Source organism: Streptomyces californicus (assembly GCF_000717645.1).
Taxonomy (GTDB): Bacteria; Actinomycetota; Actinomycetes; order Streptomycetales; family Streptomycetaceae; genus Streptomyces; species Streptomyces californicus.
The window spans coordinates 1-114,833 of sequence record NZ_JNZZ01000008.1 but is presented as its reverse complement, the minus strand read 5'-3'; the positions used below and the strand labels follow the sequence as shown (position 1 = coordinate 114,833).

The following is a 114,833-nucleotide window of genomic DNA, read 5'->3' as shown; positions in this document are numbered from 1 at the left end:
CGGTCGAGCAGGCGTTCCGGTCCGGGGCGTGGCGCGTCCTGGCCATCGACACCACCCCGCCCGCCGACCGCAACCCCGACCTCGCCGCCCTCCCGCCGTACGCCCCGGAGGGCGGCGGCGACACGGTGCCGCCGCCCTCCGGCCTGGTCTGGGACCTGCACCCCGGGTACGTCCTGCGCGCCCAGGACCGCGTGGTGATCGCCGCCACCCGCCGGGGCCTCGCGGAGCTGCTGCGCCGCCAGCGGTCGGCGGCTTCGCGGCGGTAGCGGGGGCGGTAGGGGGCGGGCGGCGGCCGGGGTAGGCGGGGTGCCGTTCCCGACCGGGGCGGGTGCGCGGCTGCCGGCCGGGCGGGTGTGCGGCTCCCGGGTGGGCGGGCGTGCGTTCCCGGGTGGGCGGGGCTCGGCTGCCGACCCGCCGGTCGTGCCGCTACCGGAAGGCGCCCATGGCCTCCCGCACCTCGTCCAGCGTGGCCTCCGCCAGGGCATTGGCCCGCTCGTTGCCCGCGCGGAGCACTGACCGTACGTACGCCAGGTCCTTCGCGTACTCCGCCCGGCGGGCGCGGAACGGGGCCAGGTGGCCGTTGACCGCGTCGGTCACCGTCCGCTTGAGCGCGGCCGCCCCGCCGCCGCCGATCTCCGCCGCGACCTCGTACGGGTCCCGGTCCAGGCAGAGGGAGGCCAGCAGCACCAGGGAGGAGACGTTGGGGCGGGCGTCCGGGTCGTAGGTGATGTGCCGGTCGGCGTCCGTGGTCGCGCCCTTGACGAGGCGGGCGGTCTCGTCGGCGGTGGCGGAGAGCGGGATGGAGTTGGCGCGGCTCTTGCTCATCTTCGTACCGTCCGTGCCGAGGAGCAGGGGCGCGGCGGAGAGCATGATGTCCGGTTCCGGGAAGACCCGGCCGTACCGCTCGTTGAAGCGGCGGGCGATCGTCCGGGTGACCTCCAGGTGGGGCGCCTGGTCCCGGCCGACCGGCACCACGTTGCCCTTGCAGGCCAGGATGTCGGCGGCCTGGTGGACCGGGTAGGTGAGCATCAGCCCGCTGACCGTCGACTGCCTGGAGTGCGCGATCTCGTCCTTGACGGTGGGGTTGCGGTTCAGCTCCGCGACGGAGACGAGGCTGAGGAAGGGCAGCATGAGCTGGTTGAGCGCGGGGACGGCGCTGTGGCAGAAGACGGTGGAGCGGGCGGGGTCGAGGCCGAGGGCCAGGTAGTCCAGGAGGAGTCCGTCGGTGTACTCCCCGAGCCGATCGGCCGTGTCCCGGTCGGTGATGACCTGGTAGTCGGGGATGAGGACGATGACGTCCACGCCGAGGTCCTGGAGGCGGACCCGGTTGAGCAGGGAGCCGAAGTAGTGGCCGAGGTGGAGGGGGCCGGTGGGGCGGTCGCCGGTGAGGACCCGGAAGGCGGCGGGGTCCTCGGCGATGCGGCGCTCCAGGTCGGCGGTGCTGCCGGGGCCGGTGGCCCCCGCGGTGGCGGGGTCGGTGGCCGCTGCGGCCTCGGCGTGGACGGGTTCGGTGGTCACGGCGGTGGTGGTCACTGCGGTGGTGGTCATGTGGTCGGTGCCTCTCCTCGCGTGAGTGATACGTGAGGGACGGCCCCGCCGGTGAGCGCCGGTCGCGCTCCGTCTCCGTGTCCGCCGCGCCGTACGAGGGCAGCGAAAAGGGCCGTCCGTGTCGAACGGCCCTGGTTCCGTGCAGATGCTGTGGCCGCTCCTATGAGGAGCGCCACCAGTTTCGGCACGGGATGGAGGTCATGGGCCCAGTGTACGGGCCACGGGCCCGGCGCGGGAGTGACTTCCGGCCGGCTTGGGGGTCGGGCTCGGCTTCGGGCTCGACTCGACCTCGGCCCCGGGCTTCGGGCTCGACTCGGCCTTGCCCTCGGGCTTCGGGCTCGACTCGGCGCGGCTTCGGGCTTCGGGCTCGGCCGACAGCTCGCCGACTGCGTGCTCGGCGCGAAACCCGCTCCTCCTCCAGGCCCCGAGATCGCCGCGGAACGTGCCCGGGAAGCGGTCCTGGCCGCGCGAACAGGACAACGCGAACAGGACAACAGGACAAGGGCCGCCCCGTGGAATAGGACGGAAGGGGGTCCCGTTGTAGGGTGTAGTTCAATGTTCAACCAAAGCGGCCGAGGCTTCCGGAGACGGAACCCTGACCTCCGGCCGGGACTCAGGAAGGCGGACGCCATGCAGTTCGGGATCTTCACCGTCGGGGACGTCACGACCGACCCGACCACCGGCCGGACCCCCACCGAGAACGAGCGGATCAAGGCGACCCTGGCCATCGCGCAGAAGGCCGAGGAGGTCGGCCTGGACGTCTTCGCGACCGGCGAGCACCACAACCCGCCGTTCGTCCCGTCCTCCCCGACGACGACGCTCGGCTACATCGCCGCCCGCACCGAGAACCTCATCCTCTCCACCTCCACCACCCTGATCACCACCAACGACCCGGTGAAGATCGCCGAGGACTACGCCACGCTCCAGCACCTCGCGGACGGCCGCGTCGACCTGATGATGGGCCGGGGCAACACCGGACCGGTCTACCCCTGGTTCGGCAAGGACATCCGCCAGGGCATCCCGATGGCCATCGAGAACTACGCCCTCCTTCACAGGCTGTGGCGCGAGGACGTCGTCGACTGGGAGGGCAAGTTCCGCACGCCGCTCCAGTCCTTCACCGCCACCCCGCGCCCGCTCGACGGCGTGCCGCCGTTCGTCTGGCACGGCTCCATCCGCTCCCCGGAGATCGCCGAGCAGGCCGCGTACTACGGCGACGGCTTCTTCCACAACAACATCTTCTGGCCCATGGAGCACACGAAGAAGATGGTCGACCTCTACCGGCGCCGCTACGCCCACTACGGCCACGGCACCGCCGACCAGGCCATCGTCGGACTCGGCGGCCAGGTGTTCATGCGGAAGAACTCGCAGGACGCGGTACGGGAGTTCCGCCCGTACTTCGACAACGCGCCGGTCTACGGCCACGGCCCGTCCCTGGAGGACTTCACCCGCGAGACCCCGCTGACCGTGGGCTCCCCGCAGGAGGTCATCGAGCGGACGCTGACGTTCCGGGACGCGGTGGGCGACTACCAGCGCCAGTTGTTCCTGATGGACCACGCGGGGCTCCCGCTGAAGACGGTCCTGGAACAGCTCGACATCCTCGGCGAGGAGGTCGTCCCGGTGCTGCGCAAGGAGTTCGCCAACCTGCGGCCGGCCGGTGTGCCGGAGTCCGCGCCCGTCCACCCGGCGGTCGCCGCCGCCCGAGCCTCCGGAAAGGAGAGCTGACCCCATGTTCGCCACCACACCGCTGCGCGTCGTCGCCGTATCGGCCGGGCTGAGCCAGCCGTCCTCCACCCGGCTGCTGGCCGACCGGCTGGCCGCCGCCACCCGTGAACGCCTCACGGCCGACCAGGACCGGAGCGTCGACGTCAGGGTCATCGAGCTGCGCGACCTCGCCGTGGACATCGCGAACCACCTGGTCAGCGGGTTCCCGCCGGCCGGACTGCGCGAGGCGATCGACGCGGTGACGGAGGCGGACGGGCTGATCGCCGTGACGCCCGTGTTCACCGCCTCGTACAGCGGACTGTTCAAGTCGTTCTTCGACCTGATCGACAACACGGCGCTGACCGGCAAGCCCGTCGTGATCGCCGCGACGGGCGGCACGGCCCGGCACTCCCTGGTGCTGGAACACGCGATGCGCCCGCTCTTCGCCTATCTGCGGGCCGTCACCCTGCCCACCTCCGTCTACGCGGCGTCGGAGGACTGGGGGTCGTCGGGCGACGAGTACACCGAGGGCCTGCCGTCCCGCATCCGGCGCGCGGGCGGCGAGCTGGCCTCCGCGATCCTGGGCCGCGCGGTCTCCGGGGCCTCGCGCGCCCCCGGCCTGGACGACGGAGAGGACGCGGTCGTCCCGTTCGAGCAGCAGCTCGCCGCCCTGCGGCAGGGCTGAGGCTGCCGGGGGGGCGGGCCTCGGCCGCACGGGGGCGGAACTGCCGGGCCCTCGGCCGCACGGGGCGGGACTGCCGGGCCCTCGTCCGCACGGGGCGGGGTGCGAGGCGTGCGTACCGGGCGGGAGCGAGGCCCGCACGGCCGGGCACAGGTGGGGCCCGCATTGTTGGGCGTGAGTGGGGGCGGACGGGGTGACCCGCCCCCACTTGTCCGATTTGACTACAGTGAGATCGAACGCTGTACCGAGCGGGACCGCACAGGACCGAGCTGGAGGCAGATATGGGCAGGATCGTTGTGGGCGTCGACGGGTCCGACGCGTCGATCAAGGCGCTGCACTGGGCCGTACGCCAGGCCGAGCTGACCGGCGCCACGGTGGAGGCCGTGAACAGCTGGGAGTACCCCGCCACCAGCTGGGCCTCGATGATGCCGGGCATGCCGGAGGACTTCGACCCGCAGGCCCTGGCCACCGTCTCGCTCAACGAGGCGCTGGAGGAGGCCCTCGGCGCCGAGGGGGCCGCCGCGGTCCACAAGATCGTGGTGATCGGCAACCCGGCCCAGGCCCTGCTGGACCGCGCCCAGGGAGCCGACCTGCTCGTCGTGGGAGCCCGCGGCCACACCGGCCTGAAGGCCACCCTCCTCGGCTCGGTCAGCCTCCACGTCACCCAGCACGCACCGTGCCCGGTGACGGTCGTACGCGACTGACGCGGGGGCCGGCGCGCGGCTGACGGGGACGCTCGTGCGCGGTTGGCGCGGGGGCTCTTGAGCGGGGGTCGGTTCGCGGCTGACGCAGGGGCTCTTGAGCGGGGGCGTGCACGGGGGCTCTTGCGCGGCTGGCGTCGGGGCGTTGGGGGCTCGGGTCGGCACGCGGCCGGCGCGGAGGCTCTTGCGCGGCTGGCGTCGGGTCGGCACGCGGCCGGCGTCGGGTCGGCACGCGGCCGGCGTCGGGTCGGCACGCGGCTGGGGCTGGGCTGGGCTGGGCCGGTGCTGAGGCCGAGCGGTGCGCCGAGCGCCCGCGCGGCCGGGACGCGGACCGGGTCGGCCGGGCCGGGCGCCCGCTCCCGCCGGGCCGGCCGCCCTCGCGGCGGGAGAAACGGGAGGCCCGTTGTCAGTGGGGACTCCTATCGTGGGGCCATGACCCCTGCTCTCTTCGGGCGCGACCACCCCGCAGGCGTCCTCCGCTCGGAGATCGGCCGGGCGACGGACAGCCACGGCGGTCTCGTGCTGGTCACCGGAGAGGCCGGGATCGGCAAGAGCACGCTCGTGACGGACGCCGCGCACGAGGCCCGGCGGCGCGGCGCGCTGGTGGTCGGCGGTTCCTGCTGGGACTCCGACAACACCCCCGGGTACTGGCCCTGGGTCCAGATCCTGCGCGGCCTGCGCCGCTCGGCCACGGCGGCGGAGTGGGCGGCGGCCCAAGAGGCGTCGGACGGCCGGCTCGCGGCGCTGCTCGGCGACCCGGTCCGGGCCGCGTCGGGCGGTGTGGAAGTCCCGGGCCTCGGCGCGCTGCCGCCACCGGGCTCCGGCGAGGCCCCGGGGACGACGGCCAGGATGCAGGGAGCACCGCCGTCGTCAGGGCCTCCTGAGCCATCGGGACCGCCGGGCTCGTCCGACTCCCCCGGCCCCTCCGTTTCTTCCGGCTCCCCCGGCACCCCGGGCACGTCCGGCCCGCCCGCCCCCTCCGGTTCGTCCGGCTCCCCCGGGTCCCCCGGAACTTCGAGCTCTCCGGGGCCTCCCGGCTCCCCCGGCGGCGGTCCCGTCGACGGCGCCGACGCCTTCGGCCTGTTCGACGCGGTGACCACGGCCCTCGTCACCCTCTCCCAGAGCCGCCCCCTGGTGGTCGTCCTCGACGATCTGCACAGCGCCGACCCGTCCTCCCTCCGCCTGCTCGAATTCGTCGCCCAGCACGCCTGGTTCGAGCGGCTGCTGCTGATCGGCACCTACCGGGACGTCGAGGTGGAGGGCACCGGACACCCGCTCCAGCCGTTGATCCTGCCGCTGGTCTCGCGCGCCACCGCGACGCTCACCCTGACCGGGCTCGGCCGGGACGAGGTGGGCGCGCTGATGGCGGTGACGACGGGCCGCGAGCCCGCCCCGGAGCTGGTCGACGAAGTCCACCGGCGCACCGGCGGCAACCCCTTCTTCGTCGAGCAGACCGCCCGGCTCTGGCACAGCGGCTCCCCGGTCTCCACCATCCCGCCGGGCGTGCGCGAAGCGGTCCGGCAGCGGCTCGCCCTGCTGCCCGATCCGGTCGTCGCCCTGCTGACCAGCGCCGCCCTGCTCGGCCGCGAGTTCCGTCGCCAGGTCCTGGCCGTGGTCCACGGCGCGCCGGTCCCGCACGTGGACCGGCTGCTGGAGTCGGCCGTCGTGGCCCGCGTCCTCGTCCCCCGGCCCACCGGACAGTTCGCCTTCGCCCACGACCTGCTGCGCGAGACGCTGTACGCCTCGCTGGACGTCGCCGAGGTCCGTGACCGCCACGCCGCCGCCGTACGGGCCCTGGACGCGCACGGCGGCCTCGGCGACGCGCTGCGGCCCGGCGCCCTCGCCCGGCACGCCCACCTCGCCGGCGGGGCGCTGGAGCCCGGCCGGCGGATCGACCTGCTGCTGGAGGCCGCCCGCGACGCCTCGGGACGCCTGGCCGATGAAGAGGCCATCGGCCACTACCGCCGCGCCCTCGCCATCGCCTCCGGCACCCCCGACGCCCCCGAGGGCTCGGGGCGGGAACCGGACCTGCGGCGGTCCGCGCTCATCGGCCTCGACCTCGCCGGGCAGCTCCGGCACGTGGGGGAGCGGGCCGAGGCGCGACGGCTGCTGGACCAGGTGGTCGCCCGTGCGCGGGAGCTGGACGAACCGGAGCTGCTGGCCCGGGTGGCGATCACCCTCTACCGCGACGGGTTCCTGAGCGACCACGACGCGTCCACGAAGGACCTCCTCGGCGAGGCGCACCGCGGGATCACCGGCAAGGAGGGACAGGACGGGCTCTCCGACGACCGACTCGCCCAGGAGCTGACCATCCACATCATGGCGGTGGCCCGGCGCGGCTCGGACGACGAGGCGCTCGCGTTCTCGCTCTGGGCCCGCCACGACTCCGTCTGGGGCATCGGATCGGCCGTCGAGCGGCTCGCCCTGACCGACGAACTGACCGTCGTCGGGCGGCGCACCGGCCACCAGGACATGGAGCTGCACGCGGCGGCCATGCGCTGGGTTGCGCTCCTGGAGCTGGGTGATCCGGCCTTTCTCGACCAGTACCGGACGTTCGCCCGGCTGGCCGAGCTGACCGAACTGCCCTGGTTCGCACTGGGGGCAGCCGTCGACGCCGGCCTGATCGCCTCCCTCCAGGGCCGGTTCGCGGAGGCGACCGCCGCGCTGGAGGACGACGCGCTCTCCCTGGAGGGCTGCGACCGTGCGACGTTCGGCTTCATGGGGCACCACCTGCACTGGGCGCTGCACCTGCTCCGGGGGCACTTCGCCGAGGCCGAGGAGGTGCTGCGCGGACTGCGCGGCTCCGGATACCCCTGCCCCGGGCTGCTGGAGGCGGTCACCGCGGTGGAGCAGGGTGACGCGGCGCCCGCGCTCCGGCTGATCGCCGAACACGCGGACCGCCCCGCCCCGTACCCCCGGGCGTACCTGCCGCTGTGGCTCCGGCTCTTGGCCCAGACGGCCGCGCTCACGGGAGACCCGCGGCTCATCGCCCGCGCGGAGGACGAGCTGACGCCCTACACGGGCCAGTGGATCGTCTCGCTCTCCGGGTGCGACATCAGCGGGCCCGTCGACCTGTGGCTCGGGATGCTCGCCGCCGCGCGCGACGACCGGGACGCGGCGGCGGCGGCGCTCATCGAGGCCGCCGCCTCGTCGGACCGCCTCGGCGCCCGCCCCTGGGCCGTACGCTCCCGCCTGCACCTGGCTCAGGTCCTGCTGGCCCGTGGCGGCGCGGACGACGAGGCGCGTCGGCTGCTCCACGACGTGGCGCGGGAGGCGGGCGAACTGGCCCTGGACCACTGGGCGTCCGGGGCCGCCGCCGCTCTCCGCACCGCCTCCGCCCCCGCGTCTGCCGGGCCCCCGCAGGACAGAGCCGAGAACCGGGCCGCGGACCGGACCGACGACCGGCCCACCGAACCCACCGACTCCACCGAGCCCGCTAAGTCCACCAGGCCCACCGAGCCCACCGAGTCCGTCACGCCCGCCGCGCACGCCGAGTTCCGGCGGAACGGGCCGGTCTGGCAGCTCGGTTGGGGCGGTGTGACCGTACACGTCCCGGACGCCAAGGGCCTGCGCGACCTGCACAGCCTGCTGGGACTGCCCGACACCGACGTCCCGGCCGTCCGGCTCCTCGCACCGGAGGGCGGCGAGCTCGTCCTCGCCGCCGGACAGCTCGGCGGCGACCCGGTGCTCGACGACGAGGCCAAGCGCCGCTACAAGCAGCACCTGGACCGCCTGGACGCGGCGATGGACCGCGCCGCGGCCCGGGACGACGCCCGGCAGGTGGAGGCGTACGGCCGCGAGCGCCAAGCGCTCCTGGACGAACTACGCACCGCGGCCGGGCTCGGCGGCCGGGCCCGCCGCCTGGGCGACCAGACCGAGCGCGCCCGCAAGACGGTCACCGCCCGGATCCGCGACACCCTGCGCAAGCTGGACCCCCTGCACCCCGCGCTGGCGGCCCACCTGAGGGCATCCGTGACCACGGGCACCACCTGCGCCTACCGCCCCGACCCCACCCCCGACTGGCAGCTCTGACCCCTGCCGCCCGGGGCCGCCCACCACCCCGGGGGCCACCACTCCGCAGCCCTGCCGCCCCCGGGGTCCCACTGCCCGGCCACCCGCCGCAAGGCGCCCGCCGGGCCCCGCCGCCACGCTCTACGCCTCGGCGGCCACGCCCTCGGCGCTCACGTGCCCCGGGGCCGCATCGGCGACGACCACATCCGCGACGACACAGGCCACGTTGTCGGGTCCGCCGGCCTCGTGGGCCAGGCCGACCAAGCGGCGCACGGCATCCTCCGGCGTCTCCGCCGCGATGACCGCCTCCCGCAGCCCCGCCTCGTCCACCACCGCCGACAGTCCGTCCGAGCAGAGCAGATAGCGGTCCCCGGCCCGCACCTCCCGCAAGCGGATGTCGGGCCGCGCCGCCACCGCCGTCGGGGCCGACCGGCCCGCGCCGACCAACGCCTTCAGCAACAGCGCCCGCTCCGGGTGGGAAGCGGCCTCCTCCGGGCTCAGCGAACCGTCGTCGATCATCGCCTGCACCAGGCTGTGGTCGTGCGTGATCCGGTACAGCCCACCACCACGCAGCAGATAGGCCCGCGAGTCCCCGATGTGCACGAGCCCGAGCCGAGAACCGGTCCACAGCATCGCGGTGAGCGTCGTCCCCGAACCGTCCGGAGCCGCACCGGGCGCGACCGCCTCCCGGACCGCTCGGGACACCGAATCCGCCGTGTCCTCCAGAGTGTTCAGCAGATCCGCCGCGGACAGCCCGCTCTCGCCCACACCCCGCGCGGACGGCTTGAACGCCTCGATCGCCGCCACGCTCGCCTCGGCTCCGCGCTCCCCGAAACCGTCGGCCACCGCCAACAGCCGGGGCCCCGCGAACGCCGCGTCCTGGTTCTCCGTACGCACCGCCCCCGTGTCCGTCAGCGCGGCGCACCGGATCACCAGCGGCACCGCCCCCGGACCTCCCGACGCCGCCCCGGGGCGGACCGCCCCACTCCGCCCACCGGGCGACCCGGGCCGACCCGCCGTACCGCCCGTGCCCCTCACCCCTCCCGGCACCCCCCGCCCGCCGGTGCTCCCCGTACCGTCCGATATCGCCGCCATGGCCCTTCCCTCCGCTGCCAGATGGCCGACGAGGTACATCGCCAGATCGCGCCGGGCCGCCGTCTCGGCCTCCACCCGCGCCCAGTAGGCCCGGATCTCCACGGCCGCCGCGCCAGCGTCGAGCGCCACGACCCGGGCGATCCGGCTCAGCGGCATCCCGATCCTGCGCAGCCACGCCACCAGCCGGGCCCGCTCCGCCTGCGCCGGGTCGTAGTACCGGTAGCCGTTCACCGGGTCGACCAGGGCGGGCCGGAGCAACCCCAGCTCGTCGTAGCGCCGGAGCGCCTTCGCGGAGAGCCGCGACAGCCGGGAGAACTCCCCGATCGTCACCAGCTCCCCGCTCGCGGCGCCCACCGCACGGCCTTCGCGCTCCACCCCGTACCTCCTCGCACCGGGCGTCGTCCGCCCGGCCCCACCGATGCTGGGGCTTCCCCCGCGGGGAAGGTCAAGGATGCCGGGACGCGCGCGCTCGCCTCCGAGGGGCCACGGCGGCGGCCCGGGGTCACTTCCGGTTGTACAGCCGCATCGTCACCACCCCGAACACCACCAGGAACACTCCCGCCCATCCCAGCGTCCAGGCGATGTCGGCGGCCGGCCACTCGCCCGCCATCAACTCACGCACCGCCGTGGCGAGGTGGGTGACCGGGCTGTTGTTCACGAACGCCTGCAACCAGCCCGGCATCGTCTTCGGATCGACGAAGACGTTGCTGAGGAAGGTCAGCGGGAAGATCACCATCATGCTGACGCCCATCACCGACTTCTCGGAGCGCAGCATCAGCCCGAACATCGTCCAGATCCAGGAGAACGCGAACGAGAAGACGACCAGCAGCGCGATACCGGCCAGCACCCCCAGGACGCCGCCGTCCGGACGGAACCCGATGATCATGCCGACGGTGAGCATCACGAACGACGCCAGCAGATAGCGCAGGACGTCACCGAGCAGATAGCCGACCATCGGAGCGGGCCGCCAGATCGGCAGCGTGCGGAACCGGTCGAAGACACCCTTGGCGATGTCCGTGTTCACCGCGACACCCGTGTACATCGTGATCATCACGACGCTCATCACCATGATGCCGGGCAGCAGGAACTGGATGTACTCCTCCGTGGAGCCGGCCAGCGCCCCTCCGAAGAGGTACGTGTACATCAGGACCAGCATGATCGGGAACGCCGTCACATCGAAGAGCTGCTCCGGCACGTGCTTGATCTTCAGCATGGCGCGCCACCCGAAGGTCAGCGACGCCGACAGCGCGCTGGGCCGCGGCGGGCGATCCTGTCCCACCAGCAGCGCCGAGAGGCGCTCCCGGTCGGGCTCGGCAAGCACGACGTCCTCAAGGTCCGTCCTGTCGGTCGCGGTGCTCATGCCGCCACTCCCTTCTTGTCCGTGAGGGCGAGGAAGACCTCGTCGAGGCTGGGCTGTCCCAGGGAGAAGTTGTCGACCGTGATGCCGCAGCGCGCCAGCTCGGCCAGCGCGCGCCCGGCCTGCTCCGCCGCACCTCGGTCGCTGCTCTGCCCCTCCATCCGGGCGGTCAGCGCCACGGGATCCGCCTCCGTCTGGACGTCGGTGTTCAGCGCGAGCGCCAGCACCTTCTGGGCCTCGGCACGCTGCCCGGCTTCCCGCAGCCGAACGTGGACGGTCCCGGCTCCCACCGACGCCTTGAGCTCGCCCTTGGTCCCCTCGGCGATCACCCTGCCGTGGTCGATCACGGCGATACGGGAGGCCAGTTGGTCGGCCTCGTCCAGATACTGGGTGGTCAGCAGGACCGTGGTGCCGTGCGCGACGACCGCCCGCACGATGTCCCACACCTGGTTGCGGCTGCGGGGGTCCAGCCCGGTGGTCGGCTCGTCCAGGAACAGCACGTCCGGGGTGTTCAGGATGGACGCGGCGATGTCGATGCGCCGCCGCATGCCTCCCGAGTAGTTCTTCACCTGCCGCCCCGCCGCGTCACTCAGCCCGAACCCGTCGAGCAGCTGGTCGGCCCGGTCGCGGGCCGCCGGCTTGGAGTGCCCGAGCAGCCGGCCGAGCAGGATCAGGTTCTCCGAGCCGGTCAGGTCCTCGTCCACCGAGGCGTACTGCCCGGTCAGACTGACCCGGCTGCGGACCGCGTCGGCGTCCTTCACGACGTCCTTGCCGAACACGCGGGCCGTGCCCCCGTCGGGGCGCAGCAGGGTGGCGAGCATCCGTACGGCGGTGGTCTTCCCGGCCCCGTTGGGTCCGAGGACCCCGTAGACGGTGCCGGTGGGGACGGCGAGGTCGATGCCGTCCACCGCGCGGTTCTCACCGAAGACCTTCACCAGCCCCGTGGTCTCGATGGCCAGTTCTGTGCTCATGTTCCCTTCCTCGTGGATCGTCGTCGTCAGGCCCGGTGGGCCGTCGTCGGGGGTCGGTGCCACGGAACCCGTGGCTGCTGCCGGAGGCTCATGACACGTACGGGCGGACGGCGCGTGCCTCCCGCAGGGCGCGGCCCCACCAGCCGAGCTGGTCGAGCATGACGCGCACGGACCGGTCGCGCCGGGTGCCGGCGGGGCCCGAGGGGTCTTTCTCCAGCGGCTGCTGGAGGAAGTCGAGCGCGACCCCGTTCCTCAGGGTCACCGTGTGCAGCTCGGTGAAGACCGAGCGGAGCTGCTCGACCGCGTACAGACCGGCGGAACCGTGCCCGTAGCTCACGAAGGCGACCGGCTTGGTCTGCCACTCCTCGTAGGCGAAGTCGATGGCCTGCTTGAGCGAGGCGGGGAACGAGCGGTTGTACTCCGGGGTGACCACGACGAACGCCTCGGCCCGGGCGATCTCCTCGGTGAACTCGGTCATCTCCCCGGTCGCCCGCCCCGGGTAGTGCACGGGGAAGTCGAAGTCCGCCAGGTCCAGCACGGCGAGGTCCAGTTCGCTCCTCTCCCGCGCCCGCTCCATGAACCAGCGGCCGACCGCGTCGCCGATCCGGCCTTCGCGGGTGCTGCCGATGATCACCGCGACGCGCAGCGGATCGCTCCCGGCTTCCTGTGCCTGTCGCGCGGGCGGGGGGCCGCTTTCACCGGCCGCCCCCGCGTCCTCCGCCTCGCCCGTCGCCATCGCCCGCTCCTCCTCCCGTTCCCTGCGGCTTCCCCGGCCCCCGTCCGGGCCGGGTCCGCTCCCTCACCTCTGGGGCGCCAGACGCGAGCGCGCGGCCGCCAGATCGAATCTGGCGGCCGCGCGGGCGGTCGGGGACGCACGGGAGGCCGTTCCGGAGCCGGGCCTCGGCGGGCAGCCGTGCCCTCAGGTCTCCCGGGCGTAGAAGGCGTAGTACGAGACGCAGAGGACGCCGACCCCGACCGCCAGGCCGAGCGCGGTCGACCGCAGCACGCTCGTATCGGTGAGGCTCACCAGGAAGCCGATCGCGGACGCGGTCAGCGCGCCGTACGCGGCCGCCCGCAGTTCGCGCGGCAGGGAGTGCTGGATCCGGCCCAGCGCGAAGCAGAGGGCCGCCAGAGCGACCCCGGAGACGAGCCCGAGCAGGACCTGTCCGCCGGTACTGGGGCCACCGTCGCGACGGATGAACGCCGCGTAGAACCCGTAGATCACGCCGAGCACCAGAGGCAGCGTCCAGGCGAGCCGTCCGTGGTGGCGGGCCCGCGCGTGGGCACCGCCCCCTCTCCTGCCGGGCATGGCTGCGTGTGTGACCATCGCGGACCGCTCCTTCCGTCGCCCCCCGTCGCGCGCCCCCGCTCCTCCCAGAGCACACCCGACCGCGCCGCCCGGCAACTCGAACGGCGTACGGCCCGGAGCGGCCGGGCCGTCCACGGGATTCCCTGGAGGGGTGCGGACCTCTCCCCCGACCCCCTCGAAGACGCCGGCCGACCCGTCACGCTCGGCGGTCTCGGCGGCTCTCTCAACGGTCCTCCTCGTCCTGCTCGCGCTCCTGGTGCCGCTGAGCGCGCTCTCCGCCTGGGTGGATCTGGAGATCGACGACACCGACCGGTACGTGGCCGCCGTCTCCCCGCTCTCCTCCGACCCGGCGGTGCGCTCAACCGTGGCGGACCTGGTCACCGAGGAGGCCATGCGGCAGATCGACCTCGGACCGCTCCAGGACACGGCCCGGGAGTTCCTGCACCGGACCGTGTCGTCGTTCACCACCACCGACGCCTTCCGCAACGCCTGGGACACCGCGAACCGGGCCGCCCACGAGGCGGTGGCGGCCTCCCTGGACGGCGACAGCGGCGAGCCCGTGAAAATCGATCTGGCCCCCGTGATCGACCAGGTCAAGAAGGACCTCGTCCGGGACGGAGTGCCGTTCGCGGACCAGATCCCGGTCGAGCGGACGGAGATCACCGTGCTCGGCCCGGACCAGGCCGACGACTTCAGGAGCTCGTTCCGCTGGCTCCGCTACTGCAGCATCTGGCCCGCCGTCGCCACGCTGGTGTTCCTCGTCCTGGTGGTGGGCATCGCGACCGTACGGCGGGGGCTGCGGGGCGGGCTGTGGGTCACGGCGGTCGTCGGCGCCGGGTTCGTGCTCGGGGCGATCGTGTTGCGGATCCTGGTCGCGCTCGGCCGCGACCGGGCGCTGGACGAGGTGCCCGCGGGCGACCGGGACGCCGCGGCCGCGGTCGTCGACGCTCTGACGGCCTCGCTGCGGACCACGGTGTGGGTGGTACTGGCAGTCGGCGCGGCGCTGTTCGTGGGTGCGGTGCTGGCCCGGCTGCTCCTGCGGAGAAGGTCCCGGGCCGACATGCGGTGAGGCGACGCCCGGGTGAGCGGACCCCGCGTCCGCCCTTCGGCGGCGGCGTTCACCACATGGTCCGCAGGCAGCGCCCGTCAACGGCCTCGGGACCCTCGTTTCACGTGAAACACCGGCGGACGAGGCACGACGCCCCCGGGCGGACCGCTCCCGGCCTGCGCGCGGCGGCTCAGGCCGTCGGCGGGCGCCCCTGCAGGCGCTCCATCTCCCGGCGGTCCCGCTTGGTCGGGCGGCCCGCGCCCCGGTCCCGTACAGGCACTTGGATCGCCATCTCGCGGGGCGGCGGGGGCGGGCTGTTGTCGACGAAGCACTCCACGGCGACCGGCGGCCCGACCCGCTTCTTCACGATCTTCGAGACGACGACCACTCGGTCCCGCCCCGCGTGCCGGAGCCGCACCTCGTCGCCGACGCGTACGGCCTGAGCGGGCTTTGCCCGGTCGCCACCGACCTTCACGTGCCCCGCCCGGCAGGCGGCGGCCGCCTGGGCACGGGTCTTCGTCAGCCGGACCGACCAGATCCACACGTCGACCCGGACGCTTCCTTCCGCCTGCGGCGCGTCACCGGAAACCATGGGTCCGACTGTAGTGCGCGGAGAGCGGCGGGCGGGAGGCGATCATCCTGCCTCCCGCCGGGCCGCGCCCGTCCTCACACGCCGATGTCGCGCCCGTCCTTGCGCCAGACGGCGACGACGGCGGGGCGGACGATCTTGCCCGGCCCGTCGGGCCAGACGCTCGCCGGCTTCTCCACGGAGGCCCCGTCGATCTCACCCGGGTGCTGGACCGCGACCAGGACGCGGCGGTCCTGGATGACCGGGCCACAGGTCTCGGCCCCGGTCGGAACGGTGAGGAACTGCTTCAGTTCACCGCGCCGGTCACCGTGCGTCGCCACTCCGAACAGGCCGTCGTGCGAGCCGAGCGCGTTGCCGTCCGTGGAGATCCACAGATTGCCGTGGGCGTCGAACGCCACGTTGTCCGGGCAGGAGATGGGGCTGACGCTCTCCTTCGGGAACCCGGCGAAGTACGTCGCCGGGTCCTCCGGGTCGCCCGCCACGAGGAACAGCCGCCAGGCGAAGCCGTCGCTCGTCGGGTCGTCCCAGTTCTCCGCGAGCTCCAGAACCTGCCCGTGCTTGTTGCTGTTGCGCGGGTTCGCCTCGTCCACGCCGGGCTTGCCCGCCTTGCCGCGGTCCGAGTTGTTGGTGAGCGCCACATAGACCCGGCCGGTGCGCGGCGAGGGCTCGACGTCCTCGGGACGGTCCATCTTGGTCGCACCGACCTTGTCACCGGCGAGACGCGTGTAGACGTACACCTCCTCGGCGGTCATGCCGGGCACGTGCGAGGTGGTGCCGGTGGCCAGCGGGATCCACACGCCGCTGCCGTCGAACTCCCCGTCGTTGGGGAGCTTTCCGGAACCGTCGATCTCGTTGACCGGCGAGTCGCCCGTCAACTTGGCGACGTACAGCGTCCCCTCGTCCAGCAGGGTGAGGTTGTGCTCGCGGGCGGCCCGCGAGTTCCCCTTCTTCATCCGCTTGCTGGAGACGAACTTGTAGAGGTAGTCGAACTTCTCGTCGTCGCCCATGTAGACGACCGGGCGGCCGTCCGAGGTGAGCCGGGGCTGCGCGGCCTCGTGCTTGAACCGGCCCAGCGCGGTCCGCTTGCGCGGCGTGGAGTCCGGGTCGTACGGGTCGAGTTCGACGACCCAGCCGAAGCGGTTGGCCTCGTTGGGCTCCTTCGCCAGGTCGAAACGCCGATCGAAACGCTCCCACTTGCGCTCCGTGCCACCGGAGCCGATGCCGTACCGCTTGTGCATGGCGGTGGTGCCGTTGGCGAAGTACTGGTTGAAGTTCTCCTCGCCGTGCAGCGTGGTGCCCCACGGAGTGGTGCCGCCCGCACAGTTGTTGAGGGTGCCGAGCACCTTGCGGCCGGTGCGGTCGGCGGACGTGCGCAGCAGGGTGCTGCCCGCGGCGGGGCCCGTCATCCGGAACTCGCTCGTCGCGGTGAGGCGGCGGTTCAGCGGGTGCCGGTTGACCGGTCCCAGCCTGCCGGTGCGGTGCTCCTCCTGGACGACGACCACGGAGAGTCCGTGCGCCGCCCAGGCGATCTCCACCTGCTCGCGGGTCGGGTTGGCCGGATCGTAGCCACGGAACATGAGGATCTCGTCCGTGTACTCGTGGTTGGCGACCATGACCTGGCGGCCGCGCTCACCGCGCAGCGGGAGCAGGGAGAGGAAGTCGTTGTTGTAGCCGAACTGGCCCGCCTGCGCCTTGGCGGTCTGTTTGTCCGGGTCGAAGGCCGGCGCTCCGCGCAGGATCGGCTCGCCCCAGCGGATCACCACGTTCTGGGCGTACCCGTCGGGGACGGTCACCTGGTCGTCCTTGTTGGGTGCGACCGGCGAGAACCGCAGGCCACGCGCCCCGGACGTGCTCGGTTTGTGGGGGCGGCCCGGTTTGTGTCCGTGTCCGGCCAGGGCGACGGCCTCGGCCTGCGGGGCGCTCGGCCCGGTCAGCGCTGCGGTCCCCGCGGCGGTGGCGACGGTGACCACGGCGGCGGCGCGCATCATCGAGCGGCGCGACACCGCACCGGCGATGATGTCGCCGGCGTACTCGTTGTCGCTCGTGTTGGGCGTCTCCTTGAAACAGGCGTCCCCGCAGCGGAAGCGGCAGGTCAGCGCGGAACGCCCACCGGGATGCGAGCTGATGAACGGCAGCAGGTTGCGCACGTGGATTCCCTCCGTCTGGTGTCGTGCGAGACGGTAGGTGCGCCTCCACGCGGCCGGTGGGACTCCCGGTGAACGGAGGGTGAAGTCCGGGCCACCGCTGTTTCCTTGAGCGCTACGGCGCACAACTCGCCGGACTCGGCACGGGAACGGTTGCGGCTCGGTTGACGCAGGGGTGGGCCGCACCGGCGTACGGCCTGATCCGGCCGCTAACCTTACGTATCCGTCCTGGCCAGGGATGAATTCACCCAGGTCGGACATTCCCCGCACCCAACTCATGCGAAAGGCCTCGCCCATGGGCATTCGGAGCTTGCTGCGTAAGGTGTTCGGCCGCACGGAGCAGGACGAGCCGACCACGGCCACCGTCCCGCCCCAGGCCGAGCGCACTCAGCCCAAGGAGTCGGAGCCGGAGACCACTTCGGCGGCCGAGCCCGCGGCGGAGCCGAAGGCGTCGATCCCGGCCCCGTCCTCCCCCTCGTCCTCGTCGTCGACGAAGGCGTCCTCCGCCGACGCGTCCACGGAGCGTGACGGCACTCCCGCCGCCGACCTGGTGGCGGAGGCGTTCGACAAGCCCGCCGCCGCACCGGCGTCGCCGACCGTCCCCGCGCAGGGGTCGGCCCCGGACGACGCCCCGAAGACGGAGAAGCCGGTCGCCGCCGAACCCGCCAAGGCGGAGAAGCCCGCGGAACCGGTCGCCGGCGGGACGCCCGCCCGGGCCGAGGCGGCCGGGACCGCGGAGAGCGTGCCGGCGGCGATCACGATCGACTTCGACGACGCCCCGGAGCCCGAGGCGGAGACGAAGGCCGTGCCTGCGGACGCCGAGGCCCCCGCGAAGGCCCCCGAGCCGGAGCCCGCCCCCGAAGCGACGGCCGTCGAGGCCCCGGAGACCGCAGAGGCGAAGCCCGCCGACGCCGAGGCGCCCTCCGCGACCGCCTCGGAGCCCGACGCCGAGAAGGGTCCCGAGCAGACCCCCGAAGCCGAGCCCGCGAAGAGCGAGGCCCCGGCCAAGGCCAAGGCGCCCGAGTCCACGAAGGCCAAGGCGTCCAAGGCCGCCGAAGCCGCTGCGCCCGAGGCCACCGAAGCCGAGCCCGCCGAGGCGGAAGAGGCCGCCACCGAGCCGGCCACCGCCAAGGAAGCCGCCGCCGACAGGGCCGCCTCCAAGGAAGCCGCCTCCAAGAAGGCAGCCCCCGAGGAAGCCGCCCCCGAGAAGGCCGCCGCACCGGCCGCGGCCGCCTCCGGCAAGCCCGCCACCACGCTCGCGAAGGTCACCTCGCGCGCTCCGCAGCTCGCCGCTCCGTACAAGGCGGCGCAGGCCGCGCTCAAGGCGCACGGGCTGACCGGCCTCCGCGCCCGCGTCTACCTCGTACTGGACCGCTCCGGTTCGATGCGGCCGTTCTACAAGGACGGCAGCGCCCAGCACCTGGGCGACCGCGCCCTCGCCCTCGCCGCGCACCTGGACGGTGACGCCGCCGTGCCGGTCGTCTTCTTCTCGACCGAGCTCGACGGCACCGGCACCCTCGAACTCTCCGGCCACGAGGGCCGCGTCGACGAACTGCACGCGGAGCTCGGCCGCCTGGGCCGGACGCACTACGAGCACGCCGTCGCGGAGGTCGTCGCCCACTACGAGAAGTCCGGCGCCACCGGCCCGGCCCTGGTGATCTTCCAGACGGACGGTCCGCCGGACGCCAAGCAGGCCGCCAAGCAGGCCCTCGCGGACGCGGAGCGGCTGCCGCTCTTCTTCCAGTTCGTCGCCTTCGGCGACCCGGACGCGAAGGGCTTCGACTTCCTGCGGAAGCTCGACGCCCCGAACACCGGCTACTTCCACGCCGGAACGGCCCCCCGCGAGATCGCGGACGCCGAGCTCTACCGGGAGATCCTCGCCGGGCTGCCCGCCTGGACCGCCGCCCGCGAGGCCGGCGCCGAGGGCTGATCGACCGGCAACCGTACGGTCACGGCGAGACCACCGCCCCTCGGGCCCGGTCTCGCCGTGACGGTTCCGCCGTGGGCCACCGCGATCGACCGGACGATCGACAGCCCGAGCCCCGACCCCGGCCCCATCCGGTCCCGGCCCTCGCCCCGCCGGAACGGCTCGAAGAACCCCGCGATATCGGCCTCGGAGACCACCGGCCCGGTGTTGCGCACCAGCAGGACCCCCTCACCGCTCAGCACGGCCTCCACCGACCCGCCCGGCACGTTGTACGTGACCGCGTTGGCCAGCAGGTTCGCCACCAGTTGGGCGAGGAGCAGCCGGTTGCCGCGTACGGAGCAGGCGGCCGCCACGACCTTCACGGCCGGCGCTTCCCCTCCGTCCGGTCCTCCCCGCGCGGCGGCCTCCGGACCGGTGTCCGCGCCCCGGATCGCCGGATACCGGGCCGCCTCCTCCTGCACCACCTGATCGAGGCGGACCGGCTCGCGCTCGTCCGCGGCGAGCCCCCGTTCACTGCGGGCCAGCACGAGCAGCCCCTCGATCAGCCGCTCACTGCGCCGGTTGGTGTCCAGCAGGGTCTGCCGGGTGCGCGCGAGATCCTCGGGCGACGGATCGTCCAGGCCGATCTGGATCGCCGCGCGCTGGGTGGCCAGCGGGGTCCGCAGTTCGTGCGAGGCGTTCGCGATGAACCTCCGCTGGCTGTCGAACGCCCGCTCAAGGCGGCCCAGCAGCGCGTCCAGCGTCTCCCCCAGCTCCTTCAGCTCGTCGTCGGGCCCACTGGACGCGATGCGCTGGTGCAGGGTCCGCTCGGAGAGGCGGCGGGCCTTCGCGGTCATCGCGTGGACCGGGCGCAGCACCCGCCCCGCTATCCACCAGCCGACCCCGACCGCGCCCGCCGTCATCACGAGCAGCGCGGCGAAGGACCAGTTCATGAGCTGCTTGCCGGCGGCGTCGGTGACGTGGTCGGTGAGCTCGTAGGCGGTGGGCGACCCGGTCACGCCGCGTGCGACGAAGGGGCCGTCCACCGTGTACCCGGGTGGGACGACCACCACCGAGGAGGCGATGGCCCGCGCCTCGGTCTCCGTACCGGCGCGCGAGGCCAGGTTCACGGTGGCCAGCAGGGCGGTGCCGAGCACCAGGAAGACGCCGCCGTAGACCAGGGCGATCCGGGTCCGGATCGTCGAGTGCGGCAGCTTCGACGCCTCCACCAGCCGCCGCAGCGCGGAGGGCCGCCTCACAGGGCGTACCCGACGCCCTGCACGGTGCGGATCAGCGCGGGCTCGCCGAGCTTGGCGCGGAGCTTGCTCATGCAGACGCGGACCGCGCCGGTGAACGGGTCCGCGTTGGCGTCCCAGGCCCGCTCCAGCAGTTCCTCCGCGCTGACCGTGCCGCCGTCCGCCTCCAGGAGCAGTTGGAGCACGGAGAACTCCTTGGGCGAGAGGTCCAGCTCCCGGCCGTCGCGCAGCGCGGAGCGCCGTACGGTGTCGAGCCGTATGCCGTGCCGCTCCAGCTGGGGCGGCACCGGCCGGACGCTGCGCCGCCGCAGGGCGCGCACCCGGGAGACCAGTTCGGGGAACTCGAAGGGCTTGGTGACGTAGTCGTCGGCCCCGAGGTCGAGCCCGGCGACCCGGTCCTCCATGGCGCCGGAGGCGGTCAGCATCAGGATGCGGGTGCGGGAACCGGAGGCGATCAGCCGACGGGCCACGTCGTCGCCGTGCACCCGGGGCAGGTCGCGGTCGAGCACGACGACGTCGTAGTCGTGCAGGCCGAGGTACGCGAGGGCCGCGTCCCCGCTGTACACCGTGTCGACCGCGAAGCCGGCCCGGCGCAGTCCGGTGGCGACCAGCTCCGCGAGGGTCTCCTCGTCCTCGGCGACCAGTACCCGCATGGTGATGACCCCTGCCTCGTGCACGCTTGTCCGCTCCCTCCCAGGATGCGACTTTCCTACGGGAACCATTACGTCAACGGATGTTTCGCAAAGCTCTCCACCGCGGGGCGCCGCACCGCTCGGCCGCGCTCACCTCGCGCCGGCCGGGACCGCCGGTGCGCACGGGCCCCGGCCTCCGATGTGAGTATGCCCCTCCCCGGGGCCGTAGGATTTCCGCCATGGCGGCCACTGGATCCGAGAAGCAGGCGGCGAAGGCGTACTACGTCTCGACCCCCATCTACTACGTCAACGACGCTCCTCACCTGGGCCACGCCTACACGACCGTCGCAGGCGACGTGCTCACGCGCTGGCACCGCCAGCGTGGCGAGAAGGTGTGGTATCTCACCGGCACGGACGAGCACGGTCAGAAGATCATGCGCACGGCCGAGGCGAACGACGTCACCCCGCAGGCATGGGCGGACAAGCTCGTCGAGGAGGCGTGGAAGCCCCTCTGGGAGCACCTGAACATCGCCAACGACGACTTCATCCGGACCACGGAGACGCGGCACACCGACCGGGTGCAGGAGTTCGTGCAGGACCTGTACGACAAGGGCGAGATCTACAAGGGCGGCTACGAGGGCCCGTACTGCGTGGGCTGCGAGGAGTACAAGCTCCCCGGCGACCTGATCGACGGCGAGGGCGACTTCGCCGGGCAGAAGCTGTGCCCGATCCACAAGAAGCCGGTGGAGCTCCTCAAGGAGGAGAACTACTTCTTCAAGCTCAGCGCGTACGGTCCGAAGCTGCTGGAGTTCTACGCGGCGAACCCGGACTTCATCCAGCCCGAGTCGGCGCGCAACGAGGTCGTGAACTTCGTCGAGCAGGGCCTCCAGGACCTGTCGATCTCGCGCTCCACCTTCGACTGGGGCGTCCCGGTCCCGTGGGACGACCAGCACGTGATCTACGTGTGGGTCGACGCGCTGCTCAACTACGCCACGGCCGTCGGCTATGGCGCCGACCAGGAGAAGTTCGACGCCACGTTCCCGGCCGACGTGCACCTGATCGGCAAGGACATCCTCCGCTTCCACTCGGTGATCTGGCCGGCCATGCTGATGGCCCAGGGGCTGCCGCTCCCCGGCAAGGTCGTCGCCAACGGCTGGCTGATGGTCGGCGGCGAGAAGATGTCGAAGTCGAACCTGACCGGCATCAAGCCGCAGGACCTGACCGCGCACTTCGGTGTGGACGCCTACCGCTGGTACTTCCTGCGGGCCATCGCCTACGGCAGCGACGGATCGTTCTCCTGGGAGGACTTCTCCGCCCGCTACACCTCCGAGCTGGCCAACGACTACGGCAACCTCGCCTCGCGCGTGGCGGCGATGGTCGGGAAGTACTTCGGCGGCGTGCTGCCGGCGGACACGGCCGCCGGCGACGCCGAGCTGGCCGTGCGGGAGGGGCTGGCGAAGGCCGTCGCGACCGCCGACCGGAAGATCGGCGAGGAGCTGGACTTCCAGGCCGGCATCCTGGCCGTCTTCGACTTCGTGAAGCAGGTCAACGGCTACATCACGGAGCAGGAGCCGTGGAAGGTGGCCAAGGACACCACTCCGGAGGGCCAGGCCCGTCTGGCGGCCGTTCTCTACACGGCGGCGGAGTCGCTGCGCGGGGTCGCGGTCCTGCTCAACCCGGTCATGCCGGAGACCTCGCAGCGGCTCTGGGACTCCCTGGGCGCCGAGGAGTCCCTGGGCGCGCTGGCCGACCAGCGGGTCCAGGACGCGGGCACGTGGGGCGCCCTGCCCGCGGGCGCGACGGTGACGAAGGGCGCGGTGCTGTTCCCGCGCCTGGAGGAGAAGCCGGCGTAACGCCCCGTACGTACGCGAGGAGCCCGGGACCGCTGTTCGTGGTCCCGGGCTCCTTTCGTATGGCGTCGGTCAGCGCGTCCAGTTCTTGAGCGGCTCCGTGTCCAGCTCGATGCCGACCGGGTCGGGGAGGGTGACGGTCTTGCCGTAGGGAACGGTGACGACCTGCTCGTACCGCACACCGTCCGGCTGCGAGTGGACCTTCACCTCGCAGCTGTCACGGTCGATCAGGAGGTAGACGGGGATACCGGTCTCGGCGTACGCGCGGGGCTTCTCGACGCGGTCGCGGCGATCGGTGTCCTCGTCGTACGAGGTCACCTCGACGACCATGAGGACGTCGTCGGGGCCCGCCCATTCACCTTGGCCGACGAAGGCACCGCTGCGGGCAAGACTGCCGTCGGGGCGCGCATTGCCCTTGCGATAGGTTTCAATACGCAGGCCCTGCTCGGGATAGAGCCACCGGTTCGGATCTGCCTGCATACACAGGCGCGTCAGCCACTCGATGATCCGCCCGTGGTCCCCGTCCGGCACAGCCTTGACTCCCAGTTTCCCGTTCACGAACTCCAGCCTCAGTGCCTCCTCGGCACGTATGGCGTGACGGGCCAGCTCTTCGAAGACGTCCTGCGTCAGGACGCGGTCCTCGACCACGCTCACAACGACCTCCTCCTGCACTGGGCCCCGGAGCACTCGTCACGGGAGACTCTCAGCGTACGGGCTGAACGCTCCGCTCGTGGACCGCTTCGGTGATGGGCCTCACCGCCCCAGCGACTCCGCGTCGCCCATCACGATCACGGGCTTCATCACCGGATCCAGGGTGCGCAGGAGTTCCCGCATCCGGTCCTCCGGGATGGAGACGCAGCCCTGGGTGGGGCCGCCGTGGTCGACGTGGATCCAGATGCCGCCGCCGCGTTCGAGGCCGAGGGGGCGGGTGCGGTCGAGCGGGCTGACACCGTCCGTGCGGTTGTAGTTGATCGCGACGACGTAGTCGAAGGAGCCCTCCAGCGGCTCGCCGAAGAAGCCCTCGCCGTCCACCGCGAACCGGGGCTGTTCGTCGTACGGAAGCAGAGCGCCCGGGTCGGGCAGGCGGCCGCCCGCGTCGGTGAGGGTGTAGACGCCGGTGGGGGACCGCAGGTCACCCGCCACGTGGTGGTCGGTCCAGCCCTCCATGCCGTTGTGGGCGTTCCAGGGGCCTGCGACGGGCTGCCATCCCTTCGCCGGGTCCTGTCGGCTGTAGAGGACCGCGCTGGACTGGTTGGCGTCGGCCTCCTCGCCGGTCACGACGAACGCCTGCCGGGCCTCGGCGGGGATCGCGGCCAGGGTTTCCGGGCCCAGCCCGGGGATGGCGGCAGGGCTCGGTGTGGGACTCGGGGCAGCGGCCGGGCCGGACGAGGCCCGGCGTGCGGACGCGGCGTCGTCGGACTCCGGGCCCGCCGCCCCCTGGCCCGGAGCGCCCACAGGGGCCTTCGCGGGAGCCGGGCCCGAGGAGCAGCCGGCGAGCAGCAGAGCCAGTACGAGGAGCGGTGCGGCGAGCAGGGCCGACGGACGGGGCGGGACGGACACGGCGGTTGGCTCCTCGGTGACGGCGGACGGCGCGACAGGGCGGCACGCGGTGCGGTGGAGGTGTCTCGGTGCCAGTCTTTGCCGGGCCCGGCCCGGCCGAATCCGAACCGGGGCCATCCGGCTGTACGCGTCGCCCCGGCCGTGACCGGTGGTCGTGACCGAACGACGAAACAGCCCCCGATCAGGTGATCGGGGGCTGTTTCACGTGAAACACCGGCGGAGCGGGATCAGCGGCGCCGTCCGGACGGCCGGACCCGCGCGGTCAGTTCAACCCGCGCCAGTCACGCGACCCATGCGAGTCACGCGACTTGTGCGGGCTGGTCCGTCGGCGCGGTCAGATCCGTCGATGCGGGCCGATCCGGCCGCGCGGGCTACTTCTCCGGGGCGGGCTTCTCCGCCGCCGGCTTCTCCGCCGCGCCCTTGGCGGCGACCGGCTTGCGGAGCTGGATGTTCAGCTCACGCAGCCGGGTCTCGTCCAGCTCGGTCGGGGCGCCCATCATCAGGTCCTGGGCGTTGCCGTTGAGCGGGAAGGCGATCGTCTCGCGGATGTTCGGCTCGTCGGCGAGCAGCATCACGATACGGTCGACGCCCGGGGCGATGCCGCCGTGCGGAGGAGCGCCGAGCCGGAACGCGCGGAGCATGCCCGCGAACTCGTGCTCGACGGTCTCGCGGTCGTAGCCGGCGATCTCGAACGCCTTGAGCATCAGCTCGGGCTCGTGGTTCCGGATGGCGCCCGAGGACAGCTCGATGCCGTTGCAGACGATGTCGTACTGCCAGGCGAGGATGTCGAGCGGGTCCTTCTCCTCCAGGTCGGCGAGGCCGCCCTGAGGCATCGAGAACGGGTTGTGCGAGAAGTCGATCTTCCCGGTCTCCTCGTCCTTCTCGTACATCGGGAAGTCGACGATCCAGCAGAACCGGAAGACGCCCTCCTCGAAGTGGCCGGCGCGCTTGGCGGCCTCGACGCGGACCGCCGACATGATCTTGGAGACCTCGTCGAACTCGCCCGCGCCGAAGAAGACGGCGTGGCCCGGGACCAGCGAGAGCCGCTCGGTGAGCGTCTTCACGTCGGTCTCGGTGAGGAACTTGGCGATCGGGCCGGCCAGCGTGCCGTCCTCGCCCACCCGCACCCAGGCCAGGCCCTTGGCGCCGTGCTCGACCGCGTACTCGCCGAGGCCGTCGAAGAACTTGCGGGACTGGCCCGCGGTGTCCGGGACGGGCAGCGCGCGGACGTGCTTGCCGGCGAACGCCTTGAACCCGGAGTCGGCGAAGACGTCCGAGATGTCGACGAGCTCCAGCTTGGCGCGCAGGTCCGGCTTGTCGTTGCCGTACTTCAGCATCGACTCGCGGAACGGGATGCGCGGGAACGGCGAGGTGACCTCGCGGCCGTTGCCGAACTCGGTGAAGAGCTCGGTCATCAGCTTCTCGATCGGCTGGAAGACGTCCTCCTGCTCGACGAACGACATCTCCACGTCGAGCTGGTAGAACTCGCCCGGCGAGCGGTCCGCGCGGGCGTCCTCGTCGCGGAAGCAGGGCGCGATCTGGAAGTAGCGGTCGAAGCCCGAGATCATCAGCAGCTGCTTGAACTGCTGCGGGGCCTGCGGCAGCGCGTAGAACTTGCCGGGGTTCAGCCGGGACGGGACGACGAAGTCACGGGCGCCCTCGGGGGAGGTCGCGGTGAGGATCGGGGTCGCCATCTCGTTGAAGCCGAGGGCCACCATCTTGGCGCGGATCGCGGCGATCACGGCCGAGCGCAGCATGATGTTGCGGTGCATGCGCTCGCGGCGCAGGTCGAGGAAGCGGTACTCCAGGCGCCGCTCCTCGTTGACGCCGTCCTCGGTGTTGATCGTGAACGGCAGCGGGGCCGCCTCGCCGAGCACCTCGACCTCGGAGACCTCGATCTCGATCTCGCCGGTCGGCAGCTCCGGGTTGACGTTGTCGGCGCCGCGCGCGGAGACCGTGCCGTCGATCCGGACGACGGTCTCCTTGGTGAGCTTCGCCAGCGCCTCGTTGGCGGGGGTGCCGGGGCGGGCCACCAGCTGCACCAGACCGTAGTGGTCGCGCAGATCGATGAAGAGGATGCCGCCCAGGTCTCGGCGATTGTGCAGCCAGCCGCTCAGCCGGACGTCGGTGCCGACGTCAGAGGCGCGGAGCTCGCCGCAGGTGTGGGACCTGTACCGATGCATCGTCGTTCATCCAGTCTTCGCTGTTTGGGGTGGATCGAGCCTCACCAGGCTACCGCCCGGGGCCGGGGCGGTTCATTTCCCTTTGCGCTCCGCCCGCTCGCCCCTTCGCACTCCACCCCCTCATCCCTTCGCGCTCCGCCCCCTCGCCCCGGCCGCCGCTCCTCCGCTCCCGTCCCCCGCACCGGCCGCTTCCCCTCTACTCAGCGCCCGCGCCCCGGCCGCCGGCATCGCGGGGCCGGGCCCCGTCGGGTTGGCGGCTCCTCGGTGGCGGCCCGCGCGCAGACCTTCCTAAAGTGGGGCAATGCGCACCGAGGAAGTCCTGGCCGCGATCGCGACGGGCCTGTGGCGCTGGGACAACGCCGCCGGGACGGTCACGCTCGACGCGGAGGCGGCCCGGCTGGTCGGGCTGCCCGCGGAGCCCGGCAGTTACCGGGAGGCGGAGGTGCGCTCCCGTTTCCATCCGGTCGACTGGAACGAGATCTACGCGGTGGTGAACCTCGCGGTCACCGAGGGGACCCTCGCCGAGGCCCGGCTGCGGATCGTGGACGAGCGCGGGCAGGTCCTCCGTACCGTGCGCAGCCGTTCCAAGCCGATCGTGCCGCCGGGCCGGGACGCCGGGAGCTACGTCCTCATCGGCACGCTCCAGGAGGTCGCCGAGCCGCAGCCCGGCTCCACCGCCGCCGCTCGCATGCCGATCACCGGGGACTGGCGGCGGTCGCGGGAGGCGTTCCTGCTGGACGCCGGGCGGGCGCTGGCCGAGGCGCGGTCCACCGAGGAGGTGCTGCGGGTCGCCGGGTCGCTGTCGATGCCCGGCTTCTCCCCGGACGGCCTCGCGGTCTTCGGCTCGGCCGGGGAGCGGTTGACGATCATCGGGCACCACGGGCACAACGCGGGCGACGAGGAAGCCTTCACCGACATGGCCCTGGACACCGACTACCCGGCCGCCGAGGTCGTCCGCACAGGCCGTGCCATCTACCTGCCCTCCCCCGAGGAGTACCGCCGCCGCTACCCGGCCACCTGGCCGCTCGCCCGCCGCTTCGGACGTCAGTCCTGGGCCTTCCTGCCGCTGGTCACCTCCGGCCGCACGACGGGCGCCTGGATGGCCGGGTTCCGCCACCCGGTGGGGTTCTCGCCGGACGAGCGCGCGGTGCTCTCGACGGTCGCCCGGATGCTCGCCCAGGCGCTGGCGCGCGCCGGGGTCGCCGAGACGGAACGCGAGCTGTCGCTCGGCCTCCAGCGTTCGATGATGCCGACCCTGGGCCCGGAGATCCCCGGGATGACGGTGGCCGCGCGGTACGTGCCGACCGGCGGCGGGCTCCAGGTGGGCGGCGACTGGTACGACATGATCTCGCTGCCGAGCGGCCGTATCGCCCTGGTCATCGGCGACGTCCAGGGCCATGACGTACGGGCGGCGGGGCTGATGGGCCAGCTCCGCATCGCCCTGCGCGCCTACGCCTCCGAGGGGCACCGCCCGGACGCCGTGCTCGCCCGCGCCTCGCGCTTCCTGTCCGGGCTCACCGACGCGTACGAGAGCGTCGAGGGCGATCCGGGGGCCACGGCGCCCCGCTTCGCGACCTGTCTGTACGCGGAGGTGGCCCCGGAGGACGGGACCCTGGACATCGCCCGCGCGGGCCATCCCGACCCGGTCGTGATCAGCGCCGACGGGACCGCGGTGATCCGGCAGACGGCGGGCGGGCTGCCGCTCGGGATCGAGGCCGACTCCGACTACCCCACCACCCGGGTCGTCCTGGAACCCGGCGAGACGATCATGCTGTGCACGGACGGCCTCATCGAGACCGGCGGGCACGACATGGCGACCGGCTGGACCCGGCTGCGCCCGGTCCTGGAGGAGCCCGTCGAGGATCTGGAGGAGATGGCCGACGCGCTGGTCCAGGCCGTGCACGGGCCGACCTCGCACTACACGACGGGGCCGCTCGCGGACCGCCGCGAGGACGACATCGCGGTGCTGGTCCTACGCCGCGAGAGCACCCCCGCCCGGGAGGCTCCGCCGCGCCGCAGCGTCCTGACCATCGCGCAGGCCGAGCCCGAGCGGATCTCGGTCGGGCGGCAGCTCGTACGCGAGCTGCTGCACGACTGGAGCGATCCCGAACAGGTCGACTCGGCGGTCCTGATGGTCTCCGAGATGGCCACCAACGTCCTCGTGCACACGGACGGGGACGCGCTGATGGTGGCGGAGGTCTCCGGGGAGCAGGGCGAACGGCGGCTGCGCGTCGAGGTCGCCGACGCCAGCGACGAGCTGCCGCACAAGCGGCGGCCGGGCGAGATGGCGTCCAGCGGGCGGGGGCTGGTGCTGATGGAGATGCTGGCGGACGCGTGGGGGGTGGATCCGCGGGGGGAGGGGAAGTCGATCTGGTTCGAGCTGTACGAGTCGGACGAGCCGGGGGAGCTGGCGGCCCCCTGAGTCCGGGCCCGGCCACGGGCCTCCGGAGCCCCGGGGCCCGCGGCCTCCGGAGCCTGAGGGGGGGGCCGCCGGGGCGGGTGTGTCCGCCCTCAAGCGCCGGACGGGCCGGGCTCGCCGCCGGACGGACTCGGAGGACGGCCGCCGGACGGGCCGGAGCCGCCGCCGTCCGCGCCCGGAGGACGGCCGCCGCCCGGGCTCGACGCGTCGCCGCCGTCCGGAGCGCGGCCCTCGCGCAGCTCCGCCAGGATGCCGAAGGCCGCCGCGCACAGCGGCACCGCCAGCAGCATGCCGAGCAGGCCCGCCACGCTCGCTCCGGCCGTCAGCGCGACCATGACCATGGCCGGATGCATCTGGACCGTGCGGCTCTGGATCATCGGCTGCAGCACATGGCCCTCCAGTACCTGGACGGCGAGCACCACCCCCAGGGCCCACAGCGCGGTCACGAACCCCCGGTCGGCGAGCGCCACCAGCACGGCCACCGCACCCGAGATGAACGCCCCGAGGTACGGGATGTACGCGCCGACGAACACGAGCGCGCCCAGCCCCACCGCGCCGGGGACGTCCAGGACCAGCAGGCCCACCGTGATGCACACCGCGTCGATCAGGGCGATGAACGTGGTGCCGCGCATGAAGCCCTCGACGGCCTCGAACGCCCGCCGCCCCATCGCCTCGACCAGGTCCCCCGTGCCGCGCGGCGCGACCGTGTGGGCCAGGTGCACGGCCCGGTCGGAGTCGCGCAGGAAGAAGAAGGTCAGCAGCAGGGCCAGCACGCTCGTCGCCACCAGCGAACCGATCAGGCTGATGCCGCTGAGCAGACCGCCCGCCGCGCTCGCCCCGAACTTCACCACCAGGCTCTTCGCGTTGTCGGCCAGGTCGTCGACGTCCGTGGTCCCGCCGATCTCCAGATGGTCGACGATCCACTGGCCGGCGTCCTTCAGCGAGGCGACGATCTGGTCGCCGGAGTCGATGAGGGCGGTGACCACGATGTACCCGGCGCCGCCGACCACCGCGACCAGGGCCGCGCAGGTCAGCCCGGCGGCCAGCGACCGGTTCAGCCTGCGGGCGATCAGCCACCGGTGGACGGGCCCGAGCAGGGCGGTGCCGAGCAGCGCCAGCAGCACCGGGGTGACCGCCGTCTTCAGGACGACGACCAGCCAGACCACGACCGCGGCCACGCCCACGACGAGCAGGACGACACCGCACCAGGCGGCCGCCCTGCGGGCGTTCTCGGGGAGGACGGTCTGAGGCGCGGGCACCTGCCCACACGATCACGGGGTGCGTCGGCGGGCCCGCCGACGCACCCCGTACGGGTGACGTCTCGTCACATGCCGTGGACCGCCGGGACCGTGCCGAGCCGTCCGGCCTGGAAGTCCTCGAACGCCTGCTTCAGCTCGGCCTGGCTGTTCATCACGAACGGCCCGTAGTGCGCCATCGGCTCACGGATCGGACGGCCGCCGAGCAGCACGACCTCCAGATCCGGGGTGTGGCCGTCCTGACGCTCGTCCGCGCGGACGGTCAGCGATCCGCCGGTCCCGAACACCGCGGTCTGGCCCATCGCGATCGGACGGCGCTCCGCACCGACGGTGCCGCGTCCGGCCAGGACGTACGCGAGGCCGTTGAAGTCCTCGCGCCACGGCAGGGTCACCTCGGCGCCGGGCCGGACGGTGGCGTGGATCATCGTGATCGGGGTGTGCGTGATGCCGGGGCCCTGGTGGCCGTCCAGCTCACCCGCGATGACCCGCAGCAGCGCGCCGCCGTCGGGCGAGGCGAGGAGCTGGACCTCGCCGCCGCGGATGTCCTGGTAGCGGGGGTTCATCATCTTGTCGGCCTTGGGCAGGTTCACCCAGAGCTGGAGGCCGTGGAAGAGGCCGCCGGACATGACCAGCGACTCCGGCGGAGCCTCGATGTGCAGCAGTCCCGAGCCGGCGGTCATCCACTGGGTGTCGCCGTTCTCGATCGTGCCGCCGCCGCCGTTGGAGTCCTGGTGAATGAAGGTCCCGTCGATCAGGTACGTCACGGTCTCGAAGCCGCGGTGCGGGTGCCACGGGGTGCCCTTGGGCTCCCCGGGCTGGTACTCCACCTCACCCATCTGGTCCATCATGATGAACGGGTCGAGGTGCCGGTAGTTGATGCCCGCGAAGGCGCGGCGGACGGGGAAGCCCTCGCCCTCGAATCCGCTCGGCGCGGTCGTGACGGCGAGCACGGGCCGGGCCGCGGCGTCACCCTGAGCGGCCACCTTGGGCAGGGTCAGCGGGTTGTCGACGGTCACTGCGGGCATGGGAGCCACCTCCGGGCGAGTGTTCTGCGATCAATTTAGTTGAACAGTGAACATCTCGCAAGGCGCCACGCATTCCCGCACCGCCGACGCGACCGGCCCACGCCTCGACGCAACGCCCCACCCCCCAGCCGATCCGCGCTGTCCCACCCCGCAGGACCGCCAGCCCCCCACGGCGACAGGACCGCCGGTCGCCGCACAGCAGAAGGGGCTCGCACAGCGAAAAGGGCCCGCACCGCCTTCGGCGCGGACCCTCACACGTACACGGGAACAGCGGGCCGACGACCCGCGGCGGCGACCGGCTACCCGTACATCCGGCGCATCGCGAAGTCGACCATCTGCTCGACGGCCTTGGCGTCGAAGACCATGCGATGGTCGCCCTCCATGTCGAGGACGAAGCCGTACCCCGTCGGCAGCAGATCGATCACCTCGGCCCCGGTGATCACGAAGTACTTGGACTCCTTGCCCGCGTACCGCCGCAGCTCCTTGAGCGTGGTGAACATCGGGATCACCGGCTGCTGCGTGTTGTGCAGCGCCAGGAAGCCGGGGTTGTCGCCGCGCGGGCAGTAGACCTTCGACGTCGCGAAGATCTGCTGGAAGTCCTCGGCGGCGAGGGAGCCGGTGGTGAAGGCCCGTACCGCGTCGGCCAGGGAGGGCGGCGACGGTTCCGGATACAGCGGCTGCTCCCCGTAGCCGCCGCCCATCTGACCCATCTGGCCCATCTGACCCATCTGCTGCTGAGCACCAGGGTTCTGGTCGTAGCCGTACATGCCGCAAAGAGTAATCGGACACATCTACGGCTTGAGGGGTTGCGCCTTATTACTGACGGGTAGCATTATCGGAGAGGTCAGCTGATCGACCCATGCCTGCCTGTCGCCCGACCCGCATCTCCCCGGGGCGCTGCGCGCCACTGCTATTGATTACGGAGCCTTCCCATGGGGCACTACAAGTCGAATCTCCGCGACATCGAGTTCAACCTCTTCGAGGTCCTCGGGCGCGACAAGGTGTACGGCACCGGTCCGTTCGGTGAGATGGACGTCGACACCGCGAAGAGCATCCTGGAAGAGATCGCGCGCCTCGCCGAGAACGAGCTCGCCGACTCCTACGCCGACGCCGACCGCAACCCGCCGGTCTTCGACCCGGAGACCAAAACCGCCCCGGTCCCGGCGAGCTTCCGTAAGTCGTACCAGGCGTTCATGGACTCCGAGTACTGGCGCCTCGGCCTGCCGGAGGAGATCGGCGGCACGACCTCCCCCCGCTCCCTGATCTGGGGCTACGCGGAGCTGCTCCTCGGCTCGAACCCGGCCGTGTGGATGTACTCCTCCGGCCCGGCCTTCGCCGGCATCCTCTTCGAGGAGGGCAACGAGGAGCAGAAGAAGATCGCGGAGATCGCCGTCGAGAAGCAGTGGGGCTCGACGATGGTGCTGACCGAGCCGGACGCCGGCTCGGACGTCGGCGCCGGCCGGACGAAGGCCGTGCGGCAGGAGGACGGCTCCTGGCACATCGAGGGCGTGAAGCGCTTCATCACCTCGGGCGAGCACGACATGTCCGAGAACATCCTCCACTACGTGCTGGCCCGCCCCGAGGGCGCCGGACCGGGCACCAAGGGCCTCTCCCTCTTCATGGTCCCGAAGTTCCACTTCGACTGGACCACCGGCGAGCTGGGCGAGCGCAACGGCGTGTACGCGACGAACGTCGAGCACAAGATGGGCCTCAAGGCGTCCAACACCTGCGAGATGACGTTCGGCGACCAGCACCCCGCCAAGGGCTGGCTGATCGGCGACAAGCACGACGGCATCCGCCAGATGTTCCGCATCATCGAGTTCGCCCGCATGATGGTCGGCACGAAGGCCATCGCCACCCTCTCCACGGGCTACCTGAACGCGCTGGAGTACGCCAAGGAGCGCGTCCAGGGTCCGGACCTGGCGAACTTCATGGACAAGACCGCGCCCAAGGTCACCATCACGCACCACCCGGACGTGCGCCGCTCGCTCATGACGCAGAAGGCGTACGCCGAGGGCATGCGCTCCCTCGTGCTGTACACGGCCGCCGTCCAGGACGCGATCCAGGAGAAGGAGGCCGCGGGCGAGGACGCCAAGGCGCTGATCGGCCTCAACGACCTGCTGCTGCCGATCGTGAAGGGCTACGGTTCCGAGAAGTCCTACGAGCAGCTCGCGCAGTCGCTCCAGACGTTCGGCGGCTCCGGCTACCTCCAGGAGTACCCGGTCGAGCAGTACATCCGGGACGCCAAGATCGACACCCTCTACGAGGGCACCACGGCGATCCAGGGCCAGGACTTCTTCTTCCGGAAGATCGTCCGCGACCAGGGCGCCTCGCTCAACACGCTCTCCGAGGAGATCAAGAAGTTCCTCGCGGAGGCCCAGGGCAACGAGGAGCTCGCCCCGGCGCTGGACTCGCTGGCGAAGGCCGCCGTGGACCTGGAGGCGATCGTCGGCGCGATGATCACCGACCTCACCGCGACCGGCGAGGACGTCAAGAACATCTACAAGGTGGGCCTCAACACCACCCGCCTGCTGATGGCGTCCGGCGACGTCGTCGTCGGCTACCTGCTGCTCAAGGGCGCGGCCGTCGCCGCCGAGAAGCTGCGGACCGCCTCCGCCAAGGACACCGCGTTCTACCAGGGCAAGATCGCCGCCGCGAAGTTCTTCGCCGCCAACGTCCTGCCGGGCGTCTCGACCGAGCGCGCGCTCGCCGAGTCGATCGACAACTCGCTGATGGAGCTGGACGAGGCCGCCTTCTAGGGCCTCGCTCCCCCGCTCCGTACGTCAACCGGCGCCGCCGCTCGGAATTCCTTCGAGTGGCGGCGCGGTCGTATCAGCTGGGTACGCTGAGTGCACGGCCCAGAATCCCGTCCATGGGAGGAACCATGACCGCCGAGGCACTGCCCGAATCGCCGCACCGTCAGTCGGACGGCTCCAAGTGGCCGGTCCCGCCCGCGGACGGCTACACCGTGGACGAATTCTTCACGCTTGACCTCCCGCCGCACACCGAGCTGATCGACGGGAGCCTGGTCTTCGTGAGTCCGCAGCGAGACTTCCACACGCTGGCGATGTATCTGCTGGAGCAGGGGCTGCGGCAGCACGTGCCGAACGACCTGCGCGTGCGCCGCGAGATGGCGGTCGTGCTCGGCAGGCGGAACGCCCCGGAACCCGATGTCGTCGTGGTCAAGGCAGAAGCGATCCAGGGCCGCCGCCAGACCCGCTACCAGGCCGCCGACGTCCTCCTCGCCGTCGAGGTCGTCTCCCCCGACTCCGAGGACCGCGACCGGGACACCAAACCGCACAAGTACGCGGCGGCGGGCATCCAGCACTTCTGGCTGGTCGAGATGGCCGGCGAGAACGACCGCCCCATGGTCATCACCTACGAGCTCGACCCGGTCAACAAGACGTACGTCTCCACCGGCGTCCACCACGACCGGCTCAAGCTCTCCGCCCCGTACGACATCGACATCGACCTGACGGCGATCGACGAGTTGTAGAGCGGGGACCCGCCGCCCCGCCGACCCCGTGGTCACCGGATACCGGACTCCGCGTCCTCGTTACAGTGAAGAACATGAGTTCCCCTCAACGATTCGACCGCGCCCACACCGATGACCTGATGTCCTACCTGGCGGCCAGCCCGTCCCCGTACCACGCCGTGGCGAACGCCGCCGCCCGGCTGGAGGAGGCCGGGTTCCGGCAGGTCGAGGAGACCGCCGCCTGGGACGCGTCGGCCGGGGGGAAGTACGTGCTGCGCGGCGGGGCCATCGTCGCCTGGTACGTGCCGGAGGGCGCCGGGGCCCACACGCCGTTCCGCATCGCCGGTGCGCACACCGACTCCCCCAACCTGCGGGTCAAGCCGCTGCCCGACACCGGGGCGCACGGCTGGCGCCAGATCGCCGTGGAGGTCTACGGCGGCACTCTGCTGAACACCTGGCTCGACCGGGACCTGGGCCTGGCCGGGCGGATCTCGCTGCGCGACGGCACCCACCGGCTGGTCAACATCGACCGGGCGCTGCTGCGCGTACCGCAACTGGCCGTGCACCTGGACCGGTCCGCCAACACCGACGGGCTCAAGCTCGACCGGCAGAAGCACATGCAGCCGATCTGGGGGCTCGGCGACGTCGAGGAGGGCGACCTGATCCGGTTCGTCGCCGAGGAGGCGGGCGTCGCCGCGGAGGACGTCACCGGCTGGGACCTGATGCCGCACGCCATCGAGCCGCCCTCCTACCTGGGCCGGGACCGCGAGCTGGTGGCCGGTCCCCGGATGGACAACCTGCTCTCGGTGCACGCCGCGACCGCCGCCCTGGCCGCCGTCGCCGCACAGGACGACGCCGACATCCCGTACATCCCGGTGCTCGCCGCCTTCGACCACGAGGAGAACGGCTCGCAGTCCGACACCGGTGCGGACGGGCCGCTGCTGGGCTCGGTGCTGGAGCGCTCGGTGTTCGCGCGCGGCGGCACGTACGAGGACCGCGCCCGCGCCTTCGCCGGCACGGTCTGCCTCTCCTCCGACACCGGTCACGCCGTGCACCCGAACTACGCCGAGCGCCACGACCCGACGCACCACCCGGTCGCCAACGGCGGGCCGATCCTCAAGGTCAACGTCAACATGCGGTACGCCACCGACGGCAGCGGTCGCGCGGTGTTCGCCGCCGCCTGCGAGAAGGCGGGCGTGCCCTGGCAGAGCTTCGTGTCCAACAACGCGATGCCCTGCGGCACCACGATCGGCCCGATCACCGCCGCCCGGCACGGCATCCAGACCGTGGACATCGGCGTGGCGATCCTCTCGATGCACAGCGCCCGTGAGCTGTGCGGCGCGGACGACCCGTATCTGCTGGCGAACGCGCTGACCGCGTTCCTCGCCGGCTGACCCAAGGACGCCCGACCTGCCCGGAGCACGCTCCGGCCGCCGCCTCCCACGCGGTTGGGAACGTCCAACCGCCCTCGCGCACATGGTTGTTGCCGGGCCGGGTACGCGATCCGTACACCGGCCCGGACTCACCGGGCGGTCGAGGAGGCGGAAGTCATGGGACTCGGAGGATGCATTCTCCTGATCGGTGTCGGCGCGATCCTGGCGTTCGCCACCGACTGGCAGGTCGACTCGGTCAACGTCGACCTGGTCGGATGGATCATGATGCTCGTCGGCCTCGTCGGGGTCTTCGTGTACATGAGCATCGCGCGGCGCCGCCGGATGGTCGTGCCGCCCACCACCACCGTCGTCGCGGACGACGAACAGCGCTACCACTGACGACCCGCGGCGACGAGCGGCCCGGACGACGGGCCGGACGTCGCCGCCGGGCCCGGCGGCCCGGCACCGGACCTGCGGAGCCCCCGATATTCTGGGAAGGATCCCGCGCCCCCACCGTGGGTGCGCCCTGACCGGAAGAGGAACCGTTTCGTGGAGTTCCGGCTGCTCGGTACGGTCGCCGTCGAGACGTACACCGGACCACTGCCCCTGGGCCCGGCCAAACGCCGCAGCCTGCTCGCGGCGCTTCTGCTGTCCGCCAACACTCCGGTCTCGGTCGGTCGGCTGACGGACTCCCTGTGGGACGACACCCCGCCGTCGCAGGCCCGTGGGGTCATCCAGGGCCATGTGTCGCGGCTGCGCGCCCTGCTGGTGGGCGCGGACGCGGAGGCCTACGGGGTCGAGCTGGCCACCCTCGGTGACGCCTATGTGCTCCGGGCGCCCGAGACACTGGTGGACGCGCAGCGGTTCGAGGAACTGCTGATGCTGGCGCGGGAGCAGCGCAGCCCGGGTGACACCGTGCTGATGCTGAAGGAGGCGCTGTCGCTCTGGCAGGGCCCGGCGCTCAGCGGGGCGTTCGCCGGGCCGCCGCTGAAGGCGGCCGCGCACTCCCTGGAGGAGTCGCGGCTGGCGACGGTCGAGCTGCTGGCCCGTACGTACGGGACGCTCGGCGAGCACCACCGGGCGGCGGCCCTGCTGTCGGCCGAGACGGCGGCGCACCCGCTGCGCGAGTCGCTGGCCGCGGAGCTGATGCTGGCGCTGTACCGGGCGGGACGCCAGTCGGAGGCCCTGGACCGGTTCCACCGGACGCGGCGGCTCCTCGCCGACGAGCTGGGTATCGACCCCGGGCCCAAGCTGGCCGACGCGTACGCGCTGATCCTGCGCGGCGATCCGGGGCCTGCGGTCGCCGCCCCGGCCGCCCGTGCGAGGGTCTCCTCCGGCCCGGCGGTCCCCTCCACCGCGTCTCCCGCCTCCACCGAGGTCGGCGCCGTACCCGTCGCAGAGCCGCCGGTCGCGGGCGACGCGGCTGGGGCGCCCCCCGTCGTACGGCGTCCTCCGTCCTCGGCGCAGCCCGCCGTGCACCCCGCCGATCCGCTCCCCGTCGACCTGCTCCCCCGGGCCCCCCGCGGCTTCCAGGGGCGCACCGCGGAGCTGGCCGCGCTCACCCGGGCGGCGGCGGGCGAGTCTCCCGTCTGCCTGGTCACCGGGCCTGCCGGGGTCGGCAAGACCGCCCTGGCGCTCCAGTGGGCGCACCGCAACGAGGCGCTCTTCCCCGACGGGCGGCTCTTCGCCGATCTGCGCGGGTTCAGCGAGGCCGGCGAGCCCGCGCAGATCGACGTCCTGCGGGAGTTCCTGCTGGCGCTCGGCGTCCCGCCGCGCCGGGTCCCGGAGTCCGCCCCGGCCGCCGCCGCGCTCTTCCGCTCGCTGACCGGCCGGCGCCGGCTGCTGGTGGTCCTCGACAACGCCCGCGACTCCGCCACCGTCCGCGCACTGCTCCCGGGCGGCACGGACTGCGTCACGCTCGTGACGAGCCGGCACCGGCTGGAAGGGCTGATCGCCTCGGACGCCGCCCGCCCCGTACCCCTGGACACGCTGGAGGCCGACGACGGCACGGCGCTGCTCGCCGGGGTGCTGGGGGAGGAGCGGGTGCTCGCCGAACCGGTGGCGGCCAGGCGGCTCGCCGAGCTCTGCGGCGGGCTGCCGCTCGCGCTGCGCGTCACCGCGGCCCGGCTTGCGGGGCGGCCGCAATGGACGCTGGCGGCCCTCGCCGACGAACTGGCCGACGAGCGCGGCCGGCTGGCGTTCCTCGACGTGGACGACACGGGCGTCGCGGCGGCGCTGCGGCTGACCGTCCAGCACCTGCCGCCGGACGCCGTCCACCAGTTCGCCCGCCTCGGCCACCATCCCGGCGGCCATGTCGACCCGTATGCGGCGGCCGCGCTGGCGGGGACGGACCCGGTGGCCGCGGCGGCCGCGCTGGAGCGGCTCGCCGCCGCCCACCTCGTCTCCGAGACCGCCCCGGGCCGGTGGGTCCTGCACGACCTGGTGCGCCTCTACGCCCGGGGCCTCGACCCGGCCGCCGCGCGCGAGGCCCTCGTCGGCGTCCTCGACCACGGCATCGCCACGGCGCTCGCCGCCGCCGACACGGCCGAGCCCGGCGGCGAACCCTGCTTCGTGCTCCCGGACGGCTTCCGCCGGCCCGCCGCCGTACGGGACTTCGCCGACCGCGCGGAGGCGATGCGCTGGCTGTCCGCCGAGCGGGAGAATCTGGCGCTCGCCGCCCAGGCGGCACGGGACGCCGGGCTGGAGGACCGGGCCTGGCGGATCATCCTGCTCCAGTGGCCGCAGGTGGTGTGGCGGGTGAGGGACAACTGGACGCCGCTGCTGGAGCTGGCGCTGGAATCGGCCCGCGCGGGCAAGGACGCGTACGCCGAGTCGAGGGTGCTCACGCTGCTCGGCTGGGTGCTGACGGAGGAGGGCCGGGCGGCCGAGGCCGCCGCCCTCCTGGAGCACTCGCCCCGGCTCGCCCGGGAGGCCGGGGATCCGCTGGGCGAGGCGACCGCGCTGATCAACCTGGCGGTCGTCCGGGCCGAGCTGGGCGAGCTGCCGGCCGCGACGGAGAACTGCGCCCGCGCCGTGGAGCTGGCCCGCCGGGAGGAGGACCGGCACACCGAGATGCTCGCGCTCCAGCACCTGGCCCGGATGCGGCTCACCGCGCGCCGCCCCGAGGAGGCGCTGGCCCATGCGCGGACCGCGCTCGACCTGGGCCCCGAGCACGAGGAGGCGGCACGCCGGTCGCTGCTGCTGGCGATCTGCGGCGAGGCGCACCTGGCGCTGGGCCAGGAGGACGACGGCGTCCGGCTGCTGGACCGGGCGGCGCGGGAAGCGGAGGACGCCGGCTACGACGAGGGGGCGGTGCGGGCGCTGGAGGTCCTGGTGCGCACCACGGCGGAGCCGTCCTACCGCGTACGCCACGAGCGGTCCGCGCTCCGCCTCGCCACCGCGCCCTGAGCCGCGCCGCCGAGAGCGGGGGACGGCGGGGAGAGGGGCGTTCGGGCGCGTCAGCCGAACGTCAGTGGGACGCCACCGGAACGTGAGCGGGGCCGCGCAGACTTCTTCCTGTCAGCAGCTCACCGGCCGCTTCACCGCTGGAATAAGCGGAGGCGGCCCCTCGCGTCGGGGAACTCGTCATGCGCACCTACCGCAACCGCACCGCCGTACTCGTCTCCGCGGCCACCGCCGCCCTCGCCCTCTCGCTCACCGCGTGCGGCGGCGACGACGGTGGCACCAAGTCCGCCGGCCCGACGGACCGCACCGCCTCCGCGGCGTCCTCGACGTCCACGACCCCGGTCGCGCAGAGCGGTGACAAGGAGCAGGGCGGCGAGACGCAGAGCGGCGGCGAGGGCGCGGCGGAGCAGAGCGGCGGCAAGGGCCAGGGTCAGGGCCAGGGGGCCTCGCAGCAGGGCGGCGGCCAGGGCGAGAGCGCGCAGAGCGGCAGCGGCACCAAGGCCGCCAAGGCGGGCACCCCCCTCTGCACGGCGAAGGGTCTGAAGATCACCGCCGAGCGCCAGGACGGCCCGCCCTACACCCACCTCACGCTGTCCGCGAAGAACACCTCCGGCGCGAGCTGCGAGATGAAGGAGTACCCGCACATCCACTTCCTGGACAACGCCCGGGGCATCGTCCCGCCCGTCGCCAAGAGCAAGCCGGCGTCCCCGGTGGTCCTGGAGCCCGGCCAGTCCGCGTATGTCGCGGTGCGCATGTCCGAGGGCGGCCGCAAGGAGAACACCGAGACGGTGAAGGAGTTCACCGTCACGCTGAAGGCCAACGGCGGCGGCATGGCGGTCGTGAAGTCCCCGGTCGCCGAGGGGCTGTCCGTCAACCCGCAGAAGTGGGCCACCGGCTACTGGACCACCGAGCTGCGCAACGGCGCCGACGAGTTCTGAGCCGCCGCGCGATCAGCCGGACACGCGCGGCACCCGTCCGGCCGAGGAGCGCGGACGGACGGAACGGGAACGTCCGAGCCTCCGTCCCCCGGGCTCGGCCGTTCCCGTTCGTCGTCCTTCAGGAGACCGTGCGCCGTATCCGTCAGAGCCGTGCGCCGTCTCCATCAGGACTGTGCACCGTCTCCGCCAGGACCGTGCGCCGCCCCTCTCAGGAGGGGGAGTCCATCCCGGCCAGCACCAGGGCCAGCCGGGGCTCGCCGTCCGCCGTGACCCGGACGGGTACGCCCCAGTCCTGCTGGTGCACATGGCAGGCCGGGTACTCGTTGGCCGGGTCGTCGTCGCAGGACGCGGCCATCGCGGAGACGTGCAGCACGCCCTCGGCGACCCCGTCCGCGAGCACCAGGTCACGCCCCAGGTCGGTGCCCGTGCCCGAGCCCTCCGCCAGCAGCTCCGGCGGCGTCGCGGAGACCAGCAGCCGGGTCGAGGGGCCGTAGCGGGTGTCCAGTTTCTGCCCCGCGGGCGCCTCGAAGACCACGTCGAGGCGGAGGGCGCCCGGGGCGATCTCGGTGGCGGCCCGCCGGGTGCGGTGCGCCCGGTCGGCGACCCGGACCGCCTCCTCGGGCAGCCGGAGCCTGGTCAGCCGGTGGCGGGCCGACTCGACGACGACGAGATCGCCGTCGACGAGCACCGCGTCGCTCGGCTCGCGGACGTCGGTGGCCAGCGTGGTGACCTCGCCGGACGCCGGATCGTACCGGCGCAGGGCGTGGTTGTACGTGTCGCTGATCGCCACGGACCCGTCGGGCAGCGCGGTGACGCCGAGCGGGTGCTGGAGCAGCGCCTGACTGGCCGCTCCGTCGCGGTGGCCGAAGTCGAAGAGGCCCTCGCCGACGGCGGTGCGCACGTGCTCGTCGCGGTCGACCCAGCGCAGGGCGGAGGTCTCCGAGTCGGCCACCCAGAGCCGTTCCCCGTCCGCGGAGACGGCGAGCCCGGACGGCTGGGCGAACCAGGCGTCGGCGGCCGGCCCGTCGACCAGGCCCTCGTTGGTGGTCCCGGCGGCGACGCGCACGGTCGCGCTCTCCGGGTCGTACGTCCACAGCTGGTGCACGCCCGCCATGGCGATCCACAGCCGGTCGCCGAACCAGGCGATGTCCCACGGCGAGGAGAGGTCCACCTCGCGTGCCGGGCCGCTGGTCGGGGTCCCCTGCCACCACTGGCGGCCGGTTCCGGCGAGGGTGCCGGTCACCCCGGTCGTGAGGTCGAGGGCGCGGATCGCGTGGTTGACGGTGTCCGCGACGGCGATCCGGCCGTCCGGGAGCACGGCGAGGCCCTGCGGTTCGCTGAACCGGGCCTCGTCCGGGCCGCCGTCGCGCAGTCCGCGCTCCCCGGTGCCGAAGTGGCGCCGTACGGTCTCGCCGTCCGCGTCCAGCTCGACCAGGCGGTGACGGGTGGTGTCGGAGACCAGAACGCCGCCGTCCGGCAGCAGCAGCGCCTTGCCGGGGAAGCGCAGGTGGGTGGCGACCGGCTCGGGCGCGACGTAGGGGCCGTCGCCCCGGCGCAGCGTCCCCTTGGCCCCGTGCTCGTCCTCCAACTCCTGGACGAGCTTCTCGATGGCGTGCGCGTGGCCCTCGCCCGCGTGCTGGGCGACGACATAGCCCTCGGGGTCGATCACGACGAGCGTCGGCCAGGCGCGGACCGCGTACTGCTTCCATGTGGCCAGTTCGGGATCGTCGAGGACGGGGTGGTGGACCTCGTAGCGCTCGACGGCGTCGACGACGGCCTGGTGCTCGGCCTCGTGGACGAACTTCGGCGAGTGGACCCCGATGATCACCACGGTGTCGCGGTGCTTCTCCTCCAGCTCGCGCAGCTCGTCCAGAACATGCAGACAGTTCACGCAGCAGAACGTCCAGAAATCGAGGATGACGATACGTCCTCGCAGGTCAGCGAGGGTGTACTGCTGGTCGCCTGTATTGAGCCAGCCGCCCTTGCCGATGAGTTCGGGGGCGCGGACGCGTGCACGTGTTGCCATGTCACCAGTCAACACCCTGATCGCCTGCGCGCATTCCGCCGGGGCCCGGGGGAACCTGTGCCCCATGAGACTTCTCGTGCGTGAGCGGATGTTCGCCATCGGTGACGACTACTGGATCGAGGACGACGCGGGCCGCAAGGTCTTCCTGGTCGACGGGAAGGCGATGCGGCTGCGTGACACCTTCGAGCTGAAGGACGCGGACGGCCGGATCCTGGTCGAGCTGCGGCAGAAGCTCATCAGCCTGCGCGGCACGATGCTCATCGAGCGGGGCGGCGAGGAGCTGGCCACGGTCAAGCGGAAGCGGCTGTCGCTGCTCCGCAACCACTACCGCGTGGCGCTGGTGGACGGTACGGAGCTGGACGTCAGCGGCAAGATCCTGGACCGCGAGTTCGCCATCGAGTACGACGGCGAACTGCTGGCCCAGATCTCGCGCCGCTGGCTGACCCTCCGGGACACGTACGGCATCGACGTCGTCCGGGACGACGCGGACACCGCGCTGCTCATCGCCGTCGCGATGTGCGTGATCGTGCTGGCCGACAAGGACAACGGGGGCTGAGCGCCCGCCCGGCCGCGTTGTTTCACGTGAAACAGCGCGCCGATGGCCCCCGGGCCCCGTCCGGTCTCATCCCGGCTGCCGCACGGCCGTCCGCTGTCGCGCGGCCGCCCGCCGGTCCGCCTGGACGAAGGCCGCCGCCGTGAGGACGACGGTGGCCGCGAAGGAGACGGCGAGGGCGGGGTTGAGCCAGGCGGGCACGACGCCGCTGTCGAACTCCCGGCCGTCGGTGGTGCGGCACCGGACGCCCACGGGGAGGTACCGCACGTCGTGCGTCTCCACCGTCGCGCCCTCCGGACGGTCGGGGGTGGAACGGCACTGGTGCATGGGCGTCGAGTCCGCCCCGGACCCGACCTCGCTGACCGCGAAGCCGGTCAGGAGCAGGCCGAGCAGGTAGAGCACGGCCGTGGCACAGGCGGCGAAGACCGCCGTGCCACGGAGCAACGTCGAGGGGGCGCCGTCCGGTTCGGTCACGGCGCTCACTGTAGAGCGGACGCCCCGAACGCGGACAGAGGATTCCGAACGCGGTCAGAGCGGCGAAGCGAGCCCCAGGCGGCGGCCCTTGAGGGCGGGGAACTGCTCCCGGGTCGTCCGCACCTTCTCCGCGTCCAGCTCGACCGTCAAGATCTCCTCGTCCGCACCCGCCTCGGCCAGCACCTCGCCCCAGGGGTCGACGACGATGCTGTGGCCCGCCTGCGGGACGTCGGCGTGCGTGCCCGCCGTCCCGACGGCGAGGACGTACGCCTGGTTCTCCACGGCACGGGCCTGGGCCAGCAGCGTCCAGTGGGAGCGCCGGCGTTCGGGCCAGCCCGCCGCGACGACCAGTGTCTCGGCCCCCGCGTCGACGAGCCCCCGGAACTGCTCGGGGAAGCGGAGGTCGTAACAGGTCGCGAGGCCCAGCGTGGTGTCCGGCAGCGCGACCGTCACCAACTCCTCGCCCGCGCCCATCATCACCGCCTCGCCCTGGTCGAAGCCGAAGCGGTGGATCTTGCGGTAGAAGGCCGCGCGCTCGCCCTCGGGCGAGAAGACCAGGCTGGTGTTGAACAGGGTGCCGTCGTCCGTCCGTTCGACGAAGGAGCCGGCGTGCAGCCAGACACCGGCCTCGGCGGCGGCCTTCGCCATCACCTGGTGCGTGGGGCCCTCCAGCGGCTCCGCCTCCGCCTCGAACGCGGTGTAGGCGAACGCCCCGACCGGCCACAGCTCAGGGAGAACTACCAGGTCAGAACCGCTCTGAGCGACCACCAGAGCGGCCGCTCGCGCTCTGCGGTCCTTGACGGATTCGTCCGGGTCCACCGCGATCTGGATGAGGGAGGCGCGCACACTACCACCGTCCTGGCATTCGAGCCGTCAACACGGGCCTACGATCGTCACACGAAAGCACTGCCGGGGTGCCTGCCCGCAGCGTAACTTAGCCACCGAGCCTCCCGGCTCAGCCACCGAACCTCCCGCCCCCCAGCCGCCCGCACCTCTCCGCCCCGCCGACAGTGCCGACAGCGCCCGCCCACTCGCCCGCACTCCCCGCACTCTCCAGCCCACGCACCGCAGAACCGCCACGAGGGGTCCCGTGACCGTCCATCCCAGCCTCCAGACCTACACCGACGCCGCGACCCACTCCATCGAGGCGATAGCCGAGCTGGTGAAGCCCCTTCCCGAAGCCGAGTGGAACCGCCGCACGCCCTGCCCGGGGTGGTCGGTGCGCGACATCGTGTCGCACGTCATCGGCATGGAGTGCGAGATGCTCGGTGACCCCCGGCCGATCCACTCCCTGCCGCGCGACCTGTACCACGTACAGAGCGACTTCGCCCGGTACATGGAGATGCAGGTCGACGTCCGGCGCCACCACACGTCCCCGGAGATCCTCGCCGAGCTGGAGTACGTCCTCATCCGCCGGGCCCGCCAGATCCGCAACGAGTCGCGCAGCCCGGAGGCCGTGGTCCGTGCCCCGCTGGGCACCGAGCAGACCCTCGAAAAGGCGCTCAACCTGCGGGCCTTCGACGTCTGGGTGCACGAACAGGACCTGCGCGCCACCCTTGGGCAGCCGGGCAACCTGGACTCCCCCGGCGCCCTGGTCACCCGGGACCTGCTGCTCGCCGGGCTGCCGAAGGTGGTCGCCAAGTCGGCGGGCGCGCCCCCCAACTCGGCGGTCGTCATCGATGTGCACGGCCCGGTGGAGTTCCTGCGGACGGTACGGGTCGACGCGGAGGGCCGCGGCTCGATCGACGGCGCCCCCTCGCTGGGCCCCGCCGTCACCCTCTCGCTGGACTGGGAGACGTACGTACGCCTCGCCTGCGGGCGGGTCCGGCACACGGCCGTCGCCGACCGGATCAAGGTCGAGGGCGACCAGGAGCTGGCCACCGCGATCCTCGCCAACTTCGCCGTGACCCCGTGACCCCGTCACCGCCGCACGGACACGTGCCCGCGCCCCGGGGTGAGGGTCAGGCGGGCACGTGCACGGCCTCCACGCGGCTCACCACGTGGTGCTCGCGCTCCCTGAGGGCCGCCCGGCGGCGCAGCCGCAGGATCTGGGCGACGCCGAGCGCCTCCAGGACGAAGACCGAGGCGAACGCGACGCGGTAGTTGTCGCCCGTGGCGTCCAGGAGGACCCCGACGGCGAGCAGGGTGGTCATCGAGGCGATGAAACCGCCCATGTTGACGATCCCCGACGCCGTGCCCTGGCGCTCGGGCGGATTGGCCGGCCGGGCGAAGTCGAAGCCGACCATCGAGGCCGGCCCGCAGGCGCCGAGCACCACGCACAGGACCACCAGCAGCCACATCGGCGTGTGCTCGGCCGGATAGAGGATCGCGGAGGCCCAGAGCAGGGCGGTCGCGGCCACCGTGCCCAGCGCGATCGGGGTCCGCGCCTCGTGGTGACGGGCGATGATCTGGCCGTAGACGAGCCCCACCACCATGTTGGAGAGCACCACCAGGGTGAGCAGCGTGCCCGCCGTGCCCCGGCTCAGCCCCTGCGCCTCGACCAGGAACGGCATCCCCCACAGCAGCAGGAACACCATCGCCGGGAACTGGGTGGTGAAGTGCACCCACATCCCCAGCCGCGTCCCGGGCTCCCGCCAGGCGGCGGCGATCTGCCGGCGGACGTACGTGGCCCCGGCGTGCTCGGCGGGCGGCGGCTCGTGGCCTTCGGGGTGGTCCTTGAGGAACAGCAGGAGCGGGACCAGCACCACCACTCCGGCCAGCGAACTGCCGACGAACGTCGTGGTCCAGCCGTAGCTGTGCAGCGCCCGCGCGATGAACAGCGTCGAGACGAGGTTGCCCGCCATCCCGAACAGGGCGGCGACCTGGCCGATCAGCGGCCCTCGCCGGGCCGGGAACCAGCGGCTGCCGAGCCGCAGCACGCTGATGAACGTCATCGCGTCGCCGCAGCCGAGCAGGGCGCGGGCGGCCAGCGCCATGCCGTACGAGGGGGAGAGGGCGAAGCCGAGCTGTCCGACGGTGAACAGCACGGCCCCGATGGTGAGGACCCGCTTGGTGCCGAGGCGGTCCACCATCAGCCCCACGGGTATCTGCATGCCCGCGTAGACGAGGAGCTGGAGGATGGAGAAGGTGGAGAGCGCGGAGGCGTTGACGTCGAACCGGTCGGCGGCGTCGAGTCCGGCGACGCCCAGGCTCGTACGGAAGATGATCGCGACGAAGTAGACGGCGACCCCGATGCCCCAGATCCAGGCGGCACGCCGGCCGCCGGGCGGGTCGCCGGGCAGCGACAGGGTGGGCGCGGAGGCCGAACTCACCGGTCCTCACCCCGCACCAGCTCCCGCACCCGGCCGACGTGACGGCGCACGACCAGCGCCGCGCCCTCGGCGTCCCCGGCCCGGATCGCGGCCAGCAGCTCGCCGTGCTCGGTGACGTTGGCCTCGATCCGGCCGGGGTGCGCCTCCATCACCGCGACACCCATCCGCAGTTGACGGTCGCGCAGCTGGTCGTAGAGGCGCGAGAGGATCTCGTTGCCCGCGTGCTTCACGATCTCCGCGTGGAAGCAGCGGTCCTTGACGGCCACCGCCGCCAGATCACCGGCCTCCGCCAACTGCCGCTGCTCCTCCAGGAGCTGCTCCAGCCGGGCGACCAACTGCGGGGTGGCGGGCACCGCCCTGCGCGCGGCGAACTCCTCGACCAGCAGCCGGGTCTCCACCACGTCCTTGATCTCCTGCGCGGAGACGGCGAGGACGAGCGCGCCCTTCTTCGGGTAGAGCTTGATCAGCCCCTCGACCTCCAGCCGCAGCAACGCCTCGCGCACCGGTGTCCGGGAGACCCCGACGGCGTCCGCCAGATCCCCTTCGGTGAGCAGCGTCCCACCCTCGTAGCGCCGGTCGAGCACGGCTTCCTTGATGTGCGTGTAGACCCGCTCGGCGGCGGGAGGACGCTTGACCGGGGCGGTCGGGGGCTTCGCGGGGGCGGGGGGTGCGGCAGGCATGCGCACAGCATAGATACAACATGCACGCATGAGGAGAGACGTCCGGATTCTGGACTTCCGGGTGATCGCGCCCAGCCCCTCTCCGCGATGTTCCCGCCGACCGCCGCGGAGGTGGCGGGCCCGACCGGGGTCCGAGCCGCCATCCACGTGGGGGCGGAGGGTCCGGGCCACCGTCCGGACGCTCGACGAGCTTCTCTCCTCGTACGCCTGACCGAACGGCGGGCCGCTCGCGCCCCCAGGGTCAAGCCTGTGCAAATTCACCCCTCCGGCACCACATCCTTCGGCCCGTTCCAGAAGTCTCACCTGCGAGCGGCACCCTTATGTGGCCGCATATCAGGGGCATTTGGAGCGTTCAGTTGAAAATCGGCATCAAGCGCATCAATCGCGTCACCGTCACGGCCACCGTGACGCTCACCGCCGGTGCGGTGCTCGCGGGCAGCGCCTTCGCCTCCGCGGCGCACGCCGCCGCGCCGCCGACTCCGAAGATCGTCGCCAAGGGCGGCTTCGTGATGAACGACGGCACCGGGAAGACCCTCTTCACCAAGTCCGCGGACACCCGCCGCGCCACCGGTTCCACCACCAAGATCATGACGGCGCTGGTGGTCCTGTCGCAGAAGAACGTGAACCTGAATTCCAAGGTCACGATCCAGAAGGCGTACAGCGACTACATCGTCTCGAAGAACGCCTCGTCCGCCCGGCTCATCGTCGGCGACAAGGTCACCGTCGGCCAGCTCCTCTACGGCCTGATGCTCCCCTCCGGCTGCGACGCCGCGTACGCCCTGGCCGACAAGTTCGGCTCCGGCTCGACCCGTGCGGCCCGCGTGAAGTCGTTCATCGGCAAGATGAACTCCACGGCCAAGAGCCTCAAGCTGACGAACACCCGCTTCGACTCGTTCGACGGCATAGGGGGAGGCAACAACTACTCGACGCCCCGTGACCTGACGAAGATCGCCAGCAAGGCGATGAAGAACTCCACGTTCCGCTCGATCGTCAAGACCAAGTCGACGAAGCAGAAGGTGACCACGAAGAGCGGTGGCTACCGCTACATGTCGTGGAGCAACACCAACAAGATGCTCAGCAGCTACAGCGGCGCCATCGGCGTCAAGACGGGCTCCGGCCCGACCGCCAAGTACTGCCTGGTCTTCGCGGCGACCCGCAAGGGCAAGACCGTCATCGGCACCGTGCTCACCTCGTCCTCCGAGGCGAACCGCACCGCCGACGCCAAGAAGCTGCTGGACTACGGCTTCAAGAAGTAGCCCGCGGCCGCGTACGGAGAGGGGCCCGGCCCGCACGAGTCGTGCGGGCCGGGCCCCTTCCGCGTACGGACGCGGGAACCGGACGCGTCACGCCCAGGTGATCAGGCGCTTCGGCTGCTCCAGGATCGCCGCCACGTCGGCCAGCACCTTGGAGCCGAGTTCGCCGTCGACCAGGCGGTGGTCGAACGACAGGGCCAGCGTGGTGACCTGACGCGGCTTCACCTTGCCCTTGTGGACCCACGGCTGGAGCTTGATCGCGCCGACCGCGAGGATCGCGGACTCGCCCGGGTTGAGGATCGGCGTACCGGTGTCGACGCCGAAGACGCCCACGTTGGTGATGGTCACCGTGCCGCCGGCCATCGCGGCGGGGGACGTCTTCCCGTCCCGGGCCGTGGTGACCAGCTCACCCAGCGCCTCCGCGAGCTGCGGCAGCGTCTTGTCGTGCGCGTCCTTGATGTTCGGCACGATCAGCCCGCGCGGGGTGGCCGCCGCGATGCCCAGGTTCACGTAGTGCTTGCGCACGATCTCCTGGTTGGCCTCGTCCCAGGCCGCGTTGACCTCGGGGTTCCGCTTGATGGCGACCAGGAGGGCCTTGGCGATGACGAGCAGCGGGTTGACCCGCACCCCCGCCATGTCCTTGTCCTCCTTCAGCTCGGCCACGAGCTTCATCGTGCGCGTCACGTCGACCGTGACGAACTCGGTGACGTGCGGCGCGGTGAACGCGCTGCCGACCATCGCCTGCGCGATGGCCTTGCGGACGCCCTTGACCGGGACCCTGGTCTCGCGCGCGGAGTCCGGTACGGCGGTGGGCTCGGTGGCCACCGGCGCCTCGGCGGCCACCGGGGCGGGCGCCGCCTGGGCCGGGGCCTCGGAAGCGGCCGGGGCGGCCGCCGCGTGGACGTCCTCGCGGGTGATGACGCCGTCCTTGCCGGTCGGCACCACCGTCGCCAGGTCGATGCCCAGGTCCTTGGCCAGCTTGCGGACCGGGGGCTTGGCCAGCGGACGGCCGCCGGCCGCGCCGCCCTGCGCCGGAACCGACGGGGCGGGGGCCGCGGCCGGGGCGGGAGCCGCGTGCCCGTTCAGCTCGGCCTGGACCGCCGCCGCGACGGCGGCGGCCTCCGGAGCGGCCGGGGCCCCCTTGCGGGGGCGGCGCTTGGTGGAGCTCTCGGCGACGCCGTAGCCGACCAGGACCGGCGTGCGGCCCTTCGGCTCGGCCTCGGCCGCCGGCTCGTCCACCGGCTCCTGGACCGGGTCGGCGGCCGGGGCGGGCGCATCGCCGCTGCCCGGGGCCACGTCGACCGCGATGATCACCTGGCCCACGTCGACGGTCGTGCCCTCGGGGAAGCGCAGCTCGTGCACCACCCCGTCGAACGGGATCGGCAGCTCGACGGCCGCCTTCGCGGTCTCGACCTCGCACACGACCTGGCCGTCGGTGACGGTGTCGCCGGGCTGGACGTACCACTTGAGGATCTCGGCCTCGGTCAGTCCTTCGCCCACGTCGGGCATCTTGAACTCACGGAAGCGAGCAGACGTCTCGGTCATCGTCGTCACGAACCTCTCCTCAGTACGCCAGCGAGCGGTCGACGGCGTCGAGCACCCGGTCGAGGCCGGGCAGGTACTCGTCCTCCAGCCGGGCCGGCGGGTAGGGGACGTGGTAGCCGCCGACCCGCAGCACGGGCGCTTCGAGGTGGTAGAAGCAGCGCTCGGTGATCCGGGCGGCGATCTCCGCTCCGGAGCCGTAGAAGACGGGCGCCTCGTGCACGACGACGACGCGGCCGGTCTTCTCGGCGGACGCCTGAATGGCGTCGAAGTCGATCGGGGACATCGAGCGCAGGTCCAGGACCTCGATCGACTTGCCCTCCTCCTGGGCGGCCTCGGCCGCTTCCAGGCAGACCTTGACCATCGGCCCGTACGCGACGAGCGTCAGGTCGCTCCCCTCGCGGACGGTCACGGCCCGGTGCAGCGGGCCGGGGATGGCCTCGGTGTCGACCTCGCCCTTGTCCCAGTAGCGCCGCTTGGGCTCGAAGAAGATGACCGGGTCGTCGCTCTGGACGGCCTGCTGCATCATCCAGTAGGCGTCGCTCGCGTTGGACGGCGAGACCACCTTGAGCCCCGCCACGTGCGCGAAGAGCGCCTCGGGGGACTCGCTGTGGTGCTCGACCGCGCCGATGCCGCCGCCGTACGGGATGCGCACGACGACCGGCAGCTTGACCTTGCCGAGCGCGCGGGCGTGCATCTTGGCGAGCTGCGTGACGATCTGGTCGTACGCGGGGAAGACGAAGCCGTCGAACTGGATCTCGACGACGGGACGGTAGCCGCGCAGGGCCAGACCGATCGCGGTGCCGACGATGCCGGACTCCGCGAGCGGGGTGTCGATCACCCGCTCCTCGCCGAAGTCCTTCTGGAGCCCGTCGGTGATGCGGAAGACACCGCCGAGCTTGCCGACGTCCTCACCCATGATGAGGACCTTGGGGTCGCTGTCGAGGGCGAGGCGGAGCGACTCGTTGAGCGCTTTCGCGATGGACATCTTTTCCACGGCCATGGCTACTTGCCCTCCTCGGCGGAGTCGACGAACGATGCCTGGTAGGCGGCGAACTGGGCGCGCTCCTCGTCCACGAGAGAGTTGCCGTCGGCGTAGCCGTGCTCGAACAGGGCCATCGGGTCCGGGTCGGGCATCGCGCGCACCGCCTCGCGCACGCGCTTGCCGAGGGTCTCGCTCTCCGCGTCCAGCGCGGTGAAGAAGGCGTCGTCCGCGAACTTCTCCTTCTCCAGGTAGGCCCGCAGCCGCAGGATCGGGTCCTTGGCCTCCCAGGCGGCCCGCTCCTCGTCGGCCCGGTACTTCGTCGGGTCGTCGGAGGTGGTGTGCGCTCCCATGCGGTAGGTGAACGCCTCGACGAGGGTCGGGCCCTCGCCGCGACGGGCTCGCTCCAGCGCGGAGCGGGTGACGGCCAGACAGGCCAGCACGTCGTTGCCGTCGACGCGGACGCCGGGGAAGCCGAAGCCCTGGGCGCGCTGGTAGAGCGGCACCCGGGTCTGGCGCTCGGTGGGCTCGGAGATCGCCCACTGGTTGTTCTGGCAGAAGAAGACGACGGGCGCGTTGTAGACCGCGGAGAAGGTGAACGACTCGGCGACGTCCCCCTGGCTGGAGGCCCCGTCGCCGAAGTACGCGATCACGGCGGAGTCCGCGCCGTCCTTGGCGACGCCCATGGCGTAGCCGGTGGCGTGCAGCGTCTGCGAGCCGATGACGATCGTGTACAGGTGGAAGTTGTTGCTGTTCGGGTCCCAGCCGCCGTGGTTCACGCCGCGGAACATGCCGAGCAGGTTGGTCGGGTCGACGCCCCGGCACCAGGCGACCCCGTGCTCGCGGTAGGTCGGGAAGACGTAGTCGTCGTCGCGCAGGGCCCGGCCGCTGCCGATCTGCGCGGCCTCCTGGCCGAGCAGCGAGGCCCACAGGCCCAGCTCGCCCTGGCGCTGGAGAGCGGTCGCCTCGGCGTCGAAACGGCGGGTGAGCACCATGTCCCGGTACAGGCCGCGCAGCTCGTCGGCGCTCAGGTCGATGCTGTAGTCCGGGTGCTCGACGCGCTCGCCCTCGGGCGTGAGCAGCTGTACGAGCTGGGGCTCGGCACTCTGCGGCTTCTTCGCGGCGCTGGTCCGCTTACTGGCGCGTCGCGGTTTACGCGCGGCGGCAGTGCTCTCCACGGTCACGTGCGTGCTCCTCCGTCGGTCCGGCCCCCGGGGTCTGCCGGGATACCAGTGCGGCTCGCCCGAATCCGACTGACGCGCACGGGGTGGGTGCCGGCCGGCCGGGATCAGGCGTGACAGGTGCCCCGGCGAGCGCCCTGTCATAGGCACGTTACCCAGTGCTTCGCATAACTGCGAAACCCTATCTGACCTGCGATTTTGCTTGGATTTCCAAGTAAATCGAAGAAATCGCGAAGCTCTGCTGGTCAGGGCACTGGAAACAGCCTTGCAGGCCGCCGGAACAACGGCACGTTATCCCGCGGATCAGCCCCAGGGAAGAGCGGAGCGGAGGCGAGTATGTGAGACTGCGATCGTGCGCGAAGAAGGAAAAATCACGGTATTTCTGCTGGATGATCACGAGGTCGTCCGGCGCGGCGTCCATGAGCTGCTCGCCTCCGAACCGGACATCGAGGTGGTCGGGGAGGCCGGTACGGCGGCGGACGCCCTGGTGCGGATTCCGGCGACCCGGCCCGACGTGGCGGTGCTCGACGTACGGCTGCCGGACGGCAGCGGCGTGGAGGTGTGCCGGGAGGTCCGTTCCCAGGACGAGAACATCAAATGCCTGATGCTCACCTCTTTCGCCGACGACGAGGCGCTTTTCGACGCGATCATGGCGGGTGCGTCGGGGTACGTGCTGAAGGCGATCCGGGGCGGTGAACTGCTGAACGCGGTACGGGACGTGGCGGCCGGGAAGTCCCTGCTGGACCCGGTGGCGACCGCCCGGGTCCTCCAGCGGCTGCGCGACGGCGGCAGCGGCAAGGGGGACGACAAGCTGGCCGGCCTGACCGAGCAGGAGCGCAAAATCCTGGACCTGATCGGCGAGGGGCTGACCAACCGGGTCATCGGCGAGCGGCTGCACCTGGCCGAGAAGACCATCAAGAACTACGTCTCCAGCCTGCTGTCGAAACTGGGCATGGAGCGCCGGTCGCAGGCCGCCGCGTACGTCGCCCGGCTCCAGGCCGAACGCCGCTGAGCCCGCACGGGCCGGGACGCCTCCGCCGACCCCCGGCCCGCGGAGGGACTTTGGTCCCGCGCCACCCGGGGCACCCGACTCTTACGCGGCCCCTACGGCCGGGAGAGAGTGGTGGCCATGTCCTTCGACGAACTCCCCGCGCCCGGGGCGCTCCGCCATCGGGCCCTGACCGGCACGATCGAGCGGACCGAGCGCCCGGTGAAGCGGGCCGCCGGGACCGGGCCGGGCGAGCACACCGACGCGATCGAGCTGCTGCGGCGGGTTCCGTACGGCCGGCTCGCGACCAGCATGCGGGCGCTGCCCTTCCTGGCGGTGGCCCGGCACGTCGTCAGCGACGGCCGGATCCTGCTGCGGATGCACCGCGGTTTCGGCCACCACGAGGCGTGCGACGGAAGCGTCGTCGCGTACGGGGCGGACAACTACAGCGGCGACCCGTCCGGCGAGGGCGGCGACCTGTGGTCGGTGCAGTTCACCGGCCCCGCCGAGATCGTGCGGCTCGGACCCGAGCAGGAGGAGCTGTTCGGCGCGATGCCCGCCTCCGTGAACGGGGAGCCCTACGCGCCGGCGTTTCTGCGGGTCGACCCGCACTTCGTGACGGAACACCGGCTGACCTTCTGAGCACGGCCCGCGCACCGGGGCGCCGGGCGGCCGAGGACCCGCGCTCGGGTGTGTCCGGCGGCCCCTGACCGGGCCCGAGACCCGTCACACACCGCCCTTAGCGCACCGCAGGGCGTGACCGCAACTCCGCGAACCGGACACGCAGCGTGATCTAACATTTGGTAAGTGCCGCGCTCATATGTCACCTGTCCGCCTGTTCCCCCGGTCGGCGAGGTGCTGCGCCGTTATCCGGACGTGGGCGAGCCGCTCGCCTGCGAGCCGATCACCAAGGGCCTGCTGAACCACGGATACCGCGTCTCCACGACGAGCGGCTCCTACTTCCTCAAGCACCACCTCGACAAGAAGCACCTGGGCGATCCGAGCGGCGAACGCGCCGCGATCGTGCGTCAGCACCGCGCCACCCAGCGCCTCAAGTCGCTCGGCGTGCCCGTCGTCCCGCCGCTGGCGGACGCCCGGGGCGAGACCGTCACGGTGATCGGCGAGCGGTGCTACGCCCTGCACCCCTGGGTCGACGGGCTCCACCGGGTCGGCGCCGAGCTCACCCTCGCACAGTCGCGCCGACTCGGGGCGCTCCTCGGCGCCGTGCACACCGGCCTGGAACAGGTGATGGCCCCGCGCGACGGCCCGCGTGCGCCGTCCGGCCGGGCCCTCGGCCATCGCAGCCCGGACGCCGCCGACACCTTCGCGCTGATCGACGACCTGCTGAACGCCGCACGCGGGCAGGACGGCCGGGGCGCCCCGCGCGACGCCTTCGACGAACTCGCGGTCCACCGGCTCGTGGAGCGGCGCGCCCTGCTCGAACGGCACGCCCACCGCCGCCCGCCCACGCCGGACGGGCCCGCCACCGGCTGGGTGCACGGTGACTTCCACCCGCTGAACCTGCTCTACCGGGGCGCCGACCCGGTCGCCATCGTGGACTGGGACCGGCTGGACGTACAGCCGCGCGCCGAGGAGGCGGTCCGGGCCGCGGCGATCTTCTTCGTACGGCCGGTGGGCGAGCTGGACCTCGCGAAGGTGCGGGCGTACGCCCGCGCGTACCGGCGTGCGGCGGGGGCGGGGGCCGCGGAACTGGCGGCGGCGGTGCACCGCGTGTGGTGGGAGCGGCTCAACGACTTCTGGATACTCCGGTGGCGCTACCGCCTCGACGACCGCAGGGCCGACCCGCAGTTTCCCGCGGTGTCGGCCCTGGCGGTGTGGTGGACGCGGGAGTACGAGGCGGTGTGCGCGGCCTTCACGGAATGACGGGCGGCGGGCCGGGGTGGGGGCCGGCGCGAGGGGCGGCGCCCCCGGAGTACGGGCCCGGCGCTGCCCGGAGTGCGGACCGCGAGCAGGGTGCGGGGTGCGGGCGGGTGCGGGCCGCGCGTCCGGGCGATCACCTGCGAGCCGCGCGTGCGCCCGGGTGCGTTCACGCATGAGCCCGGCGTGCGCCGTGGTGGCGCGCGCCGGGCTCGGGGCGGTCCGGGCAGTCCGGGGGGGGCGGGCGGCCCGGTAACCCCGTGGTCCGGGCGGTCCGGGCGATCCGGCAGAACTGAACGATGCGGTTCCACCCGACGCCGTTGCACCGACGCCTTTCCGTCGATGCCCTTCCGCCGACGCCCTTCCGCCGATGTCCTTACGGTGTCAGGCCGCCGACCGACGCGTCGCCGCCCGGGGTCGTCCCCGTACCGCCGGCCTCGTCGCCGCTGGCCCCGCCGTCGTCGCCGGAGCCGCCCGGGGTGCCGGGGTTGGTCGCCGGGTCGCTCGGCTCGCCGCTGGGCTCGCCGCTGCCGCCCTCGTTGGTGTTGCCGTCCGACGTGCCCGGGTCCGTACCGGTCTGGGTCGGCGACGGGGAGAACGTCGGCCGGGTCGGCTTCGGGTTCGGGGTGTACGGCGGCGGGTTCGGCTGCGTCTGGCCGCCTCCGGAGGTGCTCGGCTCCTCCGACTGGTCGGTCTCCTCCTCGGACGGCTCCTCCGAGGGCTCCTCCTCGGACTGGCTCACCGACGTGCTCGGCGTGGCCGGGCCCTTCTTGCCCCCGCCGTCGTCGTCCCGCGCCGCGCTGACGGCGAAGGCGACGCCCGCGCCGATGGCGACCAGCGCGAGCAGGACGAAGAGCCACATCTTCCCGCGCCCGCCGGACGGGCGCCCGCCACCGCCGTCGTACCCCCCGTCGTCCGGGTTGTACGGAGGCAGGATCGGGCTCTGCGAGGTGTCCCCGTGCATCGGGTGGCCCGCGCCCATCACCTGGGTGGAACCGGCCATTCCGTGCGGCGGTGTCCGGCCGCCCTCGTGCAGCGCGACCGGGCCCGTGTTCCAGGTGCCCGTGTGGCCGCCCTGCACCTGGAGCATCTGCAGGCTGTACTGGACGAGGCCGCGCATCTCCTCGGCGCTCTGGAACCGGTCGTCCGGGTCCTTCGCCAGCGAGCGCATCACCATGCCGTCCAGCTCCGGCGGCACCGCGCCCAGGACCTCGGACGGCGGCACCGGGATGTCCTGGACGTGCTGGTAGACCACCGAGAGCGGCGTCTCGCCGGTGAACGGGGGCCGCAGCGCCAGCAGTTCGTAGAGGAGACAGCCCGTGGCGTACAGGTCGGAGCGGTGGTCGACGGCCTTGCCGAGCGCCTGCTCCGGGGAGAGGTACTGCGGGGTGCCCATGACCATGCCGGTCTGGGTCATCGTCGACTGCGCGCCGTGCAGCGCGCGGGCGATGCCGAAGTCCATCACCTTGACCGCGCCGGAGTCCGTGATGATCACGTTGGCGGGCTTGATGTCGCGGTGCACGATGCCGTGCTGGTGCGAGTACGCGAGGGCTTCCAGCACCCCCGAGACGATGATCAGCGCCTGCTCGGGCGGCGGGGCCTCGGCGGTCAGGAGCAGGTCGCGGATGGTGCGGCCCTCGACCAGCTCCATCACGATGTACGGGACGGTCTGACCGCCCACGACGTCCTCGCCGGAGTCGTACACGGCGACGATCGCGTGGTGGTTGAGGCCCGCGACGGACTGTGCCTCGCGGGTGAAGCGCGCCTTGGAGACCGGGTCCTCGGCCAGGTCGGAGCGGAGCAGCTTCACCGCGACGGTCCGCCCGAGCCGGACGTCCTCCGCCGCGTAGACCTCCGCCATGCCGCCCCGGCCGAGCCGGTGGGTCATCCGGTAACGTCCGTCACCGACGACGCCGCCGACGCCCCAGGAGTCGGTGCCATCCGAAACTCCGCCGCCGTTTGCTTCGGAACCGGGTGCCATCAGTCCTCGCCGTCGTATCTGTCCGCGCGTCCGCGGGTTCTCACGGTGCCTTGCTGCATTGACACGTCACGCTACAGCCTTCCGCGGACACCTCGGTTCCGCTCCGGCAGGATCATCTGACCGTCCGGCGTGTCCTCCCGGTGAATTCTCCGCGCCTCCTGTAACGCTTCCGAGACGCTTCTTGCGCGTAGCGTCACGGAACGGGCACCCGGCTTGACGTGTCGGACCCCTACGGCAGACTTGGCGCGTAATCGCGTTGTACGGAACCGGGTCGCACGCAACCACGTCCTACAGAAACACCGCGTGCGACCGCGCGCCGGCGAGGGGGATGCAAGTCATGAGCCAGGACGGCGCACAGGGCCGCTACGCGGGCGGTGCGGTGGCGGGCGGTCGCTACCAACTGCGGGACCTGCTCGGCGAAGGCGGGATGGCGTCCGTATACCTGGCCTACGACTCCGCCCTGGACCGCCAGGTCGCGATCAAGACCCTGCACACCGAACTGGGCCGCGAGCAGTCCTTCCGCGAGCGCTTCCGGCGTGAGGCACAGGCCGTCGCCAAGCTCCAGCACACCAACATCGTCTCCGTCTTCGACACGGGCGAGGACGAGCTCGGCGGTGCGCTGATGCCGTACATCGTCATGGAGTACGTCGAGGGGCAGCCGCTCGGTTCGGTGCTGGCCGCCGACATCCGCGACCACGGCGCGATGCCCGCCGACAAGGCGCTGAAGGTGACGGCGGACGTGCTCGCCGCACTGGAGACCAGCCACGAGATGGGCCTGGTCCACCGCGACATCAAGCCCGGCAACGTGATGATGACCAAGCGCGGCGTGGTCAAGGTCATGGACTTCGGCATCGCCCGCGCCATGCAGTCCGGCGTCACCTCGATGACGCAGACCGGCATGGTCGTCGGCACCCCGCAGTACCTCTCCCCCGAGCAGGCGCTCGGCCGCGGCGTGGACGCCCGGTCCGACCTGTACTCGGTCGGCATCATGCTCTTCCAGCTGCTCACCGGCCGCATCCCCTTCGACGCGGACTCACCGCTCGCCATCGCGTACGCGCACGTGCAGGAGGAGCCGGTCGCGCCCTCCAGCATCAACCGGTCGGTGACCCCGGCGATGGACGCCCTCGTCGCCCGCGCGCTCAAGAAGAACCCGAACGAGCGCTTCCCCAGCGCCGCCGCGATGCGCGACGAGATCGCCCGCGTGCTGAACGCCTCCGGCGGCCACACCGGCGCCCCGATGATCGTGGCCGGCGGCGGACCGGCCAACAGCGGCTCCGGGGTCGGCTCGGCGGTGTTCCCGCCCGTCGACCAGAGCACCCCGGCGCCGCACGGCGTCCAGACGCCGTACCAGCCGCACCCGCAGCAGCCGGGCCCGTACGGGCAGCCGACGCCCGCGCCGAGCTACGGCTATCCGCAGTCCGGCCAGGTCCAGGGCTACGCGACGCCGGGCCCGCTGTCCCACCAGACCCCGCCGCCGTACTCGGTCAACCCGCAGCACGCCACGGCCGTGGGCGCCACCGGCGGCGGCTCGAAGCGGAACATGCCGGTCATCGTCGGCTCGATCGTCGTGGCCCTGCTGGCCGTGGGCGGCCTGATCACCGCGCTCGCCCTCCAGAACGACAAGAAGGACGAGGGCAAGGGCGGCGGCGACTCGGGCTCCACCGAGCAGGTGGAGGGCTATCGTCCGCCCGAGCGCAACCGGACGATGAAGGACACGGAGTGCTCGAACGCCTCCGAGGACTCCAACGACCCGGCGAAGGTCCGCGCCCCGAACTTCGTCTACAAGGACATCCTCTCGGCGAAGGCGTGCGCGGCCGCCGCCGGCTGGACGATCAAGGAGATCGCGGAGCCCGGCAACACGTACGCGGACGGCCAGGTCGTCGGCCAGTTCCCGTCCTCCGGCGCGGCGGTCCCCGAGCGGGGCGCCCACTTCGAGCTGAAGGTCGCCACGGGGAAGCCCTCCTGAGCCGGAGGCCGGACGGTTCCGCCGGGCCGGCGTCCGCACGTTCCCGCTGAGCCGACGGCCCTTCACGGCAGTGGTGGGCGGCACGTCGCCCGCGGCGCGCGGCACCGGCCGCGCCCTGCGGTGCGGTGCGACAAGCCGAGCGCCGGTGTCGGAAGCTGATCGTTTCGGACCTCAGGGACGCGCCTCGCCCTCCGCATCCGACCGCTGACCGGCGTGGGATGTCCGGACAACGCGTCCGGGATGCCGGACGACGGACCCCGTGTGACGCTGATCTCATGGCTCCAGGACGGTCGGCCGCATGGCCGGCGAGGTGTGCGGTCGGTCTGCTGGCGGCGGCCGGGGCGGCGATGGGGCCGCTGGGCGGCTCCGCCCACGGCGCGCCCCCGCCGGACGGCCCCTCCCGCACCGCCACCGCTCCGGCCCCGGCCTCCGGGCCGTCGGGTGCCGCCACGCCCGCCGCGCCGCCCGGACCGGCCGCGCCACGGCCCGGAACGACCGGCTCCCCCGCCGCCTTCCCCGCAGGACTTCCCCAGCCCTCCGGCATGCCGTCCCACGGCGAGCCGGGGGAGTGGCCCGTACCGTCCTCCACCGCGTCCGGCGGACGCGGCGCACCCGGTGACGACGCGCCCGGAACGTCCCCCTCCCCTTCCGCCTCGCCCGAGGTCTCCGGGTCGACCGCCCCGCTGGCCGGGCGCGAGGCCGGGGCGGGCAAGGCGCGCCCCGGGCGGTCGCTCTCCCCGTACGAGCCCGCGGCGGCCGAGACGCCGCTCACGCGGGACCCGTACGACGAGGCCGACGAGAGCCGCGTCGACCCCGTCGATCTGCCCGCCTCCACCCCGCCGCCCGACGCCTTCACCGACCCGGCGCAGCGGGCCGCGGCCCAGGCGCTGGACGCCGCGTCGCTGCGGCGGGTGCAGCAGGTCTCCCTCGGCACGGGCATCGCCCTGGTCGGTCTGGGGCTCGGCTTCCTCGCGCTCCGGATGCGCCGGGTGTACTGACCGCCCGCGTCCGCCGGATTCCTCCCGTGAGGCTCCGCGGGCCCCTCCCGTAACAGCTCTGTCACCGAGCCCCGGCGCCCTTTGCGCGGACGTACATACTCGGTATACATACTCAGTATGTCCATTCGCCACGGCCTGCTGGCCCTGCTGGAACGGGGCCCTCGCTACGGGTCCCGGCTCCGTACCGAGTTCGAGTCGCGCACCGGCTCCACCTGGCCCCTCAACGTCGGCCAGGTCTACACGACGCTGAGCCGCCTGGAGCGCGACGGCATGGTCGTCCAGGACGGCGCGGACGACGCCGGGCACGACCTCTACGCGATCACCGACGCGGGCCGAACCGAGCTGCACACGTGGTTCGGGACCCCCGTCGACCGCACCCACCCGCCCCGCGACGAACTGGCCATCAAACTGGCCATGGCCGTGGGAGCCCCGGGGGTCGACATCCGGGAGGTCATCCAGTCCCAGCGCCGCCACACGCTCAAGGCCATGCAGGACTACACCCGGCTCAAGGCCCAGGCCCTGGCCGACGTTCCGTCCGACCGCGACGAGGTCGCCTGGCTGCTCGTCGTGGAGCAGCTGATCTTCCAGGCCGAGGCCGAGGCCCGCTGGCTCGACCACTGCGAGTCCCGGCTCGTCCGCCTCGCCGAGGCCGCCGCCACCGAGCCCTCCGCCGGGCCCGGCCCCGCCGCCACCCGCGGTCCGGCCCGCGCCCCGGCCGAGCGGAGCCACTCCCAGCGCTGACCCCGCCGCGCACGACCCGGGCGGCTCCGGGACCGTCGCCGCCGTCCAGATCCGACCCAGACCATTTCCCAGGGGGGAACCACCGTCATGCCCGCGTCCGCCGCCCAGCCGCCCCCGCCGTCCTCCGAAACGCCCGGCAGCCCCGTCCTCGAACTGCGGGAGCTGACCCGTACCCATGGCTCGGGCGTCGCCGAGGTGCACGCCCTGCGCGGCATCCACCTCGCCGTGCACCCGGGCGAACTGGTCGCCGTCATGGGCCCCTCCGGCTCCGGAAAGTCCACCCTGCTGACCCTGGCCGGCGGTCTCGACACCGCCACGAGCGGCCAGGTCGTCATCGAGGGCCAGGACATCGCCGCCCTCGGCCCCAAGGGCATGGCCGCCCTGCGCCGCCGCAGCGTCGGCTACGTCTTCCAGGACTACAACCTCATCCCCGCCCTGACCGCCGCCGAGAACATCGCCCTCCCCCGCGAACTCGACGGCGTCCCCGTGCGCAAGGCCCGCAAGGAAGCCCTCGCCGCACTGGCCGAGATGAAGCTGGAGCAGGTCGCCGACCGCTTCCCCGACGAGATGTCCGGCGGCCAGCAGCAGCGCGTCGCCATCGCCCGCGCCCTCGTCGGCGACCGCCGCCTGGTCCTCGCCGACGAGCCCACCGGAGCGCTCGACTCCGAGACCGGCGAGGCCGTCCTCGCCCTCCTGCGCACCCGCTGCGACCAGGGCGCGGCCGCCGTCATGGTGACCCATGAGCCCCGGTACGCGGCGTGGGCCGACCGGGTCGTGTTCCTCCGGGACGGCTCGATCGTGGACCAGACCCTGTCCGCCGGAGCGGACTCGCTGCTCTCCACCACGACCGGGGCCACCACGTGAGCGTCCTCTCCGGCTGGCGGGCCGCCTTCCGCATGGCCCGGCGCGACGCCGTACGGACCAAGGGCCGCAGCGCCCTGGTCGTCGCGATGATCGCCCTTCCGGTCCTCGGCGTCACCGCCGCCGACCTCACCTACCGCAGCGCCCTGCCCACCGAGGCCGAGGAGCTGACGGCGGAGCTGGGATCGGCCGACGCCCGGTTCTCGTCCACGAGCATGGGCCCGGTGAAGCTCCAGCAGATGCCCGACGGCGTCAACTGGGGCACCCCCGAGGGCGCCCCCGAACCCTCCCCCGAGGTGCAGGCGAAGCCGGTCGACGTACCGGCCGCCTTCCCCGAGGGCTCCCGGTACCTGACCGAGCGCAGCGTGCCCGCGTCCGTCACCACCCGGCACGGCATCGCCGACACCGAGATCGGCGAACTGCGCGTCGCCGACCCGATGATGCGCGGCCGCGTCGAGCTGACCGACGGCGCCTACCCCCGCGCGCGGGACGAGATCGCCGCGACCACGGCCTTCGCCGAGGCGTCCGGACTGTCGATCGGCGACACCGTCACCGTGCGCGGCCCCGAGCAGACCTACACCCTCACCGGCACGGTCGAACTCCCCGCGGACCTGCGGGCCGACTCCCTCTACGCGCTCCCCGGATCGGTCATCGCCCCGTGGCAGCAGGCCGCCGACCGCGACAAGGCCATCCTGCCGCCCCAGCCGAGCGATCCGACGTGGCTGGTGAAGGGCCCGCCAGGAGCGGGAGTGACCTGGCAGGACATCCTCGCGGCCAACGAGCGGGGCGTGGTGGTCAAGTCCCGCCAGGTCGCCCTGGACCCGCCGCCGGACTCCGAGGTTCCGATGTCCGCGCTGAGCAACGGGTACTCCACCGAAGTGGAGACGACCGCGGCGGTCCTCACGGTGGCCGCCATGGCCGTCCTGGAGATCGTGCTGCTGGCCGGTCCGGCGTTCGCCGTCGGCGCGCGCCGTTCGCGCCGCCAGCTGGGTCTCGTCGGCGCCTGCGGTGGCAGCCGGGGACAGGTCCGGGCCGTGGTGCTCGCGGGCGGTGCGGTGCTCGGCGGGGCCGGGGCGGTGGCCGGGGTCGGCGCCGGCTTCGGTCTGACCGCCCTGTTCCGGCCGATGATCGAGGACTACACGGGCAGCCGTTTCGGCGAACTGACCGTGCGGCCCTGGGAAATCCTCGGCATCGCCGCGCTCGGCCTGGCCACCGGCGTCCTCGCCGCGCTCGCCCCGGCGATCGTCGCGGGCCGCCAGTCCGTCCTGGAGTCGCTCACCGGCAGGCGCGGCACCCGTCGCGGCTCCCGCGTGCTCCCCGTCGTGGGCGTCATCGCGATCGCGGCCGGCGTCGCCGTCGCGGTCTACGGCGGGGTGGCGGGGGACACCGCCTTCGTCGCCGGCGGCTCCGTCCTGGCCGAACTCGGGGTGCTCGCCTGCATCCCGGTGATCGTCGGCATCCTCGGCCGGCTCGGTCGGCGGCTCCCGCTGACGCCCCGGATCGCCCTGCGCGACGCGGCCCGCAACCGGGGCCGTACCGCCCCCGCCGTCGCCGCCGTGATGGCGGCCGTCGCGGGCAGCGTCGCGATCGCCACGTACACCAGCAGCAGCGCCGCCGAGCAGGCGTACGACCACGTGCCGAACATGACCCCGGGCACCCTCGCGCTCGCGGCGGCCGACACCGGCGCGGACGCCGGACTGCCCCGCTCCCGTGCCGCCGTCGAGCAGAACTACCCGGTCAGCGGCAAGGCCGCCGACTTCGGCCGGGTCTGGGCCGGCAGCGACTGCTCGGTCTATTACCAGGACGAGAACGACTGCGGCGAGCTCCAGCTCGTCAAGCCCACGGGTGAGGGACACAGCTGCCCGCTCAAGGGCGAGGGCGCCAAGGAACTCGCCCTGCGGCTCTCGGCCGACGGGCACAAGCGGACGATGAACTCCCCGGCCTGCATGGACGAGAACTACACGATGGTCGCGTTCGGCACCGGCGAGCACAAGATCGTCATCGGGGGCCCGGACGTCCTCGACACCTACGTGAAGCTCGACGACCCGGCGGCGGCGAAGGCCCTGGACGAGGGCACGCCCGTCCTGCTGAACTCGGCGTACGCGAAGAACGGCGAGGTCACCCTCAAGGCCACCCACACCTACAGCGACCGGGACACGGAGAACAGGGCCGGGCACCCCGGGAAGGCCCGCACCACCACGGACCGGCTGAAGGTGTACGTCGCCCCCGACCGGTACGCCGCGACGCCCGGCATCCGGATGGTGATGCCGCGGCAGACCGCCGAGAACCTGGGGCTGCACGTCGAGGACTACGGCAGCTTCTACACCCTCGGCCGCGACGCCACGGACGCCGAGCGCCAGGCGGCGTACGCGGCGCTCGACCAGGCCGGGAACAAGGCGTACCTGATGGCCTCGGACGAGGAACTGCGCACCGAGGACGACACGATCCTGCTGATCCTCGCCCTCTTCGCCGGGGTGGTGACGCTCGGGGCGGCAGCGATCACGACCGGTCTGTCCAAGGCTGACGCGGAGGCCGACCTCACCACGCTCAGCGCGGTGGGCGCTCCCCCGGGGCTCCGGCGGTCGCTGTCCGGCTTCCAGTGCCTGGTCGTCGCCGGGACCGGGGTCCTGCTGGGGACGGCGGCGGGGCTGGTGCCCGCGATCGCCCTGCGCCTGACCGACCTGCGCGCGGCGCTGGCGGACATGCGGACGGACCCGATGCAGTCGGCGTACACGCCGATCGTGATGCCCTGGGGGACTCTCGCGCTGCTGGCCCTGGTCGTCCCGGTGCTCGCCGGGCTGCTGGCCGCCGCCCTCACCGGCTCCCGCCAGACCCTGGCGCGCCGAGCGGGGTGACGCGCTGGGCGGCCCCGCGCGGGGGGCCGCCGGTCGATTCCGGTGCCCCCGGGAGGGTGGATCATCCGTTCCCGGGGGCACCACCCTGGTGTACGGCAGGTGTGCGAGACAATGGCGGCATGGAAATGCCGAGGAATGACCGGTCGCAGGAGCACCCGCAGGTCCTTGTCGTGGGCCAGGACGGAATGGCTGTCGGCGGCGGTGCCAGTGACGACGAGTCGCGCGAGGTCCCGGTGACGGAGATGGTGGAACAGCCCGCGAAGGTCATGCGCATCGGCAGCATGATCAAGCAGCTTCTGGAGGAGGTCAGGGCGGCTCCTCTCGACGAGGCGAGCCGGGTCAGGCTCAAGGAGATCCACGCCGGCTCCGTGAAGGAGCTGGAGGACGGGCTGGCCCCGGAGCTGGTCGAGGAGCTGGAGCGGCTCTCCCTGCCGTTCACCGAGGACTCGGTGCCCTCCGAGGCGGAGCTGCGGATCGCCCAGGCCCAGCTCGTGGGCTGGCTGGAGGGCCTTTTCCACGGCATCCAGACGGCTCTGTTCGCCCAGCAGATGGCGGCCCGCGCCCAGCTGGAGCAGATGCGCCGCGCGCTGCCGCCCGGCTCGGCGCACGAGGGCGAGGAGGGCGGTGCGGACCCGCACGGCCCGCTCCGATCCGGCCCGTACCTGTAGCCCGCCCCGCAGACCGCCCCGAGATACGTCAGGGCCCGGCGCACACGAGGAGTGCGCCGGGCCCTTCGCGGTCAGGCGCCGGCCAGTGGCGCGGCCAGCAGCACCTTGCCGACGTGCCCGCTGGACTCCAGCACCCGGTGCGCCTCGGCGGCCTCCGCCATCGGCAGCGTCCGGTCCACCACGGGCCGGACCACGCCCTCCTCGATCAACGGCCACACGTGCTCGCGCACGGCGGCGACGATGGCCGCCTTCTCGCCGAGCGGGCGGCCGCGCAGGGAGGTCGCGGTGACGGCGGCCCGCTTGGTCAGCAGGGCCCCGAGGTTCAGTTCGCCCTTGGCGCCGCCCTGGAGTCCGATGATCGCGAGGCGGCCGTTGACGGCGAGCGCCCGCACGTTCCGGTCCAGGTACTTGGCGCCGATGAGGTCCAGGATGACGTCGGCCCCGGCCCCGGCGGTGTTCTCCCGCACCTCCTCGACGAAGTCCTGCTCGCGGTAGTTGATGAGGATGTCCGCCCCCAGCTCCGCGCACCGGGCGAGCTTCTCCGGACTGCCCGCCGTGACCGCGACCCGGGCCCCGACCGCCTTCGCGAGCTGGATCGCCATCGTGCCGATCCCGCTGGAACCGCCGTGAACCAGGAAGGTCTCGCCGGGACGCAGGTGCGCGATCATGAAGACGTTCGACCAGACGGTGCAGGCGACCTCGGGGAGCGCGGCGGCCTCGACCAGGCCGATGCCCTTCGGTACGGGCAGGAGCTGGCCCGCCGGTACCGCGACCTTCTCCGCGTAGCCGCCGCCGGCCAGCAGCGCGCACACCTCGTCGCCGACCGCCCAGCCGGTCACACCGGGGCCGAGCGCCAGGATGCGCCCCGCGCACTCCAGGCCGGGGTAGGGGGACGCGCCGGCGGGCGGGTTGTAGAAGCCCTGCCGCTGCAGGACGTCCGCGCGGTTCACGGCGCCGGCGACGACCTCGACGAGGACCTCGCCGTCGCCGGGTACGGGATCGGGCACGTCGGCCCACACGAGCGCCTCGGGGCCACCGGGTTCGGGAATCGTGATCGCATGCATGGCCGCGAGGCTACTCCCGCACCCCAGGTGCCCAGGAGTGCCGCGCGTACTCCTGGGCGTGGCATCCCGCACGCGTTCGGCCCGGTCGGCGGCCGGGCGTACGCGATCCGGCCCGGCCCGGCGGAGGATCAGGGGCGCGGCGGCATCGGGTTGTGGGGCACGGAGGTGGAGCTGGGGCTCTTCCGCACGATGGTGATGACCCGGTCCGTGAGCTGCAACGGGCTGGCCGCCGGGTCGTCGTAGCCGAGCAGCCGGTGGCCGCGCAGGACGCTGACGACGAGGTCCTCGGTCTCCCGGACGCCCTTGCCCACCTCGGCCTTTATGACCGGACGTTCCACCAGGTCGAGACCGCTGCCCTGCTGGATCAGATCCTCCATCACGGTGCCCGCGCTGGGGCTGAGGACGGAGAGGCCGAGCAGTCGGCCGGCGGCGCTGGCGCTGGTGATGACGGCGTCGGCGCCGGACTGCCGCAGGAGCGGGGCGTTCTCCTCCTCGCGTACCGCCGCCACGATCTTCGCCCCGCGGTTCAACTGCCGTGCGGTCAGCGCGACCAGGACGGCGGTGTCGTCGCGCTGGGTGGCGATGATGACCTGACGCGCTTTCTGCAGCTCCGCGCGCAGCAGTACATCGCTGCGGGTCGCGTCGCCGAGCACGCCCGTGAACCCTTCGGCGTTGGCGGCCTCGATCACCTTGGAGGCCGGATCGACGATGACGATCTGGTCCTTCCGCAGGCCGGTGGCGCAGAGAGTCATGATCGCCGAGCGGCCCTTCGTACCGAAGCCGACGACGACGGTGTGGTCACGCAAGTTGGATCTCCAACGCTTCAGCCGGAAGTCCTCGCGAGTCCGTTCCGTGAGGACTTCGAGGGTGGTGCCGACCAGGATGATCAGGAACAGCACGCGCAGTGGTGTCACGAGCACCACGTTGATCAGCCTGGCTCCGTCGCTGTACGGGGTGATGTCCCCGTACCCGGTGGTGGAGAGGGTGACCGTCGCGTAGTAGACGGCGTCGAGCAGATCGACCGAGCCGTCGGCGTTGTCGTTGTAGCCGCCGCGGTCGAGCCAGACGATCAGCACGGTCGCGGCCAGCACGAGCAGGGCCATCAACAGACGTTTGGCGACCTGTCGGGCCGGGCCGAGGGCCACGCGGCGGGGGAGCATCACCCGCGTCGGCACGACCAGTTCGTCCGCTCGCCTGGCCATCGCATCGTGGCCGGGAAGTTTCACGTGAAACACCCTTCCGTCCACGGCGTCGCCGGGGCCCATGGGAGATCCAGAATCTCCACCTCGGTGCCGGACCGTACCCCGCCCGGCTCCACCACGGCCAGCCCGTCCGCCGCGGCGATCCCCCGCAGCATCGCGGGGCCGTTGTAGCGCAGCGGCGCGACATGGTCCCGCCCGCCCGCCCGACCCGCGCGGTGGACGACGGGGACGAGACGGGTGTCGTGCGGATGGCCGTGCACCTCGGCATGGACGAGGGCCCGGTACGCGTCCTGGGCGGGGCGGCCCGCGAGCCCCGCGATCAACGGCTCCACGAGCGTCACCAGGCCCGACACGGCCGCGAGCGGGTTCCCGGGCAGCCCGACCAGATACGGCCCGTCCGGAGACTCCTTCCGCTGCTCGGCCGTCGCGTCGCGCTGTCCCTCCGGTCGGCCGGCCGTGTGCGCCCCGGACGGTCCGGAGGGCAGCCGCGCCAGCAGCATGGGGTGTCCGGGGCGGACCGCGACCCCGTCCACCAGTAGTTCGGCGCCGAGTTCGGCGAGGACCGGGTGCACGTGGTCGACCGGACCGGAGGCGGTTCCGCCCGTGGTCACGATCAGGTCGGCGTCGGAGGTGGCGAGGGCGTCCCGCAGCGCCCGGGCGTCGTCCCCGAGGCGGCGGGGGCCGGCGACCTCGGCGCCGAGGGCCCGCAGCCAGGGGCCGAGCATGGGGCCGAGGGCGTCCCGGATCAGCCCGTCGTGCGGCAGCCCGGCGGCGAGCAGTTCGTCGCCGAGGACGAGGATGTCGACGCGTGGGCGGGGTACGGCGGGCAACGCGTCGTATCCGGCCGCCGCGGCGAGGCCCAGTACCGCCGGGGTCATCACCGTTCCGGCCGGGACGAGTTGTTCGCCCGAGCGGCACTCCTGGCCCCGGGGCCTGATGTCCTGCCCGGTGGCCACGGACCGCTCGGCGTGCAGCAGCCCCTTGGCCTCGTCGGCGTACGCGTGCTCGCTGCGGATGACCGCCGTGGTGTCGGGCGGGACGCGGGCCCCGGTGGCGATGCGTACGGCGGCGCCGTCGGGCAGCGCGGTGGCCGGGGCGTGTCCGGCGAGGATTCCGGCCCCGGCCACGAACGCCCAGGGCCCGGGGCCGGCGACTGCCCAGCCGTCCATGGCCGAGGTGTCGAAGGACGGCAGGTCGGTGAGCGCACCGAGCGGTTCGGCCAGCACATGTCCCAGCGCCCGGTCGAGCGGGAGTCGGACGGCGGCGAGGGGGCCGCCCCTCCCGGCCCGGGCCGCTACCGCCCGCGCCCGGCTCCAGGACAGGGACGGGGCGGGCTTGTTCGCTGTGCGGGACGCTCGGGGGGAGGTGGAGCCGGAGGAGGTGGAACCGGACTGCACGCGACCGCCGGTGTGGGGGCCCGGCCGGTTGCCGGGGGTATGGGCGCCGGCGTCGGTCCGGGCGTTCGAGGCGCTGCTCATCGGGGAGGCGCTGGTCGGGTCGGCATTGCGGCCGTCGCCGGTGCGCGGGGTGCTGCTCCATGCCTCGCCGCCGTCCGGAGTGCCGCTCGGGTCGTCGCCGTCGCCCCCACCGCCGGGCCGCTGCCCGCGCGGGGGCCGGGACGGGCCGAGCGTCGAGCCGCCGACCAGTTCGAGCGCCTGCTCGATGGCCAACTCCTCCTCGGCGCGGGCGCGAGCGCTCCCGGCGGCCTCCCCCGGAACGGCGCCGGGTGCGAAGAGACCGTCATCGACCGGGCCGGCAGCCGGACGGTCCGGACCGGGAGCCGAGCGGTCCGGGCCAGGAGCCGAGCGGTCCGGGCCGGTCATGGCGTCCCGGTCCCCTCGCGGCCCGCGTCGCGCCCCGCACCGCCCGCGGTGCCGTCGGCCGTCCCGCCGCCGGCACTCCCCGCGCCCGCTGCCTCTCCTCCGCTCGCCTCGGCCTCCGCCTCCCAGCGAAGCGCGAGGTCAGTGGCCTTGCGGGCGGCCTCCGCGACTGCTGCGGCGGCCTCGTCCGGGTCGGCTCCGGCGCTCGCCCGCGCCGCCGCGTACCCGACCAGGAAGGTCGTGAGCGGGGCGGCGGGCCGGGCGACCCCGTGGGCGGCGTCGCGGGCGAGGTCGAGCAGGAGAGCGGTGTCGACGTCGAGGTCGATGCCCAGTTCGTTCTTGACCGAGGTGATCCATTCGTCCAGCACGGCCCCATGCTCCCTGATCCGGGCTCTGGCAGCGGCGATGTCGTCCCAAGTGTCGCAGTCGAACGAGGCGTCGAAGCCGGCGTCGATGCGGGCGAGGTCCAACTCCGCGGTCAGGAGCCGCAAGGGGAGTCCGGCGAGGCTTCCGTGCTCGGTGGCGATGAGGGCCAGCTCGCGACGGAGCGGTTCGGCGCGGTAGGCGGCCACGAGCGGCTGGTCCCGCCCGTCGGGGTCGGTGCACAGGGCCCCTTCCCTGCCCGGCTCCCCGGCGGCGGTGAGGAGCGCGTCGACCGTTCCCCGGCCGAGGAACGGCAGGTCGGCCGAGAGGACGAGGACGCGCTCCGCCGTCGTCAGCCGCAGCCCCGCGCCGAGCGCCGCCAACGGGCCTCCGCCCTCGGGAACTTCACGGGTCCAGACGACCGGGCGGGCGGTGGCCCGGCGACCGCCCACGACGACGGTGACGGCCGCGTCGGCGCATGCGGAGAGGACCCGGTCGAGCAGCGCCCGGCCACCCACGCGAAGTCCGGGCTTGTCGGCGCCGCCGAGCCGCTTCGCGGCCCCTCCGGCCAGGACGATCACGTCGTAGGCGGTCATAGCCCGAGTATGGACGGCTCCCGGCGACGCCGTTCTCTCCGGGGTGGCGGAAAGCCGGTCACCCCGGAGAGCCGCGCCGCGAGGGCATGCCGCCCGGCACACGCCTGCACGGATACCGTCGAGCGCGCGCCCGCCCGGCGCCCCGGCGCCCGCCGAGCACGCGCCCTCCCCGCTACAGCGTGCGCAGCAGCACCGCCGGTTGTTCCACGCAGTCCGCCACGTACCGGAGGAAGCCGCCCGCCGTACCGCCGTCACAGACCCGGTGGTCGAAGGTGAGCGACAGCTGGACGACCTGACGCACGGCCAGCTCCCCCTGGTGCACCCAGGGCTTGGGCATGATCCGGCCGACGCCGAGCATGGCCGCCTCCGGGTGGTTGATGATCGGCGTCGAACCGTCGACCCCGAACACCCCGTAGTTGTTGAGCGTGAACGTGCCCCCGGTGAGCTGGGCCGGGCTGAGCTTCCCGGTCCGGGCCAGCTCGGTCAGCCGGGCGATCTCCGCCCCGATCGACTCGGCGTTGCGGGTGTGCGCGTCCCGGACGACCGGGACGACGAGGCCCCGCTCGGTCTGGGCCGCGAACCCGAGGTGCACGCCGGGCAGCCGGACGATCTCCCGGGCCTCCGTGTCCACCGTGGAGTTCAGCTCGGGGTACCGGGCGAGCGCCGCCGTGCAGATCCTCGCCAGCAGGGCCAGGACCGACACCTTCGGCCCTGCGGACGGGCCCGTCGCCGCGTTCATCGCGGCCCTGACCGCCATCAGTTCGGTGGCGTCGGCGTCGACCCAGCACGTGGCGTCCGGGATCTCGGTGCGGCTGCGCGACAGCTTGTCCGCGACCGCTCCGCGCACCCCCCGCAGCGGAACGCGCTCGGCGGCCGCCTCGCCCGAGGCCGTCCGCTCCGGAACAGCCCGCCGGGCAGACGCGTCGGCCGAACGGCTCTCCGCCTCCGCCGCCTCCCCGGCCAGCCGGATCGCGGCGTCGACATCGGCCCGCAGGATCAGCCCGTCGGGACCCGAGCCCGTCAGCCGCCGCAGATCGATCTCGTGCTGCCGGGCCAGCCGGCGTACGAGCGGTGACACGACGGCCACCGGGCCCTCCCGGCCGTCCACCTCACCGGCCAAGGCGGTCGCCGGAGCGGCACCGGCCACCGGCCCGGCGGTCGCGGAAGCGGAACCGGTCAAGGGTCCGGCGACGACGGGCCCGGGGGCAGTAGACCCCGAAGCGGATGCCGACGCGGACGCCGACGCGGCGGCGGGCGTGCCGTTGAGGGCGGTCGGCTGCGGCCGGATGCGGCGGCGCCGGGCGGCCGGGGCCCCCGTCCCGTACCCCACGAGCACGTTCCCCGAACCGGAACCGGAAGCCGAACCGGAACCGGAATCCTGCCCTGCACCGGCGGCAGAATCATCCGCGACGGCCCCGCCGTTCCGGGACTCCCGGGAACCGGCCTGGTCGGCAGCGGTGCCGAGGGAGGACGAGGACTCCGTCGCGCCCACCGCGACCGTCAGCAGCGGCGCGCCGACCGGGAGTTCCGTACCCTCCTCGCCGAAGCGCGCGGTCACCACGCCCCCGTACGGGCAGGGCACCTCCACCATGGCCTTGGCCGTTTCGACCTCGACGACGGGCTGGTCGATGGCGACGACGTCGCCCACCTCCACCAGCCAGCGGACGATCTCCGCCTCGGTCAGCCCCTCACCGAGGTCCGGCAGCTTGAACTCGAGCACCTGGGCCATCAGCTGTCCGCCTCCCACTGCAACCGCGCCACCGCGTCGAGCACCCGGTCCACTCCCGGCAGATGGTGCCGCTCCAGCATCGGCGGCGGGTACGGGATGTCGAACCCGGCCACCCTCAGCACCGGGGCCTCCAGATGGTGGAAGCAGCGTTCGGTGATCCGTGCCGCGATCTCCCCGCCCGGCCCGCCGAATCCGGGGGACTCGTGGACGACAACCGCGCGCCCGGTGCGCCGTACCGACGCGGCCACCGTCTCGTCGTCGAACGGCACCAGCGAGCGCAGGTCCACCACTTCGAGGTCCCAGCCCTCGGCGACCGCCGCCTCGGCGGCCTCCATGCAGACCGGCAGGGAAGGTCCGTAGGTGATCAGGGTGGCGCTGCGCCCGGAGCGCCGCACCACGGCCCTGCCGATCGACTCGACCGCCGCCGGGGCCTCGGGCGACCAGTCGGCCTTCGACCAGTAGAGCCGCTTCGGCTCCAGGAAGACCACCGGGTCGTCCGAGGCGATCGACGCCCGCAGCAGCCCGTACGCGTCCTCGACCGTGGCCGGTGTGACGACGTGCAGCCCCGGCGTCGCCATGTAGTACGCCTCGGAGGAGTCGCTGTGGTGCTCGACGCCGCCGATCCCGCCCCCGTACGGCACCCGCACGGTGATCGGCAGCGGCATGGCCCCGCCGGTGCGGTTGCGCATCTTGGCCACATGGCTCATCAGCTGTTCGAACGCCGGGTAGGCGAACGCGTCGAACTGCATCTCCACCACGGGCCGCAGCCCGTACATCGCCATGCCGACGGCCGCGCCGAGAATGCCCGCCTCGGCCAGCGGGGTGTCGGTACAGCGGTCGTCGCCGAACTCCTTCGCCAGCCCGTCCGTGATCCGGAAGACCCCGCCGAGCGTGCCCACGTCCTCGCCGAGCACGTGGACCGTGGAGTCCTCGGCCATGGAGTCGCGGAGCGCGCGCCCGAGAGCCTGCGCCATCGTGGCCGGCTTCGCCTTCGTCGTACGACCGCCGGCCGTCGCTGCCGCGGTGGTCATCGTCCCGCCTCCGTGCCGTGCTCGTCATGGTCCTGCTCGGCGTCCAGCTCGGCCCGCAGAGCGGCGGCCTGCGCCCGGAGCTGGTCGGTCTGCTCGGCGTAGACGTGGGCGAACAGGTCCATCGGCGCCAGCTCCGGATCGGCGTTCATCCGGTCGCGCAGCGCGGCGGCCATGCGCTCGGCGGCCTCCTTCGCCCGCTCGACGCCCGTCTCGTCCAGCAGGCCGCGCTCCAGCAGCTCCCGCTCCAGCAGCCGCACCGGATCGTGCGCCTTCCACGCCTCGACCTCGCTGTCGACGCGGTAGCGCGTGGCGTCGTCGGCGTTGGTGTGGGCGTCCATGCGGTAGGTGACGGCCTCGACCAGCGTCGGGCCCTCGCCGCGCCGGGCCCGCGCCACGGCGTCGCCCAGCACCTGGTGCACGGCGGCCGCGTCGTTGCCGTCGACGAGGCGGCCGGGCATCCCGTATCCGACGGCCTTGTGGGCCAGGGAGGGGGCGGCGGTCTGCTTGGCCAGCGGAACGGAGATCGCGAAACCGTTGTTCTGGACGAGGAAGACGACAGGAGCCTTCCAGACGGCCGCGAAATTCAGCGCCTCGTGGAAGTCGCCCTCGCTGGTGCCGCCGTCGCCGACCATGGCGAGCGCCACCACGTCATCGCCCTTGAGCCGGGCCGCGTGGGCCAGCCCCACGGCGTGCGGGAGCTGGGTGGCCAGCGGCGTGCACAGGGGGGCGATGCGGTGTTCGCGCGGGTCGTAGCCGGTGTGCCGGTCGCCGCGCAGCAGGGTCAGCGCCTCGACCGGGTCCAGGCCGCGCGCGACGGCAGCCAGTGTGTCGCGGTAGCTCGGGAAGAGCCAGTCGCGCTCCTCCAGGACCAGCGCGGCGGCGACCTCGCACGCCTCCTGGCCGGTGCTCGACGGGTAGACCGCCAGCCGGCCCTGCTTCGTCAGCGCGGTGGCCTGCGCGTTGTACCGGCGGCCGCGCACCAGCTCGGCATGGAGCCTCAGCAGCAGCTCCGGGTCGGCGTCGGCGACCGCGTCCGTACCGAGCACCCGGTAGGGCTCCGGGTCCGGGAGCAGCGGGGCGGGGTCGGTGATCGGCTTCCAGGCCGGGGGCGGCGTGGGCCGGTAGGCGGCCGCGCCGGGCAGCTCTTGGACCGTCATGGGAAGCACCTCCTGGCGTCGAGGGGACCGACGATGTCGATCGGGGCGTCGATGGCTGTCGATCGGGAGCGCGACGTCGGAGAGGCGGAACGAGACGTCGACGAGCTGGCGGGCACGAATGTGGTGTGCCTCACCTACCGATTGTTCGGTCGCGAGCGCATTTTGGCTACAGGTGCCTCCAGCCTGTGGACAAACGGTTCTCCACAGCCTGGGATGGGTACAGGTCGTCCACGACAGGGAGGCGCGGGCCGATGGCAGCTGAACAAATGGCCGACACGGGCGACGAACCGGTCCGGGCGGCCGATCCGGCCCCAGTCCCGCCCGCCCGGCCGCTGGACGCCGTCGACCGCGACATCCTGCGCATCCTCCGGACGGACGGCCGCGCTTCGATACGGTCCGTGGCCGAACGGGTCCACGTATCGCGCGCCAACGCCTACGCCCGGATCAACCGGCTCGTCGAGGACGGCGTGATCCGCGGCTTCGGCGCCCGGATCGACCACGAGCGGGCGGGGCAGGGGGCGTCCGCGTACATCACGCTCAAGATCGTGCAGAACTCCTGGCGCACCGTGCGCGAACAGCTCCAGGCCCTGCCCGGAGCCACGCACATCGCGCTGGTCAGCGGCGACTTCGACGTACTGCTCCTGGTGCACACGCCGGACAACCGGGCGCTGCGCGAACTGGTCCTCACCCGGATCCAGTCGATCCCCGAAGTGCTCTCGACGCGCACGCTGCTGGTGTTCGAGGAGACGGACCTAGGACCGCTCCCGGACCGCCCCGCCGAACTCGCCTGACCGCGCGGGACGCCCGAACGCGCCGCGGCCACACCCGGCCGGGCGCGCACCCGCCATTGGGCCCCCGGCAGCGGCCCGCGGCCGCCCGCTCAGCGGCCGTTCGCGCGCATCCCCTCGAAGGCGAGCCGGACGATCGTGTCCGCGAGCTGCTCCTCGCCCGGGAACCCGCCCGGCTGCGGCCGGTACCACTCGACCAGCGAGTTCACCATGCCGAACAGCAGCCGGGTGGCCAGCCGTATGTCCACGTCCGCCCGGAGGTCGCCCTCCGCCACCGCGGCCTGGAGCAGCTCCGCGACCCGCTGGTCGAACTCGCGTCGGCGCTCCAGCGCCCAGCGCTCCGTCTGGGTGTTGCCGCGCACGCGCAGCAGCAGGGTGACGTAGGGGAGCTCGGCCATCAGCACGTCGACCGTCCGGCGCGTGACGTACTCGATCCGCTCGACCGCGCGCCCGCGCTGCGCCCCCGGCTCGTCGAGGACGGCGAAGAGCCCGTCGAGCGCCCGGCTCACGGCCCGGCGCAGCAACTCCTCCTTGCCCGCGACGTGGTGGTAGATGGAGGACTTCGAGATGCCCGCCGCCCGGGAGAGGTGCTCCATGGACGTGCCGTCGTAGCCGCGCTCGTTGAAGACACGGACGGCGACGGTGAGCAGGGTCTCCGGGGTGTACGTGTCCCGCTTGGCCGTGGTCATGTCCGCGATCCTCCCCCATGAGGGATCGGCCCCGCACAGGCGGGGACCGTCGAAGTTGTCCACAGGTTCCCCGGGCCCCCTTGTCCCGACCGATCGTTCGGTTACTCTAACTCCATCCGTACGTCCCCGCCCGGCTCGATGAGGAGTTGGTCCGCCATGGCCGCCGCGCTCACCCCCCAGCAGCTGTCCGAGACCCACCGGACCACGCTCGACCAGGCTCTCGACGCGATCAGTACGCGCGCGTACTGGTCACCGCACCCCGAGCACCCGAAGGCGTACGGGGAGGGCGGCGCCCCGGGCAGTCTGGGAGCGGCCGAGGGCAAGGCCGCCTTCGACGCGCTGCTGGGTTCCCGGTTCGACCTGGGGCAGCCGGGCACCGACGGCTGGGTGGGCGGGGAGGTGTCGCCGTACGGGCCGGAGCTGGGCGTCGAGTATCCGCACGTCGATCCGGACGTCCTGCTTCCGGCGATGAGGGCGGGCATGGGCGCGTGGCGGGCGGCCGGCCCGGAGATCCGGGCCCTGGTCTGTCTGGAGATCCTGTCGCGGATCAGCGCCCACACCCACGAGCTGGCGCACGCGGTGATGCACACGAGCGGCCAGGCGTTCATGATGGCGCTCCAGGCGGGCGGCCCGCACGCGCAGGACCGGGGCCTGGAGGCCGTGGCGTACGCCTACCGGGGGCAGGTCCGCACCCCGGAGACGGCCGACTGGTCCAAGCCCCAGGGCAAGCGCGACCCGCTGAAGCTGCACAAGTCGTTCATCGCCTCCGGCCGGGGCGTCGCGCTGGTCATCGGCTGCAACACCTTCCCCACCTGGAACGGCTACCCGGGCCTTTTCGCCTCCCTCGCCACCGGCAACCCGGTGCTGGTCAAGCCGCACCCGCGCGCCGTGCTCCCGCTGGCCGTCACGGTGTCCATCGCCCGCGAGGTGCTCGACGCGGCGGGCTTCGACCCGAATCTGGTCGCGCTGGCCGCCGAGCGCCCGGGCGAGGGCGTCGCCAAGACCCTGGCGCTCCGCCCCGAGGTACGGATCATCGACTACACCGGCTCGACCGCCTTCGGCGACTGGCTGGAGGAGAACGCCCGACAGGCCCAGGTCTACACGGAGAAGGCCGGCGTCAACACGATCGTCGTCGACTCCACCGACGACTACCGGGGCATGCTCGCCAACATCGCGTTCTCCCTGTCGTTGTACAGCGGCCAGATGTGCACCACCCCGCAGAACCTGCTGATCCCCCGGGACGGCATCACCACCGACGACGGCGCCAAGTCCTACGACGACGTCGTCGCCGACATCGCGGCTTCCGTCACCGGGCTGCTCGGCGACGACGCCCGCGCCTCGGCCCTGCTCGGCGCGCTGGTCAACCCGGACGTACGGGCCCGGGTGGAGGCCGCCGGCGAGCTGGGCGAAGTGGCCCTCCCCTCGCGCACGGTCGCCAACGCCGAGTTCCCCGACGCCGTCGTCCGTACGCCCGTGATCGTGAAGCTCGACGGCACCAAGACCGACGACGACGCGGCCTATCTGTCCGAGTGCTTCGGCCCGGTCTCCTTCGCCGTCGCCGTCGAGTCGACACCCGCCGCCCTGGAGCTGCTCCGCCGCACGATCCGTGAGAAGGGCGCGATGACGGTCGGCGCCTACACCACCTCGCCCGAGGTGGAGCGCGCGATCGAGGACGTCTGCCTGGACGAGTCCGCCCAGCTCTCGCTGAACCTGACCGGCGGGGTCTACGTCAACCAGACCGCGGCCTTCTCCGACTTCCACGGCTCCGGGGGCAACCCCGCCGCCAACGCCGCCCTGTGCGACGCGGCCTTCGTCGCCAACCGCTTCCGCGTGGTGGAGGTGCGCCGCCAAGCGTAGCCGGGCGGCGGCCGGCGGGTCAGCCGGCGTCCCGGGGGTCGGGGACGTCGGCGTGGCGCTGGATCCACGCGTGCATCGCGATCGCCGCGGCGGCGCCCGCGTTGATGGACCGTGTCGAGCCGAACTGCGCGATCGAGCACACCAGGGAGGCGTGCTCCCGCGCCTCCTCGGTGAGGCCCGGCCCCTCCTGCCCGAACAGCAGGACGCAGCGGCGCGGCAGCTCGGTGCGTTCCAGCGGCACCGCGCCGGGGAGGTTGTCGATCCCGATGATCGGCAGCCCCTCGGCGGCCGCCCACGCGGTCAGGTCCGCGGTGTCGGGGTGGTGGCGCACATGCTGGTAGCGGTCGGTGACCATGGCGCCGCGCCGGTTCCAGCGCCGGCGGCCCACGATGTGGATCTCCTTGGCCAGGAAGGCGTTGGCGGTCCGCACCACCGAGCCGATGTTGAAGTCGTGGCCCCAGTTCTCCACGGCCACGTGGAAGTCGTGGCGCCGCAGGTCGAGGTCGGCGACGATCGCCTCCCGGGTCCAGTAGCGGTACGTGTCGCCGACGTTGCGCCGGTCGCCCGAGGCCAGCAGCTCGGGGTCGTACCGCTCGTCCTCGGGCCAGGGCAGCGGATGCGGCCCGACGCCGATGGCTTGGCCGTACCCCTCGTCGTACTGGAGGGGTTCGTCCTGGGGCGCTTCCCGGCCGGATTCGACGCGGGTGGCGTCCTGGGCCGGGCCCCGGGCGGTCTCCTGGAGGGGCCCCGCCGGGGTGCCCTCCGCCGGTACGGGGCCCTCCGCTGCCGGGGGCTGCTGGGTTCTGCCGGTCTCGCTGCTCACCCGACGAGCGTATGGCCCTCGCCGCCGCCCCCGCGCCGCGGCTCCTCCGTACCGCCCTCGCCGCCGTCCCGCGCCGCTCCGGACCATGCCGACCCCGAAGAGCCGTTCTCGCCTCCGGGCGTTCCGGGTGCTCCGGCCCTCTCCCGTGTGCGCCACGGGCCGGGCAGACCGGAGAGGAGCCGCCGCCTGCCGGCCGTGACCCGGGCGCCCAGCCAGACGAGGAAGACCGTCGGGAGGAACACCGCGTCGGCCGCGATCATCGCCATCGAGAAGAACGGCAGCCCGAGCAGCAGGGCGATCCCCGCGTGCTCGCAGATCATCGCGACCAGCAGGACGTTCTTGACGCGCCGGTTGAACAGCGTGAACGGAAAGGCGACCTGGACGATGACCGTGCCGTACGTCAGCACCATCACCATCAGCCCGCTGGCCCCCAAGAGGTCCGACAGGGCCGGCCACGGGGTGAAGTAGTCCAGGTTGAGCGGGTAGTACAGCGCGGTGCCGTCCTGCCAGCGCGTCCCCTGGATCTTGTACCAGCCGGCGGTCGCGTAGATCAGACAGACCTCGGCCATGATCACGGCGAGCGTGGCGTTGTGCGCGAGGTTGGCCAGAACGTCGAGAAGAGCGCGGAACTGCCCGGCCGGCTGGTAGAGGTTCACCGCCCACCAGACGGCCGCGGAGAGCCAGAGCACCCACAGCAGGGCCGGCAGCCACCAGGTGCCGCCGAGCCCGCCCAGCGCGGTGGCCGCCACGAGGACCGGGCCGAGGACCACCCACAGCACCGGGCCGACGATGTCCCGCACGGGCGGCAGGCCCGCCGCGGCGCGCCGTGCGTCGCGCAGCGCGCGCCGGGCGTCCAGCGACCAGACCTGGCCGCACCGGGTCAGCACCAGGTAGATCGCCATGAGGTGGACGACGTTGTCGCCGCCGTCGCCCATGAAGATGCTGCGGTTCTGCACCGAGAGCACGCCGACCATGAAGAGCACGGACATCGTCCGGGTCCGCCACCCGAGCATCAGCGCCGTGGCGGACAGCAGCGTGATCGCGTACACGACCTCGAACCAGACCGTGCTGTCGGACCACATGAGGACCGAGAACGCATCGTTGCCGTCCGTGAGCCGACGGGCCAGCTCCCAGTGCCACGGGCTGTCGGGGCCGTACAGCTCGTGGCGGTTCGGCACCTCGCGGACCAGGAAGAACAGGTAGGTGGCGGCGAAGCCGATCCGGACGACGGCGCTCTGGTACGGGCCGAGGGCCGAGGCGGTGACGCGCTGGAGAGCGCGGGCCGGGCCGCCGCCGGGACGGGCACCGGCCGGGCGGGCGGGGCGCCGCGGGGGCGGGACCGCGGCGGGGGACGCGGGCGAGGGGATGGTCACCGGTCCGCCTCCCTGCCGTGTGCAGCGCTTCCGCTCACGTCACGGCTCCGCTCGCCGGCGCTCTCGGGAAGATCGTCGGGAGTCACGGTCCACCAGGGGAGGACGCGGTGGACGGGCCGGGTACTGACCTTCTCGGTGCTCCACGGGGGCGGGGCGACGGAGCTGGTGGCGGAGCGGAGCTGGATGCGCTCGATGGTGCCGCCGTAGTCGCGCTCGCTGAGGCGCAGCATGGCGATGCGGCGTACGTAGCGCTCGGAGAGCTCCCCCCGCATGCCGTTGGGACGGTTGTCGCTGTCGTGGGAGTTGACGTAGAAGTCCCAGCCCCGGCGGAGCTCGTTCTGGTCCACGTGGCTGGGGAAGAGGTTGCCGCGGATCCCTTGGGTGTCCTCGTGGGTCAGGTTCATCCACCGGGTCGTGCGGCGGCCGTCCTCGCCCGCCACTTCGGCACGCACGTGGACGGCGACGTTCTGCTGGAGCGGATTGGGTGCGAAGAGCTTCCAGTTCTGTTCGAACTCCGGGTAGATCCAGTCGTCGATCGTCTTCCCGTGCTGCTTGGTCAGCGTGTTGGACGGGGCGACGTGCAGGAACACCATGGCCACGTGCGCACAGGCGAGCAGCCCGATCAGGGAGAGCGCCAGGGCCGCGACCACCTGGTACGGGAAGGAGAGTCCGGCTATGCCCCGGCCTGCGGCGGGCTCGGCCGTCGCGGAGGATCCTGCGGGCTCCGTCGTACCGGCCGCCGGGGGCGGTACGGGCGCTGAGTGCGGTGCGGGAGGCCCGGCCGTCACCTGCGGCGGGCGGGGTGTCGGCGGTATGGCCCCGGGAGCGTCCTGCGTTTCCGCCGGCCGGTGGGACGCCTGCGGCCAGGCGTCCTTCCCCCCGCCCGCGGAACTCCTGCCGTGGTCCGAATCCATCCCGCCCCGATCACCGTCGATCACCACTCAGTTATCCACAGGGTTGACACCCTACGGGCCTCCGACTCACCATTGAAGTCAAGGAACCGAACGATCGGTCGGTAGGGAGCCCGGGATGGCGGCAGTGACTGCGGACCAGACGACGCAGAAGACGCTCGGCACGGTGGACGCGGGGCGCACGGCGGATGCCGAGGCGGACCGCGTCGCGGCCTTCGACGCGACCGTGGCGGCGGACGAGCGGATCGAGCCGCGCGACTGGATGCCGGACGCCTACCGGGCGACCCTGATACGCCAGATGGCCCAGCACGCCCACTCCGAGATCATCGGCATGCAGCCCGAGGCGAACTGGATCACCCGCGCGCCCTCGCTGCGCCGCAAAGCGATCCTCATGGCCAAGGTGCAGGACGAGGCCGGCCACGGGATGTACCTCTACAGCGCCGCCGAGACCCTGGGGGCCAGCCGCGACGAACTGCTCGACAAGCTGCACGCGGGCCGCCAGCGCTATTCGTCGATCTTCAACTACCCCACGCTGACCTGGGCGGACGTCGGCGCGATCGGCTGGCTGGTGGACGGGGCGGCGATCACCAACCAGGTGCCCCTCTGCCGTTGCTCCTACGGCCCGTACGCCCGCGCGATGGTCCGGATCTGCAAGGAGGAGTCCTTCCACCAGCGCCAGGGGTACGAGCTGCTCCTCGCCCTCAGCCGCGGCACCGAGGCCCAGCACGCGATGGCCCAGGACGCGGTGAACCGCTGGTGGTGGCCCTCCCTGATGATGTTCGGCCCGCCCGACGACGCCTCGTCGCACTCCGAGCAGTCCATGGCCTGGAAGATCAAGCGGCACTCCAACGACGAGCTGCGCCGCCGGTTCGTGGACATCTGCGTGCCCCAGGCCGAGGCACTGGGCCTGGAGCTCCCGGACCCCGACATCCGGTGGAACGAGGAGCTGGGCCGCCACGAGTTCGGCGCGATCGACTGGTCGGAGTTCCAGGAGGTCCTCAAGGGCAACGGCCCCTGCAACGAGCAGCGGATCACCCAGCGGCGCAGGGCCCACGAGGAAGGCGCCTGGGTCCGGGAGGCGGCGGCCGCGTACGCCGCCAAGCACGCCCCGAAGCCGTCACCGTCCGCCCCACCGGCAGCGGCCCCGGCCTCAAGCCCTGCATCGGCATCGGCATCGGACCAGCCATCGGCACGGACCGCCGCGTCCGCGCGGCATGTGGAGGAGACGGCATGAGCAGCTCGACCGACTGGCCCCTGTGGGAGGTGTTCGTGCGCTCGCGCCGCGGACTGTCCCACACCCATGCGGGCAGCCTGCACGCGCCCGACGCGGAGATGGCCCTGCGCAACGCCCGCGATCTCTACACCCGCCGCTCGGAGGGCGTCTCGATCTGGGTGGTCCCGTCCACCGCGGTCACCGCCTCCTCCCCCGACGAGAAGGACTCCTTCTTCGAGCCGGCCGCCGACAAGCCCTACCGCCACCCGACGTTCTACGAGATCCCGGACGGGGTGAAGCACCTGTGAACGCAGCACTCGCCCTCGGCGACGACGCGCTGGTGCTCTCGCACCGGCTGGGGGAGTGGGCCGGCCACGCCCCCGTTCTGGAGGAGGAGGTCGCCCTCGCCAACATCGCCCTGGACCTGCTGGGACAGGCGCGGGTGCTGCTCTCGCTCGCCGGCGACGAGGACGAGCTGGCCTACCTCCGCGAGGAGCGCGCCTTCCGCAACCTCCAACTGGTCGAGCAGCCCAACGGGGACTTCGCCCACACCATCGTCCGGCAGCTCTACTTCTCCGTCTACCAGCACCTGCTGTACGAGCGGTTGGCGGCCGGGGACGGCGCGTTCGCCCCACTGGCGGCCAAGGCCGTCAAGGAGGTGGCCTACCACCGCGACCACGCCGAGCAGTGGGTCCTCCGGCTCGGGGACGGCACCGAGGAGAGCCACCGCCGGACGCAGGCCGGACTGGACGCGCTGTGGCGGTTCACCGGCGAGATGTTCCAGCCGGTCGAAGGGCTGGACGGGCCGGACTCCGGTGTCGACCGGGAGGAACTGCGCACCACGTGGCTCACCGCCGTCACCGAGACGGTCGAGCGCGCCACGCTGAACCTCCCCACGGGGCCGCAGTCCGGGGGCTGGGCGGCCGGAGCCGGCCGGCAGGGCCTGCACACCGAGCCGTTCGGCCGCATGATCGCCGAGATGCAGCATCTGCACCGCAGCCACCCGGGGGCGTCATGGTGACCGACACCCGGCTGGAGGCGGAGCTGCGCGACCTCGCCGGCTCCGTCCCCGACCCCGAGCTCCCGGTGCTGACCCTGGCGGAGCTGGGTGTCGTACGGGACGTCCGGATGGAGGGACCGGGGCGGGTGACCGTGCACCTCACCCCGACGTACACCGGCTGCCCGGCGATCGAGGCCATGTCCGCCGACATCGAGCGGGTGCTGCACGACCACGGTGTGCCGGAGGTCTCCGTCGTCACGGTCCTGGCCCCCGCCTGGTCGACGGACGACATCAGCGCCGAAGGGCGCCGCAAGCTCGCGGAGTTCGGCATCGCCCCGCCCCGCTCCCACAGCACGGACGGCGGCCCGGTGCCGCTGACGCTGTCGGTCCGCTGTCCGCACTGCGGTTCCACCGACACCGAGCTGCTCAGCCGGTTCTCCTCCACGGCCTGCAAGGCCCTGCGGCGCTGCGTCGCCTGTCGTGAACCGTTCGACCACTTCAAGGAGTTGTAGATGTTCCATCCGCTCCGGGTCAGCGCGATCGAACGGATCACGGACGACGCGGTGGCCGTGACCCTCGCCGTGCCGGCCGAACTGCGCGAGACCTTCCGCCACGCCCCCGGCCAGCATCTGAACGTGCGGTACACGGTGGACGGCCAGGAGGTCCGCCGTTCGTACTCGATCTGCGCGCCCGCCGTCGAGGCCCCCGGCGAGCCGGTTCTGCGTGTGGGCATCCGCATGGTCGAGGGCGGCGCGTTCTCCACGTACGCGCTGAAGGAGCTGGCCGTCGGGGACCAGGTGGAGGCCATGCCGCCGATGGGCCGCTTCGTCCTGAGGCCGCGCCCGGGGCTGTTCGCCGCCGTGGTCGGCGGCAGCGGCATCACCCCGGTGCTGTCCATGGCGGCCACTTCGCTCGACCGGGAGCCCACGGCCCGGTTCTGCCTGATCCGCAGTGACCGCACGGCGGCGTCGACGATGTTCCTGGACGAGGTGGCCGAACTCAAGGACCGGTATCCGGACCGCTTCCAGCTGGTCACCGCGCTCTCCCGGGAGGAGCAGTCGGCCGGACTCCCCTCCGGACGGCTGGACACCGAACGGCTCACCGGCCTGCTGCCCGCCGTGCTTCCGGTCGCGGAGGTGGACGGCTGGTTCCTGTGCGGGCCGCTCGGCCTCGTGAAGGGCACGGAGAGGGCGCTGCGGGCGCTCGGGGTCGACCGCGCCCGGGTCCACCAGGAGATCTTCCACGTCGATGAGGGCCCCGTGGACGCGACGGTGGTCAAGGTCGCGGCTCCCTCCGACTCGGTGCTGACGGCGACTCTGCACGGACGCTCCGGGAGGTGGCCCGTGCAGGACTCCGAATCCCTGCTGGAGACGGTGCTGCGGAGCCGGGCGGACGCTCCGTACGCCTGCAAGGGCGGGGTGTGCGGGACCTGTCGGGCGTTTCTCGTCACGGGCGAGGTGCGGATGGACCGCAACTTCGCGCTGGAACCCGAGGAGACCGAGGCGGGCTTCGTGCTGGCCTGCCAGTCGCACCCGTTGACCCCGGAGGTGGAGCTGGACTTCGACCGCTGAGACGGCAGTCCCCGAAGCCTGGAGAATCCGCTGAGGCCGTTGCGTTGGCGCGTTCGGCAGGCTCACGTGTGCAGACGGGTTCGCGAGTACGGAGGTTCACGGGTACGGAGGTTCACGGGTACGGAGGTTCACGGGCACACCGGTTCGTAGGCACGCAGGTTCGCGCGGGCGGGGAGGTTCGGCGGGACCGCCGGAACCGTGCGGATGACCGGGGCGGGCCACCACCGCGTTCGCTCAGGTCGTCGGGCCCTCCCGCCTGTTCCCTTCTTCTGGAACCTGTTCTATCTTGACGCCCCGTCAGAACGCCGCCGGGCAGCGGCGGGCAGCCGACGAGCAGCGGGAGGCCGGGATCGTGGACTTCACCTTCACCGAGGAACAGCGGGCGGCCGTCGAAGCGGCCCGGGCCGTCTTCTCGGACGTCGCACCCGACCGCGCGCCCAGCCCCGCCCTCACCCCGGGGGCCGTGGCGAAGGACATCGACCGGGAGCTGTGGCAGGAACTCGCGCGCACGGACCTGCTCGGGCTCACGCTGTCGCCGGACCACGGAGGAGCGGGCCTCGACCCGATCGCGCTCTGCCTGGTCCTGCGGGAGTCGGCGAAGGTGCTGGCCCGGGTCCCGCTGCTGGAGAGCTGCGCGGTGGCGACGACGGTCCAGCGCTATGCCGAGGACGGTCTCGCGGCGGAGCTGTTGCCGCGGGTGGCCACCGGCGAGCTGATCCTGACGGCGGCGGCCAACGGACGCAGCGGCCACGACCCGGCCGAACTCGCCGTCACCGCACGGCCCGAGAGTGAAGGCGAAGGCAGCCCCCAAGGCGTCGGTGCAGGGGCGGACGGCTCCGGCTGGGTGCTGGACGGCGTCCAGACCGCGGTCCCCTGGGCCCGGGTGGCCGACCGGATCGCCGTTCCCGCGCACACCGCCCGGGGACGGGCGGTCCTGGCTCTCGTGCCGCGTACCCGCGACGGCGTCACCCTGGAGGACCAGGTCTCCACCAGCGGCGAACTCCTGGCCGAGGTCCGGTTCGACGCGGTGCGCGTCGAGGCCCGCGAGCTGATCGAGACGGAGGGCTGCTGGGACTGGCTGCGGTCCCTTCTGACCACGGGAACGTGCGCGCTCGCGCTCGGCCTCGGCGAGAGAGTGCTCGCGATGACCGCCGAGTACACCGGCAAGCGGGAGCAGTTCGGGTTCCCGGTCGCCACGTTCCAGGCGGTGGCGGTGCAGGCCGCCGACCGGTACATCGACCTGCGGGCGATGGAGGCGACGCTCTGGCAGGCCGCCTGGCGCCTCTCGGCCGACGCAGGCGGCCCGCTGCCCGCCGCGGCCGATGTCGCCGTGGCGAAGATCTGGGCCTCGGACGGCGTCCGCCGCGTCGTGCAGACCGCCCAGCACCTGCACGGCGGCTTCGGCGCGGACACCGACTACCCGTTGCACCGCTTCCACGCCTGGGCGAAACAGATCGAGCTCTCCCTCGGCCCGGCCACGGCCCACGAGGAGGCTTTGGGCGACCTGCTGGCCGCCCACCCGCTCGGCTGACGGGCCACGGGCGACGGGCAGGCAGCGGAGCAGAGGCGGCGGCCGACGGAACAGGGCCGCCGCACCGGGCCCGGCGGGGGATCAGAGAACGAAGGCGGGCGTCCCGTTGTCCGTGGTCATCGGGCGCCCGGCGCCGTCCCACGCCTGCATGCCGCCGTCGATGTTCACCGCGTCGATGCCCTGCTGGACCAGGTACTGGGTGACCTGGGCCGACCGGCCGCCGACCCGGCACATCACGTGCACGCGCCGGCCGTCCTCGGCGGCCTCGGTCAGCTCGCCGAACCGGCTCACGAAGTCGCTCATCGGGATGTGCAGCGCGCCCTCGACATGACCGGCCGCCCACTCGTCGTTCTCACGGACGTCCAGGACGAAGCCGTCCGACGGCACCGCCGCGGCGTCCACCGAGGGCAGCGGGGCGAAGTTCATGAGTCATGCCTTCTCTCGTACGTACGCGCCAGGGGTCACCGGGAACGCTACTGCACCATCTCCGCGAGCTCGGACTCCCGCCGGGACACCTCGCCCAGCAGTTGCTCCGCGATGTCCTCCAGAAGCTGGTCCGGATCGTCCGGAGCCATTCGCAGCATCGAGCCGATCGGCCCCTCCTCCAGCTCCTGGGCGAGGACGGTCAGCAGTTCCTTGCGCCGGGTGAGCCACTCCAGCCGGGCGTAGAGCTCCTCGCTCTCGCTCAGCGGCGCCGGGGGCGGTACCGGTCCTGCCGCCCACTCCTCGACGAGTTCCTTGAGCAGCTCGACGTCGCCGCGGCCGTAGGCGGCGTTGACCCGGGCGATGAACTCGTCACGGCGCTGCCGCTCCGTCTCGTCCTGGGCGAGATCGGGGTGCGCCTTGCGGGCCAGGTCCCGGTAGAGCCTGCGGGCCTCCTCGCTCGGCCGGACCCGCTTCGGCGGCCTGACCGGCTGCTCGGTGAGCATGGCGGCCGCCTCGGGGGAGAGCCCGTCGCCGTCCATCCAGTCGTGGAACAGCTCGTCGACGCCGGGCATGGGCAGGACGGCGGCCCGCGCCTCGCGCGCCTTGCGCTCGTCCTCCGGGTCCTTGGTGCGGGCCGCCCGCGCCTCCGCGATCAGCGCGTCCAGCTCGTCGAGGCGCGCGTACATCGGGCCGAGCTTCTGGTGGTGCAGCCGGGAGAAGTTCTCGACCTCCACCCGGAAGGTCTCCACGGCGATCTCGAACTCGATCAGCGCCTGCTCGGCGGCCTGCACCGCCTTGGCCAGCCGCGCCTCGGGACGCGGCGCGGCGCCCTCGGGCCCGCCGGCGGCGTCCGGCGCACCCGGGGCGTGGTCCTGCGTTTCCGGCGCGGGCCGCGACGCGTCGGGGCGGTCGCTGTCCTGCCGGTCTTCATCGTTCCGGGTGGTCGGCACCCCGGCGGCTTCGTGGGTCACCCGTCCAGCGTATGGCCACGGCGAGGCGGGGCGGCACACCCGGTGGTCCCGCTCCCGCCGCCGCGCGCACCGGAGCGCGGACGCCGTCTCTCACGGATCCGTCATACGCCGAACTCGGCCGCCAGCCTGCCCGCCTTGACCGCCCGCACCAGTTCCGCGTGATCCGCCTCCGTCCGGTCCGCGTACGTCACGGCGAAGGCCGCCACCGCTTCGTCCAGCTGGTCGTTCTTGCCGCAGTAGCCCGCCAGCAGGCGGGGATCAGCACTGTGCGCGTGCGCCCTGGCGAGCAGCGCGCCGGTCATCCGCCCGTAGTCGTCCACCTGGTCGGCGGGGAGCGCGGCGGGGTCCACGCTGCCCTTGCGGTTCCGGAACTGCCGGACCTGGTACTGGCGGCCGTCGACGTCCGCCCAGCCGAGCAGGATGTCGCTGACGACCTGCATCCGCTTCTGTCCGAGCACCACCCGGCGCCCCTCGTGCGCCGCCTCCGGCGCGTCGAAGCCGACCGCGGGCAGATGCGGGGCGAGCACCGAGGGGCGGGCCTCCTTCACCTGCAGGACCAGCGGTTCGCCGCGGTGGTCGAGCAGCAGCACCACGTACGACCGGGTCCCCACACTGCCGGTGCCGACGACCCGGAACGCCACGTCCTGGATCGCGTAGCGGGCCAGGAGCGGCACCCGGTCCTCGGAGACCGTGGAGAGGTAGCCGCCGAGCCCGGCGGCCACGGCCGCGGCCTCGGCATCGGGGACCCTGCGCAGCACGGGCCGGGCGTCCACGAAGCGCCGGCTGCCGTCGGGGCACTCCTCGGTGGAACGGGCGGCGAAGCGGGCGCTGGTGTTGTTGCGCGCCTTCTCCGAGACCCGCTCCAGGGTGCCGGCCAGATCACGCGCGTCCGTGTGCGAGACGAGTTCCTCGTCGGCGATCGCGTTCCAGGCGTCGAGGGCGGGCAGCCGGGCCAGCAGCCGCATCGTGCGCCGGTAGGCGCCGACGGCGTCGTACGCGCCCCGGCGGCAGGTGTCCTCGTCGGCCCCGGCGGCCCGGCCCGCCAGCACCAGGGAGGTGGCGAGCCGCTTGAGGTCCCACTCCCACGGGCCGAAGACGGTCTCGTCGAAGTCGTTCAGATCGATGATCAGGCTGCCCCGGGCGTCACCGTAGAGGCCGAAGTTGGCCGCGTGCGCGTCGCCGCAGAGCTGGGCGCCCACCCCGGTGACGGGGGTGCCCGTGAGGTCGTGGGCCATCAGACCGGCCGCGCCCCGCAGGAAGGCGAACGGGGTGGCCGCCATCCGGCCCACCCGTATCGGCGTCAGCCCCGGCACGCGACCGCGGTTCGACTCCTCCACCGCCCGTACGGCGTCCGGCCGCCCCGGCGGCAGGGCCAACGAGGCGTGCGAAGACCGCGGCACCCGTTCGCGCAGCGCCTTGCCCGACGCCTTGGGCGAGAGTCCCGCCCCCCACCGGGCGAACCCGGGTACGACCGGAATGCGCGGGCTCTCGTCCCGCGTGCGCTGCTCGGACATCGTCGCCTCGGTTCCGCCCATGGAGCGTCGCCTCCCCCACCCTCGTACCGCGCCCGGCCGTCGCCTCTCCGGCGGCCGGCGGCCCTGTCCATCAGTGACCGAGCACGACGGTACCGCCGCGGCCGCGAACCCGCCGGGCCCTGTAGACAACCGTGCGACCACGCGGCCCTCCGCGCCCTTCCGGCGAGGTCACAGGACGTAAGTGACAAGAAGCGCTGCGAAGTTGTCCAGAATTACGCGAGGTGCGCCCGTGGAAACACCCTCAGGCGGACGAACAACGCCTCCTGGCGCGGCCGGAGCCCTCACAGCCGTACCGTATGATGATCATGAAGAATCGGATGTTTCACGTGAAACACCGCACCGCCAGAGAAGTGCCGCACCGCCAGAGAAGTGCCGCACCGCCAGAGAAGTGCCGCACCGCCAGAGAAGTGCCGCATCACCAGAGAAGTGCCGCATCACCCTGAGAAATACCGCATCGCCGAAGAAGCACCAGGAACGCAGGACGACACACAACCGCCCGAGACGCGTCCGCCCCGCCGTTCCGAGCGGGCAGGCACACCGGTCCGGTCCAGGTCAGGCGACTCCGCCGGTCGCGATCCCCGCAGCCGCCGGCTCCGTGTCGTCCTCGTCGCCCTCCCGCCCGGTCCGCGCAGCGGGATCGGATCCGTCGCTCCGCAGGCCCGCGTCACCCGTCGGAGCGCCCGCCTCCGAGCCGGCGCCGGAACCCTCGGCGTCCGCCGCGCCCCGGGCCTCCCGCTCCGCCTCCTCCCGCGCCTGAGCGGCCAGGTCGACCCGGCCCTCCGGCTTGATGTGGGCGATCACTCCGGGGTGAGCGATGGAGGGCAGGATGTGGCGCCACATCTCCGCCACCTGCTCGCGCAGATCGGCGCGACCGGTATCGGCTTCCGAGACCAACTGGATACCGGTGAACGAGGCGACGATGATTTTCGCCGACACCATGGGGTCGATCTGAGGAAACACCTCACCGCGTTCCTGACCCAGCTCCAGCATCCGGGCGGTCGCGTCGATCCAGTCGCCCCACGGGTGCGGGCCGCCGAGGAAGACGCCCTCGATGGAGAGCCTGGTACCCGCGCGGGCCATCGCGTTGTGACGAAGGGCGAAGGCGAACTGCTGGCCGCCGTCCACCAGCGACTGGAGCGGCGATCCCTCCTGCTCGAACTCGACCGTGGAGGTCTGCTCGTCCATGATCGCCTGCGCGATGGCCTCCTTGGAGGCGAAGTGGAAGTACAGGGCTCCTTTGGTGACCTTCGCGCGGCGGAGGATCTCCGAGATGGCCGCACGCTCGTAGCCGTAGTCGTCGAAGACGCTCGCCGCCGCCTCCACGATCGACCGCCACGTCTGGACCGCGCGAGCCTGCTTCGCCATTTCCTGCCTCCGGAACGTTCTGTGCGGCTCGGCCCTTCGCCGCCGAGCCGCCGTCGATCCAACCTCTGCGGTCAGCGTATGCAAGCACGCTGTCGTGCCGGTCCTCGGTCTGTCCGGAAAACGCGCACCGCCCCGCCGCACCACCGCCGACGGGCGTTCGCCGCACCCGCTTTCTCCCACGCGCCTGTCCGTACCCCGCCCGTTCACCGATGACACGAGCCCCCGCCGAAGAACACGCGCCGCGCCGTCGGGATCGCCCGGGAACCGGTCCCGAACCCACCGAGAACCGCCGCACCCGCACGATCGCACCGGAGCCCCACCCGCACACAGCGCCAACGCACCGAACCCGGACCGGTGGACCGACGGACCGGCGGACCGACCGCCGGACGACGAAACCGCGGAGGGCGGACCGGCGAACAACGCGGCGGGCAGACCGGAGACCGACAACGAAAAACCCCCGCTCCGGATCTCTCCGAAGCGGGGGTTCTTACGAACCAACCCGACAGTCGATGACGACTGCCCGTTGTGCGCGAGGGGGGATTTGAACCCCCACGTCCCGAAGGACACTGGCACCTGAAGCCAGCGCGTCTGCCGTTCCGCCACTCGCGCATGAGTGGTGTTTTCAGACTCCCTCACCGTGTGGTGCGAGCGCCTGGCGACAAACGGAAGATTAGCACGCTGGACAGGGTGGATTCACATCCGTTGTTTCACCGTCCCCCGGAGGGGAAGCGGGAATCCCGAACCCATCGGTCGGGAACCTCCGATCCGCCGGGACGGAACCTCTCACCGTCTCCCCCCACTCCTCCCGGGTGTTCCCCGGGTGCGGGACACTGGGAGGAGGCCACCTCTACGATCCGTGTGAGGGGTGACACTCATCCACAGGCCAGACAAGGGGAACCAGCCGATTTCCCGACGCGTGGATACGATCAGTAAGCAGTACAGGGACGATGACAACGGAGGAGGTGCCCCGTGGGGGTCATGAAGCGTTTCGAGCAGCGCCTCGAGGGGCTGGTCAACGGCACCTTCGCCAAGGTCTTCAAGTCCGAGGTGCAGCCCGTCGAGATCGCCGGCGCGCTCCAGCGCGAGTGCGACAACAACGCGACGATCTGGAACCGCGAGCGGACGGTCGTACCCAACGACTTCATCGTCGAACTCAGCACGCCCGACTACGAGCGGCTCAGCCCGTACTCCGGGCAGCTGGGCGACGAACTCTCCGGCCTGGTGCGCGACTACGCCAAGCAGCAGCGCTACACCTTCATGGGCCCGATCAAGGTCCACCTGGAGAAGGCCGACGACCTCGACACCGGGCTCTACCGGGTGCGCAGCCGCACCCTGGCGTCGAGTACGTCACAGCAGGACCAGGCGGGCCAGCGGCCCGCCGCCCCGGGCGGCTACGGCTACCCCCCGAGCGCCGCTCCGCCCATGCCCGCGGCCCCGCCGCCGGGCTCCGGCCGGTCCCCGGCCCCCACGAGCGACCGGCGCCCTCCGGCCGCGCCCGGCCCCATGCCGGGCGCCCGGACGCGGCACTGGATCGAGATCAACGGCACCCGCCATCAGATCTCCCGCCCGACGTTGGTGATGGGACGCTCCACCGACGCCGACGTGCGGATCGACGACCCCGGCGTATCGCGCCGGCACTGTGAGATCCGGACCGGAACGCCCTCGACGATCCAGGATCTAGGGTCCACCAACGGCATCGTGGTGGACGGGCAGCACACCACCCGCGCTACGCTCCGCGACGGCTCGCGGATCGTCGTGGGCAGCACCACCATCGTTTACCGGCAAGCCGAAGGGTGAAGCGGGGGCAATGTCAGAGCTGACCCTTACGGTCATGCGGCTGGGTTTCCTGGCTGTTCTGTGGCTGTTCGTCATCGTGGCCGTCCAGGTCATCCGCAGCGATCTGTTCGGAACGCGCGTGACGCAACGCGGCTCGCGCCGCGGTGCGGCGGAAACGCGTCCGCAGCAGGGACGCCAACAACAACAAGCGGCGCCGCCCCAGCAGCGCCAGCAGCCCGGCCGTCAGCGCCGGGGTGCGCCGACCAAGCTGGTCGTCTCCGAAGGCTCGCTCACGGGCACCACGGTCGCGCTCCAGGGCCAGACCATCACCCTGGGCCGGGCTCACGACTCGACGATCGTGCTGGACGACGACTACGCGTCCAGCAGGCATGCCAGGATCTACCCGGACCGGGACGGCCAGTGGATCGTCGAGGACCTCGGGTCGACCAACGGCACGTATCTGGAACGGACCCGGCTCACCACCCCGACACCAGTTCCGCTGGGCGCGCCGATCCGTATCGGCAAGACCGTCATCGAGCTGCGGAAGTAGTACGACAATGAGCGAGCGGAGCGAGCGAGCCGCGGCGGTCCCGACGGTGGACGCTGCCCGGTTCCCGACCGGAGGGTGGGCAGTGTGGCTCGAGACAGGCTGTACCCCGAGGCGGAGTCGACGGGGCAGGCGCGCATGAGTCTGTCGCTGCGCTTCGCCGCGGGATCGCACAAGGGCATGATCCGGGAGGGCAACGAGGACTCCGGCTACGCCGGCCCCCGCCTCCTCGCCATCGCCGACGGCATGGGCGGTCAGGCGGCCGGTGAGGTCGCCAGCTCCGAGGTGATCTCCACGCTCGTCCCGCTCGACGACGACGTACCGGGCTCCGACCTGCTGACCTCCCTCGGCTCGGCCGTACAGCAGGCCAACGACCAGTTGCGCGTCATGGTCGAGGAGGACCCCCAGCTGGAGGGCATGGGCACGACGCTCACCGCCCTCCTCTGGACCGGCCAGCGCCTCGGCCTGGTGCACGTCGGCGACTCCCGCGCGTACCTGCTGCGCGACGGCGTCCTGACGCAGATCACCCAGGACCACACCTGGGTGCAGCGCCTCGTCGACGAGGGCCGGATCACCGAGGAAGAGGCCACCACCCACCCGCAGCGCTCCCTGCTGATGCGGGCGCTGGGCAGCGGCGACCACGTCGAACCGGATCTCTCGATCCGCGAGGTCCGCGCCGGCGACCGCTACCTGATCTGCTCCGACGGCCTCTCCGGCGTCGTCTCGCACCAGACGATGGAAGAGACGCTCGCCAGTTACCAGGGGCCGCAGGAGACCATCCAGGAGCTGATCCAGCTCGCCCTGCGCGGCGGCGGCCCCGACAACATCACCTGCATCGTCGCCGACGTCCTGGACGTCGACAACAACGACACCCTGGCCGGGCAGCTCAACGACACCCCGGTCGTCGTCGGCGCGGTCGCGGAGAACCAGGCCCAGCTCGGCGACGGCGGCGCCATGCAGACGCCCGCCGGACGCGCGGCGGGCCTCGGCCGCACCGCGCCCCCGCCCGCCGGCGGCTTCGGCCCGCCCGGCAGCGGCGACAACGGCTACGCGGGCATGCCGGAAGGCTCCTACGACGCCTACACGGACGAGGACTACGTCAAACCGCGCGCCCGCCGCCCCTGGCTCAAGCGCTCCGTCTACATCGTGCTCGCGCTGGCCGTGATCGGCGGTGGCCTCTACGGCGGCTACCGCTGGACGCAGACGCAGTACTACGTCGGCGCGCAGGACGAGAACGTCGCCCTCTTCCAGGGCATCAGCCAGGACCTCGCCTGGATCTCGCTCTCGAAGATCGAGAAGAACCACCCCGAGATCGAGCTCAAGTACCTGCCGCCGTACCAGCGCAAGCAGGTCGAGGCGACGATCGCCGAAGGCAACATCGCCGACGCCCGCGAGAAGGTCGCGGAACTCGCCGCCCAGGCATCGGCCTGCAAGAAGAACGCGCAGCGCCGCGCGGCCGACGCCGAGAACCGGGCCCGCGCGAGCGAGGAGAAGGCCGACGGCACCACCGGGAATTCCGACACGTCCTCCGCCCAGGAGACCAAGCCGACCAGCACTCCCACTCCCGGCCCCAGCCTCTCGGAGGACGAGAAGAAGCTGGTCCCGCAGTGCGGTAAGCAGTAAGCCGTAGGGGGCCTTCAGCACCATGAGCGTTGTCACCAACACGACCACCATCGGCGCGATCGACGCACCGAGCCGCCGCAACACCGAGCTGGTACTCGTCGTCTTCGCCGTCGCCATCTCGGTGTTCGCCTACGCCAACGTGGGCCTCGCCCTCAACGGCGAACTGCCCGCGGGCATGCTCGGCTACGGAGCGGGGCTCGCCCTGCTCGGCGGTGTCGCCCACCTCGTGGTGCGCCGGTTCGCCAAGTACGCCGACCCGCTGCTGCTGCCCCTGGCCACCCTGCTGAACGGGCTGGGTCTGGCGCTGATCTGGCGGCTGGACCAGTCGGAACGGCTCCTCGCCCTCAAGAGCTTCGCCCCGGCGGCATCCAAGCAGCTGATCTTCTCGGCGATGGGCGTCGCCCTCTTCGTCGGGGTGCTGATCCTGCTCAAGGACCACCGCATCCTCCAGCGCTACACCTACATCTCCATGGTGGTGGCGCTCATTCTGCTGATCCTGCCGATGTTCTTCCCCGCGCAGTTCGGCGCGAAGATCTGGATCACCATCCCCGGCATCGGCTCGATCCAGCCCGGTGAGTTCGCGAAGATCGTCATCGCGATCTTCTTCTCCGGCTACCTGATGGTGAAGCGCGACGCCCTCGCCCTGGCCAGCCGGCGCTTCATGGGCATGTACCTGCCCCGAGGACGAGACCTCGGCCCGATCCTCGTCATCTGGGCGATGTCGATCCTGATCCTCGTCTTCGAGACCGACCTCGGCACCTCGCTCCTCTTCTTCGGCATGTTCGTCGTCATGCTCTACGTGGCGACCGAGCGCACCAGTTGGATCGTCTTCGGCCTGACCATGTCGGCCGTGGGCGCGGTCGGCGTGGCCTCGTTCGAGCCGCACGTGCAGGACCGCGTGACCGCCTGGCTCGACCCCTTCGCGGGCTGGGGCACCCACGCCGCCAGTGAGCAGATGGCCCAGGTGCTGATGGCCTTCGGCTCCGGCGGCACGCTCGGCACCGGACTCGGCCAGGGCAACTCCGACCTCATCCTCTTCGCGGCCAACACCGACTTCATCCTCGCCACCGTGGGCGAGGAGCTCGGGCTCGCCGGGGTGATGGCGTTCCTCCTGCTGTACGGGCTGATCGTCGAACGCGGTGTACGCACCGCGCTCGCCGCCCGGGACCCCTTTGGCAAGCTCCTCGCCATCGGCCTCTCCGGCGCCTTCGCGATCCAGGTCTTCGTCGTCGCCGGCGGCGTCATGGGCCTCATCCCGCTGACCGGTATGACGATGCCGTTCCTCGCGGCCGGTGGCTCGTCGGTCATCGCCAACTGGGCCCTGATCGGCATCCTCATCCGGATCAGCGACACCGCCCGCCGCCCGGCGCCGGCGCCCGCGCCCTCGACCGACGCCGAGATGACCCAGGTGGTCCGTCCGTGAACAAACCGCTGCGCCGGGTCGCGCTCTTCTGCGGCCTCCTGATGTTCGCCCTCCTCCTGCGGGACAATTGGATCCAGTACGTCCGCGCGGACGACCTCACCTCCCGGGAGGAGAACCGGCGCATCCGCATCGAGCGGTACGCCCACGAGCGCGGCGACATCATCGTGGACGGCAAGGCGGTCACCGGTTCCGTCGAGACCGACAACAGCGACTTCAGGTACAAGCGCGTCTGGAAGAACGGCCCGCTCTGGGCCCCCGTCACCGGCTACTCCTCGCAGGCGTTCGACTCCTCGCAGCTGGAGAACCTGGAGGACGGCATCCTGACGGGCAACGACGACCAGCTGTTCTTCAACCGCACCCTCTCGATGTTCACCGGGGACAAGAAGCAGGGCGGCAACGTCGTCACCACCCTGAACGGCGACGCCCAGAAGGCCGCCTTCAAGGGGCTCGGCCAGAAGAAGGGGGCCGTCGTCGCCCTCGACCCGAAGACCGGCGCCGTGCTGGCGCTGGCGAGCACTCCCTCGTACGACCCCTCCGTCTTCGCGGGCAACTCCGACAAGGACTCCGAGGCCCGGCAGAAGCTCCTGGAGGACAAGGACAAGCCGATGCTCAACCGGGCGTTGCGCGAGACCTACCCGCCGGGCTCCACCTTCAAGGTCGTCACCGCCGCCGCCGCCCTGGAGAACGGGCTCTACGACGACATCGACGCCAAGACGGAATCCCCGCTCCCCTGGACGCTGCCGCAGTCCACGACGCCGCTCAGCAACGAGGGCGACATCCCCTGCGAGAACGCCTCGCTGCGGGAGGCCCTGCGCTGGTCGTGCAACACCGTCTTCGGGAAGATGAGCGACGACCTCGGCAACAAGAAGATGATCGAGCAGACGGACAAGTTCGGCTTCAACAAGGAAGTCTTCACGCCCGTCCGCGCCGACGCGAGCATCTACCCCGAGGACAACCGCCCGCAGAACGCGATGGCCGGCATCGGTCAGGCGTCCAACCGGACCACCCCGCTCCAGATGGCCATGGTCGCGTCCGCGATCGCCAACGACGGCAAGCTCATGCAGCCGTACATGGTCGCCGAGCGCCAGGCGCCCAACCTGGACCCGGTCTACACGCACGAGCCCGAGGAACTGGGCCGCGCGGTCTCGGGGGAGAACGCCCAGAAGCTCCAGCAGATGATGGAGACCGTCGTCAAGGACGGTACGGGAACCAACGCGCGGATCCCCGGCGTCACAGTGGGCGGCAAGACCGGCACCGCCCAGCACGGCCTGAACAACAGCGAGAAGCCGTACGCCTGGTTCATCTCGTACGCGAAGACCGACAACGGCTCCCCGGTCGCCGTCGCCGTCGTGGTCGAGGACGGCAACGCCAACCGGGACGACATCTCCGGTGGCGGACTGGCCGCCCCCATCGCACGCGACGTGATGAAGGCGGTCATCGACAGCAAGAAGTGAGACCTGTCACGGCGGAGCCTGTCATACCGGACATCGGATACCGGTCGGGTATCGGCTACCGGGTGCGGGCTGATCACTTCACCCGTGCCCGGTAGCGTATGCGCGAACAGCGCACCGCCGCGGACCACACACGGGTGCGGTCGGGACTGACGGAGAGGGCTGGAACAGTTATGGAAGAGCCGCGTCGCCTCGGCGGCCGGTACGAGCTGGGCTCGGTGCTCGGCCGTGGTGGCATGGCCGAGGTCTACCTCGCGCACGACACCCGGCTCGGCCGCACCGTAGCGGTGAAGACGCTCCGGGCCGACCTGGCCCGCGACCCGTCGTTCCAGGCCCGGTTCCGCCGAGAGGCCCAGTCGGCCGCCTCGCTCAACCACCCCGCGATCGTCGCCGTGTACGACACCGGCGAGGACTACGTCGACGGGGTCTCCATCCCGTACATCGTGATGGAGTACGTCGACGGCTCGACGCTGCGGGAACTGCTGCACTCCGGTCGCAGACTGCTCCCCGAGCGCACGCTGGAGATGACGGTCGGCATCCTGCAGGCCCTGGAGTACTCGCACCGCGCCCAGATCGTCCACCGCGACATCAAGCCGGCGAACGTCATGCTGACGCGCACCGGCCAGGTCAAGGTCATGGACTTCGGCATCGCCCGCGCCATGGGCGACTCCGGGATGACGATGACGCAGACCGCCGCGGTCATCGGCACCGCGCAGTACCTCTCCCCGGAGCAGGCCAAGGGCGAGCAGGTCGACGCGCGCTCCGACCTGTACTCCACCGGCTGCCTGCTGTACGAACTGCTCGCCGTGCGCCCCCCGTTCGTCGGGGACTCGCCGGTCGCGGTGGCGTACCAGCACGTCCGGGAGGAGCCGCAGCCGCCGAGCACCTTCGACCCCGAGATCACGCCCGAGATGGACGCGATCGTGCTGAAGGCGCTCACCAAGGACCCGGACTACCGCTACCAGTCCGCCGACGAGATGCGCGCCGACATCGAGGCGTGCCTCGACGGCCGGCCGGTCGCGGCCACGGCGGCGATGGGCGCCGCGGGGTACGGGGGCTACGACGGCTACAACAGCGACCAGCCGACGACCGCCCTGCGCCCGGCCGACCCGAACAACGCGCAGACCTCGATGCTGCCCCCGATCAACCCGGACGACGGCGGTTACGACGACCGCGCGGGCCGCCGGCGCCAGCAGAAGAAGAGCAACACCTCGACGATCCTCCTGATCGTCGCGGCCGTCCTGGTGCTCATCGGCGCGATCCTGATCGGCCGGGTGGTCCTCGCGGACAATTCGAGCGACAACCAGATCAAGGCCCCGAACCTGGTGGGCTCCACGATCGAGGAGGCGGAGACGCTCGCTTCGAGAGCCGGCGTCACCGTCAAGAAGGGCGCCGAGGAGCCCTGCGAGCAGCAGGAGAAGGGCCAGATCTGCACGCAGGACCCGGCGGCCGACGCGACGATGGACAAGGACGGCACGGTCACGGTCGTCGTCTCCTCCGGTGCGCCGACGGTCGAAGTGCCCAACGTCATGGAGAAGTCCGAGGACGGGGCCCGCGAGGAGCTGGAGAAGAAGGGCTTCACGGTCAACGTCACCACGAAGGAGTCCGACAAGCCCGAGGGCACGGTGATCAAGCAGGACCCCAAGGGCGGCGAGCAGGCCGACGAGGAGTCCGAGGTCACCATCACCCTGGCCGTCCAGGCGACGCTCGACCTGCCGGACATGCGGACCCGCACGTTCGATGCGGCGCAGCAGCAGCTCAACGGCATCGGGTTCACCAACGTCTCGCGCACCGACGTGGAGTCGGACAGGCCGGCGGGCGAGGTCATCGAGCAGACCCCGACGGGCCCGAGCAAGCAGGGCAAGGACGTGCAGATCGTCCTCAAGGTCTCCAAGGGGCCGGCCCAGCCGGAGAAGGTCCAGATCCCCGGCGACATCGGCGGCAAGTCGTACCAGGACGCGAAGAGCCAGCTCGAAGGGCTGGGCTTCGTGGTGCAGCTCGCTCCGGGCTCGGTCGACAAGCCCGACGCCAAGGTGGTGACCAGCAACCCGCCGCCGAACACCGAGGCGGACAAGGGCAGCACCGTCATGCTCGTGACCATGGACGGTGGCGGAGGCGACGGGGACCAGGGCGGCGGAGGCATCCTCGGAAGCTGGGGCCGCTGAACCACCGCCCCGCCCGCTCCGTACGACGAAGGGCCCCGGTCACCGCGATGGTGACCGGGGCCCTTCCCGTGGAGCAGGCGCTCTCGGTACCGGTGGCGTGCGGCACCCGTGGCGGGGGCGCTCGGCACCCGGCTGCGCGGGTGTTCGGCGCGCCCCGTCGCTCAGCGCAGTTCGGCCGGCTTCGTGCGGTCCTTGTCGACCTTCTCCGTACGCTCCAGCTCGCCCCACACGATGTACCGGTACTTCGAGGTGTAGACCGGGGTGCAGGTCGTCAGCGTGATGTAGCGGCCGGGCTTCTTGACGCCCGACTCCTCCGGCACCGGCTGGATCACCTCGACGTTGAACTTCGAGGTCTCGGGGAGCGTCTTGTAGACCTTGTAGACGTACCAGGTGTCCTTGGTCTCGAAGACGACCGCGTCCCCGTTCTTGAGCTTGTGGATGTTGTGGAACTTCGCGCCGTGCCCGTCGCGGTGCGCGGCCAGCGTGAAGTTGCCCTTGTCGTCCCACGGGAGGGCCGACTTCACCGGGTCCGTGTAGTAGCCCGCGATGCCGTTGTTCAGGTTCTCGGGGTCGGTGCCCTTCTTGACCAGCACCTCGCCGTTGTCCATGGCGGGCACGTGCAGGAAGCCGATCCCGTCCTTGGTGTCCAGCGCGCCCGGCCCCTCCGCCCACCGGCTGCGGACCGTGTCGCCCTGCTTGCCGGCCTCGCGGTCGGCGAGCACGTTGGTCCACCAGAGGGAGTACGCGACGAACAGCCCGAGCACCAGTCCCGCGGTGATCAGCAGCTCGCCGAAGACACCGACGGCCGCGGCGACGGGGTGGCGGCGGCGCGGCGCGGGCGGGGGCGGGGACGTGTCGGTCCGCTCGTCGTGCTCGGTCCTCGCTGCCACCGCACCGCCCCTGTCCTGAGGATGTTCAGCCGACGAGTGCGTCGGGCTTCCCCTCGCTGCGCGGCCGCTCGTCGACCATTTTGCCCCAGACGATCATCCGGTAGGTACTCGTGAACTCCGGCGTACAGGTCGTCAGCGTGAGGTACCTGCCCGGCTCCTTGAATCCGGAGCCGACCGGCACGGGCTCGATCACCGAGACGTTCGACGGCGAGGTCTGCGGGAGGATGGAGGCCATCTCGTACGTGTAGTACGCGTCCCGCGTCTCGACCACGATCGGGTCGCCGGGCTTGAGCTTGTTGATGTAGCGGAAGGGCTCGCCGTGGGTGTTGCGGTGGCCCGCCACGGCGAAGTTGCCCTTCTTGTCGGAGGGCATCGCCGTCTTGAGCTTGCCCTCGCCGTAGTGGCCGATCAGCCCCCGGTCGAGGACCTTCTCCTTGTTGATGCCCTCGGCGATCGGGGCGACGACGTCCAGCTTGGGGATGTGCATGATCGCGAAGCCCTGGCCTGCCTCGAACGCCCCCGCCGTGCGGTCGCTGTTGGCCCACTCGTCCTGGATCCGGTTGGTCTCCTTGCCGGCGATCTGTTCGGCCCTGACGTTGGTCCACCAGAGCTGGTAGGTGACGAACAGCAGCATCAGGACGCCCAGCGAGATGAACGTCTCGCCGACCAGTCGGCTGGCGACGACCGCCGGGCTGTCCTTGGCCGCCCGCGCCGCGCGCCGCGCCTCCAGCCGGGACACCGGGGCGGGGGCGGCCGGGCCGCTCCGCTCGGGGGCGGGCTCCGGGCGCCGTCGGCCGCGCCCCTTGGCGGCCCGGCGCCGCTCGGCGCGTCCGCCGGAGCCGGGCGGCGGCGCGGCGGAAGGGTCGGGATCGTCGTCCGTGACGGGGGAGAGGACCTCGGTCCGGGGGCCGGCGTCCGCGGCGTCGGTGGCGCGGACGGCGTCGAAGACCGCGGTACGGGGCTCCGCGGAGAAGTCCGGGGCCGGGGGCTCAGGAGCCCGTCCACCGCCCCGGGAGGCCGGATTCACCGGAGCCGCGGGGGGCTCGGCGGCCGGGTGGGGCATCGGGGCCGTCGGAGAAGCCGGGTGGTGCGCCGGGGCCGTCGGAGAAGCCAGGTGGGGCATCGGGGCCGCCGGGGAAGCCGGGCGGGGCATCGGGGCCGCGGGGGCCGCCGGGCCTGCCGGGGCTGTCGGCGTCTCCGGGGCTATTCGCCCGGACGGCTCCTGGGGCCCGTACCAGTCCCGTTGGTAGCCGGCGGGGTCGTACCACTCGTTCGGGGCGCCCTGGGCCGTCTGAGGGCCCGTGGAGGACCCGTAGCCGGCCTCGTACGCGGATTCCCCCGCCGGAGCGTTGTCCGTACGCGCCCACGGCGACGCGTGCTCGTCGGGCAGCGGGTCGTTGAGCGGGTCCGCGAGGCCGTCCACCGCCGCCGTGAAGGCACCGTCCGCCTCGTACGCCTCATAGCCCCCGTACGCGCCGTACGGGACTTGGTGCCGAGGGTTCTGCGGCCCGGCTCCGTGCCCGCCGCGGCTCCCGGTCACGCGGCGGCCCTGCCCGCCACCGGCGCGAGGCCGGCCGACCGTGCGACGGCCCCCGGGTCGCCGCACTGCTCCAGCCAGTTGGCGAGCATCAGGTGGCCGTGCTCGGTGAGCACCGATTCGGGGTGGAACTGCACCCCCTCGACCGCCCGGTCGCGGTGGCGCAGCCCCATGATGATGCCGTCCGCCGTGCGAGCGGTGACCTCCAGCTCCGGGGGCAGCGCGGCGGGTTCGGCGGCGAGCGAGTGGTAGCGCGTCGCGGTGAAGGGGGACGGCAGTCCGGCGAAGACGCCCTTGCCCTCGTGGATCACCGGGGAGGTCTTGCCGTGGAGCAGTTCGGGCGCCCGGTCGACGACCCCGCCGTACGCGACGGCCATCGACTGCATCCCCAGGCAGACGCCGAAGACCGGGACGCCGGTGTCCGCGCAGTGGCGGACCATCTCGACGCAGACGCCGGCCTGTTCGGGCGTGCCGGGGCCGGGCGACAGCAGTACGCCGTCGAAGCCGTCCCGGGCGTGGTCGGTGGTCACCTCGTCGTTGCGCAGCACCTCGCACTCGGCGCCGAGTTGGTAGAGGTACTGGACGAGGTTGAAGACGAAGCTGTCGTAGTTGTCCACGACGAGGACGCGTGCGGTCACCGGCCGGCTCCTGGTTCACCGGCGCCCTGGCCGTCGACGGTCACGTCACCGAACGGAAGCAGCGGCTCCGCCCACGGGAAGACGTACTGGAACAGCACGTAGACGACAGCCAGGATCAGCACGAGCGAGATGAGACCCCGCACCCATGCGTTGCCCGGCAGATGCCGCCAGATCCAGCCGTACATGCCGTTTCCTCCATTCGATGCCCGCACCAGACTAAAGGGCGGCGGCCCACGCGTGGGCCCGCGGTGCGAAACGCCGCTCGGTGGGGAGTCAGCCGGAGAGCTCCGGCGGCCGGCCCTCGGACACCGGCCGCACCGCGTCCAGGTGCGCCCAGGCGATCAGCCGGTGGCTGCTGCCCCACTCCGGGTCGCACGTGGTGAGCGTCAGATAGCGTCCGGGGCCGTCGAAACCGGAGCCGCGCGGCACGGGATCGACGACGGCGGTGTCGCCGGGCACGGTCCGGTACGGCTTCCTCGCGATCCGGTACGTGAACCAGGCCGTGCCGTCGTTGACGACCACCGCGTCCCCGGGGCGCAGTTCGGGGAAGTCCTTGAAGGGGTCGCCGTACGTCCGCCGGTGCCCGGCCACCGCGAAGTTGCCCAGCTCGCCGGGGCGCGCGGAGCCGCGGTAGTGCCCGAGCCCCTTGCGGAGGGTGGCCACCGCGGTGTTCTCCAGGACGGGCCACTCCCACGCGGCGCCGAACCGGGGGATCCGCAGCGTCGCGAAGGGCTTTCCGTCGCGGTACGGAGGCGGCGCGGCGGGGCCGGAACGCCCGGAAGGGGACGGCGCGGGCCCGCCCGAGGCCGGGGCGGAGGGGGTGGGCGAGGGCCCGGTGGAGTCGGACGGGGGAGCCGGAGCGGGGGCGGACGCTCCGGCCCAACGGCTCCGCAGGCTGTCGATCTCGGCCTCGGCCGCGTCGGCCGCCCGCACCCCCGTCCAGAACAACAGGTGGACGACGAACAGGACGATCAGCGCGCCCACGGTGATGCAGAGTTCGCTGAAGGTCCTGACGACCAGGCGCACCGACACCGGACGGCCTCCCCGGGGCTCGGCTCGGGCTACTCCACGGGCTGTGCGTGATGCAGGTCCACTGTGCCCGAGTACCCGGGAAGAGTCACCGCATCGTTCTCGTCGACTTTCCAGCCCAGCCCGTACGCCTTCACGTACAGCAGGTAGTTCTGGATCGCGGAGGAGTCGTCGAGCGCCCGCTTGAGCTTGCCGGGGTCGCCGACGGCGGTGACCTTGTACGGCGGGGAGTAGACGCGGCCCTGGAGGATCAGCGTGTTGCCCACGCAGCGGACCGCGCTGGTGGAGATCAGCCGCTGGTCCATCACCTGGACACCGCGCGCGCCGCCCTGCCAGAGGGCGTTCACCACGGCCTGGAGGTCCTGCTGGTGGATGACCAGGTCGTTGGGCTGGGGCTCGGGGTAGCCGGGGTTGGCGGTCGCGTCGGGGGGCGCGTCGTTGAGGGTCACGCTGACGGAGTCGCCGCTGATCTCCGTGGTGCCGGCCGCCTTCTCCAGCGCCTTCAGCTTGGCGTCCTCGGCCTCGGTGGAGCCGTCGTCGCGCTGGGCGAGGGCGTCGATGTCCGTGCGTACGGCGGCGGCCGCGTCGTTCAGCTCGCCGTTCTTCTCGCTGCGCTCCCGGATCAGGTCGGAGAGCTTGAGCAGGGAGGAGTCGCTGCGCAGATTGGTGCCCTTGGCGGTGTTGGCGCTGGTGACGAAGATCAGGCCGGCCAGGGCGAAGACCGCAGCGGTGAGCCCCCGGACCGCCCACGCGGAGGTGCGTCGGCCCGGGCCTTCGGGGGAGTCGGCAGAATTGCTCAACGTACCCTTATCTCATCAGGCGCCATGGAAGCACTACGCTAACGGACGCTCGGGGGAGGCGGCATTCCCCCTGGCACCCGCCCCCGGCGCCCGCCACAGATCCCTGCGCGGTCACGCAGCGCATCGACAGGAGAGTCCCTCGTGCCGAAGTCACGTATCCGCAAGAAGGCCGACTTCACGCCGCCCCCGGCGAAGCAGGCAACGGCCATCAAGCTGACCAACCGCAGCTGGGTCGCCCCGGTGATGCTGGCCCTGTTCCTCATCGGGCTGGCGTGGATCGTGGTGTTCTACGTGACCGAAGGCGATCTGCCGGTCGACGCCCTGGGCAACTGGAACATCGTGGTCGGCTTCGGCTTCATCGCCGGCGGCTTCGCCGTGTCGACGCAGTGGAAGTGACGTACCGCCTCGGTCGATGACGCCGACGCCGCCGTCCCGCGGTGGCCGGTCGCTCGTCCCCGTATCCGCTCGGCCCCCTTCCGCGCAAGCCTTGCCCTGAGTTACCCACAGCGTTATCCACAGTCGGGGGAAAAGGTCAGCCGATCTGTGGATAACCCTCGTGCATGTTGACGCCGGTGTGACCGCAGCCCCCCTCGCCGAGGGGGGCTGCATCCCGTTGCCCAGGCGGAAAAACCCAGCTCAGGCCGGGGGGAACAGTCGTTCCTCATGTCGTGCACAAGATTCCGTGCACACTGTGGACAACTTCGGTCGAGTTGGGGGCGGAGAATCACTTTTCCCGACCATTTCGGTCAGGTGAGCCTGATCGTGCGCGTGACGACCATCCCTGTGATCACCAGGGTGGGGGCGAGGAATCCGCTCCCGCCGGACCGCGCCTTCCCTCCCTCGGTACGGACGGGCGGGGCGGAGGCCCGGGCGGCACGCCTGGCCCGGCGGAGACCCGGTCAGCACGGGCGGAGCGGGGCGGGAACGGCGAGCACCCCGGACATGTCAGCCACGTCCGGGGCGCCGCGCGCCGTCAGCGGGTCTCGATGACCACGGACTCGATGACGACGTCCTGCACTGGACGGTCGGTGCGCGGGTTGGTCGGAGCGGCCGCGATGGCGTCGACGACCTTGCGGCCCGCCTCGTCCGCCACCTCTCCGAAGATGGTGTGCTTGCCGGTGAGCCAGGCGGTGGGCGACACGGTCAGGAAGAACTGCGATCCGTTCGTCCCCGGCCCCGCGTTCGCCATGGCCAGCAGGTACGGCTTGGTGAAGGCCAGATCCGGGTGGAACTCGTCGGGGAACTTGTAGCCGGGGCCCCCGGTGCCGTTGCCCAGCGGATCACCGCCCTGGATCATGAAGCCGCTGATGACCCGGTGGAAGACGGTGCCGTCGTACAGCCGGGCCGTGGACACCTCGCCGGTCTCCGGATGGGTCCACTGACGCTGGCCGGTGGCCAGTTCGACGAAGTTCCTGACTGTCTTGGGCGCGTGGTTCGGCAGCAGCCGGATCTCGATGTCGCCCTGGTTGGTCTTCACAGTGGCGTAAAGCTGCTCGGCCACGATCTGCCTTCCCTCGTCCTTCACCTGCCCGCCGGCCCCGTCGCCGGCGCCCGCCGATCCTCCCACGGACCGGGAAACGTACGGCCGGATGGCGAGCGCAACGGCGCGTTCACCCCCGAACCGTGACATGGTCGTCGGAACATTCGCTATAAGCCGTTCTGGCCGCATGAACCGTTTCAGCAGCAGGAACCGTTCCGGCCACGCACGACGATCATGACCCGGATGCCCGTCCCGCATGCCGGGCATGGCCGTGACAGGCATGATTTCGAACTGGGCGGACAGGCGGAGTACCTACCCGCCACCAAGGAGGAGGATCTCGTGACCCGCATCGACAGCGTGCGCGCCGCAACCGACTCGGCGAAGGACAGCGCGCAGCACGCCGCGGAAGTGGTGGCGCCCTACGCCGACTCGGCCAAGGAACAGGCGGCCCACCTCGCGCACGAAGCGCGGGCCCTGCTCGCGCCCAAGGTGACGAAGGCGGCCAAGCAGGCCCGTGTCCAGTACGCCTCGCACCTCGCACCCCGTATCGAGCAGGCCCGGACGCACGTGCCGCCCCGGGTCGACGAGGCCGCGCACCGCGCCGCGGCCTCCACCCGCAAGGCCGCCCGGAGCGCCGCCGACTACACCGCGCCCCGGGTCGAGCAGGCCCGCGCGGTGGCCCTGCCCGTCGCCGAGCAGGCGTCCGCCCGCGGCGCGGCCGCCCTGGCCGCGCTCCGTACGCAGGTGACGGCCAAGGACATCCAGAAGCTCGCCCGGAAGCACCAGCGGCGGGCCAAGGCCGGCCGGGCCGCGAAGGGCCTCCTGGTGCTGGGCGCCCTCGCCGGCGGCGCGTACGCCGCCTGGCGCTGGTGGGACAAGCAGGCCAACCCGGACTGGCTGGTCGAACCGCCGGTCGCCACCGAGGTGGGCGACGAGCGCTCGCCGCTCAGCTCGGTCGACGGCAGCGGGCGGGCCGACCTCGACCCGGAGGTCGAGGCCAAGCAGGCCGAGGCCGAGGCGGCCGAGGGCGACGACCGGGCCTGAACCGGGCCTTCCCGGACGAACGAACGCGGCTGCGGTGACCACTGGATGGTCACCGCAGCCGCGTTCGTTCGTCCGGCCGTCCGCGCCGGTCGGCCTGCGGCTCGGCGCATCGTCGCCCTGCCGAAAGCCGACGACCGATCGCCGCTACCGTTCGCCGACTACCGGCCACCGGCCACCGGCTACCGGCTACCGGCTACCGGCTACCGGCTACCGGCTCACAGCTACCGGCTCACAGCGAAGCGCATCAGGGCGTGCTCGTCGCCCTGCTTGATCTTCCCGGTCTCGTTGATCACCTGGAGCTTCCACGTCGCGCCCTGACGGATCGCCTTGGCCACCGCGACGCCGTTGTCCTGGGTGAGCATGCTCGGCCAGATGTCGGCGACCTGCTGGGTGCTGCCGCCCGTCGCGTCGTACACCTTGAAGCTGATGTTGCGCGCGTTGCTGAACGAGCTGCGCTTCTTGTAGGCGGCGGCGATGAAGACGATGGACGTGATGTTCGCGGGAATTCGGGCGAACTCGACCGTCACCGTCTCGTCGTCACCGTCCCCGTGACCGGTCTGGTTGTCGCCGCTGTGCACCAGCGAGCCGTTCCCCAGCGGGTCCAGGGAGTCCAGCCCGGCGAGCCGCACCGGGTCCCCGCCCTGCATCGCGATGGCGATCAGATCGAGGTCCGTGCCGGCCTTCTGCCGGATCTTCCCGATCAGACCGCCGCTGCTCCCCACGGTCGGGTCCCAGGACGCCCCGATGGACAGGTGCGTCACCCCGTCCAGGTCCGCAGGTCCGTCTTCCTTCGTCAAGGTGATCATGCCTGAGTCCTTACCGGCTCGACTGTTTATGTATGAAGTGTGCCTGGTGCCCCCGGCGAACGGACCCGGGAGGGAGGGGAACGCCCCGGCAAAAGCCCCCGCCCGGCAGAAGGGGCCTCGGCACACGCCCCTGCGGGAACACGGACACAGGATGCGGCCACCTCGGGAGCCACACGACGAAAAAGACCCCTCTGACCACGTTTCCGCAGGTCAGAGAGGTCTTTTGCAGTGGAGCCTAGGAGATTCGAACTCCTGACATCTGCCTTGCAAAGGCAGCGCTCTACCAACTGAGCTAAGGCCCCGGGCCACTACACACGAGGGTAACGCCCAGCACGTCCGCGCCAGGCCCACCGTCGCGCACCAGAGTACCGGGTGACCCCCGTGATCCTGCAAAAAGATAGGGACTCCCGGTGGACGACCACGCTCCGTAAGATGCTCGCAAGCTTCGCAGCAGCGAAGCGCAGCGATGGGGAGACGCCATGGACACAGCGCAGCAAGAGGCGACAGCAAGAGCCAGGGAACTTCAACGCAGTTGGTACGGGGAGCCGTTGGGGGCGCTCTTCCGTCGACTGATCGATGATCTCGGCCTGAACCAGGCCCGGTTGGCCGCTGTGCTCGGGCTTTCCGCCCCGATGCTCTCGCAGCTGATGAGCGGCCAGCGAGCCAAGATCGGCAACCCCGCGGTGGTCCAGCGCGTCCAGGCCCTCCAGGAGTTGGCCGGCCAGGTGGCCGACGGCAGCGTCAGCGCGGGCGAGGCCACCGACCGCATGGAGGAGATCAAGAAGTCGCAGGGCGGATCGGTCCTCACCTCCTCCGGTCAGACCACCTCCTCCAGCGGCGCCCCCACCGTCCGCCGGGTGGTGCGCGAGATCCAGTCCCTGCTGCGGTCGGTGTCGGCGGCCGGCGACATCATCGATGCCGCGGACGCCCTCGCGCCCACCCACCCGGAGCTGGCAGAGTTCCTCAAGGTGTACGGCGCGGGGCGCACCGCGGACGCGGTCGCGCACTACGAGGGACACCAGAGCTAGGACGTCTCGTCACAGCGAGGGCGCGTTCTTCGGGTCGGGCCGGACCCCGTGAATCCGGCATGGTCCGAACGACGTGCCCGAGGCCCTTCGCAGGGATCGGGCCGAACGACGGAGCCGGGGCATGCGCACCGCGCAGCGCCCTGGTGCCGCCGTACACGGGCCGCGGCACACGCCGCGGCACCACGGGAACGGGGAGCGGGCGCAGCGCATGGGTGAGGTCTTCGCCGGTCGGTACGAGCTGATCGATCCGATCGGACGGGGCGGGGTCGGCGCCGTCTGGCGCGCCTGGGACCACCGCCGCCGCAGGTACGTCGCGGCCAAGGTCCTCCAGCAGAGCGACGCGCACACGCTGCTGCGCTTCGTCCGCGAGCAGGCCCTGCGCATCGAGCACCCGCATGTGCTGGCTCCCGCGAGCTGGGCGGCCGACGACGACAAGGTCCTGTTCACCATGGACCTGGTCGGCGGAGGCTCGCTCGCCCATCTCATCGGCGACTACGGCGCGTTGCCGCCGCGCTTCGTCTGCCTGCTGCTGGACCAGCTGCTCTCGGGCCTCTCCACGGTGCACGCCGAAGGGGTGGTGCACCGCGACATCAAGCCCGCCAACATCCTGCTGGAGGCGACCGGAACGGGCCGCCCGCACCTGCGCCTCTCCGACTTCGGCATCTCGATGCGCAAGGGCGAGCCCCGGCTGACCGAGACCAACTACGTGGTCGGGACGCCCGGTTACTTCTCCCCCGAGCAGATGATGGGCGCCGAGCCCGACTTCCCGGCGGACCTCTTCGCGGTCGGGCTGGTCGCGCTCTATCTGCTCCAGGGCAAGAAGCCCGACGCGCAGGCGCTGGTGGAGCACTTCGCCGACCACGGCACGCCGAGCGCCCCCAACGGGATCCCCGAACCGTTGTGGCAGGTGCTCGCCGGTCTGCTCCAGCCCGATCCGCACGCCCGGTTCCGTACGGCGACGGGGGCGCGCAAGGCGCTGGCCGCAGCCGTCGAGATGCTCCCCGAGCCCGGCCCGGACGACGAACCGGTGGAGGTGTTCGACCAGATCGGCCCGCTGCCGGCCGGGTTCGGCCCCGACGGGCCGCCCACCGTCGCCCAGCGCGTCGCGGCGGCCGCAGAGGCCGCCGGGGCCGCAGAGGCCGCAGAGGCCGCACCGAGCGTCTCGGACCCGGCGGCGACCGGAGCGGCGCCACAGGACGTTTCCCGGCCGTCCGGCCCGCAGCCCGCCGCCCCGCCGCCGGTCTCGATGTCGGAGACGGGAAGCTTCCACCTCGCTCCCCCGCCGCAGCCCACGCCCCCGCAACGCGAACAGCCGTACCCTCAGCCGGATCCGCAGGACCAGCAGGCACGACAGGAGCCCCCGGCCGTCCAGCAGCCGCAGGACCAGCAGGCCCGGCCCCCCGGCCCGTACGCACCGACTGCTCCGGGCCCGTACGCGACCGGAGCACCGCACGCGCCGTCCCCGTACGCCGCCGAGGCCCCGTTCCCGTACGCCGGCGCTCCCGACCCCTCCCAGGCGCCCACCTCCGACGTACCGCGCGCTCCCGCTTCCCCCCGCTCCTACCCGGCGGCCCACCAGCACCAGCAGCCGCACCAGCAGTTCCCCCCGGTACCGAGCCCGCCGGTGCAGCACGCCGCGCCCCACGCGCCCGTACGGCGGATGCTCCCGGGCCCGTCGCCGAAGGTGGCGGCCGGGGTGGTGCTGGCGGCGCTGGTCTGCTTCGCGGTCGGCATCTGGGCGCTGACCCAGGTCTGACGGCCCGGCCCCGGAGGCCGCCCGGCACGCGGCCTCCGGCACGGCGTGCCCGCCACCGCGTGCGAGAAGCGCGCGCCTACCGGCCCTGCGGCGTGCCCGCCACCGCGTGCGAGAAGCGCGCGCCTACCGGCCCTGCGGCGGCCCGTGGCCCCCCGGGCCCGTCACGCCGGAAGCCGGGGCGGCGGGGGCGGCGGCAGCCGTGCGGCGGCGGGCCAGCAACGTCCAGACGCCGAGACCGAGCACCAGGACGGTCCCCGTACCGATCCCGGCGGCGGCGACCACCTTCATCGGGCCGCTCTTCGCGGCCTGTTCGGCGTTCTGCCCCTTCCGGGCCACCTCGCGGTCCTGGTCGGTGACGCCGAAGACCCCGGCGTCCCCCTCGTACGGGGACTCCTCGGCCTCGTTCTTCACCTGGACCGACAGCTCGAACGGAATCGGTTCGGCGCCGAAGGACTCCTTCAGCTTCGGGCTCAGCGAGACCGCCAGGTAGTACCAGCCCGCGAAACGCATGGCGTTGACCTGGGTCGAGGAGTCGTACCGGTTGCGGTAGGCCACCGGCGGCAGCGGGCTCAGGGAGGCGGACGCGGGGCTTCCCGAGTACGCGAGGGTGGCGTCGGAGACGAACCCCTGGGCGGGGTTGGCGAGCGACAGGGTCAGCGCGCTGCCCACGAACTCGCCGGCCGCGCCGGTGCTGTTGGAGAGCCCCGCCGTGGCGTGGATCTGCTGCCCCCAGCCGACCGGCACGCGGTAGAAGCGGGTCTGCCCCGGAGCGACCGTGTCCTGCCAGCGGCCGTTCTCCAGGCTGGTGGCCTGCGCGTACCCGGATCCGCCGGATCGCTTCTGCTGCTGTCCGGTCAGCGGCCCCGGCGTGCCGGAGGGCCAGTTCTCGGGCGCCTTCGTCGGCATGGCCGAGGCGGCCTTCAACCGCGGCTCTTGCAGGAAACGCAGTTCCAGGTCCCAGGCGCGGGTGTCGGTCGCGTCCTTGGTCTCGCGCTCGACGAGGACGTCGTACTGGCCGCTCTCCTGGCAGGAGGCGGCCCCCTCCTCGATCGTCCGGTAGGCGTACGCGGTGATGGGGCGGGCGTACTCGCCCGAGCCGAAGTTCGCCTGCTCCGAGCCGCATGAGGTGTCGTCGGTCTCCCGGAGGCTGACCTTGATGCCGTCGCCGTAGGCGACCGGGCCGCTGCCGCCGGGCACCGCGACCGCCGAGACGTAGGCGTTGGAGACGTCGTCCAGCACGACCCGGTAGTACAGCTTCTCGCCCGGCCGGATGGTGCTGCGGTACGGGACTCCCTCGTCCAGCTCAGACGCCTCGACGTTCGCCGTCGCCCCCTGCACCTTCTTCGCCCCGGGGTCGAACCCGTACTCCCCGGGGTCGGCCGCGTGCGCCCGGCCCGGCAGTACCGCCGCCGCGCACATCGCCGCGAGTGCCGCGGCCACCACCCGGCCCCTGTTGCGCCGCGTCTTCACGCGCTTCCCCTCGTTCACGCGCTTCCCCTCGTCGTCCTCACGCGCCGGCGCCGTCGGCCCGCCCGGCCGCGGCCGGTCCATCCTGCCCCGCCCGCCCCACCGCTGTCTCCGGCCCCAGCCGGATTGCCGGGCTCGTCCGCGCTGCCGGGACCACATCCCGGCGTGCTCGGCCCCGGGCCTGACGGCCATTCACGTAAGCAAGCTATTTATTCGCTCAAGCGAATACAAGGGGCTGGCGGCCACGGTCCCGCCGCGCCGTCCGGAGCCCTCGGACCGACCTTCCGGAGCCCCGCCGGAGCCCCGGTCCGACCAGCCGAAGCCCCGGGGGCGGCTGTCCGGGGCCGGACCCGCCCCGGCCCGGGCCCGGCTGTCCGGGGCCGGACGCGCCCGGGCCCGCTCCCGCAGGCCCTCGCGTCGGTGCTCATCCCCTCCGGGCCGGGCCGGCCCCGGACAGCACGAAGCCCCGGCCGCTCAGCGACCGGGGCTCGTATCAGACTGTGTCGACTCACACACCCGAACCTGCGGGCACGGAGTCGGTCGCCTCCGTCCACAGATCCTGCTCGGCGCGATCCGCCTGGATCTGGCGGTACACGAGGAGCCCGCCGATGGCGGCCAGTGCGACCAGGAGAAGCTTCTTCACCGCGCTACCTCGTCTTTCCTTGGTTTTGGGGCCTTCTGCCGCCGACTATACACACCGGCCGATACCGATCGGTGACCTCCCCGCGACCTTGCGACAGCCCCTGCGGAGAGCCCCGGGAGGCCCCTCGGGGGCCCTCCCCGACCGTCTGCGAGGACCTGTCCACTCCGGTTGCACCATACGAGTGGTGTTCATCCGAAGATCTGCGCAGTGCGGGCGTCGGTCCTCGAATTGGCGGCTCGCTTCCACATGATCGGAGAAGTCAGCAACCGGACCGTCCGAAAGCGAGGGGCCATGAGCACCTTCCAGCCCAAGAACATCTGGACCGCCTTCGTCACCGCCTTCTTCGCCCTCCTGGCGTCGCTGGGCCTCGCCACCGCCGCGGCGGCCACCGCGAACGCGGCGAACGCCACGAACACGGCCCCGACGCCGAGCGCCACGACCCACGAGCACACGGAGGCCACCGCGGCAACTCCGTACGCCCCCTCGGTCCGGTGGACCCTTCCGCGTGACCGCGCCCTGCCGCCCACGATGAAGCAGCGCATCCGGGCCGAGGCCCACGGCTCCTCGCCGGCCACCCGACACCTGTCGGTCGACCCCGCGGAGACCGCTCGGAGCACCGGTCAGTCCGGCTCCCACCCCACAGCCCCGGAAGGCGACTCCCCGGCGCCACCCCCCTGATCCCGGCGCCCACCGCGCTCCGGGGCCCCTGGTCCGGTTCACACCGGACGGGGGCCTTTCGCATGCCCGGACGACGGGCGGCCCACGTCAGCCCCGGGACACCAGCTCGATGGTCAGCGGAGCCGCCGATTCGAGGTCGATCGTGTCTCCGGCGTCCTCGGGCAGAGCCTCCTCGGGAAGGTCGGCGGGCACCACGACCAGCATCGTGTGAGGGCGGGGAAGCCAGCCCACATCCTGGGGAGGGTCGTAGCGGCCGATGTCGATGACCCGCACCAGCGTCTCGGGGACGCCCACGAGGCAGCTGTCACCGACACGAAGGTCCGACGGCTCGGGCTCGGTCCTGAACAGGCTCATGATCCGTTCGATGGAGCCGGCCGGGAACGCGAAGGCCCGCCGGCCGTTCCACCCGATCCCGGACTCCGGATCGATCTCGCCCCACGGCCACTCCACAGAGGCGTGGAAAGACGACACGTGGGCCACCCTCGCCCGCGCCTGCGGGCAGCTCACCCGCAGGACGTCGCCGACCCGGAAGTCGCGACGCGACGCGTGCTCACCCATCTCGTCCGCCCCCGCCCCGAAGACACAGCACACCCTGCTCCACCACCGGATCACTCGCCGGCAGCTCGCGCACCCTCGCCCCCTGCCCGGCTGTCGATCCCGGCGGACGGTCGGAGACCGCCGCTGACGTGTCGGTGTCGGTGTCGGCCGCGGACGCCGAAGGCCCCCACCGTTCCCGGTGGGGGCCTTCGTGTCTGGTGGGGCTAACAGGATTTAAACCTGTGGCCTCATCCTTATCAGGTCGGTCCACCAGCAAGGCAGACAGGGACGAAGCGAGCGACACCCGCTGAATAGGGCGGTCTGACATTCGCTGCAGACCGATGCCGTTCGCCCCCGTTGGTGTCAGACGCTGATGTCACCAGGCGGACGACCTGCGCCACCTCCACGGCGACGCACCCGGGTCTCGACGATCCGAATCACCGTAAAGACGATCAGGACGACCACCAGCCAGGTCGCCTGCCGGAGGATGGACGTGGCGGTGTCACCGTTGATCACACATCCGGCAACGGCTCCCAGCAAAATGAGGAGATTGCGGCTCACTCCGCTCTGTGCGACAGTCCAAAGTGTGCGTCCGCTTGCTTCGGGAAGCAGGACGCTGAGGGCCTGGGCAGTCATGATTCTTCCTTGGTTCCTCTGGGGCGCCCGACTCTCGCCAAAGAATCTCGGGCGCCCTTTGCGTTGCCCGGCCGTCAAGTCGACGTCAAGGCACGGCAGTTGAACCGCTCATGCGGTCATTACCGTCTGTAGTGCTCGCCTGATCGTGGCATGTGACGGCCCGTCGGCCAAGCTGCTTATCCACAGCCCCTGTGGACAACTACCTATGAAACTGTGGGTAATTGACCGAAATCTGTGTACGAAGCGGGGGACAAAGGTGTGCACAGTCCTGTTGATGCGGTAGCGCTAGCGCTCTGACCTGCGTGCATGCCATCCACTGACTGTGCACGAGAAAGATCTTCAACTCTGCACGAAGATCTTGACCGCAGCACCTATTCAGCCTCGCCCACCACTCTCCCCGGCTCCCATCCCGTCCGCCTTCGACCCACACACCGTGGAGCGGTCGTGGTTCAGGGCGTCAAGGTGGAGCGCGCCACTGTACGAACGACCTTGACGCCCTGGGCCGCGACTGCTCGGCTCTGCCTGGGTCGA

At 72.3% G+C, this 114,833-nt stretch carries 98 protein-coding genes and 2 tRNA genes (1 of these 100 running past the window's edge); 46 read left to right on the top strand and 54 right to left on the bottom strand.

The annotated features are described in order from the left end of the window. Positions 1-266, top strand: the end of a protein-coding gene (locus IF19_RS0112490; protein WP_030115955.1) for an NAD-binding protein. The gene continues 1,741 nt to the left of window position 1, outside the view; the window shows 266 of its 2,007 coding nt (coding positions 1,742-2,007); its start codon lies beyond the left edge, outside the window; it ends in the stop codon at positions 264-266. A 160-nt stretch (positions 267-426) separates the two neighbouring features. On the opposite strand, the gene trpS is transcribed toward IF19_RS0112490, so the two are convergent. Further along, the gene (gene trpS, locus IF19_RS0112485; RefSeq protein WP_030120012.1) at positions 427-1,548 is read right to left on the bottom strand and encodes a tryptophan--tRNA ligase; all 1,122 of its coding nucleotides are present in this window, start codon (positions 1,546-1,548) and stop codon (positions 427-429) included. A gap of 630 nt (positions 1,549-2,178) precedes the next feature. Here trpS and IF19_RS0112480 point away from each other — a divergent pair. The 4 genes from IF19_RS0112480 (at position 2,179) to IF19_RS0112465 (ending at position 8,664) form a co-directional block, all read left to right on the top strand. Continuing rightward, positions 2,179-3,270, top strand: coding sequence for an LLM class flavin-dependent oxidoreductase (locus IF19_RS0112480; protein ID WP_030115953.1), 1,092 nt, complete (start codon positions 2,179-2,181; stop codon positions 3,268-3,270). A gap of 4 nt (positions 3,271-3,274) precedes the next feature. Continuing rightward, the gene (locus IF19_RS0112475) at positions 3,275-3,934 is read left to right on the top strand and encodes an FMN reductase (protein WP_030115952.1); all 660 of its coding nucleotides are present in this window, start codon (positions 3,275-3,277) and stop codon (positions 3,932-3,934) included. Between the two features lie 278 nt (positions 3,935-4,212). Beyond that, positions 4,213-4,635: a universal stress protein gene (locus tag IF19_RS0112470; protein ID WP_030115951.1), complete on the top strand. Its 423-nt coding sequence runs from the start codon at positions 4,213-4,215 to the stop codon at positions 4,633-4,635. A 429-nt stretch (positions 4,636-5,064) separates the two neighbouring features. Further along, positions 5,065-8,664 (top strand): ATP-binding protein, encoded by a 3,600-nt coding sequence (locus IF19_RS0112465; RefSeq protein ID WP_030277030.1) that lies wholly within the window; start codon positions 5,065-5,067, stop codon positions 8,662-8,664. Between the two features lie 120 nt (positions 8,665-8,784). On the opposite strand, the gene IF19_RS0112460 is transcribed toward IF19_RS0112465, so the two are convergent. The 5 genes from IF19_RS0112460 to IF19_RS0112440 form a co-directional block, all read right to left on the bottom strand. Beyond that, the gene (locus IF19_RS0112460) at positions 8,785-10,113 is read right to left on the bottom strand and encodes a MerR family transcriptional regulator (RefSeq protein WP_050493886.1); all 1,329 of its coding nucleotides are present in this window, start codon (positions 10,111-10,113) and stop codon (positions 8,785-8,787) included. Positions 10,114-10,240: 127 nt separating this feature from the next. Beyond that, positions 10,241-11,098, bottom strand: coding sequence for an ABC transporter permease (locus tag IF19_RS0112455; protein ID WP_030277029.1), 858 nt, complete (start codon positions 11,096-11,098; stop codon positions 10,241-10,243). Further along, a complete protein-coding gene (locus tag IF19_RS0112450) occupies positions 11,095-12,066 on the bottom strand; it encodes a daunorubicin resistance protein DrrA family ABC transporter ATP-binding protein (protein WP_030115945.1) in 972 nt (323 codons plus the stop codon). The genes IF19_RS0112455 and IF19_RS0112450 overlap by 4 nt, the downstream gene beginning before the upstream one ends. 88 nt (positions 12,067-12,154) lie before the next feature. Continuing rightward, positions 12,155-12,802, bottom strand: coding sequence for an NADPH-dependent FMN reductase (locus IF19_RS0112445; RefSeq protein WP_234310428.1), 648 nt, complete (start codon positions 12,800-12,802; stop codon positions 12,155-12,157). Positions 12,803-12,985: 183 nt separating this feature from the next. After that, positions 12,986-13,393 carry a hypothetical protein gene (locus IF19_RS0112440; protein ID WP_030115943.1) on the bottom strand — a complete coding sequence of 136 codons (408 nt, stop codon included), beginning with the start codon at positions 13,391-13,393 and terminating at the stop codon, positions 12,986-12,988. A gap of 133 nt (positions 13,394-13,526) precedes the next feature. Between IF19_RS0112440 and IF19_RS0112435 the strand changes: the two genes are divergently transcribed. Next, complete coding sequence (locus tag IF19_RS0112435) at positions 13,527-14,444, top strand: hypothetical protein (RefSeq protein ID WP_030115942.1); 918 nt, start codon at positions 13,527-13,529, stop codon at positions 14,442-14,444. A 169-nt stretch (positions 14,445-14,613) separates the two neighbouring features. Here the strand turns inward: IF19_RS0112435 and IF19_RS0112430 are convergent, their stop codons facing one another. Together IF19_RS0112430 and IF19_RS0112425 are read right to left on the bottom strand one after the other, a co-directional pair. Further along, positions 14,614-15,015: an RNA-binding S4 domain-containing protein gene (locus IF19_RS0112430; protein ID WP_030115941.1), complete on the bottom strand. Its 402-nt coding sequence runs from the start codon at positions 15,013-15,015 to the stop codon at positions 14,614-14,616. 74 nt (positions 15,016-15,089) lie between these two features. Beyond that, positions 15,090-17,159 (bottom strand): PhoX family protein, encoded by a 2,070-nt coding sequence (locus IF19_RS0112425; RefSeq protein ID WP_030120016.1) that lies wholly within the window; start codon positions 17,157-17,159, stop codon positions 15,090-15,092. A 292-nt stretch (positions 17,160-17,451) separates the two neighbouring features. Between IF19_RS0112425 and IF19_RS0112420 the strand changes: the two genes are divergently transcribed. Then, positions 17,452-19,086 carry a VWA domain-containing protein gene (locus IF19_RS0112420; RefSeq protein WP_078580550.1) on the top strand — a complete coding sequence of 545 codons (1,635 nt, stop codon included), beginning with the start codon at positions 17,452-17,454 and terminating at the stop codon, positions 19,084-19,086. On the opposite strand, the gene IF19_RS0112415 is transcribed toward IF19_RS0112420, so the two are convergent. Both IF19_RS0112415 and IF19_RS0112410 read right to left on the bottom strand, forming a co-directional pair. After that, on the bottom strand, positions 19,020-20,321 hold the full coding sequence (locus IF19_RS0112415; RefSeq protein ID WP_030115936.1) for a sensor histidine kinase: 1,302 nt from the start codon (positions 20,319-20,321) through the stop codon (positions 19,020-19,022). The two genes, IF19_RS0112420 and IF19_RS0112415, sit on opposite strands and share 67 nt — an antisense overlap. Continuing rightward, the gene (locus IF19_RS0112410; RefSeq protein WP_030724999.1) at positions 20,318-20,971 is read right to left on the bottom strand and encodes a response regulator transcription factor; all 654 of its coding nucleotides are present in this window, start codon (positions 20,969-20,971) and stop codon (positions 20,318-20,320) included. Before IF19_RS0112410 ends, IF19_RS0112415 begins: the two co-directional genes overlap by 4 nt. A 218-nt stretch (positions 20,972-21,189) precedes the next feature. On the opposite strand from IF19_RS0112410, the gene metG reads away from it, so the two are divergent. Continuing rightward, the gene (gene metG, locus IF19_RS0112405; protein ID WP_030115934.1) at positions 21,190-22,803 is read left to right on the top strand and encodes a methionine--tRNA ligase; all 1,614 of its coding nucleotides are present in this window, start codon (positions 21,190-21,192) and stop codon (positions 22,801-22,803) included. Between the two features lie 69 nt (positions 22,804-22,872). Here the strand turns inward: metG and IF19_RS0112400 are convergent, their stop codons facing one another. The 3 genes from IF19_RS0112400 to aspS form a co-directional block, all read right to left on the bottom strand. Next, complete coding sequence (locus tag IF19_RS0112400) at positions 22,873-23,454, bottom strand: Uma2 family endonuclease (protein WP_030115933.1); 582 nt, start codon at positions 23,452-23,454, stop codon at positions 22,873-22,875. Between the two features lie 99 nt (positions 23,455-23,553). Beyond that, positions 23,554-24,360, bottom strand: coding sequence for a L,D-transpeptidase family protein (locus IF19_RS0112395; RefSeq protein ID WP_030115932.1), 807 nt, complete (start codon positions 24,358-24,360; stop codon positions 23,554-23,556). A 371-nt stretch (positions 24,361-24,731) separates the two neighbouring features. Then, positions 24,732-26,543 (bottom strand): aspartate--tRNA ligase, encoded by a 1,812-nt coding sequence (gene aspS, locus IF19_RS0112390; RefSeq protein WP_030115931.1) that lies wholly within the window; start codon positions 26,541-26,543, stop codon positions 24,732-24,734. 301 nt (positions 26,544-26,844) lie between these two features. Between aspS and IF19_RS0112385 the strand changes: the two genes are divergently transcribed. Further along, complete coding sequence (locus IF19_RS0112385) at positions 26,845-28,965, top strand: ATP-binding SpoIIE family protein phosphatase (protein WP_030277025.1); 2,121 nt, start codon at positions 26,845-26,847, stop codon at positions 28,963-28,965. 89 nt (positions 28,966-29,054) lie between these two features. On the opposite strand, the gene IF19_RS0112380 is transcribed toward IF19_RS0112385, so the two are convergent. The 3 genes from IF19_RS0112380 to IF19_RS0112370 all read right to left on the bottom strand — a co-directional run bounded on the left by IF19_RS0112380 (position 29,055) and on the right by IF19_RS0112370 (position 32,010). Next, on the bottom strand, positions 29,055-30,221 hold the full coding sequence (locus tag IF19_RS0112380; protein WP_030115929.1) for an AI-2E family transporter: 1,167 nt from the start codon (positions 30,219-30,221) through the stop codon (positions 29,055-29,057). A gap of 65 nt (positions 30,222-30,286) precedes the next feature. Next, positions 30,287-31,243, bottom strand: a complete 957-nt coding sequence (locus IF19_RS0112375) for a pirin family protein (RefSeq protein ID WP_030115928.1) — start codon at positions 31,241-31,243, stop codon at positions 30,287-30,289. Positions 31,244-31,542: 299 nt separating this feature from the next. Then, positions 31,543-32,010 (bottom strand): SseB family protein, encoded by a 468-nt coding sequence (locus IF19_RS0112370; protein WP_030115927.1) that lies wholly within the window; start codon positions 32,008-32,010, stop codon positions 31,543-31,545. 165 nt (positions 32,011-32,175) lie between these two features. Here IF19_RS0112370 and IF19_RS0112365 point away from each other — a divergent pair, with 165 nt between their 5' ends. The 6 genes from IF19_RS0112365 to IF19_RS0112340 all read left to right on the top strand — a co-directional run bounded on the left by IF19_RS0112365 (position 32,176) and on the right by IF19_RS0112340 (position 40,434). Continuing rightward, complete coding sequence (locus tag IF19_RS0112365; RefSeq protein WP_030115926.1) at positions 32,176-34,002, top strand: acyl-CoA dehydrogenase; 1,827 nt, start codon at positions 32,176-32,178, stop codon at positions 34,000-34,002. Between the two features lie 113 nt (positions 34,003-34,115). Continuing rightward, a complete protein-coding gene (locus IF19_RS0112360) occupies positions 34,116-34,739 on the top strand; it encodes a Uma2 family endonuclease (protein ID WP_030115925.1) in 624 nt (207 codons plus the stop codon). A gap of 74 nt (positions 34,740-34,813) precedes the next feature. Further along, positions 34,814-36,112 (top strand): M18 family aminopeptidase, encoded by a 1,299-nt coding sequence (locus IF19_RS0112355; protein WP_030115924.1) that lies wholly within the window; start codon positions 34,814-34,816, stop codon positions 36,110-36,112. 156 nt (positions 36,113-36,268) lie between these two features. Further along, complete coding sequence (locus IF19_RS0112350) at positions 36,269-36,490, top strand: DUF6458 family protein (protein WP_030115923.1); 222 nt, start codon at positions 36,269-36,271, stop codon at positions 36,488-36,490. Positions 36,491-36,640: 150 nt separating this feature from the next. Next, positions 36,641-39,499 carry an AfsR/SARP family transcriptional regulator gene (locus IF19_RS0112345; RefSeq protein WP_030277023.1) on the top strand — a complete coding sequence of 953 codons (2,859 nt, stop codon included), beginning with the start codon at positions 36,641-36,643 and terminating at the stop codon, positions 39,497-39,499. 179 nt (positions 39,500-39,678) lie between these two features. Beyond that, complete coding sequence (locus IF19_RS0112340; protein ID WP_030115920.1) at positions 39,679-40,434, top strand: DUF4232 domain-containing protein; 756 nt, start codon at positions 39,679-39,681, stop codon at positions 40,432-40,434. 208 nt (positions 40,435-40,642) lie between these two features. On the opposite strand, the gene IF19_RS0112335 is transcribed toward IF19_RS0112340, so the two are convergent. Further along, positions 40,643-42,460, bottom strand: a complete 1,818-nt coding sequence (locus IF19_RS0112335; protein WP_030115919.1) for an NHL domain-containing thioredoxin family protein — start codon at positions 42,458-42,460, stop codon at positions 40,643-40,645. Positions 42,461-42,524: 64 nt separating this feature from the next. Between IF19_RS0112335 and IF19_RS0112330 the strand changes: the two genes are divergently transcribed. Continuing rightward, on the top strand, positions 42,525-43,016 hold the full coding sequence (locus IF19_RS0112330) for an LURP-one-related/scramblase family protein (protein WP_030115918.1): 492 nt from the start codon (positions 42,525-42,527) through the stop codon (positions 43,014-43,016). 66 nt (positions 43,017-43,082) lie between these two features. Here the strand turns inward: IF19_RS0112330 and IF19_RS0112325 are convergent, their stop codons facing one another. Together IF19_RS0112325 and IF19_RS0112320 are read right to left on the bottom strand one after the other, a co-directional pair. Beyond that, positions 43,083-43,487, bottom strand: a complete 405-nt coding sequence (locus tag IF19_RS0112325) for a hypothetical protein (RefSeq protein ID WP_030115917.1) — start codon at positions 43,485-43,487, stop codon at positions 43,083-43,085. Positions 43,488-43,541: 54 nt separating this feature from the next. After that, complete coding sequence (locus IF19_RS0112320) at positions 43,542-44,333, bottom strand: carbon-nitrogen family hydrolase (protein WP_030115916.1); 792 nt, start codon at positions 44,331-44,333, stop codon at positions 43,542-43,544. Positions 44,334-44,577: 244 nt separating this feature from the next. Between IF19_RS0112320 and IF19_RS0112315 the strand changes: the two genes are divergently transcribed. Beyond that, positions 44,578-45,402: a maleylpyruvate isomerase family mycothiol-dependent enzyme gene (locus IF19_RS0112315; RefSeq protein WP_030115915.1), complete on the top strand. Its 825-nt coding sequence runs from the start codon at positions 44,578-44,580 to the stop codon at positions 45,400-45,402. Between the two features lie 46 nt (positions 45,403-45,448). Here the strand turns inward: IF19_RS0112315 and IF19_RS0112310 are convergent, their stop codons facing one another. Both IF19_RS0112310 and IF19_RS0112305 read right to left on the bottom strand, forming a co-directional pair. Continuing rightward, positions 45,449-46,759, bottom strand: a complete 1,311-nt coding sequence (locus IF19_RS0112310) for an MFS transporter (RefSeq protein ID WP_030189174.1) — start codon at positions 46,757-46,759, stop codon at positions 45,449-45,451. Beyond that, positions 46,756-47,439, bottom strand: a complete 684-nt coding sequence (locus IF19_RS0112305) for a GntR family transcriptional regulator (protein WP_030115911.1) — start codon at positions 47,437-47,439, stop codon at positions 46,756-46,758. The genes IF19_RS0112310 and IF19_RS0112305 overlap by 4 nt, the downstream gene beginning before the upstream one ends. Before the next feature lie 356 nt (positions 47,440-47,795). Here IF19_RS0112305 and IF19_RS0112300 point away from each other — a divergent pair, with 356 nt between their 5' ends. Then, positions 47,796-48,695: a D-alanyl-D-alanine carboxypeptidase family protein gene (locus IF19_RS0112300; RefSeq protein ID WP_030115910.1), complete on the top strand. Its 900-nt coding sequence runs from the start codon at positions 47,796-47,798 to the stop codon at positions 48,693-48,695. Between the two features lie 87 nt (positions 48,696-48,782). Here the strand turns inward: IF19_RS0112300 and IF19_RS0112295 are convergent, their stop codons facing one another. Genes IF19_RS0112295 through pdhA (IF19_RS0112285) form a run of 3 tightly spaced genes read right to left on the bottom strand, consistent with a single transcriptional unit; the run spans position 48,783 to position 52,400 of the window. After that, positions 48,783-50,246 (bottom strand): dihydrolipoamide acetyltransferase family protein, encoded by a 1,464-nt coding sequence (locus IF19_RS0112295; protein WP_030120023.1) that lies wholly within the window; start codon positions 50,244-50,246, stop codon positions 48,783-48,785. A gap of 10 nt (positions 50,247-50,256) precedes the next feature. Further along, positions 50,257-51,237, bottom strand: a complete 981-nt coding sequence (locus IF19_RS0112290) for an alpha-ketoacid dehydrogenase subunit beta (protein WP_030115907.1) — start codon at positions 51,235-51,237, stop codon at positions 50,257-50,259. 2 nt (positions 51,238-51,239) lie between these two features. Beyond that, a complete protein-coding gene (pdhA, locus tag IF19_RS0112285) occupies positions 51,240-52,400 on the bottom strand; it encodes a pyruvate dehydrogenase (acetyl-transferring) E1 component subunit alpha (RefSeq protein WP_030115906.1) in 1,161 nt (386 codons plus the stop codon). Between the two features lie 349 nt (positions 52,401-52,749). Here pdhA (IF19_RS0112285) and IF19_RS0112280 point away from each other — a divergent pair, with 349 nt between their 5' ends. The 3 genes from IF19_RS0112280 (at position 52,750) to IF19_RS0112270 (ending at position 55,269) form a co-directional block, all read left to right on the top strand. Further along, complete coding sequence (locus IF19_RS0112280; protein ID WP_030115905.1) at positions 52,750-53,409, top strand: response regulator; 660 nt, start codon at positions 52,750-52,752, stop codon at positions 53,407-53,409. 117 nt (positions 53,410-53,526) lie between these two features. After that, positions 53,527-54,027, top strand: coding sequence for a pyridoxamine 5'-phosphate oxidase family protein (locus tag IF19_RS0112275; RefSeq protein ID WP_030115904.1), 501 nt, complete (start codon positions 53,527-53,529; stop codon positions 54,025-54,027). A 213-nt stretch (positions 54,028-54,240) separates the two neighbouring features. Beyond that, the gene (locus tag IF19_RS0112270; protein WP_030115903.1) at positions 54,241-55,269 is read left to right on the top strand and encodes a phosphotransferase; all 1,029 of its coding nucleotides are present in this window, start codon (positions 54,241-54,243) and stop codon (positions 55,267-55,269) included. Between the two features lie 370 nt (positions 55,270-55,639). On the opposite strand, the gene IF19_RS0112265 is transcribed toward IF19_RS0112270, so the two are convergent. After that, complete coding sequence (locus IF19_RS0112265; RefSeq protein ID WP_030115902.1) at positions 55,640-57,244, bottom strand: protein kinase domain-containing protein; 1,605 nt, start codon at positions 57,242-57,244, stop codon at positions 55,640-55,642. Positions 57,245-57,581: 337 nt separating this feature from the next. Between IF19_RS0112265 and IF19_RS0112260 the strand changes: the two genes are divergently transcribed. From IF19_RS0112260 to IF19_RS0112235, 6 genes are all read left to right on the top strand, one after another. Then, complete coding sequence (locus tag IF19_RS0112260) at positions 57,582-59,210, top strand: protein kinase domain-containing protein (protein ID WP_030115901.1); 1,629 nt, start codon at positions 57,582-57,584, stop codon at positions 59,208-59,210. A 275-nt stretch (positions 59,211-59,485) separates the two neighbouring features. Continuing rightward, positions 59,486-60,208 carry a hypothetical protein gene (locus tag IF19_RS0112255; protein WP_030115900.1) on the top strand — a complete coding sequence of 241 codons (723 nt, stop codon included), beginning with the start codon at positions 59,486-59,488 and terminating at the stop codon, positions 60,206-60,208. Positions 60,209-60,325: 117 nt separating this feature from the next. After that, positions 60,326-60,949 carry a PadR family transcriptional regulator gene (locus IF19_RS0112250; protein WP_030115899.1) on the top strand — a complete coding sequence of 208 codons (624 nt, stop codon included), beginning with the start codon at positions 60,326-60,328 and terminating at the stop codon, positions 60,947-60,949. An 87-nt stretch (positions 60,950-61,036) separates the two neighbouring features. Continuing rightward, positions 61,037-61,813 carry an ABC transporter ATP-binding protein gene (locus tag IF19_RS0112245; RefSeq protein ID WP_030277019.1) on the top strand — a complete coding sequence of 259 codons (777 nt, stop codon included), beginning with the start codon at positions 61,037-61,039 and terminating at the stop codon, positions 61,811-61,813. Further along, positions 61,810-64,665 carry an FtsX-like permease family protein gene (locus IF19_RS0112240; RefSeq protein ID WP_030115896.1) on the top strand — a complete coding sequence of 952 codons (2,856 nt, stop codon included), beginning with the start codon at positions 61,810-61,812 and terminating at the stop codon, positions 64,663-64,665. Before IF19_RS0112245 ends, IF19_RS0112240 begins: the two co-directional genes overlap by 4 nt. A gap of 119 nt (positions 64,666-64,784) precedes the next feature. After that, complete coding sequence (locus IF19_RS0112235) at positions 64,785-65,333, top strand: bacterial proteasome activator family protein (RefSeq protein ID WP_030847558.1); 549 nt, start codon at positions 64,785-64,787, stop codon at positions 65,331-65,333. A 71-nt stretch (positions 65,334-65,404) separates the two neighbouring features. Here IF19_RS0112235 and IF19_RS0112230 read toward each other — a convergent pair whose 3' ends face one another. The 7 genes from IF19_RS0112230 to pdhA (IF19_RS0112200) form a co-directional block, all read right to left on the bottom strand. Continuing rightward, a complete protein-coding gene (locus IF19_RS0112230) occupies positions 65,405-66,397 on the bottom strand; it encodes an NAD(P)H-quinone oxidoreductase (RefSeq protein WP_030120030.1) in 993 nt (330 codons plus the stop codon). Between the two features lie 128 nt (positions 66,398-66,525). Further along, positions 66,526-67,662: a potassium channel family protein gene (locus IF19_RS0112225; protein ID WP_030115894.1), complete on the bottom strand. Its 1,137-nt coding sequence runs from the start codon at positions 67,660-67,662 to the stop codon at positions 66,526-66,528. Further along, the gene (locus tag IF19_RS0112220) at positions 67,620-69,422 is read right to left on the bottom strand and encodes a molybdopterin molybdotransferase MoeA (protein ID WP_030115893.1); all 1,803 of its coding nucleotides are present in this window, start codon (positions 69,420-69,422) and stop codon (positions 67,620-67,622) included. Before IF19_RS0112220 ends, IF19_RS0112225 begins: the two co-directional genes overlap by 43 nt. After that, positions 69,419-70,378 carry a DUF6457 domain-containing protein gene (locus IF19_RS0112215; protein ID WP_030115892.1) on the bottom strand — a complete coding sequence of 320 codons (960 nt, stop codon included), beginning with the start codon at positions 70,376-70,378 and terminating at the stop codon, positions 69,419-69,421. Before IF19_RS0112215 ends, IF19_RS0112220 begins: the two co-directional genes overlap by 4 nt. 172 nt (positions 70,379-70,550) lie before the next feature. Beyond that, the gene (locus IF19_RS0112210; RefSeq protein WP_030115891.1) at positions 70,551-72,107 is read right to left on the bottom strand and encodes a dihydrolipoamide acetyltransferase family protein; all 1,557 of its coding nucleotides are present in this window, start codon (positions 72,105-72,107) and stop codon (positions 70,551-70,553) included. Continuing rightward, positions 72,107-73,138, bottom strand: coding sequence for an alpha-ketoacid dehydrogenase subunit beta (locus IF19_RS0112205; RefSeq protein WP_030115890.1), 1,032 nt, complete (start codon positions 73,136-73,138; stop codon positions 72,107-72,109). Before IF19_RS0112205 ends, IF19_RS0112210 begins: the two co-directional genes overlap by 1 nt. Continuing rightward, entirely contained in the window at positions 73,135-74,295 is a 1,161-nt protein-coding gene (pdhA, locus tag IF19_RS0112200) for a pyruvate dehydrogenase (acetyl-transferring) E1 component subunit alpha (RefSeq protein WP_030115889.1), read from the bottom strand. The genes IF19_RS0112205 and pdhA (IF19_RS0112200) overlap by 4 nt, the downstream gene beginning before the upstream one ends. Before the next feature lie 251 nt (positions 74,296-74,546). Between pdhA (IF19_RS0112200) and IF19_RS0112195 the strand changes: the two genes are divergently transcribed. Beyond that, the gene (locus IF19_RS0112195; protein ID WP_078580530.1) at positions 74,547-75,086 is read left to right on the top strand and encodes an Lrp/AsnC family transcriptional regulator; all 540 of its coding nucleotides are present in this window, start codon (positions 74,547-74,549) and stop codon (positions 75,084-75,086) included. Between the two features lie 89 nt (positions 75,087-75,175). Here the strand turns inward: IF19_RS0112195 and IF19_RS0112190 are convergent, their stop codons facing one another. Beyond that, positions 75,176-75,772 (bottom strand): TetR/AcrR family transcriptional regulator, encoded by a 597-nt coding sequence (locus IF19_RS0112190; protein WP_030115887.1) that lies wholly within the window; start codon positions 75,770-75,772, stop codon positions 75,176-75,178. A gap of 156 nt (positions 75,773-75,928) precedes the next feature. On the opposite strand from IF19_RS0112190, the gene paaN reads away from it, so the two are divergent. Next, complete coding sequence (gene paaN, locus IF19_RS0112185; protein WP_030115886.1) at positions 75,929-77,629, top strand: phenylacetic acid degradation protein PaaN; 1,701 nt, start codon at positions 75,929-75,931, stop codon at positions 77,627-77,629. A 19-nt stretch (positions 77,630-77,648) separates the two neighbouring features. Here the strand turns inward: paaN and IF19_RS0112180 are convergent, their stop codons facing one another. Genes IF19_RS0112180 through IF19_RS0112170 form a run of 3 tightly spaced genes read right to left on the bottom strand, consistent with a single transcriptional unit; the run spans position 77,649 to position 80,739 of the window. Beyond that, complete coding sequence (locus tag IF19_RS0112180; protein ID WP_030115885.1) at positions 77,649-78,452, bottom strand: TrmH family RNA methyltransferase; 804 nt, start codon at positions 78,450-78,452, stop codon at positions 77,649-77,651. Beyond that, the gene (locus tag IF19_RS0112175) at positions 78,449-79,825 is read right to left on the bottom strand and encodes an HTTM domain-containing protein (protein ID WP_030115884.1); all 1,377 of its coding nucleotides are present in this window, start codon (positions 79,823-79,825) and stop codon (positions 78,449-78,451) included. Before IF19_RS0112175 ends, IF19_RS0112180 begins: the two co-directional genes overlap by 4 nt. Next, a complete protein-coding gene (locus IF19_RS0112170) occupies positions 79,822-80,739 on the bottom strand; it encodes a DUF5819 family protein (RefSeq protein ID WP_032747992.1) in 918 nt (305 codons plus the stop codon). Before IF19_RS0112170 ends, IF19_RS0112175 begins: the two co-directional genes overlap by 4 nt. Before the next feature lie 115 nt (positions 80,740-80,854). Between IF19_RS0112170 and paaA the strand changes: the two genes are divergently transcribed. The 6 genes from paaA (at position 80,855) to IF19_RS0112140 (ending at position 86,051) form a co-directional block, all read left to right on the top strand. Further along, on the top strand, positions 80,855-81,970 hold the full coding sequence (gene paaA / locus IF19_RS0112165) for a 1,2-phenylacetyl-CoA epoxidase subunit PaaA (protein WP_030115882.1): 1,116 nt from the start codon (positions 80,855-80,857) through the stop codon (positions 81,968-81,970). After that, positions 81,967-82,257: a 1,2-phenylacetyl-CoA epoxidase subunit PaaB gene (gene paaB / locus IF19_RS0112160; protein ID WP_030115881.1), complete on the top strand. Its 291-nt coding sequence runs from the start codon at positions 81,967-81,969 to the stop codon at positions 82,255-82,257. Before paaA ends, paaB begins: the two co-directional genes overlap by 4 nt. Beyond that, positions 82,254-82,970, top strand: coding sequence for a 1,2-phenylacetyl-CoA epoxidase subunit PaaC (gene paaC, locus IF19_RS0112155; protein WP_030120032.1), 717 nt, complete (start codon positions 82,254-82,256; stop codon positions 82,968-82,970). The genes paaB and paaC overlap by 4 nt, the downstream gene beginning before the upstream one ends. After that, on the top strand, positions 82,964-83,461 hold the full coding sequence (gene paaD, locus IF19_RS0112150; RefSeq protein WP_030115880.1) for a 1,2-phenylacetyl-CoA epoxidase subunit PaaD: 498 nt from the start codon (positions 82,964-82,966) through the stop codon (positions 83,459-83,461). The genes paaC and paaD overlap by 7 nt, the downstream gene beginning before the upstream one ends. Then, positions 83,462-84,520: a 2Fe-2S iron-sulfur cluster-binding protein gene (locus IF19_RS0112145; protein WP_030115879.1), complete on the top strand. Its 1,059-nt coding sequence runs from the start codon at positions 83,462-83,464 to the stop codon at positions 84,518-84,520. A gap of 352 nt (positions 84,521-84,872) precedes the next feature. Continuing rightward, entirely contained in the window at positions 84,873-86,051 is a 1,179-nt protein-coding gene (locus tag IF19_RS0112140) for an acyl-CoA dehydrogenase family protein (protein WP_030115878.1), read from the top strand. 81 nt (positions 86,052-86,132) lie between these two features. On the opposite strand, the gene IF19_RS0112135 is transcribed toward IF19_RS0112140, so the two are convergent. From IF19_RS0112135 to IF19_RS0112115, 5 genes are all read right to left on the bottom strand, one after another. Then, on the bottom strand, positions 86,133-86,477 hold the full coding sequence (locus IF19_RS0112135; RefSeq protein WP_030115877.1) for a rhodanese-like domain-containing protein: 345 nt from the start codon (positions 86,475-86,477) through the stop codon (positions 86,133-86,135). 47 nt (positions 86,478-86,524) lie between these two features. Next, entirely contained in the window at positions 86,525-87,448 is a 924-nt protein-coding gene (locus IF19_RS0112130; protein ID WP_030115876.1) for a J domain-containing protein, read from the bottom strand. A 101-nt stretch (positions 87,449-87,549) separates the two neighbouring features. Then, positions 87,550-88,848, bottom strand: coding sequence for a DUF2252 domain-containing protein (locus IF19_RS0112125; RefSeq protein WP_030115875.1), 1,299 nt, complete (start codon positions 88,846-88,848; stop codon positions 87,550-87,552). A 687-nt stretch (positions 88,849-89,535) separates the two neighbouring features. Then, entirely contained in the window at positions 89,536-90,348 is an 813-nt protein-coding gene (locus IF19_RS0112120; RefSeq protein ID WP_030115874.1) for a ScbR family autoregulator-binding transcription factor, read from the bottom strand. Positions 90,349-90,874: 526 nt separating this feature from the next. Next, positions 90,875-90,957, bottom strand: a tRNA-Leu gene (locus IF19_RS0112115). Between the two features lie 360 nt (positions 90,958-91,317). Here IF19_RS0112115 and IF19_RS0112110 point away from each other — a divergent pair. From IF19_RS0112110 to pknB, 6 genes are all read left to right on the top strand, one after another. Then, a complete protein-coding gene (locus IF19_RS0112110; RefSeq protein WP_030115873.1) occupies positions 91,318-92,145 on the top strand; it encodes an FHA domain-containing protein in 828 nt (275 codons plus the stop codon). 10 nt (positions 92,146-92,155) lie between these two features. Then, positions 92,156-92,674 carry an FHA domain-containing protein FhaB/FipA gene (locus tag IF19_RS0112105; protein ID WP_030115872.1) on the top strand — a complete coding sequence of 173 codons (519 nt, stop codon included), beginning with the start codon at positions 92,156-92,158 and terminating at the stop codon, positions 92,672-92,674. Between the two features lie 135 nt (positions 92,675-92,809). Next, positions 92,810-94,294, top strand: a complete 1,485-nt coding sequence (locus IF19_RS0112100; protein WP_030189113.1) for a PP2C family protein-serine/threonine phosphatase — start codon at positions 92,810-92,812, stop codon at positions 94,292-94,294. Positions 94,295-94,316: 22 nt separating this feature from the next. Beyond that, a complete protein-coding gene (locus IF19_RS0112095; protein WP_030115869.1) occupies positions 94,317-95,717 on the top strand; it encodes an FtsW/RodA/SpoVE family cell cycle protein in 1,401 nt (466 codons plus the stop codon). After that, on the top strand, positions 95,714-97,171 hold the full coding sequence (locus tag IF19_RS0112090; protein ID WP_030120035.1) for a peptidoglycan D,D-transpeptidase FtsI family protein: 1,458 nt from the start codon (positions 95,714-95,716) through the stop codon (positions 97,169-97,171). The genes IF19_RS0112095 and IF19_RS0112090 overlap by 4 nt, the downstream gene beginning before the upstream one ends. Positions 97,172-97,341: 170 nt before the next feature. Further along, on the top strand, positions 97,342-99,333 hold the full coding sequence (gene pknB / locus IF19_RS0112085; protein ID WP_030115867.1) for a Stk1 family PASTA domain-containing Ser/Thr kinase: 1,992 nt from the start codon (positions 97,342-97,344) through the stop codon (positions 99,331-99,333). A gap of 161 nt (positions 99,334-99,494) precedes the next feature. Here the strand turns inward: pknB and IF19_RS0112080 are convergent, their stop codons facing one another. The 6 genes from IF19_RS0112080 to IF19_RS0112055 all read right to left on the bottom strand — a co-directional run bounded on the left by IF19_RS0112080 (position 99,495) and on the right by IF19_RS0112055 (position 104,227). Further along, positions 99,495-100,223 carry a class E sortase gene (locus IF19_RS0112080; RefSeq protein ID WP_030115866.1) on the bottom strand — a complete coding sequence of 243 codons (729 nt, stop codon included), beginning with the start codon at positions 100,221-100,223 and terminating at the stop codon, positions 99,495-99,497. 25 nt (positions 100,224-100,248) lie between these two features. Next, on the bottom strand, positions 100,249-101,763 hold the full coding sequence (locus tag IF19_RS0112075) for a class E sortase (protein ID WP_030115865.1): 1,515 nt from the start codon (positions 101,761-101,763) through the stop codon (positions 100,249-100,251). Continuing rightward, positions 101,760-102,398, bottom strand: coding sequence for an aminodeoxychorismate/anthranilate synthase component II (locus tag IF19_RS0112070; RefSeq protein WP_030115864.1), 639 nt, complete (start codon positions 102,396-102,398; stop codon positions 101,760-101,762). The genes IF19_RS0112075 and IF19_RS0112070 overlap by 4 nt, the downstream gene beginning before the upstream one ends. After that, positions 102,395-102,583 carry a hypothetical protein gene (locus tag IF19_RS0112065; protein WP_030115863.1) on the bottom strand — a complete coding sequence of 63 codons (189 nt, stop codon included), beginning with the start codon at positions 102,581-102,583 and terminating at the stop codon, positions 102,395-102,397. The genes IF19_RS0112070 and IF19_RS0112065 overlap by 4 nt, the downstream gene beginning before the upstream one ends. 88 nt (positions 102,584-102,671) lie before the next feature. Continuing rightward, entirely contained in the window at positions 102,672-103,430 is a 759-nt protein-coding gene (locus IF19_RS0112060; protein WP_030115862.1) for a class E sortase, read from the bottom strand. A gap of 29 nt (positions 103,431-103,459) precedes the next feature. Beyond that, positions 103,460-104,227: a DUF881 domain-containing protein gene (locus IF19_RS0112055; RefSeq protein ID WP_030115861.1), complete on the bottom strand. Its 768-nt coding sequence runs from the start codon at positions 104,225-104,227 to the stop codon at positions 103,460-103,462. Positions 104,228-104,368: 141 nt separating this feature from the next. On the opposite strand from IF19_RS0112055, the gene crgA reads away from it, so the two are divergent. Then, positions 104,369-104,623 carry a cell division protein CrgA gene (gene crgA, locus IF19_RS0112050; protein ID WP_003967902.1) on the top strand — a complete coding sequence of 85 codons (255 nt, stop codon included), beginning with the start codon at positions 104,369-104,371 and terminating at the stop codon, positions 104,621-104,623. A 577-nt stretch (positions 104,624-105,200) separates the two neighbouring features. Here crgA and IF19_RS0112045 read toward each other — a convergent pair. Further along, the gene (locus IF19_RS0112045) at positions 105,201-105,728 is read right to left on the bottom strand and encodes a peptidylprolyl isomerase (protein WP_030115860.1); all 528 of its coding nucleotides are present in this window, start codon (positions 105,726-105,728) and stop codon (positions 105,201-105,203) included. 318 nt (positions 105,729-106,046) lie between these two features. Here IF19_RS0112045 and IF19_RS0112040 point away from each other — a divergent pair, with 318 nt between their 5' ends. Continuing rightward, a complete protein-coding gene (locus IF19_RS0112040) occupies positions 106,047-106,751 on the top strand; it encodes a DUF5324 family protein (protein ID WP_030115859.1) in 705 nt (234 codons plus the stop codon). Between the two features lie 221 nt (positions 106,752-106,972). Here the strand turns inward: IF19_RS0112040 and IF19_RS0112035 are convergent, their stop codons facing one another. After that, the gene (locus tag IF19_RS0112035) at positions 106,973-107,557 is read right to left on the bottom strand and encodes a TerD family protein (protein WP_030115858.1); all 585 of its coding nucleotides are present in this window, start codon (positions 107,555-107,557) and stop codon (positions 106,973-106,975) included. Between the two features lie 229 nt (positions 107,558-107,786). Continuing rightward, positions 107,787-107,859: transfer RNA gene (locus IF19_RS0112030), tRNA-Ala, on the bottom strand. Between the two features lie 177 nt (positions 107,860-108,036). On the opposite strand from IF19_RS0112030, the gene IF19_RS0112025 reads away from it, so the two are divergent. Beyond that, complete coding sequence (locus IF19_RS0112025; protein WP_030115857.1) at positions 108,037-108,585, top strand: helix-turn-helix domain-containing protein; 549 nt, start codon at positions 108,037-108,039, stop codon at positions 108,583-108,585. Between the two features lie 208 nt (positions 108,586-108,793). Further along, positions 108,794-110,341 (top strand): serine/threonine protein kinase, encoded by a 1,548-nt coding sequence (locus IF19_RS0112020; RefSeq protein ID WP_030278117.1) that lies wholly within the window; start codon positions 108,794-108,796, stop codon positions 110,339-110,341. Positions 110,342-110,464: 123 nt separating this feature from the next. Here IF19_RS0112020 and IF19_RS0112015 read toward each other — a convergent pair whose 3' ends face one another. Together IF19_RS0112015 and IF19_RS1000000137965 are read right to left on the bottom strand one after the other, a co-directional pair. Next, positions 110,465-111,811, bottom strand: coding sequence for a hypothetical protein (locus IF19_RS0112015; RefSeq protein ID WP_030278118.1), 1,347 nt, complete (start codon positions 111,809-111,811; stop codon positions 110,465-110,467). Positions 111,812-112,316: 505 nt separating this feature from the next. Beyond that, a complete protein-coding gene (locus IF19_RS1000000137965) occupies positions 112,317-112,451 on the bottom strand; it encodes a DLW-39 family protein (protein ID WP_003958712.1) in 135 nt (44 codons plus the stop codon). 291 nt (positions 112,452-112,742) lie between these two features. Between IF19_RS1000000137965 and IF19_RS0112005 the strand changes: the two genes are divergently transcribed. Continuing rightward, positions 112,743-113,129 carry a DUF6344 domain-containing protein gene (locus IF19_RS0112005; protein ID WP_030115855.1) on the top strand — a complete coding sequence of 129 codons (387 nt, stop codon included), beginning with the start codon at positions 112,743-112,745 and terminating at the stop codon, positions 113,127-113,129. An 87-nt stretch (positions 113,130-113,216) separates the two neighbouring features. Here the strand turns inward: IF19_RS0112005 and IF19_RS1000000135395 are convergent, their stop codons facing one another. Then, positions 113,217-113,687, bottom strand: a complete 471-nt coding sequence (locus IF19_RS1000000135395; protein ID WP_136975134.1) for a hypothetical protein — start codon at positions 113,685-113,687, stop codon at positions 113,217-113,219. Positions 113,688-114,029: 342 nt separating this feature from the next. Further along, the gene (locus IF19_RS1000000136055; RefSeq protein WP_078580529.1) at positions 114,030-114,302 is read right to left on the bottom strand and encodes a hypothetical protein; all 273 of its coding nucleotides are present in this window, start codon (positions 114,300-114,302) and stop codon (positions 114,030-114,032) included. Positions 114,303-114,833: the final 531 nt, after the last annotated feature.

Bases quoted from the DNA above. Each gene is read 5' to 3' on its own strand.
- trpS (WP_030120012.1), bottom strand. From the start codon at position 1,548: ATGACCACCACCGCAGTGACCACCACCGCCGTGACCACCGAACCCGTC.
- IF19_RS0112480 (WP_030115953.1), top strand. From the start codon at position 2,179: ATGCAGTTCGGGATCTTCACCGTCGGGGACGTCACGACCGACCCGACC.
- IF19_RS0112475 (WP_030115952.1), top strand. From the start codon at position 3,275: ATGTTCGCCACCACACCGCTGCGCGTCGTCGCCGTATCGGCCGGGCTG.
- IF19_RS0112470 (WP_030115951.1), top strand. From the start codon at position 4,213: ATGGGCAGGATCGTTGTGGGCGTCGACGGGTCCGACGCGTCGATCAAG.
- IF19_RS0112465 (WP_030277030.1), top strand. From the start codon at position 5,065: ATGACCCCTGCTCTCTTCGGGCGCGACCACCCCGCAGGCGTCCTCCGC.
- IF19_RS0112455 (WP_030277029.1), bottom strand. From the start codon at position 11,098: ATGAGCACCGCGACCGACAGGACGGACCTTGAGGACGTCGTGCTTGCC.
- IF19_RS0112450 (WP_030115945.1), bottom strand. From the start codon at position 12,066: ATGAGCACAGAACTGGCCATCGAGACCACGGGGCTGGTGAAGGTCTTC.
- IF19_RS0112445 (WP_234310428.1), bottom strand. From the start codon at position 12,802: ATGGCGACGGGCGAGGCGGAGGACGCGGGGGCGGCCGGTGAAAGCGGC.
- IF19_RS0112440 (WP_030115943.1), bottom strand. From the start codon at position 13,393: ATGGTCACACACGCAGCCATGCCCGGCAGGAGAGGGGGCGGTGCCCAC.
- IF19_RS0112430 (WP_030115941.1), bottom strand. From the start codon at position 15,015: ATGGTTTCCGGTGACGCGCCGCAGGCGGAAGGAAGCGTCCGGGTCGAC.
- IF19_RS0112420 (WP_078580550.1), top strand. From the start codon at position 17,452: ATGGGCATTCGGAGCTTGCTGCGTAAGGTGTTCGGCCGCACGGAGCAG.
- IF19_RS0112410 (WP_030724999.1), bottom strand. From the start codon at position 20,971: ATGCGGGTACTGGTCGCCGAGGACGAGGAGACCCTCGCGGAGCTGGTC.
- metG (WP_030115934.1), top strand. From the start codon at position 21,190: ATGGCGGCCACTGGATCCGAGAAGCAGGCGGCGAAGGCGTACTACGTC.
- aspS (WP_030115931.1), bottom strand. From the start codon at position 26,543: ATGCATCGGTACAGGTCCCACACCTGCGGCGAGCTCCGCGCCTCTGAC.
- IF19_RS0112385 (WP_030277025.1), top strand. From the start codon at position 26,845: ATGCGCACCGAGGAAGTCCTGGCCGCGATCGCGACGGGCCTGTGGCGC.
- IF19_RS0112375 (WP_030115928.1), bottom strand. From the start codon at position 31,243: ATGCCCGCAGTGACCGTCGACAACCCGCTGACCCTGCCCAAGGTGGCC.
- IF19_RS0112370 (WP_030115927.1), bottom strand. From the start codon at position 32,010: ATGTACGGCTACGACCAGAACCCTGGTGCTCAGCAGCAGATGGGTCAG.
- IF19_RS0112365 (WP_030115926.1), top strand. From the start codon at position 32,176: ATGGGGCACTACAAGTCGAATCTCCGCGACATCGAGTTCAACCTCTTC.
- IF19_RS0112360 (WP_030115925.1), top strand. From the start codon at position 34,116: ATGGGAGGAACCATGACCGCCGAGGCACTGCCCGAATCGCCGCACCGT.
- IF19_RS0112355 (WP_030115924.1), top strand. From the start codon at position 34,814: ATGAGTTCCCCTCAACGATTCGACCGCGCCCACACCGATGACCTGATG.
- IF19_RS0112350 (WP_030115923.1), top strand. From the start codon at position 36,269: ATGGGACTCGGAGGATGCATTCTCCTGATCGGTGTCGGCGCGATCCTG.
- IF19_RS0112340 (WP_030115920.1), top strand. From the start codon at position 39,679: ATGCGCACCTACCGCAACCGCACCGCCGTACTCGTCTCCGCGGCCACC.
- IF19_RS0112335 (WP_030115919.1), bottom strand. From the start codon at position 42,460: ATGGCAACACGTGCACGCGTCCGCGCCCCCGAACTCATCGGCAAGGGC.
- IF19_RS0112330 (WP_030115918.1), top strand. From the start codon at position 42,525: ATGAGACTTCTCGTGCGTGAGCGGATGTTCGCCATCGGTGACGACTAC.
- IF19_RS0112305 (WP_030115911.1), bottom strand. From the start codon at position 47,439: ATGCCTGCCGCACCCCCCGCCCCCGCGAAGCCCCCGACCGCCCCGGTC.
- IF19_RS0112290 (WP_030115907.1), bottom strand. From the start codon at position 51,237: ATGGCCGTGGAAAAGATGTCCATCGCGAAAGCGCTCAACGAGTCGCTC.
- IF19_RS0112275 (WP_030115904.1), top strand. From the start codon at position 53,527: ATGTCCTTCGACGAACTCCCCGCGCCCGGGGCGCTCCGCCATCGGGCC.
- IF19_RS0112265 (WP_030115902.1), bottom strand. From the start codon at position 57,244: ATGGCACCCGGTTCCGAAGCAAACGGCGGCGGAGTTTCGGATGGCACC.
- IF19_RS0112260 (WP_030115901.1), top strand. From the start codon at position 57,582: ATGAGCCAGGACGGCGCACAGGGCCGCTACGCGGGCGGTGCGGTGGCG.
- IF19_RS0112255 (WP_030115900.1), top strand. From the start codon at position 59,486: ATGGCTCCAGGACGGTCGGCCGCATGGCCGGCGAGGTGTGCGGTCGGT.
- IF19_RS0112250 (WP_030115899.1), top strand. From the start codon at position 60,326: ATGTCCATTCGCCACGGCCTGCTGGCCCTGCTGGAACGGGGCCCTCGC.
- IF19_RS0112245 (WP_030277019.1), top strand. From the start codon at position 61,037: ATGCCCGCGTCCGCCGCCCAGCCGCCCCCGCCGTCCTCCGAAACGCCC.
- IF19_RS0112235 (WP_030847558.1), top strand. From the start codon at position 64,785: ATGGAAATGCCGAGGAATGACCGGTCGCAGGAGCACCCGCAGGTCCTT.
- IF19_RS0112230 (WP_030120030.1), bottom strand. From the start codon at position 66,397: ATGCATGCGATCACGATTCCCGAACCCGGTGGCCCCGAGGCGCTCGTG.
- IF19_RS0112225 (WP_030115894.1), bottom strand. From the start codon at position 67,662: ATGGGCCCCGGCGACGCCGTGGACGGAAGGGTGTTTCACGTGAAACTT.
- IF19_RS0112220 (WP_030115893.1), bottom strand. From the start codon at position 69,422: ATGACCGGCCCGGACCGCTCGGCTCCTGGCCCGGACCGCTCGGCTCCC.
- IF19_RS0112215 (WP_030115892.1), bottom strand. From the start codon at position 70,378: ATGACCGCCTACGACGTGATCGTCCTGGCCGGAGGGGCCGCGAAGCGG.
- IF19_RS0112210 (WP_030115891.1), bottom strand. From the start codon at position 72,107: ATGGCCCAGGTGCTCGAGTTCAAGCTGCCGGACCTCGGTGAGGGGCTG.
- IF19_RS0112205 (WP_030115890.1), bottom strand. From the start codon at position 73,138: ATGACCACCGCGGCAGCGACGGCCGGCGGTCGTACGACGAAGGCGAAG.
- pdhA (WP_030115889.1), bottom strand. From the start codon at position 74,295: ATGACGGTCCAAGAGCTGCCCGGCGCGGCCGCCTACCGGCCCACGCCG.
- IF19_RS0112195 (WP_078580530.1), top strand. From the start codon at position 74,547: ATGGCAGCTGAACAAATGGCCGACACGGGCGACGAACCGGTCCGGGCG.
- IF19_RS0112190 (WP_030115887.1), bottom strand. From the start codon at position 75,772: ATGACCACGGCCAAGCGGGACACGTACACCCCGGAGACCCTGCTCACC.
- paaN (WP_030115886.1), top strand. From the start codon at position 75,929: ATGGCCGCCGCGCTCACCCCCCAGCAGCTGTCCGAGACCCACCGGACC.
- IF19_RS0112170 (WP_032747992.1), bottom strand. From the start codon at position 80,739: ATGGATTCGGACCACGGCAGGAGTTCCGCGGGCGGGGGGAAGGACGCC.
- paaA (WP_030115882.1), top strand. From the start codon at position 80,855: ATGGCGGCAGTGACTGCGGACCAGACGACGCAGAAGACGCTCGGCACG.
- paaB (WP_030115881.1), top strand. From the start codon at position 81,967: ATGAGCAGCTCGACCGACTGGCCCCTGTGGGAGGTGTTCGTGCGCTCG.
- paaD (WP_030115880.1), top strand. From the start codon at position 82,964: ATGGTGACCGACACCCGGCTGGAGGCGGAGCTGCGCGACCTCGCCGGC.
- IF19_RS0112145 (WP_030115879.1), top strand. From the start codon at position 83,462: ATGTTCCATCCGCTCCGGGTCAGCGCGATCGAACGGATCACGGACGAC.
- IF19_RS0112135 (WP_030115877.1), bottom strand. From the start codon at position 86,477: ATGAACTTCGCCCCGCTGCCCTCGGTGGACGCCGCGGCGGTGCCGTCG.
- IF19_RS0112120 (WP_030115874.1), bottom strand. From the start codon at position 90,348: ATGGCGAAGCAGGCTCGCGCGGTCCAGACGTGGCGGTCGATCGTGGAG.
- IF19_RS0112105 (WP_030115872.1), top strand. From the start codon at position 92,156: ATGTCAGAGCTGACCCTTACGGTCATGCGGCTGGGTTTCCTGGCTGTT.
- IF19_RS0112100 (WP_030189113.1), top strand. From the start codon at position 92,810: ATGAGTCTGTCGCTGCGCTTCGCCGCGGGATCGCACAAGGGCATGATC.
- IF19_RS0112095 (WP_030115869.1), top strand. From the start codon at position 94,317: ATGAGCGTTGTCACCAACACGACCACCATCGGCGCGATCGACGCACCG.
- pknB (WP_030115867.1), top strand. From the start codon at position 97,342: ATGGAAGAGCCGCGTCGCCTCGGCGGCCGGTACGAGCTGGGCTCGGTG.
- IF19_RS0112065 (WP_030115863.1), bottom strand. From the start codon at position 102,583: ATGTACGGCTGGATCTGGCGGCATCTGCCGGGCAACGCATGGGTGCGG.
- IF19_RS0112035 (WP_030115858.1), bottom strand. From the start codon at position 107,557: ATGATCACCTTGACGAAGGAAGACGGACCTGCGGACCTGGACGGGGTG.
- IF19_RS0112025 (WP_030115857.1), top strand. From the start codon at position 108,037: ATGGACACAGCGCAGCAAGAGGCGACAGCAAGAGCCAGGGAACTTCAA.
- IF19_RS0112020 (WP_030278117.1), top strand. From the start codon at position 108,794: ATGGGTGAGGTCTTCGCCGGTCGGTACGAGCTGATCGATCCGATCGGA.
- IF19_RS0112005 (WP_030115855.1), top strand. From the start codon at position 112,743: ATGAGCACCTTCCAGCCCAAGAACATCTGGACCGCCTTCGTCACCGCC.
- IF19_RS1000000135395 (WP_136975134.1), bottom strand. From the start codon at position 113,687: ATGGGTGAGCACGCGTCGCGTCGCGACTTCCGGGTCGGCGACGTCCTG.
- IF19_RS1000000136055 (WP_078580529.1), bottom strand. From the start codon at position 114,302: ATGACTGCCCAGGCCCTCAGCGTCCTGCTTCCCGAAGCAAGCGGACGC.